This is a genomic window from Paenarthrobacter histidinolovorans, assembly GCF_014647595.1.
Classification (GTDB): Bacteria; Actinomycetota; Actinomycetes; order Actinomycetales; family Micrococcaceae; genus Arthrobacter; species Arthrobacter histidinolovorans.
Map to the genome: position 1 here is coordinate 1 of NZ_BMPM01000011.1, position 110,315 is coordinate 110,315.

General features: G+C 63.5%; 114 protein-coding genes, 1 tRNA gene and 1 pseudogene (1 of these 116 running past the window's edge). 64 read left to right on the top strand and 52 right to left on the bottom strand.

Annotated features, from left to right (window positions below):
* Positions 1-191 precede the first annotated feature (191 nt).
* From IEY62_RS19595 to IEY62_RS19605, 3 genes are all read right to left on the bottom strand, one after another.
* The gene (locus IEY62_RS19595; protein WP_189021048.1) at positions 192-1,025 is read right to left on the bottom strand and encodes an alpha/beta fold hydrolase; all 834 of its coding nucleotides are present in this window, start codon (positions 1,023-1,025) and stop codon (positions 192-194) included.
* Positions 1,026-1,088: 63 nt separating this feature from the next.
* Positions 1,089-1,943: an alpha/beta fold hydrolase gene (locus IEY62_RS19600; RefSeq protein WP_189021049.1), complete on the bottom strand. Its 855-nt coding sequence runs from the start codon at positions 1,941-1,943 to the stop codon at positions 1,089-1,091.
* 9 nt (positions 1,944-1,952) lie between these two features.
* Positions 1,953-2,849: an alpha/beta fold hydrolase gene (locus IEY62_RS19605; RefSeq protein ID WP_189021050.1), complete on the bottom strand. Its 897-nt coding sequence runs from the start codon at positions 2,847-2,849 to the stop codon at positions 1,953-1,955.
* A 75-nt stretch (positions 2,850-2,924) separates the two neighbouring features.
* Here IEY62_RS19605 and lysS point away from each other — a divergent pair, with 75 nt between their 5' ends.
* The 15 genes from lysS to IEY62_RS19680 all read left to right on the top strand — a co-directional run bounded on the left by lysS (position 2,925) and on the right by IEY62_RS19680 (position 17,440).
* Positions 2,925-4,454, top strand: coding sequence for a lysine--tRNA ligase (lysS, locus tag IEY62_RS19610; protein WP_189021051.1), 1,530 nt, complete (start codon positions 2,925-2,927; stop codon positions 4,452-4,454).
* Between the two features lie 2 nt (positions 4,455-4,456).
* Positions 4,457-4,630: a hypothetical protein gene (locus tag IEY62_RS19615; protein WP_189021052.1), complete on the top strand. Its 174-nt coding sequence runs from the start codon at positions 4,457-4,459 to the stop codon at positions 4,628-4,630.
* A gap of 129 nt (positions 4,631-4,759) precedes the next feature.
* A complete protein-coding gene (locus tag IEY62_RS19620) occupies positions 4,760-5,083 on the top strand; it encodes a histone-like nucleoid-structuring protein Lsr2 (RefSeq protein ID WP_018780100.1) in 324 nt (107 codons plus the stop codon).
* 355 nt (positions 5,084-5,438) lie between these two features.
* Positions 5,439-7,931, top strand: coding sequence for an ATP-dependent Clp protease ATP-binding subunit (locus IEY62_RS19625; protein ID WP_018780101.1), 2,493 nt, complete (start codon positions 5,439-5,441; stop codon positions 7,929-7,931).
* Positions 7,932-8,011: 80 nt separating this feature from the next.
* Positions 8,012-9,229: a glycosyltransferase gene (locus IEY62_RS19630; RefSeq protein WP_189021054.1), complete on the top strand. Its 1,218-nt coding sequence runs from the start codon at positions 8,012-8,014 to the stop codon at positions 9,227-9,229.
* 130 nt (positions 9,230-9,359) lie between these two features.
* Entirely contained in the window at positions 9,360-11,462 is a 2,103-nt protein-coding gene (locus IEY62_RS19635; protein ID WP_189021056.1) for a S9 family peptidase, read from the top strand.
* A gap of 162 nt (positions 11,463-11,624) precedes the next feature.
* The gene (locus IEY62_RS19640) at positions 11,625-12,134 is read left to right on the top strand and encodes an amino-acid N-acetyltransferase (RefSeq protein ID WP_189021058.1); all 510 of its coding nucleotides are present in this window, start codon (positions 11,625-11,627) and stop codon (positions 12,132-12,134) included.
* A gap of 168 nt (positions 12,135-12,302) precedes the next feature.
* Positions 12,303-13,748: an FAD-binding oxidoreductase gene (locus IEY62_RS19645; protein WP_189021060.1), complete on the top strand. Its 1,446-nt coding sequence runs from the start codon at positions 12,303-12,305 to the stop codon at positions 13,746-13,748.
* Positions 13,749-13,762: 14 nt separating this feature from the next.
* Positions 13,763-13,951, top strand: a complete 189-nt coding sequence (locus IEY62_RS19650; RefSeq protein ID WP_189021062.1) for a hypothetical protein — start codon at positions 13,763-13,765, stop codon at positions 13,949-13,951.
* Between the two features lie 147 nt (positions 13,952-14,098).
* Positions 14,099-15,100: a dihydroxyacetone kinase subunit DhaK gene (dhaK, locus tag IEY62_RS19655; RefSeq protein WP_189021064.1), complete on the top strand. Its 1,002-nt coding sequence runs from the start codon at positions 14,099-14,101 to the stop codon at positions 15,098-15,100.
* A gap of 2 nt (positions 15,101-15,102) precedes the next feature.
* Complete coding sequence (gene dhaL / locus IEY62_RS19660) at positions 15,103-15,765, top strand: dihydroxyacetone kinase subunit DhaL (RefSeq protein WP_189021066.1); 663 nt, start codon at positions 15,103-15,105, stop codon at positions 15,763-15,765.
* Positions 15,762-16,460, top strand: coding sequence for a dihydroxyacetone kinase phosphoryl donor subunit DhaM (dhaM, locus tag IEY62_RS19665; protein WP_189021068.1), 699 nt, complete (start codon positions 15,762-15,764; stop codon positions 16,458-16,460). Before dhaL ends, dhaM begins: the two co-directional genes overlap by 4 nt.
* 89 nt (positions 16,461-16,549) lie before the next feature.
* Complete coding sequence (locus IEY62_RS19670; protein ID WP_090824015.1) at positions 16,550-16,726, top strand: CsbD family protein; 177 nt, start codon at positions 16,550-16,552, stop codon at positions 16,724-16,726.
* Between the two features lie 90 nt (positions 16,727-16,816).
* Positions 16,817-17,077 (top strand): DUF4235 domain-containing protein, encoded by a 261-nt coding sequence (locus IEY62_RS19675; RefSeq protein WP_018780111.1) that lies wholly within the window; start codon positions 16,817-16,819, stop codon positions 17,075-17,077.
* 3 nt (positions 17,078-17,080) lie between these two features.
* Positions 17,081-17,440, top strand: coding sequence for a VOC family protein (locus IEY62_RS19680; protein ID WP_189021071.1), 360 nt, complete (start codon positions 17,081-17,083; stop codon positions 17,438-17,440).
* On the opposite strand, the gene IEY62_RS19685 is transcribed toward IEY62_RS19680, so the two are convergent.
* Positions 17,437-17,949 (bottom strand): VOC family protein, encoded by a 513-nt coding sequence (locus IEY62_RS19685; RefSeq protein WP_189021073.1) that lies wholly within the window; start codon positions 17,947-17,949, stop codon positions 17,437-17,439. The genes IEY62_RS19680 and IEY62_RS19685 overlap by 4 nt on opposite strands.
* Positions 17,950-18,067: 118 nt before the next feature.
* Between IEY62_RS19685 and IEY62_RS19690 the strand changes: the two genes are divergently transcribed.
* The gene (locus tag IEY62_RS19690; RefSeq protein ID WP_189021075.1) at positions 18,068-18,271 is read left to right on the top strand and encodes a hypothetical protein; all 204 of its coding nucleotides are present in this window, start codon (positions 18,068-18,070) and stop codon (positions 18,269-18,271) included.
* A gap of 39 nt (positions 18,272-18,310) precedes the next feature.
* On the opposite strand, the gene IEY62_RS19695 is transcribed toward IEY62_RS19690, so the two are convergent.
* Positions 18,311-19,036: a GAF and ANTAR domain-containing protein gene (locus IEY62_RS19695; RefSeq protein ID WP_189021077.1), complete on the bottom strand. Its 726-nt coding sequence runs from the start codon at positions 19,034-19,036 to the stop codon at positions 18,311-18,313.
* 265 nt (positions 19,037-19,301) lie between these two features.
* Here IEY62_RS19695 and IEY62_RS19700 point away from each other — a divergent pair, with 265 nt between their 5' ends.
* Complete coding sequence (locus IEY62_RS19700) at positions 19,302-20,108, top strand: helix-turn-helix domain-containing protein (RefSeq protein WP_189021079.1); 807 nt, start codon at positions 19,302-19,304, stop codon at positions 20,106-20,108.
* Here IEY62_RS19700 and IEY62_RS19705 read toward each other — a convergent pair.
* From IEY62_RS19705 to IEY62_RS19715, 3 genes are all read right to left on the bottom strand, one after another.
* On the bottom strand, positions 20,068-21,453 hold the full coding sequence (locus IEY62_RS19705; protein ID WP_229785470.1) for a cation:dicarboxylate symporter family transporter: 1,386 nt from the start codon (positions 21,451-21,453) through the stop codon (positions 20,068-20,070). The two genes, IEY62_RS19700 and IEY62_RS19705, sit on opposite strands and share 41 nt — an antisense overlap.
* 152 nt (positions 21,454-21,605) lie before the next feature.
* A complete protein-coding gene (locus IEY62_RS19710) occupies positions 21,606-22,088 on the bottom strand; it encodes a hypothetical protein (protein WP_189021081.1) in 483 nt (160 codons plus the stop codon).
* 31 nt (positions 22,089-22,119) lie between these two features.
* A complete protein-coding gene (locus IEY62_RS19715; protein ID WP_229785472.1) occupies positions 22,120-23,070 on the bottom strand; it encodes an HhH-GPD family protein in 951 nt (316 codons plus the stop codon).
* Positions 23,071-23,195: 125 nt separating this feature from the next.
* Here IEY62_RS19715 and IEY62_RS19720 point away from each other — a divergent pair, with 125 nt between their 5' ends.
* Positions 23,196-23,897, top strand: coding sequence for a hypothetical protein (locus IEY62_RS19720; protein ID WP_189021083.1), 702 nt, complete (start codon positions 23,196-23,198; stop codon positions 23,895-23,897).
* Positions 23,898-23,934: 37 nt separating this feature from the next.
* Here IEY62_RS19720 and disA read toward each other — a convergent pair whose 3' ends face one another.
* The 5 genes from disA to IEY62_RS19745 all read right to left on the bottom strand — a co-directional run bounded on the left by disA (position 23,935) and on the right by IEY62_RS19745 (position 29,282).
* Positions 23,935-25,011 (bottom strand): DNA integrity scanning diadenylate cyclase DisA, encoded by a 1,077-nt coding sequence (gene disA, locus IEY62_RS19725; protein ID WP_018780121.1) that lies wholly within the window; start codon positions 25,009-25,011, stop codon positions 23,935-23,937.
* A 304-nt stretch (positions 25,012-25,315) separates the two neighbouring features.
* Entirely contained in the window at positions 25,316-25,939 is a 624-nt protein-coding gene (locus IEY62_RS19730) for a Pr6Pr family membrane protein (RefSeq protein ID WP_189021085.1), read from the bottom strand.
* A 53-nt stretch (positions 25,940-25,992) separates the two neighbouring features.
* The gene (radA, locus tag IEY62_RS19735; protein ID WP_018780123.1) at positions 25,993-27,366 is read right to left on the bottom strand and encodes a DNA repair protein RadA; all 1,374 of its coding nucleotides are present in this window, start codon (positions 27,364-27,366) and stop codon (positions 25,993-25,995) included.
* Positions 27,367-27,376: 10 nt separating this feature from the next.
* A complete protein-coding gene (locus IEY62_RS19740; RefSeq protein WP_189021087.1) occupies positions 27,377-28,102 on the bottom strand; it encodes a phosphatase PAP2 family protein in 726 nt (241 codons plus the stop codon).
* A gap of 52 nt (positions 28,103-28,154) precedes the next feature.
* On the bottom strand, positions 28,155-29,282 hold the full coding sequence (locus IEY62_RS19745; protein WP_189021089.1) for an FUSC family protein: 1,128 nt from the start codon (positions 29,280-29,282) through the stop codon (positions 28,155-28,157).
* A 249-nt stretch (positions 29,283-29,531) separates the two neighbouring features.
* Between IEY62_RS19745 and pstS the strand changes: the two genes are divergently transcribed.
* From pstS to IEY62_RS19775, 6 genes are all read left to right on the top strand, one after another.
* A complete protein-coding gene (gene pstS / locus IEY62_RS19750; RefSeq protein WP_189021091.1) occupies positions 29,532-30,653 on the top strand; it encodes a phosphate ABC transporter substrate-binding protein PstS in 1,122 nt (373 codons plus the stop codon).
* Between the two features lie 136 nt (positions 30,654-30,789).
* A complete protein-coding gene (pstC, locus tag IEY62_RS19755; protein ID WP_189021093.1) occupies positions 30,790-31,722 on the top strand; it encodes a phosphate ABC transporter permease subunit PstC in 933 nt (310 codons plus the stop codon).
* The gene (gene pstA / locus IEY62_RS19760) at positions 31,723-32,826 is read left to right on the top strand and encodes a phosphate ABC transporter permease PstA (RefSeq protein ID WP_189021095.1); all 1,104 of its coding nucleotides are present in this window, start codon (positions 31,723-31,725) and stop codon (positions 32,824-32,826) included. It abuts the gene before it with no gap.
* Positions 32,827-32,888: 62 nt separating this feature from the next.
* A complete protein-coding gene (pstB, locus tag IEY62_RS19765) occupies positions 32,889-33,668 on the top strand; it encodes a phosphate ABC transporter ATP-binding protein PstB (protein WP_039239203.1) in 780 nt (259 codons plus the stop codon).
* Between the two features lie 405 nt (positions 33,669-34,073).
* Positions 34,074-35,309, top strand: a complete 1,236-nt coding sequence (locus tag IEY62_RS19770) for a hypothetical protein (protein ID WP_189021097.1) — start codon at positions 34,074-34,076, stop codon at positions 35,307-35,309.
* A gap of 31 nt (positions 35,310-35,340) precedes the next feature.
* A complete protein-coding gene (locus tag IEY62_RS19775; protein WP_189021099.1) occupies positions 35,341-35,553 on the top strand; it encodes a hypothetical protein in 213 nt (70 codons plus the stop codon).
* 123 nt (positions 35,554-35,676) lie between these two features.
* Here IEY62_RS19775 and IEY62_RS19780 read toward each other — a convergent pair whose 3' ends face one another.
* Both IEY62_RS19780 and IEY62_RS19785 read right to left on the bottom strand, forming a co-directional pair.
* Positions 35,677-36,693 (bottom strand): inorganic phosphate transporter, encoded by a 1,017-nt coding sequence (locus IEY62_RS19780; RefSeq protein WP_189021101.1) that lies wholly within the window; start codon positions 36,691-36,693, stop codon positions 35,677-35,679.
* Between the two features lies 1 nt (position 36,694).
* Positions 36,695-37,312, bottom strand: coding sequence for a DUF47 domain-containing protein (locus tag IEY62_RS19785; RefSeq protein ID WP_189021103.1), 618 nt, complete (start codon positions 37,310-37,312; stop codon positions 36,695-36,697).
* Positions 37,313-37,509: 197 nt separating this feature from the next.
* Here IEY62_RS19785 and IEY62_RS19790 point away from each other — a divergent pair, with 197 nt between their 5' ends.
* On the top strand, positions 37,510-38,238 hold the full coding sequence (locus IEY62_RS19790; protein WP_189021105.1) for a hypothetical protein: 729 nt from the start codon (positions 37,510-37,512) through the stop codon (positions 38,236-38,238).
* Between the two features lie 234 nt (positions 38,239-38,472).
* Here the strand turns inward: IEY62_RS19790 and IEY62_RS19795 are convergent, their stop codons facing one another.
* Entirely contained in the window at positions 38,473-39,132 is a 660-nt protein-coding gene (locus tag IEY62_RS19795; protein WP_189021107.1) for a hypothetical protein, read from the bottom strand.
* Between the two features lie 238 nt (positions 39,133-39,370).
* On the opposite strand from IEY62_RS19795, the gene IEY62_RS19800 reads away from it, so the two are divergent.
* Positions 39,371-39,443: transfer RNA gene (locus IEY62_RS19800), tRNA-Lys, on the top strand.
* Between the two features lie 91 nt (positions 39,444-39,534).
* On the opposite strand, the gene IEY62_RS19805 is transcribed toward IEY62_RS19800, so the two are convergent.
* Complete coding sequence (locus IEY62_RS19805; RefSeq protein ID WP_189021109.1) at positions 39,535-40,137, bottom strand: class I SAM-dependent methyltransferase; 603 nt, start codon at positions 40,135-40,137, stop codon at positions 39,535-39,537.
* A gap of 196 nt (positions 40,138-40,333) precedes the next feature.
* On the opposite strand from IEY62_RS19805, the gene arfA reads away from it, so the two are divergent.
* Positions 40,334-41,857 (top strand): arabinosylfuranosidase ArfA, encoded by a 1,524-nt coding sequence (gene arfA, locus IEY62_RS19810; RefSeq protein ID WP_189021111.1) that lies wholly within the window; start codon positions 40,334-40,336, stop codon positions 41,855-41,857.
* A gap of 30 nt (positions 41,858-41,887) precedes the next feature.
* On the opposite strand, the gene IEY62_RS19815 is transcribed toward arfA, so the two are convergent.
* Positions 41,888-42,262 (bottom strand): hypothetical protein, encoded by a 375-nt coding sequence (locus IEY62_RS19815; protein WP_189021113.1) that lies wholly within the window; start codon positions 42,260-42,262, stop codon positions 41,888-41,890.
* 143 nt (positions 42,263-42,405) lie between these two features.
* Between IEY62_RS19815 and IEY62_RS19820 the strand changes: the two genes are divergently transcribed.
* Together IEY62_RS19820 and IEY62_RS19825 are read left to right on the top strand one after the other, a co-directional pair.
* Positions 42,406-43,410, top strand: a complete 1,005-nt coding sequence (locus IEY62_RS19820) for a LacI family DNA-binding transcriptional regulator (RefSeq protein ID WP_189021115.1) — start codon at positions 42,406-42,408, stop codon at positions 43,408-43,410.
* Between the two features lie 33 nt (positions 43,411-43,443).
* Positions 43,444-44,544, top strand: a complete 1,101-nt coding sequence (locus IEY62_RS19825; protein ID WP_189021117.1) for a D-TA family PLP-dependent enzyme — start codon at positions 43,444-43,446, stop codon at positions 44,542-44,544.
* Here IEY62_RS19825 and IEY62_RS19830 read toward each other — a convergent pair.
* Entirely contained in the window at positions 44,541-45,062 is a 522-nt protein-coding gene (locus IEY62_RS19830; protein ID WP_189021119.1) for a flavin reductase family protein, read from the bottom strand. The two genes, IEY62_RS19825 and IEY62_RS19830, sit on opposite strands and share 4 nt — an antisense overlap.
* 196 nt (positions 45,063-45,258) lie before the next feature.
* Here IEY62_RS19830 and IEY62_RS19835 point away from each other — a divergent pair, with 196 nt between their 5' ends.
* From IEY62_RS19835 to IEY62_RS19870, 8 genes are all read left to right on the top strand, one after another.
* Positions 45,259-45,561 carry an urease subunit gamma gene (locus tag IEY62_RS19835; RefSeq protein WP_189021121.1) on the top strand — a complete coding sequence of 101 codons (303 nt, stop codon included), beginning with the start codon at positions 45,259-45,261 and terminating at the stop codon, positions 45,559-45,561.
* Between the two features lie 8 nt (positions 45,562-45,569).
* Complete coding sequence (locus tag IEY62_RS19840) at positions 45,570-45,938, top strand: urease subunit beta (RefSeq protein ID WP_189021123.1); 369 nt, start codon at positions 45,570-45,572, stop codon at positions 45,936-45,938.
* Positions 45,935-47,665: an urease subunit alpha gene (ureC, locus tag IEY62_RS19845; protein WP_189021126.1), complete on the top strand. Its 1,731-nt coding sequence runs from the start codon at positions 45,935-45,937 to the stop codon at positions 47,663-47,665. The genes IEY62_RS19840 and ureC overlap by 4 nt, the downstream gene beginning before the upstream one ends.
* A gap of 7 nt (positions 47,666-47,672) precedes the next feature.
* The gene (gene ureE / locus IEY62_RS19850) at positions 47,673-48,149 is read left to right on the top strand and encodes an urease accessory protein UreE (protein ID WP_189021128.1); all 477 of its coding nucleotides are present in this window, start codon (positions 47,673-47,675) and stop codon (positions 48,147-48,149) included.
* A 141-nt stretch (positions 48,150-48,290) separates the two neighbouring features.
* A complete protein-coding gene (locus IEY62_RS19855; RefSeq protein ID WP_189021130.1) occupies positions 48,291-48,962 on the top strand; it encodes an urease accessory protein UreF in 672 nt (223 codons plus the stop codon).
* 13 nt (positions 48,963-48,975) lie between these two features.
* A complete protein-coding gene (ureG, locus tag IEY62_RS19860; RefSeq protein WP_189021132.1) occupies positions 48,976-49,593 on the top strand; it encodes an urease accessory protein UreG in 618 nt (205 codons plus the stop codon).
* A 218-nt stretch (positions 49,594-49,811) separates the two neighbouring features.
* Positions 49,812-50,684: an urease accessory protein UreD gene (locus IEY62_RS19865; protein ID WP_407671506.1), complete on the top strand. Its 873-nt coding sequence runs from the start codon at positions 49,812-49,814 to the stop codon at positions 50,682-50,684.
* Entirely contained in the window at positions 50,684-51,730 is a 1,047-nt protein-coding gene (locus tag IEY62_RS19870) for a HoxN/HupN/NixA family nickel/cobalt transporter (RefSeq protein ID WP_189021134.1), read from the top strand. Before IEY62_RS19865 ends, IEY62_RS19870 begins: the two co-directional genes overlap by 1 nt.
* Here IEY62_RS19870 and IEY62_RS19875 read toward each other — a convergent pair.
* The gene (locus tag IEY62_RS19875) at positions 51,727-52,704 is read right to left on the bottom strand and encodes a serine hydrolase domain-containing protein (RefSeq protein WP_189021135.1); all 978 of its coding nucleotides are present in this window, start codon (positions 52,702-52,704) and stop codon (positions 51,727-51,729) included. The genes IEY62_RS19870 and IEY62_RS19875 overlap by 4 nt on opposite strands.
* A 152-nt stretch (positions 52,705-52,856) precedes the next feature.
* On the opposite strand from IEY62_RS19875, the gene IEY62_RS19880 reads away from it, so the two are divergent.
* Positions 52,857-53,366, top strand: a complete 510-nt coding sequence (locus IEY62_RS19880; RefSeq protein WP_189021136.1) for an RNA polymerase sigma factor — start codon at positions 52,857-52,859, stop codon at positions 53,364-53,366.
* Between the two features lie 5 nt (positions 53,367-53,371).
* A complete protein-coding gene (locus IEY62_RS19885; RefSeq protein WP_189021137.1) occupies positions 53,372-54,418 on the top strand; it encodes a hypothetical protein in 1,047 nt (348 codons plus the stop codon).
* 292 nt (positions 54,419-54,710) lie between these two features.
* Here the strand turns inward: IEY62_RS19885 and IEY62_RS19890 are convergent, their stop codons facing one another.
* The 8 genes from IEY62_RS19890 to IEY62_RS19925 form a co-directional block, all read right to left on the bottom strand.
* Positions 54,711-55,871 (bottom strand): MFS transporter, encoded by a 1,161-nt coding sequence (locus tag IEY62_RS19890; RefSeq protein WP_189021138.1) that lies wholly within the window; start codon positions 55,869-55,871, stop codon positions 54,711-54,713.
* Positions 55,861-56,211: a hypothetical protein gene (locus tag IEY62_RS19895; protein ID WP_189021139.1), complete on the bottom strand. Its 351-nt coding sequence runs from the start codon at positions 56,209-56,211 to the stop codon at positions 55,861-55,863. The genes IEY62_RS19890 and IEY62_RS19895 overlap by 11 nt, the downstream gene beginning before the upstream one ends.
* Positions 56,208-56,930 carry a cupin domain-containing protein gene (locus tag IEY62_RS19900; RefSeq protein ID WP_189021140.1) on the bottom strand — a complete coding sequence of 241 codons (723 nt, stop codon included), beginning with the start codon at positions 56,928-56,930 and terminating at the stop codon, positions 56,208-56,210. Before IEY62_RS19900 ends, IEY62_RS19895 begins: the two co-directional genes overlap by 4 nt.
* Complete coding sequence (locus tag IEY62_RS19905; protein WP_189021141.1) at positions 56,927-58,072, bottom strand: sedoheptulose 7-phosphate cyclase; 1,146 nt, start codon at positions 58,070-58,072, stop codon at positions 56,927-56,929. The genes IEY62_RS19900 and IEY62_RS19905 overlap by 4 nt, the downstream gene beginning before the upstream one ends.
* Before the next feature lies 1 nt (position 58,073).
* The gene (locus IEY62_RS19910; protein ID WP_189021142.1) at positions 58,074-59,243 is read right to left on the bottom strand and encodes an acyltransferase family protein; all 1,170 of its coding nucleotides are present in this window, start codon (positions 59,241-59,243) and stop codon (positions 58,074-58,076) included.
* A complete protein-coding gene (locus IEY62_RS19915) occupies positions 59,218-60,795 on the bottom strand; it encodes an FAD-dependent oxidoreductase (protein WP_189021143.1) in 1,578 nt (525 codons plus the stop codon). The genes IEY62_RS19910 and IEY62_RS19915 overlap by 26 nt, the downstream gene beginning before the upstream one ends.
* Before the next feature lie 23 nt (positions 60,796-60,818).
* On the bottom strand, positions 60,819-61,715 hold the full coding sequence (locus tag IEY62_RS19920; protein WP_189021144.1) for a VOC family protein: 897 nt from the start codon (positions 61,713-61,715) through the stop codon (positions 60,819-60,821).
* Between the two features lie 98 nt (positions 61,716-61,813).
* A complete protein-coding gene (locus tag IEY62_RS19925) occupies positions 61,814-62,587 on the bottom strand; it encodes an SDR family oxidoreductase (protein ID WP_189021145.1) in 774 nt (257 codons plus the stop codon).
* 159 nt (positions 62,588-62,746) lie between these two features.
* Here IEY62_RS19925 and IEY62_RS19930 point away from each other — a divergent pair, with 159 nt between their 5' ends.
* The 3 genes from IEY62_RS19930 to IEY62_RS19940 all read left to right on the top strand — a co-directional run bounded on the left by IEY62_RS19930 (position 62,747) and on the right by IEY62_RS19940 (position 63,974).
* The gene (locus IEY62_RS19930) at positions 62,747-63,343 is read left to right on the top strand and encodes a TetR/AcrR family transcriptional regulator (protein WP_189021146.1); all 597 of its coding nucleotides are present in this window, start codon (positions 62,747-62,749) and stop codon (positions 63,341-63,343) included.
* 206 nt (positions 63,344-63,549) lie between these two features.
* On the top strand, positions 63,550-63,747 hold the full coding sequence (locus IEY62_RS19935) for a hypothetical protein (RefSeq protein WP_189021147.1): 198 nt from the start codon (positions 63,550-63,552) through the stop codon (positions 63,745-63,747).
* The gene (locus IEY62_RS19940; protein ID WP_189021148.1) at positions 63,744-63,974 is read left to right on the top strand and encodes a hypothetical protein; all 231 of its coding nucleotides are present in this window, start codon (positions 63,744-63,746) and stop codon (positions 63,972-63,974) included. The genes IEY62_RS19935 and IEY62_RS19940 overlap by 4 nt, the downstream gene beginning before the upstream one ends.
* A 73-nt stretch (positions 63,975-64,047) precedes the next feature.
* Here IEY62_RS19940 and IEY62_RS19945 read toward each other — a convergent pair whose 3' ends face one another.
* Genes IEY62_RS19945 through IEY62_RS19965 form a run of 5 tightly spaced genes read right to left on the bottom strand, consistent with a single transcriptional unit; the run spans position 64,048 to position 68,842 of the window.
* On the bottom strand, positions 64,048-65,091 hold the full coding sequence (locus IEY62_RS19945) for a lactonase family protein (protein WP_189021149.1): 1,044 nt from the start codon (positions 65,089-65,091) through the stop codon (positions 64,048-64,050).
* A 1-nt stretch (position 65,092) separates the two neighbouring features.
* Positions 65,093-65,923 carry an aldo/keto reductase gene (locus IEY62_RS19950; protein WP_189021150.1) on the bottom strand — a complete coding sequence of 277 codons (831 nt, stop codon included), beginning with the start codon at positions 65,921-65,923 and terminating at the stop codon, positions 65,093-65,095.
* 60 nt (positions 65,924-65,983) lie between these two features.
* A complete protein-coding gene (locus IEY62_RS19955; protein ID WP_189021151.1) occupies positions 65,984-67,021 on the bottom strand; it encodes an NAD-dependent epimerase/dehydratase family protein in 1,038 nt (345 codons plus the stop codon).
* Positions 67,018-67,989 (bottom strand): aldo/keto reductase, encoded by a 972-nt coding sequence (locus IEY62_RS19960; RefSeq protein ID WP_039239253.1) that lies wholly within the window; start codon positions 67,987-67,989, stop codon positions 67,018-67,020. The genes IEY62_RS19955 and IEY62_RS19960 overlap by 4 nt, the downstream gene beginning before the upstream one ends.
* A gap of 31 nt (positions 67,990-68,020) precedes the next feature.
* The gene (locus IEY62_RS19965; RefSeq protein WP_189021152.1) at positions 68,021-68,842 is read right to left on the bottom strand and encodes an aldo/keto reductase; all 822 of its coding nucleotides are present in this window, start codon (positions 68,840-68,842) and stop codon (positions 68,021-68,023) included.
* 217 nt (positions 68,843-69,059) lie between these two features.
* Between IEY62_RS19965 and IEY62_RS19970 the strand changes: the two genes are divergently transcribed.
* Positions 69,060-69,944 carry a helix-turn-helix transcriptional regulator gene (locus IEY62_RS19970; protein WP_189021153.1) on the top strand — a complete coding sequence of 295 codons (885 nt, stop codon included), beginning with the start codon at positions 69,060-69,062 and terminating at the stop codon, positions 69,942-69,944.
* Between the two features lie 53 nt (positions 69,945-69,997).
* Here IEY62_RS19970 and IEY62_RS19975 read toward each other — a convergent pair whose 3' ends face one another.
* Together IEY62_RS19975 and IEY62_RS19980 are read right to left on the bottom strand one after the other, a co-directional pair.
* Complete coding sequence (locus IEY62_RS19975; protein WP_011773002.1) at positions 69,998-70,207, bottom strand: dodecin; 210 nt, start codon at positions 70,205-70,207, stop codon at positions 69,998-70,000.
* Positions 70,208-70,318: 111 nt separating this feature from the next.
* Positions 70,319-71,125 carry an SDR family oxidoreductase gene (locus IEY62_RS19980; RefSeq protein ID WP_189021154.1) on the bottom strand — a complete coding sequence of 269 codons (807 nt, stop codon included), beginning with the start codon at positions 71,123-71,125 and terminating at the stop codon, positions 70,319-70,321.
* Positions 71,126-71,284: 159 nt separating this feature from the next.
* Here IEY62_RS19980 and IEY62_RS19985 point away from each other — a divergent pair, with 159 nt between their 5' ends.
* Entirely contained in the window at positions 71,285-71,716 is a 432-nt protein-coding gene (locus tag IEY62_RS19985; protein WP_189021155.1) for a universal stress protein, read from the top strand.
* Positions 71,717-71,794: 78 nt separating this feature from the next.
* Here the strand turns inward: IEY62_RS19985 and IEY62_RS19990 are convergent, their stop codons facing one another.
* The 7 genes from IEY62_RS19990 to IEY62_RS20020 form a co-directional block, all read right to left on the bottom strand.
* Positions 71,795-73,471 (bottom strand): thiamine pyrophosphate-binding protein, encoded by a 1,677-nt coding sequence (locus tag IEY62_RS19990; protein ID WP_189021156.1) that lies wholly within the window; start codon positions 73,469-73,471, stop codon positions 71,795-71,797.
* Positions 73,468-74,259, bottom strand: coding sequence for a cyclase family protein (locus IEY62_RS19995; RefSeq protein WP_189021157.1), 792 nt, complete (start codon positions 74,257-74,259; stop codon positions 73,468-73,470). The genes IEY62_RS19990 and IEY62_RS19995 overlap by 4 nt, the downstream gene beginning before the upstream one ends.
* A 7-nt stretch (positions 74,260-74,266) precedes the next feature.
* The gene (locus tag IEY62_RS20000) at positions 74,267-75,898 is read right to left on the bottom strand and encodes a phytoene desaturase family protein (protein WP_189021158.1); all 1,632 of its coding nucleotides are present in this window, start codon (positions 75,896-75,898) and stop codon (positions 74,267-74,269) included.
* 21 nt (positions 75,899-75,919) lie between these two features.
* Positions 75,920-77,698 carry a flavin reductase gene (locus tag IEY62_RS20005; RefSeq protein WP_189021159.1) on the bottom strand — a complete coding sequence of 593 codons (1,779 nt, stop codon included), beginning with the start codon at positions 77,696-77,698 and terminating at the stop codon, positions 75,920-75,922.
* Between the two features lie 40 nt (positions 77,699-77,738).
* Positions 77,739-78,980, bottom strand: a complete 1,242-nt coding sequence (locus tag IEY62_RS20010; RefSeq protein WP_189021160.1) for a styrene monooxygenase/indole monooxygenase family protein — start codon at positions 78,978-78,980, stop codon at positions 77,739-77,741.
* Positions 78,981-79,026: 46 nt separating this feature from the next.
* Entirely contained in the window at positions 79,027-79,815 is a 789-nt protein-coding gene (locus IEY62_RS20015) for an SDR family oxidoreductase (RefSeq protein WP_189021161.1), read from the bottom strand.
* Between the two features lie 123 nt (positions 79,816-79,938).
* Positions 79,939-80,088 (bottom strand): hypothetical protein, encoded by a 150-nt coding sequence (locus IEY62_RS20020; RefSeq protein WP_189021162.1) that lies wholly within the window; start codon positions 80,086-80,088, stop codon positions 79,939-79,941.
* A 150-nt stretch (positions 80,089-80,238) separates the two neighbouring features.
* On the opposite strand from IEY62_RS20020, the gene IEY62_RS20025 reads away from it, so the two are divergent.
* Entirely contained in the window at positions 80,239-81,207 is a 969-nt protein-coding gene (locus IEY62_RS20025) for an AraC family transcriptional regulator (protein WP_189021163.1), read from the top strand.
* Here the strand turns inward: IEY62_RS20025 and IEY62_RS20030 are convergent, their stop codons facing one another.
* Both IEY62_RS20030 and IEY62_RS20035 read right to left on the bottom strand, forming a co-directional pair.
* A complete protein-coding gene (locus IEY62_RS20030; RefSeq protein WP_189021164.1) occupies positions 81,208-81,909 on the bottom strand; it encodes a FadR/GntR family transcriptional regulator in 702 nt (233 codons plus the stop codon).
* Positions 81,910-81,979: 70 nt separating this feature from the next.
* Complete coding sequence (locus tag IEY62_RS20035) at positions 81,980-82,783, bottom strand: alpha/beta fold hydrolase (RefSeq protein WP_189021165.1); 804 nt, start codon at positions 82,781-82,783, stop codon at positions 81,980-81,982.
* Positions 82,784-82,912: 129 nt separating this feature from the next.
* On the opposite strand from IEY62_RS20035, the gene IEY62_RS20040 reads away from it, so the two are divergent.
* On the top strand, positions 82,913-84,418 hold the full coding sequence (locus tag IEY62_RS20040) for a four-carbon acid sugar kinase family protein (protein ID WP_189021166.1): 1,506 nt from the start codon (positions 82,913-82,915) through the stop codon (positions 84,416-84,418).
* A 25-nt stretch (positions 84,419-84,443) separates the two neighbouring features.
* Positions 84,444-85,346: an NAD(P)-dependent oxidoreductase gene (locus tag IEY62_RS20045; RefSeq protein WP_189021167.1), complete on the top strand. Its 903-nt coding sequence runs from the start codon at positions 84,444-84,446 to the stop codon at positions 85,344-85,346.
* Here IEY62_RS20045 and IEY62_RS21940 read toward each other — a convergent pair.
* On the bottom strand, positions 85,343-85,444 hold the full coding sequence (locus IEY62_RS21940) for a hypothetical protein (protein ID WP_407671505.1): 102 nt from the start codon (positions 85,442-85,444) through the stop codon (positions 85,343-85,345). The two genes, IEY62_RS20045 and IEY62_RS21940, sit on opposite strands and share 4 nt — an antisense overlap.
* A 5-nt stretch (positions 85,445-85,449) precedes the next feature.
* On the opposite strand from IEY62_RS21940, the gene IEY62_RS20050 reads away from it, so the two are divergent.
* The 3 genes from IEY62_RS20050 to IEY62_RS20060 are packed head-to-tail and all read left to right on the top strand — an operon-like array spanning position 85,450 to position 88,222.
* Positions 85,450-86,916, top strand: coding sequence for a GntP family transporter (locus IEY62_RS20050; protein WP_189021168.1), 1,467 nt, complete (start codon positions 85,450-85,452; stop codon positions 86,914-86,916).
* Positions 86,916-87,791, top strand: coding sequence for a class II fructose-bisphosphate aldolase (locus tag IEY62_RS20055; protein WP_189021169.1), 876 nt, complete (start codon positions 86,916-86,918; stop codon positions 87,789-87,791). Before IEY62_RS20050 ends, IEY62_RS20055 begins: the two co-directional genes overlap by 1 nt.
* A gap of 38 nt (positions 87,792-87,829) precedes the next feature.
* Positions 87,830-88,222 (top strand): DUF1304 domain-containing protein, encoded by a 393-nt coding sequence (locus IEY62_RS20060; protein ID WP_189021170.1) that lies wholly within the window; start codon positions 87,830-87,832, stop codon positions 88,220-88,222.
* A 30-nt stretch (positions 88,223-88,252) separates the two neighbouring features.
* Here the strand turns inward: IEY62_RS20060 and IEY62_RS20065 are convergent, their stop codons facing one another.
* Together IEY62_RS20065 and IEY62_RS20070 are read right to left on the bottom strand one after the other, a co-directional pair.
* Entirely contained in the window at positions 88,253-88,672 is a 420-nt protein-coding gene (locus IEY62_RS20065) for a VOC family protein (protein ID WP_018778986.1), read from the bottom strand.
* Between the two features lie 62 nt (positions 88,673-88,734).
* The gene (locus tag IEY62_RS20070) at positions 88,735-89,760 is read right to left on the bottom strand and encodes an Lrp/AsnC family transcriptional regulator (RefSeq protein WP_189021171.1); all 1,026 of its coding nucleotides are present in this window, start codon (positions 89,758-89,760) and stop codon (positions 88,735-88,737) included.
* 128 nt (positions 89,761-89,888) lie between these two features.
* Here IEY62_RS20070 and IEY62_RS20075 point away from each other — a divergent pair, with 128 nt between their 5' ends.
* The 4 genes from IEY62_RS20075 (at position 89,889) to IEY62_RS20090 (ending at position 94,318) form a co-directional block, all read left to right on the top strand.
* On the top strand, positions 89,889-91,310 hold the full coding sequence (locus tag IEY62_RS20075; protein ID WP_189021172.1) for an MFS transporter: 1,422 nt from the start codon (positions 89,889-89,891) through the stop codon (positions 91,308-91,310).
* The gene (locus IEY62_RS20080; RefSeq protein WP_189021173.1) at positions 91,307-92,503 is read left to right on the top strand and encodes an amidohydrolase; all 1,197 of its coding nucleotides are present in this window, start codon (positions 91,307-91,309) and stop codon (positions 92,501-92,503) included. Before IEY62_RS20075 ends, IEY62_RS20080 begins: the two co-directional genes overlap by 4 nt.
* A gap of 103 nt (positions 92,504-92,606) precedes the next feature.
* Positions 92,607-93,959: an acyltransferase family protein gene (locus tag IEY62_RS20085; RefSeq protein ID WP_189021174.1), complete on the top strand. Its 1,353-nt coding sequence runs from the start codon at positions 92,607-92,609 to the stop codon at positions 93,957-93,959.
* Complete coding sequence (locus tag IEY62_RS20090; protein WP_189021175.1) at positions 93,956-94,318, top strand: GNAT family N-acetyltransferase; 363 nt, start codon at positions 93,956-93,958, stop codon at positions 94,316-94,318. Before IEY62_RS20085 ends, IEY62_RS20090 begins: the two co-directional genes overlap by 4 nt.
* A 10-nt stretch (positions 94,319-94,328) precedes the next feature.
* Here IEY62_RS20090 and IEY62_RS20095 read toward each other — a convergent pair whose 3' ends face one another.
* The gene (locus IEY62_RS20095; protein ID WP_189021176.1) at positions 94,329-94,802 is read right to left on the bottom strand and encodes a hypothetical protein; all 474 of its coding nucleotides are present in this window, start codon (positions 94,800-94,802) and stop codon (positions 94,329-94,331) included.
* A gap of 300 nt (positions 94,803-95,102) precedes the next feature.
* Between IEY62_RS20095 and IEY62_RS20100 the strand changes: the two genes are divergently transcribed.
* From IEY62_RS20100 to IEY62_RS20110, 3 genes are all read left to right on the top strand, one after another.
* A complete protein-coding gene (locus IEY62_RS20100) occupies positions 95,103-96,722 on the top strand; it encodes a sigma-70 family RNA polymerase sigma factor (RefSeq protein WP_189021177.1) in 1,620 nt (539 codons plus the stop codon).
* A 293-nt stretch (positions 96,723-97,015) separates the two neighbouring features.
* The gene (locus tag IEY62_RS20105) at positions 97,016-100,141 is read left to right on the top strand and encodes a DUF7507 domain-containing protein (RefSeq protein ID WP_229785476.1); all 3,126 of its coding nucleotides are present in this window, start codon (positions 97,016-97,018) and stop codon (positions 100,139-100,141) included.
* Positions 100,138-100,566, top strand: a complete 429-nt coding sequence (locus tag IEY62_RS20110; RefSeq protein WP_189021179.1) for a hypothetical protein — start codon at positions 100,138-100,140, stop codon at positions 100,564-100,566. The genes IEY62_RS20105 and IEY62_RS20110 overlap by 4 nt, the downstream gene beginning before the upstream one ends.
* Before the next feature lie 74 nt (positions 100,567-100,640).
* On the opposite strand, the gene IEY62_RS20115 is transcribed toward IEY62_RS20110, so the two are convergent.
* Positions 100,641-101,006: a hypothetical protein gene (locus tag IEY62_RS20115; RefSeq protein ID WP_189021180.1), complete on the bottom strand. Its 366-nt coding sequence runs from the start codon at positions 101,004-101,006 to the stop codon at positions 100,641-100,643.
* A 301-nt stretch (positions 101,007-101,307) separates the two neighbouring features.
* Between IEY62_RS20115 and IEY62_RS20120 the strand changes: the two genes are divergently transcribed.
* From IEY62_RS20120 to IEY62_RS20140, 5 genes are all read left to right on the top strand, one after another.
* Positions 101,308-102,870, top strand: coding sequence for a pyridoxal phosphate-dependent decarboxylase family protein (locus tag IEY62_RS20120; RefSeq protein ID WP_308424495.1), 1,563 nt, complete (start codon positions 101,308-101,310; stop codon positions 102,868-102,870).
* Complete coding sequence (locus IEY62_RS20125; protein ID WP_189021181.1) at positions 102,867-104,210, top strand: lysine N(6)-hydroxylase/L-ornithine N(5)-oxygenase family protein; 1,344 nt, start codon at positions 102,867-102,869, stop codon at positions 104,208-104,210. Before IEY62_RS20120 ends, IEY62_RS20125 begins: the two co-directional genes overlap by 4 nt.
* Positions 104,207-104,797 carry a GNAT family N-acetyltransferase gene (locus IEY62_RS20130; RefSeq protein ID WP_189021182.1) on the top strand — a complete coding sequence of 197 codons (591 nt, stop codon included), beginning with the start codon at positions 104,207-104,209 and terminating at the stop codon, positions 104,795-104,797. The genes IEY62_RS20125 and IEY62_RS20130 overlap by 4 nt, the downstream gene beginning before the upstream one ends.
* The gene (locus tag IEY62_RS20135; RefSeq protein WP_189021183.1) at positions 104,794-106,635 is read left to right on the top strand and encodes an IucA/IucC family protein; all 1,842 of its coding nucleotides are present in this window, start codon (positions 104,794-104,796) and stop codon (positions 106,633-106,635) included. The genes IEY62_RS20130 and IEY62_RS20135 overlap by 4 nt, the downstream gene beginning before the upstream one ends.
* Before the next feature lie 130 nt (positions 106,636-106,765).
* Positions 106,766-107,545 (top strand): SDR family NAD(P)-dependent oxidoreductase, encoded by a 780-nt coding sequence (locus IEY62_RS20140; RefSeq protein WP_189021184.1) that lies wholly within the window; start codon positions 106,766-106,768, stop codon positions 107,543-107,545.
* Here the strand turns inward: IEY62_RS20140 and IEY62_RS20145 are convergent.
* Both IEY62_RS20145 and IEY62_RS20150 read right to left on the bottom strand, forming a co-directional pair.
* Complete coding sequence (locus IEY62_RS20145; protein WP_189021185.1) at positions 107,542-108,096, bottom strand: TOPRIM nucleotidyl transferase/hydrolase domain-containing protein; 555 nt, start codon at positions 108,094-108,096, stop codon at positions 107,542-107,544. The two genes, IEY62_RS20140 and IEY62_RS20145, sit on opposite strands and share 4 nt — an antisense overlap.
* 14 nt (positions 108,097-108,110) lie before the next feature.
* Positions 108,111-109,187: an FUSC family protein gene (locus IEY62_RS20150; RefSeq protein WP_229785477.1), complete on the bottom strand. Its 1,077-nt coding sequence runs from the start codon at positions 109,185-109,187 to the stop codon at positions 108,111-108,113.
* Between the two features lie 134 nt (positions 109,188-109,321).
* Here IEY62_RS20150 and IEY62_RS20155 point away from each other — a divergent pair, with 134 nt between their 5' ends.
* Both IEY62_RS20155 and IEY62_RS20160 read left to right on the top strand, forming a co-directional pair.
* A complete protein-coding gene (locus tag IEY62_RS20155) occupies positions 109,322-109,792 on the top strand; it encodes an SRPBCC family protein (RefSeq protein WP_189021186.1) in 471 nt (156 codons plus the stop codon).
* Positions 109,789-110,304 carry a GNAT family N-acetyltransferase gene (locus tag IEY62_RS20160; RefSeq protein ID WP_189021187.1) on the top strand — a complete coding sequence of 172 codons (516 nt, stop codon included), beginning with the start codon at positions 109,789-109,791 and terminating at the stop codon, positions 110,302-110,304. Before IEY62_RS20155 ends, IEY62_RS20160 begins: the two co-directional genes overlap by 4 nt.
* Here the strand turns inward: IEY62_RS20160 and IEY62_RS20165 are convergent.
* A pseudogene (locus IEY62_RS20165) lies at positions 110,305-110,315 on the bottom strand (VOC family protein) (it continues 407 nt past the right edge of the window).

Here is a 110,315-nt window from a genome sequence, read left to right on the forward strand (position 1 = left end):
CTAAGACCCACAGCGCCGATGGTACTGCACCCGGGAGGGTGTGGGAGAGTAGGACACCGCCGGACAACCATTAGCCAAGAGCCCCAACCCCCCAAAAGGGTCGGGGCTCTTGCCATTTAACAAACCACCTCACACAGCCACGACATCACCTCGAGCCAGGCCAGCACGCAGCTTGAGGGGCGCAGCCCAAGCTAGCCCGAGAAGAACTCCGACAATTCCGAGATCAGTTTGTCCGGCGCTTTGTTCGGACCGTCATGGCCGAAGCCCGGAAGGATGGTGTAGCTGGACCCGGACAGAACATCGTGGATCTGTCCGCAAGCAACGCCGAAGTAGGCGGGGCTCTTTTCCCCCACCACGATCAAAGTCTCCAGCGGCAGAGCCAGGAATGGTTCGGCAGGCATATCGGCCGCGATGACGGCCTTGATTTCACGGACGCCGCAGGTCATGAGCTCCCGCATCTGCTTGCCGACGGGGGTACCAGCGGCCAGTTTGTTGGCCAGCGTCAGCATGGACAGCGGCATCCGCGCGAAAGCGCCGCCTGTCTCAACTCCCTTGATGAGGACCGCGAGGGCGCGGTCGTAGTCTCCTGCCGCCGTCGCGCGTTCATAATCGGGCGTCCAGTCGGCCTTGACGCTGTGGTTGACCGAAACGGCGGGATCGTAGACTGCCAGCCGCTCCACTGGGAGCGTGCGGGCTGCGTGCAGCGCCACTGCACCGCCGAAGCTGTGACCGAAGACGTCGGTGCTGGACGTGTGCTCCATGACGGTTTGAAGGTCCCGGATATCGGCCTCCAGCGTGTAATCCACTGCCTGCGGCGATGAATCACCCCGTCCGCGCCGGTTGAAGGTGTGAACGGGCCGGCCGAGCGCCTCACTGAGCTTCTGGGCGAAACGCGTGTAATCGGAGGCGGTCACCATGGAGGCAGGAACGACGACCACGCCGGAACCTGCCGCTGCCAGGTCACCACCTGTGGTGAGTAGTTCGAGGTGTCCGCCGTCGTGGGTCATGATGATGTCGCGCGTCATGTCTTGAGCCTAGCCGAGCCAACTGACAGCAGGCCGTATGGCATCCCGTATGTGGATACTGAATCAGCTCTTGAAGTACGCGGAGATATCCGACACCAGTTCATTCACTGCCGCGGGGATTGAGCCATGGAAGCCTTTGGGGGAGACTTCCAGCGTGCTCCCGGGGACGGCCCTGTTCAACCTGGCCGCGGCAACTTTGTAGAACTGCGGGCTTTTCTTGCCCACCATGAAATGGGTGTTCGACGGCAGTACCGCGAAGTCCTGGGGCGTGTCGGCGTCCTCGAAGGCGGCTTTCAGCTCACCCACTCCGGAGGGCAGGAGTTCCCGGAAGACCTTGTTCACCTTGGTGCGTGAAACTACTGCCATGAGTCCTGCCAGGATGGGCTCGGGTACACGGGCCAAGGCGGTTCCGGGCTCCATGCCGCGGCGCATCCGTGCCATCGCGCGGTTGACGTCACCCTTGTTTACGGCATCCGCGAAGCCGGGCAACCAGTCCAGGTCCATGCTTCCGTCGATGTTTACGGCGGCATCGTAGACAGCGAGCTTGCTTGGCTCGTGACGGGTTCCGGCGAAGTCCTGCGCCGCATTCAATGCGACGGACCCGCCCAGGCTGTGGCCAAGGATGTTCCGCGCGCCGGTGGCGTCCATGATGGTGCGGACATCCTCAATTTCCGTGGCCATGGAATAGTCGTGCGGCTGCCCCGTGGACTTTCCCCGGCCGCGGCGGTCGTAGACGTCCACGGCCCAGCCATCGCCCAGGCCTTTGGCCAGTGCGATGGAGAACGGCCGGTAGATGAGGGCCGTCAGGAACGCGCCCCCGACCAGCACCACCCTGCGCTCCCCGAGCGCCTCTTCGGCACCGTAGCTGTACAAGGCGAGCCTGCCGCCGTCGTGCGTCTTGATCCCGCGTTCCTTCACCGGAACATCTTAGGTGGCTTCTGCCTGTCCTGCGGGGAGGTGGGTCCCCGAAAGGAACCGGGACACCCGTGCGGCAAGCCGCCGCCCCGGACGCAGCGGGCCTTCGTGGAATTGCAGCGGCACCACCGCGAACTCGATCGCAGGCACGGCGCCGGCCAGCGCCCGGCCTGTTTCAGCAAAGTACGAAGGACTCCATCCACCGCTCAGCATGAGGGTTGGCGTCGAGACTTTCATGAAGTCCTCAAGGTGCGCGTCGGCGTCCAGGACCGCCCGCATTTCCACGACGGCGGTGGGCAGCAGGGAGCGCATCTCCAGTCCCAGCCTGGTTTGGGCCGACAGGACGCTGAGAGTACGCAGGGCCCGCATTGGAAGATAGGAAATCGGGCCGGCAGTACCCAATCCCTGCACAAGGTGCGCCCAGGCCTGGTCCAACTGGCCCGCGGTGACCGCTTCCTCCAGCTCCGGCCGCCACCGGCTGCTCAGGTTGCCGGACAGCGACACCGCGGCGTCGTAGGTGACCAGGCGGTTGATGGTGGTGCGCCGGGCAGCCTGGAGTGCCACGAACCCGCCATAGCTGTGCGCCACGACGTCGGTGGATCCGCTCTTCTCCATGACTGCCTGGAGGTCCGCGATCTCAGTGTCAACGGAATAGCCGGCGGGCTGCGGCGCCGAATGGCTGCGGCCGCGGCGGTTGTAGCTGTGGACCGGACGGCCCAGCATAACGCTCAGGGTCCGCGCGAACGGCCAGTAGAGGGCGTCGGTTACCAGGGTGCCATGGACAAGCACGACGCCGGCCGGTTCCGCAGGCGCTTTGGAACCGGGGATTGTGGCAGCCGATGCAGGCCTGAAGCTGTGGACCTCAAGGTGCCCGCCGCCGTCGTGCGTTTCAACTGTCCATGTTTCCACCGTCCGAGTCTATGCTTTTCACCTGTGGTGAAGTCCGGAAATGAAGGTCCGTAATCACCGGTAAACTTAAGGACTGTGACTTCCGCAAACACCCCAGCCCTGAACACCTCCGCAGAGCCCTCCGATGCCAGCGAGCAAATGCGCATCCGCATGGAGAAGCGCGCCAAGCTGATCGAGCGGGGCACAGAGGCTTATCCGGTGGGTGTCGAACGGACCCATTCACTGGGCGAAATCCGTGAGAAATACGCGCATCTCCAGGCCGATGAGACCACCGGAGACGTCGTAGGCATCACCGGACGCGTGGTGTTTGTGCGCAATACCGGCAAGCTCTGCTTCGCCACCCTCCAGGAAGGCGGAGTGGACGGCAAGGGCGTGCGCCTGCAGGCCATGCTGAGCCTGGCGAACGTAGGCGAAGAAGCGTTGGCCGACTGGAAGGCCCTGGTGGACCTCGGCGACCATGTATTCATCAAGGGCGAGGTCATCTCCTCCCGCCGCGGCGAACTGTCAGTGATGGCCGATTCCTGGTCCATGGCTTCCAAAGCCCTGCGCCCGCTTCCCGTGCTGCACGCGGAGTTGAACGAAGAAACCCGTGTCCGCCAGCGCTATGTGGACCTCATGGTCCGTGACGAAGCCCGCGAGATGGTTTACAAGCGTGCCGCCATTACCCGTTCGGTCCGCGACACCCTTGACCGCCACGGATACGTGGAGGTGGAAACCCCCATCCTGCAGCTGGTCCACGGCGGTGCCACGGCCCGTCCGTTCGAAACGCACATGAATGCATTCGACCAGAAAATGACGCTCCGTATTGCCACCGAGCTTTTCCTTAAACGGGCAGTGGTGGGCGGAATTGACCGCGTGTACGACATGGGCAGGGTCTTCCGCAATGAGGGCGTGGACTCCACCCACAGCCCGGAATTCACCACCCTTGAATGCTACGAGGCATGGGCTGACCAGTTCGTCATGGCCGAGCGCATGAAGGAAATCATCCTGAATGTGGCAGATGTCGTCGGTACCCGCACCATCCAGACCGAGGCCGGCGAAATCAACCTCGACGGCGAATGGGCCTGGCTTGCGGTATACCCCGGTATTTCAGAAGCAGTGGGCGTGGAAATTACGCCGGATACCACTGTGGAGGAGCTGTTGGCGATTGCCGCCAAGCACGACGTCAAGGTGGACCCGAAATGGGATGCCGAGAAGATCGTGGTGGAACTCTTCGGCGAAATCGTCGAACCCACACTCCTTAACCCGACATTTGTCTATGACTACCCGCCGTCAGCCCAGCCGCTGGCCCGACCGCACCGCGAAGACGACCGGCTCATCGAAGCCTGGGACCTCATTATTGGCGGCATGGAGCGCGGTACTGCATTCTCCGAGTTGATTGACCCGGTTATTCAGCGCGAACGCCTCACGGAGCAATCCCGCCGGTCCGCCGCTGGTGATGAAGAAGCCATGCAGTTGGACGAGGACTTCCTCCGCGCCCTCGAATATGGCGCGCCGCCCATGGGTGGAATCGGACTTGGCATCGATCGCCTGGTCATGTTGTTCACCGGTGCCGGTATCCGCGAAACCATTCTTTTCCCCCTGTTGAAGCCTGAAGGGCACTGATCATGGAGTACATCGCAGTCCTGGCGCCGTCAGTGGTGGTCGGTTTGATTTTCTGGTTCGCCATGAAGTCGATCTTCAATGCGGACAAATCCGAGCGCCAGGCGGAAGCCCGCGCCCAGGAGGAGGCCAATTCGAGAAATCAGGGCCCGGCTCCGGAAGGACCAGCGGCGAAATAGTCCCGCAAATGGCTTCCACTAACGCAGGAATCCAATTGTGCTTTGACGCGCATGCTTGCCGTGACAGATAATCAAGAAAGAAACCCGGGGAATTTCTGATTATCCAACCCTCCGAATGAGAGGCAACTCATGGCACAGAAAGTAAAAATCATCCTCGTCGATGACCTGGATGAAGGGGCCGCGGACGAAACTGTCCGCTTTGGCCTGGACGGCGTGAGCTACGAGATGGACCTGTCCACCGCTAACGCAGCTTCCCTCCGGAAAGCCCTGGAGCCTTACGTCGCTAAAGCCCGGAAGACTTCCGGTCGTGCAACGCGGGGCCGCGCTACTGCAGCCCGTAACCAGGATTCCGCGCAGATCCGCCAGTGGGCGCGTGACAATGGTTACACGGTCAACAGCCGCGGACGTATTCAGGCAGAAATTCAGGAAGCCTATCAAAAGGCCAATTCCTGATTCATCACTTCAATGCCCCGGCAGATGATGCCGGGGCATTCGTTGTTTAAGCGGGGTTTTTGGACGCGGCCAGCCCAAGGCTGGGAATATTCTGTGAATCGGGTGCCCTTGGGGAAAGGCTCCGTTGAGTCCTTTATGGAATCCCTCCGATTCCCGGGGAGCATGGGTCGCGAAACCCCAAGCCGCGCTCCTCCCGTGGGCCTGGCGGGAGGGTGTCACCGCCGGCGCATCCGGTCAAGGGTGCCAACTGGATTTATTCCGCAACAGCGTCATGTTTCCCCTGTGGCGAACACGCTCCAAAAGTGTTGCCCGGGCACGTAGCATCAAAGTACGTCGTAGCTAGGAGTGTGGCGAAATGTTTGAGAGATTTACGGACCGTGCCCGTCGCGTGGTCGTCCTTGCCCAAGAAGAGGCACGGATGCTCAACCACAATTACATCGGTACCGAGCACATCCTCTTGGGTCTGATCCACGAGGGTGAAGGCGTTGCAGCCAAGGCGCTTGAGTCCCTGAGCATTTCGCTCGATGGCGTCCGCGAGCAGGTGCAGGAGATCATCGGCCAGGGCCAGCAGGCCCCGTCCGGTCACATCCCCTTCACGCCGCGCGCCAAGAAGGTGCTTGAGCTTTCGCTCCGCGAGGCACTGCAGCTCGGCCACAACTACATCGGTACTGAGCACATCCTGCTCGGCCTCATTCGCGAAGGCGAAGGCGTCGCCGCCCAGGTGCTGGTTAAGCTTGGTGCGGACCTCAACCGGGTCCGCCAGCAGGTTATCCAGCTGCTCTCCGGCTACCAGGGCAAGGAGACCGCAGGAAGCGGTTCCGGCCAGGGCCAGCCCGAAGGTACCCCCGCCGGCTCGGTGGTGCTGGACCAGTTCGGCCGCAACCTGACGCAGGCTGCCCGCGAAAACAAGCTCGATCCTGTGATCGGCCGCGAGCAGGAGATGGAACGCGTCATGCAGGTCCTCTCCCGCCGTACCAAGAACAACCCCGTGCTGATTGGTGAGCCGGGCGTCGGCAAGACCGCCGTCGTCGAAGGTCTCGCCCAGGCGATCGTCCGCGGCGATGTACCGGAGACCATCAAGGACAAGCAGCTCTACACGCTGGACCTTGGTTCCCTGGTTGCCGGCTCCCGCTACCGCGGTGACTTCGAAGAGCGCCTGAAGAAGGTCCTCAAGGAAATCCGCACCCGCGGCGACATCATCCTGTTCATCGACGAGATCCACACCCTCGTTGGTGCAGGTGCTGCCGAAGGCGCCATTGATGCTGCGTCCATCCTGAAGCCGATGCTTGCCCGTGGCGAACTCCAGACCATTGGTGCCACCACCCTGGACGAGTACCGCAAGCACATCGAGAAGGACGCCGCTCTTGAGCGCCGCTTCCAGCCGATCCAGGTCAAGGAACCCTCCGTCGCGCACGCGATCGAGATCCTCAAGGGCCTTCGGGACCGTTACGAGGCACACCACCGCGTTACGATCACCGACGGCGCCCTCGCCTCAGCCGCGCAGCTGGCCGAACGCTACATTTCGGACCGCTTCCTGCCGGACAAGGCGATCGACCTCATCGATGAAGCCGGTGCACGCCTGCGCATCCGTCGGATGACGGCTCCGCCGGAGCTCAAGGCCATGGACGAGCGCATTGCCGAAGTGAAGATGGAGAAGGAATCCGCCATCGACGCCCAGGACTTTGAGGGTGCTGCCTCGCTGCGCGACAAGGAGCAGAAGCTCATTGCCGAACGCGCGGAGAAGGAACGCAACTGGAAGTCCGGCGGCATGGACGACATTTCCGAGGTTGACGAAGACCTGATTGCCGAGGTTCTTGCGAACTCCACCGGCATCCCGGTCTTCAAGCTCACCGAGGAAGAGTCCTCGCGTCTGCTCAAGATGGAAGACGAACTGCACAAGCGCGTCGTCGGCCAGGACGAGGCCATCAAGGCCCTGTCGCAGGCTATCCGCCGCACCCGTGCAGGCCTGAAGGACCCCAAGCGTCCCGGTGGCTCGTTCATCTTCGCCGGCCCCACGGGCGTCGGCAAGACCGAGCTCGCCAAGGCCCTTGCCGAGTTCCTGTTCGGTGAAGAGGATGCCCTCATCACGCTGGATATGTCCGAGTACTCCGAGAAGCACACGGTTTCGCGTCTCTTCGGTGCTCCTCCGGGCTACGTCGGTTACGAAGAAGGCGGCCAGCTGACCGAGAAGGTCCGCAGGCGTCCGTTCTCCGTGGTCCTGTTCGATGAAGTAGAGAAGGCCCACGCCGATCTCTTCAACTCCCTGCTGCAGATTCTGGAAGACGGCCGCCTGACCGACTCCCAGGGCCGCGTGGTGGACTTCAAGAACACCGTGATCATCATGACCACCAACCTTGGTACCCGCGATATCTCCAAGAGCGTGGCTACGGGCTTCCAGTCCGGCACGGACACCCAGACCGGCTACAACCGGATGCGTGCCCGGGTTACGGAAGAGCTCAAGCAGCACTTCCGCCCCGAGTTCCTCAACCGCGTTGACGACGTCGTGGTGTTCCCGCAGCTGACCCAGGACGAGATCATCGAGATCGTGGACCTGTTCGTCACCCGTCTGGAGCGCCGCCTCAAGGACAAGGACATGGGCATCGAGCTCACGCCCGCAGCCAAGGTCCTGTTGGCCACGCGCGGTTACGATCCCGCCATGGGCGCCCGGCCACTGCGCCGGACCATCCAGCGCGAGATCGAGGACCAGCTGTCCGAGAAGATCCTGTTCGGTGAGATCCACTCCGGCGACATCGTCGTGGTGGATGTGGACGGCGAAGGTGACGACGCCAAGTTCACGTTCGAAGGGAACGCCAAGCCGCGCATCCCCGAGATCGCGCCCACCGCGTAAGGCACGCTGCCTCATTGCACAAAGCCCCGCCCACTCCGGAAGGAGCCGGCGGGGCTTTCTGCAATCCGTGAAAGGAATTGATGCGCATTTTGATGGTGGCTCCGGGCACGCGCGGAGACGTGGCGCCCATGGCCGGGCTCGGTAACCGGTTGCAGGGCCTGGGGTTTGAGGTTGCCATTGCGGCGAACCCGGCCTATGCGCCTTTGGTGGTGGATTCGGGCTGTGAATTCAGGCTTCTGCCCGGTGACCTGGCCGGGTTGATCAGGCACCCGGCGCCCGGCGAAAAGGCCCAGGGCGGAAGCGTGCTCGAGTTCTGGAGGAAGCTCCGGGGGTACATGGAGGATGCGGCTACCGGAACTCTGGCGGCAGCTGAGGCGGGCGCGGACGTCATTCTGGCCAATTCCGTGGCACCGTACGCTTATGACGTTGCTGAGGCGTTCGGCATTCCGGCCATCGGGGCGCACCTGCAGCCGACTGAACCGAGCGCCGCGTATCCGCCGGTGCTGATGAATTCATCGCGCAGCCTTGGCCCTCTTGGAAACAAGATCATTGGTGAGCGCGCATCCGCCGGCCCGGCACCCTATGACGCCCCCAGTGCGCGACTTCGAAAGGCGCTGGGGCTGAAAAAGGAAAGCCGTGCCGCCGGTGAGCGGCGGCGGAGGAAGGCGAAGGCCACCATCCTTCACGGCATCAGCCCCACCGTCCTGCCCAGACCTGCTGATTGGCACGCCGGCCTGGTGATGGCCGGTTATTGGTGGCCTGTTGCCAGGCCGGACTGGCGCCCGCCGGCAGAGCTGGTGGATTTCCTGGCCGATGGTCCACCGCCGGTGTTCGTGGGTTTTGGAAGCAGCGCGCACGTGGACCCCGGCTTTATTCTCGAAGCCACGCGCCGCGCCGGGGTAAGGGTGGTGGTGCAGGGTGCAGAGCGTTCCTTGGGTGCGGACGCGATTGGGATCGGAGATGTTCCGCACGAATGGTTGTTCCCGCGGATGGCTGCCGTGGTTCATCACGCAGGCGCGGGAACCACTGCGGCAGGTCTGCGTGCCGGCGCGCCGACGGTAGCGGTGCCCGTCTACACGGACCAGCCGCTTTGGGCTTCCAGGGTGTCCGCCCTCGGTGCCGGACCCGCGCCGATCCCGTACAAAAAGCTCACTGCAGCGCGGCTCGGTGACGCCATAGCGGAAGCCGTCAACACGCCGTCGTATGCAGAACGGGCGGGGGAGCTGGCCGCAAGAATCGCGACCCAGGATGGAGTGGCCCCTGTGGTCGATGCCCTGAGGAAACTCCCAACCAAGTAGCAGCAAACGCCCTTCTGAGCGCTCATAAGGGCGTCAGCTGCGACCCAGTTGGGTAGGAATATGTGAAAGTACTGTTTCACTCTGAGTGAACCGGCTGTGATGCGGAGCACATTCCGTGTTGAATCGAGGTATGGACTCTGCTGACACTCATGCCTTGGGCGAACAGCCCGAAACTCCGTTCCACGATCTGGACCACTACCTCTCCATCCCGCGGGTCGCCGGCCTTACCCTGAGCCCGGACGGCAAACGCCTTGTCACCACCGTGACGACGCTGAACAGCAAGGGAACCGAGTTCGCCACGGCCCTCTGGGAGCTCGACCCTGCCGGCCGGAACCACGCGCGCCGGATCACCCGCAGCGCCAAAGGCGAGGCCGGCGCCGTCTTCGCTGCCAACGGCGACCTCTACTTCACCTCGGCGCGCCCGGATCCGGAAAGCCCCGACGCCGATCCCGTGAACGCGCTGTGGCTGCTCCCAGCCGACGGGGGAGAAGCCCGCGTGGTGCACTCCCGCGCCGGCGGCATCAGTTCCGTCATGGCCGCGAAGGACGCAGACGCGACCTTCGTCAATGCCGAGGTGCTGGCCGGTTCCACGGACGAGGACGACGACGAAGAACGCCGCAAGGCCCGCAAGGACAAAAAGGTCTCCGCCATCCTGCACACGGGCTACCCGGTGCGCTACTGGGATGCGGACCTCGGCCCCGCCGGGCCGCGGCTCTTCGCGGTGGAGCCGGGTGCAGAGAAGGAGCCCGGCAAGCCCTCCACTGTGGACGCCACCGCGCCGCTCGCGCTCCGCAACCTGACGCCCGGCGTCGGCGGTTCGCTGCGCGAGGCCAAAACGGTGGTGAGTCCCGACGGCAAAACCATTTACACCAGCATGACCAAAGCCCTGGCCAAGGCCGACAGCCGCGAGGTGCTCGTCGCCGTCGACGTCGCCACCGGCGTCAGCAAGGTGCTGCTGGACCACGAAGGCATGAGCTATTTCCCCGGGCCTGTCAGCCCGGATAACCGCACGCTGGTGGTGGAGAGCGAAAGCGACACCACGCCCACGCAAGCTCCCCAGGTGAAGCTGCACCTGCTGGGCGTAGCGGGCGGGGAGACCACCGACCTTGAGCCGCTGGCCCACCAATGGGATCGATGGGCCACCGCGCTCGCGTGGCTCCCGGACGGAAGTGCCATCCTGGCCAAAGCGGACGACGACGGCGCGTCGCCGGTTTTCCGCATCGACGTCGCCGACGGTGGGGTCACCCAGGTGACGAAGGACGGCGCGGCGTACACCGACGTCGTGGTTTCACCCGAGGGAACCACGGCGTACGCGCTTCGCAGCTCCTACGAGTACCCCGCCGAAGCCGTGCGGATCGACCTCGCCACGGGAGAAGTGGTCCGGCTGCAGGCGCCCGCGGAACGTCCCGCCTACAAGGGCCGGCTGGAGCGGGTGGAGACGACGGCGGAGGATGGCTCACGCGTGCCCGCCTACCTTGCGCTCCCGGACAGTGCCTCCGCGGACAGCCCCGCACCGCTGCTGCTGTGGATCCATGGTGGACCCCTGGGCTCGTGGAATGCGTGGACGTGGCGCTGGAACCCCTGGCTGCTGGTAGCCAAGGGCTACGCCGTACTGCTGCCCGATCCTGCCCTCTCTACCGGCTACGGCCAGGACTTCATCCAGCGTGGATGGGGAGAATGGGGCAAGAAGCCGTTCACGGACCTCATGGCCATCACGGATGCGGTGGTGGCGCGGCCGGACATTGACGAGTCGCGGACCGCGGCCATGGGCGGATCGTTCGGTGGATACATGGCCAACTGGGTGGCCGGCCAGACCGACCGCTTCAAGGCGATTGTCACCCACGCGAGCCTGTGGGCACTTGACCAGTTCGGCCCCACCACGGATGCAGCCCAGTACTGGCTGAAGGAAATGACGGTCGAGATGGCCATGGCCAATTCCCCGCATCTGAACGTGGGCAATATCAAGACGCCCATGCTGGTGATCCACGGTGACAAGGATTACCGCGTGCCGATCGGTGAAGGCCTGCGTCTCTGGTATGAGCTCCTGTCCTCCTCGCAGCTGCCCGCAGACGAGAACGGCCAGAGCCCGCACCGCTTCCTCTACTTCCCGGACGAAAATCACTGGGTTCTGCAGCCGCAGCATGCCAAGGTTTGGTACGGCGTGGTGGAGAGCTTCCTGGCCAAGCAGGTGCTGGGCGAGGACGTTGCTTTACCGGAGGAACTGGGTTTATAGGCGATTCCTTCCGTGCGACAACCGGGACATTTGTCGCGTGCTCGCTCGTTCCTCGCTTAGACGCACGCTACACAAATGTCCCGGTCGTCGCCGTCGTGCCCGCACTCCGTCATACGCGGCGCCGGGGCGGCCCACATCTGCTTGCCTCGTTAGGATGGGGGAGTGAATTCGTCCTTCAGCCTTCGTCCTGCCCGCACCAGTGATGTGGCGGCCATCAAGAGGCTTGTGGCGCCCTTGGCCGAGGAACGGATCCTGATGGCCAAGGAAACCGTGGCCTACTACGAGAGCCTTCAGGAATTCCGGATTGCCGAGTCCGACGCCGGTGAAGTCATCGGTTGCGGAGCTTTGCACGTGATGTGGGAGGACCTGGCCGAGATCCGCACCCTGGCCGCCGCTGACTCCTGGCGCGGGCGGGGAGTGGGGCATGTCCTGGTGGAGAACCTCCTCGAGGAAGCGCGGGCCCTGGGTGTTAGCCGGGTGTTCTGCCTGACCTTTGAGGTGGACTTCTTCAAACGCCACGGATTCGAAGTCATGGCGGACCAGTCGGCCGTGGACCCGCAGGTTTACTCTGAGCTGCTGCGCTCGCATGACGAAGGCGTGGCAGAGTTCCTGGACCTCGCCCGGGTAAAGCCCAACACCCTGGGAAACACCCGCATGATCAAGCAGCTTTAGGACGTTCGCGGCACTTCCTGCCTGAAAAACCCGCACGACGCGCCGGGTCGCCCGCCCGCGCCCGATTATGGGTGATTTATTAACTCTTCTCATATATCCAGTTGATGGATAAACTGATTGAGGCTTGCTGGGGAAGCTTCCACCACTCGGTCAATTTGAGAGAAGATCATGCAGTCCCACGCGTCCTTTTCAGATGTTTCAGAACTCCAACTCAGCGTGCGCGGTCCAGTGTTCACGCCTGCCGATCCCGGCTTCGCCGCAGAAGTAGCGGCCTTTAATTTGTCCACCCAGCACCAACCGGACCTTGCTTTCGGCGCCCTCGACGCAGAGGACGTTGCAGCGGCAGTTCGTTGGGCTGCAGAACGTAAAATGCCCGTTTCCGTACAGTCCACAGGGCACGGCGCGACCAATGCCATTGAAGGCGGGCTGCTGATCAGCACCCGGCGCATGCTGGAACTCAGCATTGATCCCGTCGAGAAGACGGCCCGCGTGGGCGCGGGCGTCCGCTGGAGGGCGGTGGTGGACCAAGCCGCGACCTTCGGTTTGATGGGACTCTGCGGTTCCACCACCGACGTCGGCGTGGTGGGATACACGCTGGGCGGTGGCTTGCCGATCCTTGGCCGCAAGTACGGTTTCGCTTCTGACCATGTGATCGCCTTTGAGCTGGTCACGGCCGACGGCACCCAGCGCAGGGTGACCAAGGACGAGAACTCCGACCTGTTCTACCTCCTGCGCGGAGGCAAAGGAAACCTGGGCATCGTCACTGCCATGGAATTCCATTTGTTCCCAAGCTCGGACCTCTTTGCCGGCGGCCTGTACTACGACGGTGCCCATGCCGCTGCTGTCCTCCAGCAGTTCAGCGAATGGGTTCCCGGGCTGCCCCCGGAAGCATCGGCGTCGTTGGCGTTCCTGCGGCTGCCGGACATGGAGATCGTCCCCGAGCCCCTGCGCGGCAAGTTCGTGGTGCACTTACGCTACGCCTACCAGGGTGATGCCGCTGTGGCCACGCAGCTCCTGGAGCCCATGCGCACGAGCGCTCCGTTCATGATGGACGGAACCGGCCCCTTGGAATCCACCCAGCTGGACATGGTCCATCAGGACCCGGAGCAGCCTGTGCCCGTGCGGGAACGGGGTTTCCTGCTGGACCGCCTGGACCAGGGCGCCAAGGACGCGATCCTGCGGCACTTCGGTCCCGGTGTCCCCAGTCCAGTGTTGATGGCGGAAATCCGGCTCCTGGGTGGGGCTTTGGCTGTATGCGCCGACGGTGAAGACATGGTGGGAGCGCGCGACGCCGCGTTCAGCTTCTTCATGGCGGGCATGGTGGTCCCGCCTGTGGCGGAGCTGCTTCCGGGAGTGTTCGACGCCGTTCGTGACGACCTGCGCGACGCCTCCAGCGGTGGGACGTTCGTCAACCTGCACGGACATTTCGTGGACGCTGAGGACAGGGAACGGCCGTGGGGACCGAGCGTCCGTGAGCGCCTCCGCAAGGCCAAGGCCGAATTGGATCCGCACAACATGTTCAGCTTCGGGCACGTGGTAGGGCTGCCGGTCATCGACCAGACCGTCCTGCTGGAAGACGTTGCCACCGGCGGCGACGCCGTGCTGAACAGCTGAAGGGGATGCGGACAATGGACCATAGGGTCACGTTCCCGGATTTCTCCGCTTTCCAGATCGACCTGCCCCACGGGCCGTGGCCGCATGAAGTCCACTGGGCAGGGGACAGGACTTCCGATCCGGACCTCTACTCCGCCTTCTGGCCTGAATACCACGCCAGGCCGGAGGGTGACGGGGTGACGGCCCCACCCGCCGAGGACTAGGGCCCGTCAAATGATTGCTGCAGGGACGGTCTTCGGGGCTGTCCCTGCAGCTATTTAAGTACCGTTTCCCACCCCTGAAGACCTACCCGCGCCCCGGCCGCCGGTAGTAGGGTCAGAGCACCAGCCACAGCACGCCAGGAGCATCCAATGAAAAAGCTCATCAATGATCCACGCGCCGTGGTGGACGAGTCCGTTGAAGGGTTCGGCATGGCGCATGCCGACATCGTGGACGTCCACCCCGACCCCAAGTTCGTCGTCCGGAAAGGTGCACCGGTTGCGGGCAAAGTTGCCCTCGTCTCCGGTGGCGGCAGCGGCCACGAACCCCTCCACGCCGGTTTCGTCGGACTCGGCATGCTCGACGCCGCTGTCCCGGGCGCAGTCTTCACGTCGCCAACGCCGGACCAGATCATTCCGGCGACCGTCGCAGTCGACTCAGGTGCCGGCGTCGTCCATATCGTGAAGAACTACACCGGCGACGTCCTGAACTTTGAAACCGCAGCCGAAATGGCCCAGGCCGAGGGCGTGCGGGTGCGTTCGGTCCTGGTCAATGACGACGTAGCCGTGGAGGATTCGCTGTACACGGCGGGGCGCCGTGGTGTTGGTGGAACCGTCCTGGTGGAGAAGATTGCGGGGGCTTCCGCGCAACGCGGAGACGACCTTGACGCCGTCACGGCCATCGCTGAGAGGGTGGTTGCCAACGTCCGCACCATGGGCGTCGCCCTTTCCGGTTGCACGGTCCCGCACGCAGGAACGCCGAGCTTTGAACTCGCCGATGACGAGATTGAGATCGGCATCGGAATCCACGGTGAACCCGGCCGGCACCGGATCGCCATGGAAAGCGCCGACGCGATCACGGACCGCCTGCTGGACCCTGTGTTGGAGGACCTCGGCCTGGCCTCCGGCGACAAGGTCCTGCTGTTCGTCAACGGCATGGGCGGGACGCCGCTGAGTGAGCTGTACATCGTCTACCGGCGGGCGGCGCACGTCCTCGCGGAGCGTGGCGCCACGGTGGAGCGCTCCTTGGTGGGCAACTATGTGACATCCCTGGAAATGCAGGGATGTTCCGTGTCAGTGCTGCGCCTGGACGAGGAAATGACCAGGCTCTGGGACGCTCCTGTTCACACCGCCGCCCTGCGCTGGGGGGCCTGAGCATGGGTCTTGACGTCAAATGGGCGCAGGAATGGTTGAGATTGTCCGCGAAAGCGATGTCGGAGCACAGGGTGGAGCTGATTGAGCTGGACCGGCCCATTGGCGACTCCGACCACGGGGAAAACATGGACCGCGGCTTCCAGGCCGTGCTGCAGAAGCTCGATGAAAGCCCGCCCGAAACCGCCGGAGCTGCGTTGAAGGCTGCCGCCATGGCGCTTATGTCCAAGGTGGGGGGAGCGGCCGGCCCCCTCTATGGAACGGCCTACCTGCGTGCGGCCACGTCGCTGGGGGATGCCACCGAGATCGACGCCGACGCGCTCGCAGCGGCCCTCATCGCTGCGAGGGATGGCATCGTGGCACGCGGCAAGGCCGAAGTTGGCGACAAGACAATGATCGACGCATGGACTCCGGCGGTGGACGCAGCAATGAATGCCGCGTCCACCGGCCAGGAACCCTCGGCGGTGCTGGCAGCGGCAGCGGAAGCCGCGGAGGCCGGGGCCAAGTCAACAGACCCCTTGGTGGCGCGAAAAGGCCGGGCGAGCTACTTGGGCGACCGCAGTGCCGGTCACCGCGATCCCGGTGCGGCGTCAACCGCGCTCCTGTTGCGGGCGGCCGCTGAAGCGGCGGCCGGTCCAGCAGACGGAGCGGGAGCTGACGCCGGATGACGGTAGGGATCGTGGTTGTTTCGCACAGCAGCAAGATCGCTGAAGGAGCAGTTGAACTCGCCGCCCAGATGGCGCCCGACGTCGATCTCGTCGCCGCCGGGGGAACTGACGACGACCGGATCGGGACCAGCCTCGAGAAGGTGCTGGCCGCCGTCGAGCAGTCTTTGGTGGATTCCGGTGGCGACGGTGTGGTTGTGCTGACGGACCTCGGTTCGGCGGTAATGACCGCTGAGTCGGCAATGGAGTTCGCCAGCAATCCGGACGCCGTGCAGCTGGCGGATGCGCCGCTGGTGGAAGGGCTCGTGGCGGCTGCGGTGGCTGCGCAGGGTGGTGCCGGCGTCGACGATGTGCGCAAGGCTGCCGAAGCTGTCAGCTTCGGTCCTGCGGCTGGACCCGGCCGAGGCGATGACCAGGCCGACGCCGACGGCCTGGTCGTCCCGGATGCAAGCGGCGACTTCGAACTCATCAACCCTTTGGGAATGCATGCGCGTCCGGCTGCGAAGATCGCCGGGGGACTGTCCGGGCTGGACGCGGAGGTGACGGTGAACGGCGCAGACGGCATGTCCATCATGGCGCTCATGGCGCTCGCCGCGGGGCAGGGCTCCAGCCTCCACGTCGAAGCGCGGGGGAAAGACGCTTCCAAGGCCGTTGAGTACGTGGGTCGCTTGGTGAAAGAGGGCTTCGGCGAACTCTAGTTTGAGTGGAATTTCCACCAAATATTGCTAAGTATGCTGATTAGTGATGTTGTAGAGGTACAAGGTTCCTACGACGAAAGAGGTGCGACATGGGTGCAGACGACAAGTTGGAGAATGCAGGCGAGAAGCTCGGCGGCAAGGCCAAGGAAGCTGCCGGCAAGCTGACCGACGACAAGGGCCTCGAAGCTGAAGGCAAAGGCGACCAGGTCAAGGCAGACCTCAAGGGCGCCGGCGAAAAGGTGAAAGACGCCTTCAAGAAGGACTAGGAATGTGGACAGGGCCGCTGCTGTAGCAGCGGCCCTGTCTTGTTGTGCGAGACACTGCCGTGGCAGTGAGCTACTTGATGGAGGATCTACGTGAACATACTGGTAAAGCTGTTTGGACTCGCCGTAAGCCTGGGCGCCGGTGCGCTCGCCAACAAGACGCTGGAAGGCCTTTGGGAGAAGAAGACCGGCAAGCCCGCTCCCAAGGACGGCACGGACCTCAATGATTCCCTGCCTGGCGTCCTGGTGTTCGCCATTGTGTCCGCCGGCGTTGGCGCAGTGGTCCACGTCCTCACCCAACGGGGCACCAAGAGTGCCCTGGCCCGCATGAAAAAGACGGCTGACGAGGTTTAACCCATGGCTATAGCTAAATTCCCGAGTGTTGTCATCGATTGTCCCGACGCGGCCGCACTGGCCTCCTTCTACGCCGGGCTCTTCGGCTGGGAAGTCGAAGGCAAGGGCGACTGGTTCGACATCCGACCAAGTGACGGCAGCAACTGCATCTCGTTCCAGCAGGTGGACGTGTACCAGGCCCCCGTGTGGCCCGGCCAGACCATCCCGCAGCAAATGCACTTGGACATGGTGGTGGAGGATCTGGACAAGGGCGAGGAAGTTGCGCTGTCCATGGGTGCCACCAAGGCCGACCACCAGCCGGGCGAAACGTTCCGGGTGTTCCTTGACCCGGCCGGACACCCGTTCTGCCTCTGCCTTAGCTAACCCTGCTGGGCCGCCCATTGCTCCACACGTCGGTTGCTTTCCTCTTCGGACAAGTCCTCGACGCGGGTCATGATGGACCAGCGAACGCCGAAGGGGTCCCGGATGCTGGCATACCGGTCACCTGAAACAAAGGTGGACAGCGGTTCGCGGATGGTTGCACCGGCTTGCTCGGCCTTCCGGACCAGGCCATCCGCGTCTGCGCAATACAGGCCCATGGAGTAGCAATCATCCTCCCCGTCCGGTGCCGGCACCAGGTGGTAGTCAGGGCTTGGCTCGCCGAGTTGGAGGTGGCCGTGGCCGAAGTCCAGCTCCGCGTGGACAACAACACCACCCATCTCGGTCTGTCCTACCACGCGGGCTCCGAAGACATCGCGATAGAACTGGATGGCTTCCCTCGCATTGGCCACGGCCAGGAAGGGCGTAAGGCTGGTCAGGCCATTGGGGACCCCGTGGGTGGTGTGCTGGCCGTTGGCCGCTGTTGTTGACTCTGTGCTGGTTGTGTCGGTCATGGCAAGGACGCTACGCGCCAGCTGTGCTTTGAGGCTTGAAGATTCGCGACAGCTTCACTGCCGGCGGGGTCGCGGTTGGACGGAATCGAGGACGTACACGCGCGTTAAGGGGGAAACAGTGACGGACGATCCACGCCAATCAGCTCGAAATCTTCTCCAGTTGGACACGGTGACCATTGAACGGTTGTGGATCCGGTATTGGGCGGAAGGCGGAAGCGCCGATCTCCTGGAACTGGATGCCTACGTTCATGAAGCGCTCAGGCCCCCTGCCTTCGAGCTCACCCTTCTTGGCTGGGCCACCGAAAGGCTGCAGGGCGGTTGATGCTGATGAGGGGGCTCTTCGCGGTGGGTTCCGTCCTGGCTATGATCGACGGTCGGCCACGCCGCTGACCAACGCCCGGGCCAGTTCATGCAGTTTTTGGTTCCTGTCGTTGGAAGCTTTCTTCAGGATCCGGAAGGCTTCATCCGGGGTGCACCGGTTCTGCGAAATGATGACACCGCATGCCGTGTCAATGACCGACCTGGTTTGCATGGCGGCGTCAAGGTTCTCCGCTGCTTCGTTCAGGGTAGTTATCCGGATGGCTACCCGCAGCGCCTTGCCTGCGATTCCCGCGAAGGTCAGCGTGTCAGCAACCGCCTCGCGGGTAAAGGTGCCGGGCTTGGGGGCGAAGAAGTTCAAGACAGCTGCGGAGTCCTGCTCCAGCTCCATCGGCACGCCAAGAGTGCTCCGCATTCCGACGGCGGCCAGCTCCTGGCAGTAGTTTTCCCATTGCGGAGAAGCCAGCGCGTCATCGAGAAGGACGGGGCGCCCACTCTCCAAGGCATCGATGCAGGGTCCTTGCTCCAGTGACTGCTCGATTCGGTCCAGCAGCATCGCCTGTTCGCTGCTGCCTCCAATGGTTGCAGTCCGTTTGCGCCGGCCCAACGTCACCGCGCACTCAATTGCTGTTCCTGTGGACCGGGACGCCACCGCCGCGCCCAGTTCAGTAAGCCCGTTCAGGAAAATCCTGATGTCTTCGGAACTGGCAAGCAGATCAGCCAGCTTGTTGGCGTCATCCGACCAGTCCTCCGCGGCCCCGGAACGCATAAAAACCACCCGCCCTTCGCAAACAAGAACCAAGTAATAAGGGGCCTCCCTGCTGAAGCCCGGGACACTTCGGTGCGCGAAGGTCCGGAAAATATGAAGCCCCAGACCCCGGTGGCACGAAAGTTCCGGCAATAATCTAGCAGCAATTCCGGCCATGGCGGGCGCGGCTTTTCGCTCTCGCCGGGCGGTGCCGCTGGTGGTCCCTGCAGTTGGGCACACGGGCGGTATATTCGTCGCTGACGGCGGAACACCGAACGGAGGTCCTGTGGAGAGCTCCTTCAAGGGCGTCCTGTATCCGGCGCGGCTGCCCACCTTTCATCGCCTCCCGGCGCCCGATGACATTTCCCATCTGGTGCGGTGGTTCTGGATCCCCGAATGGGATATCGAGCCCGGCCGGTCCTCCCGGCAGCACTTGATCGCCTACCCTGCCTCCAATCTGGTGGTGCAAAGCGGAACTGCCGGTCTTTCGGGACCCACAACCCGGGCGGCTTTTCGGGACCTCACCGGCAAGGGATGGGCCGTGGGCGCACTGCTGCGCCCAGCTGCAGTCCCGCTCTTCACGGACAACCCCGGGGCCTTGCGCGACCAGGAAGTGGCGTTGCCACTCGAAACGCTTGTCTCCGCTGTGTCAACTGCCATGGAGCCGCCTTCCGGAAGGACACGGCCCGACGGCGGCACCCGCCGCGAGCGTGCCGTGGCTGCGTTTGCCGGGTGGCTGGCTTCCCGTGATGTGGTTCCGGGCGAAGAGGCGCTGCTCGCCAACCGTATGGTGGACGTCATCGCTTCCGAGCCGGATGTGCTCCTGATTGAGGATGCAGCACGCCGCTTGGCAGTATCGCCGAGGACCCTGCAAAGACTTGCCCGGAAGTACGTCGGCCTGAGCCCGTCGGCCCTGATCCGGCGTCGAAGGCTGCAGGATGCCGCCGAGCGCGCAAGGTCCGATCCAGCAGTCGACCTTGCCGCGATCGCCGTCGAACTTGGCTACGCAGACCATGCGCACCTGACGAACGACTTCCGGAAGTACCTGGGCTTTACGCCGAGTACGTATCGGAGGTCAGCCGGGGAGTCGTGAGTGCCGCGACCGAAGACTCTGCGGGGGTTTCGCTGACCCCGGGAGTGGTGTTTTCTCCGCTGAAGGCCGCCAGCATGGCCTCGCGATCGAACTGACCCTCCCATTTGGACACTACGAAGGTGGCAACGCAATTGCCCAGGAGGTTGACCACCACGCGCATGGAGTCCATCAGCCGGTCGGCACCCAGGAGCAGGGCTACTCCCGCCACCGGGAAGATTCCCAGGGCGCCTGCCGTAGCGGAGAGGGCGAGGAAGGCCGATCCCGGAACGCCGGCCATGCCCTTGGATGTGAGCATGAGGATTCCGAGTGCGGCCAGTTGCTGACCAAGGTCCAGGTTGTGGCCGAAAGCCTGGGCGAGGAACAGGAGGGAGATGGAGAGGTAGAGCGCGGCGCCGTCGAGGTTGAAGGAGTATCCGGTGGGAACCACCAGGCCTGTTGTCGCCCGGGAGCAGCCAGCGTTGGTCAGCTTGGTCATGACGCGGGGCAGCACCGATTCGGTGGAGGCCGTCCCCAGGGCCAGCAGGAACTCTTCGCGGGTGTACTTGATGAACTGCCACAACGGGACCCGCGGATAGACCCAGGCGACGACGAACAGCAGGGCTATGAAGACCAAGGCTGAGCCATAGCAAGCCGCTATCAGGAGGGCATAGGTACCCAGCGAGCTGAGGCCGTACTGTCCGATGATGAAGGCCATGGCGCCGAAAGCCCCTACGGGTGCAACCCGCATGACCCAGGCCATGATTTTGAAGAAGAGTTCCAGCGTGGTCTCCATCAGGTCAATGACGGGCTTGCATTTCGCGCGGCCCACCACCACGATTGCGGCCCCGAAGAACACGGCAAAGCACAGGACCTGGAGCAACGAGTTGGAGGCGAATGCCCCCACCACGCTGGTGGGAATGATGCCCAGCAGGAACTGCCCCGCGTCTTTTGGTGGAGCTGCTGTGGTCTTGGCGTTCACGGCATCCGCTGACAAGGTGGCGGGATCGATGTTCAGGCCCGCGCCTGGCTGCACGATGTTGGCGACCACGAGCCCGAATGCCAGCGCGAACAGGGTGGCGGCAGTGAAGTAGATCAGCGCCTTCACCCCTACCCGGCCAACGGCTTTCACATCGCCCACAGCGGAGATTCCCGTGACGATGACCAGGAAAATCAGCGGGGCGATGATCATTTTGATGAGCTGGATGAAGCCGTCACCCAGCGGGCGGAGAGCGGAGCCAAGGTCCGGCCAGAGATAGCCGATGGCGATCCCCAACACCACGGCCACCAGGATCTGGAAGAACAAGGATTTGTATAAGGGTTTCTTCGCCGCAGGGCTCACGGCGGTGGCGGGTGGTGGAGTCTTCACAATGGCGCCTATCTATGCAACGGCCGTGCAGGGTCACGGCCCGGGATCACCTAAGACGCTATGGAAGGGTTGTTTCCGGAATGCTAATTCCAAGGTCCCGATGTGTTTAATATCGGAAGCAAGTTTCCACAATGCGAAAATTGGTCGGTGGTTTAGCGTTGCCGCAGTCCCGCTGCATCCAGCCAAACAGCGGCCGAAATGACCCTTCCGCACTGCTCGCCGAACGGGTACTCGCCCTTGGGTGTGAACTCCAGTGTGCGTGTGGGCAGTGCAGCGCCGGCCGTGGAAGTACCGCTTGCCGTAACTTCGAGGGGCGATTCACTCAGGGCCGGCAATTCGAGGAAGCCCTGCAGGGTGCCATCCGGAGACGAGGTGGCCGAGCACACCCCATCCGGCGTGCAGCTTTCGTCCGCAGTCACGGCCCCCGGGTTCAGTATGACGTCCTTCGCGGTGCACCCCGCGTCCTGGCAGGCCTTCAACCGCAGGGAGCCGACCTGGTCCGCGTACTCGGCAGCCACAGTCACGGACACACCGGCTACGTGGCCGACCGCTGGACAGGCCACCGGCTCGAAAACGCAGCCGGAAAGCAGCACCGCCGCCCCCGCCAGGGTGAAAGCCACTCCGATCTTCCCCATGCTTCAGAGTAGGACGGCAACCGCCGCACCGCTACGCCGGAAGCCGCAACCCGTCGTCGTGCATCTCCGCCAGGCCGTCGGCCAGCAGGCCGTCCAGTGCCCGCTCAAGCTGTTCGGGCGCCGAGTTGAGCCGGTGCAGGGCGGCCAGCGGAACGCCGATGCCCGACGCCTCGAATCCAAGGTCCGCGGGCGCCCGCTCGAACATGTCGCGCGGAACGGGGTGGGCCGCTTCGCGCAGGACGGCCATGACGGCGCCGCGAACCTGGCGGTCGGTTCCGTGCCACGACTGCCCCTTGGGCGTGTACGACGGCGGCGGCTCACCGGCCGCCAGCCACGCGCAGCTGGAGCGGACGGGACACTCAGCGCACTTGGGATTGCGGGCCGTGCAGACCATGGCCCCCAACTCCATGACGGAGGCGTTCCACCGGACGGACAGTGCCTGATCGTCGGGGAGAAGGGCATCGGCAAGGCGCATTTCCGCTGCGGTGAGCGCCGGCGCCGGAAGGGCATTGCCTGAAATGAGCCGCGCGTGGACGCGCCGGATGTTGGTGTCCACCACGGTCTCGCGCCGCCCAAAGGCGAAAGCGGCGACGGCGGCGGCCGTGTAGCTGCCGACGCCCGGCAGTCCGAGGAGCTCGGGATATGTGTCGGGAACTTTGCCGTCGTGCTGCTCGCAAACAGCGACGGCGGCAGCGTGCAGCCGGAGGGCGCGGCGCGGATAACCCAGGCGGCCCCAGTGGCGGACCGCTTCGCCGGAAGGCTCCGCGGCCAACCGGGCCGGTGCAGGCCAGCGCTCCATCCAGTCGAGCCACACTGGGAGCACGCGGACTACGGGGGTTTGCTGGAGCATGACTTCGCTGACCAGAATGCCCCAGGGGCTGCAGTCAGGCTCGCGCCACGGAAGGTCCCTGGCTGTCCGGGCGAACCACTGGTCCAGGGCGTCGTGGAGCTCGGCGAGCTGAACGGAATCGGGAAGAGTCATACTGCCATCCACTGTAGTGGAACCGCCGCGAAGGCCGGCCCATGGCCGACGTCACACAGCCCCGGATTGCTGCCCTGCGGCGTGTAGGTTAGGCGCCCTGACAGCCGCGAGCCTAGCCTAGAAGCATGGCCACCAACGGTAAGCAGCAGTCGACCGCGCGCTCAACAGCGCGGCCGAAGGGTGCTGCCCGCGGCGCCTCCGGTACCCCGGCGAAAAAGAGACGGCCCAGCCCTGCCGTGTACCGCCGTCGTCGGCAGGTTGTTTTCGGCGGCCTGCTGCTGGTGATCGCCCTGGTGGTTGTGGGAGTACTGGCTGTTTCCGGCACTTTCGCCGGGAATCCCGAGCCGCAAGCGGTGTCCACCTCCGACCCCACGCAAGTGCCCACGCAGGGGAGCGCGCCGTCCACCACGCCGTCGCCGTCGGCTTCGCCCACTCCCGTATGCGACTTCAACCTGATGACCGTAGCCGCGAAAACCGATAAGCCGGCCTACGGCGCGGATGAGAAGCCGCTGCTCACCATGACCATCACCAACGGCAACGCGGCCCCTTGTGAGGTCAACGTTGGCACGTCCCAAATGGAATACGTGGTGATGAGCGGATCGGACCGCATCTTCTCATCCAAGGACTGCCAGACCGGGGGCGTGGACCTGGTCAAGACCATCCAGCCCGGCAAGAGCGAGACCGCGAACTTCCCCTGGCAGCGGAACAGGTCGCTGGAAGGCTGTGGCGTGATCGACGCCAAACCCGGCGCCGGCGGCGCCTACTACACGTTTGAGGCGCGGCTGGGAAACAAAGCCAGTCCCAAAGCGGTCTTCCAGCTGAACTGATAAAAGCCGGGAAAAGCGCCCGACGGCGACCGGCGGCTTAGAGGAACCGGTCCAGCAGGCTCGCCTCGGCCATGCGGCTGAGGCCTTCGCGGACCGTACGGGCCCGCTGATCGCCGATGCCGTCCACGGTCATGAGGTCATCAATTGTGGCTGCCATCAGGTTCTGCAGCCCGCCGAAGTAGTCCACCAGGCGGTCGGCCACGGCCTTGGGTACGGACTTCAGCCCGGACAGCAAACGGTAGCCGCGCGGCTGGACTACCGCGTCCAACTGCTCAACACCACCGGCGAAACCGATGATGTGTGCGATGCGGCTGAGGTCGATCAGTTCAGTGGGGCCCAGGTTGAGCAGCGCCTGCACCGCTTCCTCGATCTCTTCAGGCGTGGTGTTGGGGTCCGAGTAGTCGCGGATGATCACTTCGCTGCCGGGTCCGCGGCCCACCGTGAGTTCCTCAACCTGCAGTGACAACAAGCGGCCGTCTTCGCCAAGTTCAAGAACGTACTGGGCAATCTCCTCCGAGATGCGCCGGACCATTTCCTGGCGCTGCAGAGTCACCGCAACGTCCCTCACCGTGACCAAGGCCTCGATTTCCAGGGCCGAAAGTGAACTCGTGACCTGGTCCAACCTGGCACTGTACCGCTCCAGCGTGGCCAGTGCCTGGTTGGCTCGGGCCAGAACCTTCTCCGACCCTTCCAGGACGTGGCGCAGGCCGTTCACGTACAACGCGATGATCTGCATCGACTGGCTCACCGAAATGACGGGAACACCTGTTTGGATCGCGACGCGCTCGGCCGTTCGGTGCCGGGTACCGGACTCCTGGGTTTCGATGCTCGAATCCGGGACCAGCTGGACGGCGGCGCGGACAATGTTGCTGGCGTCTTTGTCGCAAATGATGGCACCGTCCATCTTTGCCAGCTCGCGAAGGCGCGTCGGTGAGAAATCGATGCCGATATCGAAGCCACCCGAACAGATGGAATCGATGGTGCGGTCATATCCCAGCACGATCAAGGCGCCGGTGCGCCCGCGGAGGATGCGCTCCAGGCCGTCGCGCAACGGAGTTCCGGGTGCGACTCTGGCCAGAGTCGCCTTGAGCGACTCTTCCGGGCTCCGGGCCATAGGGTTTCCCTTCGAAGGTGCAAGCCCATGGCTCGCAGACATGCTGAATGCGGCGTCCGTTGGCGCATTCGAAAAATGGCCTTGTGACGCCAAGCTCAATGATAGGGCTTCAGTGCATCGTTAACCGCACCAGCAAGCCCCAAAGTGGGCCATTTCGTTATGTTCGGCGGTGCTCCGGAGGTGGGTTTTCGAAGATGCCCGGCAGGTGCACTTTGCGGATTCGGGGCGTTGACATGGGCGTATATAACAAGTTGGTGTATTTATTGCCTGGCCCTGGTCAATGCTGCCCGGTCATCCATGTTTCTCAGTAATCAACCTGCCGCTTCATCTTGTTCCCCAGCCAAAGCATCGCCAGGCTCACCAGGAGGAAGCCGACGGAGATGGCCACCGCGAACACCACCACGCCACCCCAGCCACCAGCGCGGGCAGGATCGATGAACCAGTAGGGGTACCAGTTGGTGAAGGCGCCACGGATCAGGCTGTAGACCAGGTAGCCGATGGGGTACAGGAGCCAGTACCAGATGTGCTTGGGCTTGAGGGTGGCCCGGGGAGGTTGGAACAGCCAATCCGCCACCATCACCACAGGCATCAGGTAGTGAACAACGAAGTTGACCCACGGAAGGAGGGAGCCGAGGTCCTCGCCGGCAAGCAAGGCACCGAACACCAGCCCCACCACCGCCATGGCGATGGTGGCCGTGCCACGGGTGACGTCGTCGGCCTCCGAGGGGCGTTTCCGGATCAGGACCCGGTAGCCGCTGATGAGGAGCACCAAGGCGGCGAAGATGTTCGAAAGGTTGGTGAAGTAACTGAAGAAGTTCCAGGGGTCGTAGCGCATGCCCAGATGAACCGTCAGCTGTGTCCCCACCGCTATCAAGGTCAAAAGGCCAAAGAAGAAGCGTCCCCCGATAAGCACATTTCTCTTGGTCATGGGCCAATCCTTGCCCAAAGTCAGCCAGTGAGTGGCCCGACACCCCGAAAGTGTTAAGTGATCAGCAGTTCCAGTGCCTCGGCAAGGTGGCCTACTTCGCGCACGGAGAAGCCATCCGGGATGACCCCGGCCCCGGCAGGGCTCGCCGGCACGATCGCGTGGGTGAATCCGAGCCGGTGGGCTTCCTGGATGCGCTGGTTGATCCCGGGAACAGGGCGGACCTCGCCGGCAAGACCCACTTCGCCGAAGGCAATGAGCCGCTGGGGGAGCGCCTTCCGCGACTTGGCCGAGGCAACGGCCAAGGCCACAGCCAGGTCCGTGGCGGGTTCCGTAAGCTTCACGCCGCCCACGGTTGCCACGTAGGAGTCGTCCTTGTGGAGCATGCAGCCGGCACGTTGCTGCAGGACAGCCAACAGCATGGCAACACGGGAGCTCTCCAGCCCACTGGTGGCGCGGCGCGGTTGGGAGTTGGGGCTCTCGGCAAGGAGTGACTGGACCTCGGCGAGCAGCGGCCGGCGGCCCTCCATGGTGACCGTAATGCAGGTGCCCGATACGGGCTCCCGGGTGCGTGAAACGAACAACCCGCTGGGATCAGCCAATCCCTCGATGCCTGTTTCGTTGAGGTCGAAACACCCGACATCATCCGTGGCACCGTAGCGGTTCTTGACGGCCCGCAACAGGCGGAGGCGCGAATGGCGCTCGCCTTCGAACTGGCACACGACATCCACCAGGTGTTCGAGCAAACGCGGGCCCGCAATGGTGCCTTCCTTGGTCACATGGCCCACCAGCAGGGTGGTCATGTTGCGCTTTTTGGCCGCGGCAATGATGGAAGCAGCAACCTCGCGGACCTGCGAAACACCACCGGCGCTGCCCTCCACGTCGGCGCTGCTCAGTGTTTGCACGGAGTCCACAATCAGCAGCTTGGGCTCAAGTTTCTCCACTTGGCCCAGCGCCTGCCCTAGGTCGGTCTCCGCAGACAGGTAAAGCGTATGGGCGACGGCGTCAATCCGCTCAGCGCGCAGCTTCACCTGCGCTGCCGACTCCTCGCCCGTGATGTACAGGACATCCTGCCCGGTCCGCGCGAACTTCGCCGCGACATCAAGCAGCAGCGTGGATTTCCCGACGCCGGGTTCTCCGGCGAGCAGGATGACGGCACCGGGAACCAGCCCACCTCCCAGGACGCGGTCCAGTTCATCCACTCCGGTGGGCAGGAATGCGGCGGTGGTCCCGTCGACCTCAGCGATGCGGCGGGCCGGCTCCAACACGGTGGCGGCCGCCGTCGTGCGGGCAACAGTGGCGCCGTACTCCTCAACGGTTCCCCAAGCCTGGCACTCACCGCAGCGCCCCACCCACTTGATGGCTGTCCAGCCGCATTCGGCGCACTTGTAAGCGGGTGTCTTGGATGCGCGCGATGTCTTTGAAGCCATGCGTTCCAGACTAGTCGTGGGGACTGACAGTATTGGCCCGACCGTAGCGCACCGCGTCAACGAACACGGCCAGGCCAAACACGCCCAGAGCCACACCCATCGAGGCCACCACGTCCGTGAGCCAGTGATAGCCGAGGTAGAGCCGGCTGTAAGCGACCACCAGCGTCAGCAAGCCGGCCCCGGCGTAGGCCGCCACCGTCGTCGTGCGGGTTCCTGAGCGGGACACCAGCAAGTAGGCGAGGACCAGCGTGAAAACCGCTGCGCCAAGCGTGTGGCCGGACGGGAAGGACAGGGCATCGTCGGGGCCCAGGAGGAAGTCCGACGAGGACGGCCGCGGCCGCGACACGTCCAGCTTGATGACCGCCGCCAGCACCACGGAAAGGACCATTGCGCCCATCAGGATGGCAGGACGCCACAGTTCCTTCTTCCACACAGCCCATGCCAGGGCAACCAGGCCACCGATGACCGACATCACGGTGGGTGACGTGGCTTCCGAGACGCCGGCCAGGAAAGCTGTGCCCAGGGGGCTGCGGGTATCGACCACAAACGAATGAACGGCGCCGTCGAGCGTTTCCAGTCCGCTCGAGGACAGCACGGCAGCGAACATCAACCAGAAGACCACGTCCCCGGCGACAAAAAGTGCGCCCGCCCAGAGGAAAAGGACCCGCTGCCGCACCCGAAGGGGAGGGGCGGGCTTGGGGCGCAGGGGCAGGCGTGCGGAAAATGCAGAAAGCATCGGCCCATTATCCACAGCGGAAATGGGACTTGGCTGGGAACGCCAGCGACGGCTACAAGGCCGGGAGTACTGCCCGGGCTTCCTCAGGTTCCATCCCGCTGGCCTCCAGCAAGTCCACCATGAGCGGCCGGAACAGCATCACCACGGTTTCGCCCTCCAGCCTCTGGACGTCAAGCATCTTCGGGTGCAAGCGGGCAGCAATGTCCGAGAGGTCGTTCCGGGCCCGCCGCAGATGCACCCTGCGCGTGCCCTCGCTCTGCTCGGACAGCCCAATGGTCATCTCGTCGATGGCGGCCGCGGTTTCCTGCAGGACCTCCGAGATGCTGTCGATCGCTTCGTCGGACAAAGCAGCGTGGTTGATGGCGCTGGTGAGCCGCCGCGCGAATACCCGGCTGTTGCGCAAGGCGAGGTCGATGTACTCCAGCGAATGCTCCAGGCCGGCGAGCTCATCGCGGTGCCGGCGATGAGCAGGGGCCAGTGTCGCCACCTCCCCGGAGGCACGCAGCGTTTGCCGCATACGGTCCACCAAAGGCTGGCAGTTGCGGCCGCGGATCAGGGCGTGCCAGGCAGTGGTGGAGTCGCTTTCGATCATGGCCGTGGCACACTCACGAAGAACCTCGGCGAGCTCGTGCAGGATCTTCTGGATATCTTTCCGCGGTTCCCGGCGTGGATCCTTGGGCACCAGGATGGTGACCAGCAGCGCGCACACGCCACCCACCACGGCATCCAGGCTTCGCGTGAAAGGCCCGCCGGCCGGCGCCGGAAGCAGCACCACCAGCAACGACTGCAGCCCCAACTGGGTGGTGAAAATAGTCCCGCTGTCCAGGAACCTGGCCAACAGGATGGAAAAAAGAAGGACGACGGCGGCCTGCCAGATCCCGGCGCCCAGCCAGTGAAGCAGCAAATCGCCAACCACGATGCCCAGTGTGCAGCCCAGCCCCACCTCTATCACCCGGCGCAGCCGGGGATCGCGCGAGAAGCCGAGGGCAATCAAGGAAGAAGTTGCCGCGAACAAAGGCCCCTGGTGGCCCAACACGTATTCGGCGAACGCATAAGCGCCCACCGCGCAGACCGTCATTTGAATGGCCGGCGTCAACGAGTTCCGGCTCCGGACCAAGCCGGTCCGGACTCTGGCCCGCAGAAACCTCTTGCTTGCGTTCAGTCCCTTAGCGGCAGCCATGTCTTTCAGTCTATTTGCCCGGCCGCCTTCAACCGAAGAACGACGAGCGCAACTGGAGAACCGCTCAAGGTGGCACGCGCCACATAACCCAATGGTCCGCCGTCGTTCACCTTCCGTTCACCTGCCACCGCAGATCCCGTTACCTGCGCTCCTTACCTTCAGTAAAGGAACAAAATGGTCCACAGCTCGCGCACGCCGAAATCTCCGTTCGGATCGCATCTGAGAAATCCCTGGAAGGGGCACATCCAAGTGAAGGCAACTCGCTTCGGCCGCAACGCGGCAATCGCGGTCATCGCAGCAGGCGCACTCGCGCTCACCGCTTGCGGTTCTGACAACGCAACCGGCACCACTGGCGGAACCCAGTCCGCAGCAGCCGGCAACAAAGTGACCGGCACCCTGACCGGCATCGGCGCCTCCTCCACTGGCGCAGCCATGGACGCTTGGAAGGCCGGTTTCGCCACTGCAAACCAGGGCGCCACTGTCCAGTACTCCCCGGACGGTTCCGGCGCAGGCCGCAAGGCCATCATCGACGGCTCGGCACAGTTCGCCGGCTCGGACGCCTACCTGAAGGACGACGAGCTCGAGGCTTCCAAGGCCAAGTGCGGCCCTGAGGGTGCCATCAACATCCCGGTTTACATCTCCCCGATCGCCGTCGCCTTCAACATCCCCGATGTCAAGGAACTGAAGCTCGACGCCGCAACGGTCGCCAAGATCTTCCGCGGCGAAATCGCCAACTGGAACGACCCAGCCATCGCAGCCCTCAACGCAGGCGTCACCCTCCCGGACCTCAAGGTCACCCCGGTGAACCGCTCCGATGACTCCGGCACCACCTCCAACTTCACCGACTACCTCGCGTCCGCTGCTCCCGAGGTCTGGACCGACAAGGCTGCAGGCGTTTGGCCGGCCTCCCTGAAGGGCGAGAACGCCAAGGGAACCTCCGGAGTCGTCAAGACCGTCACGGACACCCCGGGTGCCGTGACCTACGCCGATGACTCCGCAGTTTCCGGCAAGCTGGGCACCGCCTCCATCAAGGTCGGCGAAGAGTTCGTCAAGATCTCCGCTGACGCTGCCGCAAAGGCCGTTGAAGCCGGCAAGCCCGTTGATGGCCGCGCCAGCAACGACGTCGCCATCAAGCTGGACCGCAAGACCACCGCGTCGGGCGCATACCCGGTAGTCCTCGTCTCGTACCACGTTGTCTGCACCACCTACGAGACCAAGGCAGTTGCCGACCTGGTCAAGGCCTTCGAAACCTACGTAGTTTCGGATGAGGGACAGAAGACCGCCGCTGATGCCGCGAAGTCCGCGCCGCTCTCCAAGACGCTGCAGGACAAGGCCAAGACCGCCATCGAATCCATCAAGGCCAAGGCCTAAGGTTCCCGGCGGGTTTGCTGAACCCGGCCGAACACTGAAGTTCCCTGTCCCGCACGGAGTGGCCGCACAGCCGCCCGGGCGGGGCAGGGAACTTAGCCATGTATGACCAGTTCACTCCAGACTGAAGGATCGTGAAGTGACCACCAACTCCCTGACAACCTCCCAAGGCGCAGGACGCGCCGGGGACAAGGTTTTCTCCGGGGCCGCCATGGCCGCAGGGTGCCTTATTCTTGCGGTTCTCTTCGGAGTCGCGTTGTTCCTTGTGGTGCAGGCGATCCCCGCACTCACCGCCCCGGCCGCCGACATCCAGGGCGGACACGGCTTCTTCGCCTACATCGCCCCGATCGTGGTGGGCACACTGATCGCCGCTGTGATCGCACTGGTCATTGCCACCCCCGTGGCAATCGGCGTGGCCCTGTTCATCTCGCACTACGCTCCGCGCAGGCTCGCCGCCGGCCTGGGGTACGTGGTGGACCTCCTGGCCGCCATCCCTTCCGTTGTCTACGGCGCCTGGGGTGCTGCCTTCCTGGCCAAGGAAATCTCGCCCGCCTACGACTGGCTGGCCACCTACCTCGGCTGGATCCCCATCTTCGAAGGACCGGCATCCGCCACCGGCAAGACCATCCTCACCGCGGGCATCGTCCTGTCCGTCATGGTCCTTCCCATCATCACCTCCCTCTCCCGCGAAATCTTCCTGCAGACCCCCAAGCTGCACGAAGAAGCAGCGCTGGCGCTGGGAGCCACCCGCTGGGAAATGATCAAGATGGCCGTGTTGCCGTTTGGCCGCCCCGGCATCATCAGCGCCATCATGCTCGGGCTCGGCCGCGCGCTGGGCGAAACCATGGCTGTGGCCCTGGTGCTGTCCTCGGGTGTCCTCACCGCGAGCCTCATCCAGTCCGGCAACCAGACCATTGCCGCGGAGATCGCCCTGAACTTCCCTGAAGCCAGCGGCCTGAAGGTCAACACCCTGATTGCTGCCGGCCTGGTGCTCTTCGTCATCACCCTCGGCGTGAACATGATCGCCCGCTGGATCATCACACGGCACAAAGAATTCTCGGGAGCCAACTAAATGACCGCCACAGTAGTCCGCAAGCGCTCCGCACTCACCAAGGGCCAACTGCCAAAGTTCGCGCCCTACATCGTGCTGGCCGTCGCACTCGTCGTAGCTGCGGCCATCATGGCACTGATCGGCTTCAACGCCTTCGGCTGGGGCATTGTCGCCGCGATCCTCTTCGCAGTCGGCCTGGTTTCCTGGAGCGGCGCTGTTGAAGGTGCCCGCAAAGCCAAGGACAAGCTGGCCACCTGCCTGGTGGTGGGGGCGTTCCTGATCGCGCTCCTGCCCTTGATCTCAGTGATCGTAACCGTGCTGATCAACGGCATCCCGGGGCTCATCACGCCCGGATTCCTGGGCACGTCCATGAACGGCGTCACCGGCGCGTTCGACAACAAGGCGGCAGAAGAAGGCGCCCCCGTGCTGGGCGGCATCTACCACGCCCTGATGGGCACCATCCAGATCACCCTCCTGGCCACTGTCATCTCGGTGCCGGTGGGCCTGCTCACCTCGATCTACCTCGTGGAATACGGCAACGACCGTCCGCTGGCCCGCGCCATCACGTTCTTCGTGGATGTCATGACAGGCATTCCCTCGATCGTGGCCGGCCTCTTCGCGGCAGCGTTCTTCTTCGCCATCGTCGGCCCGGGCACCAAGACCGGTGCCGTAGCCGCCGTCGCGCTTTCCGTCCTGATGATCCCGGTGGTGGTCCGCTCCAGCGAGGAAATGCTGAAGATCGTCCCGAACGAGCTCCGCGAAGCTTCCTACGCGCTGGGCGTACGCAAATGGCGCACCATCACCAAGGTGGTCATCCCGACGGCGATCTCCGGTATCGCTTCGGGCGTCACCTTGGCGATCGCCCGCGTGATCGGCGAGACCGCCCCCATCCTGGTTACCGCCGGGTTCGCCACCACCATCAACAACAACGTGTTCGGTGGCTGGATGGCATCGCTGCCCACGTTCATCTACACCCAGATCCTCAACCCGACGTCGCCGTCCAACCCTGGTCCCTCGGACCAGCGTGCCTGGGGCGCCGCGCTGGTGCTGATCATCCTGGTGATGCTCCTGAACCTCGGAGCCCGCCTCATCGCCCGCATGTTTGCGCCCAAGACCGGCCGCTAGCCGGGTCTGCCGGCCGGCCCGGCACACAAACTTCCAGAACCCCCAAGGAACAAAGGAACACCATGTCCAAGCGCATCGACGTCAAAGACCTGAATGTCTACTACGGCAATTTCCTGGCCGTCGAGGACGTCAACATCAACATCCAAGCCAAGTCCGTGACGGCTTTCATTGGCCCCTCCGGCTGCGGCAAGTCCACCTTCCTCCGCACGCTGAACCGCATGCACGAGGTCCTTCCCGGCGCCCGCGTCGAGGGTGAAGTGCTCCTGGACGGCGACAACCTTTACGGTCCCGGCGTGGACCCCGTGACCGTCCGTACCCAGGTGGGCATGGTTTTCCAGCGCCCCAACCCGTTCCCCACCATGTCCATCCGCGACAACGTGCTGGCGGGCGTGAAGCTGAACAACAAGAAGATCTCCAAGGGAGCAGCCGATGCCCTCGTTGAGAAATCCCTTGTTGGCGCCAACCTCTGGAACGAAGTCAAGGACCGCCTGGACAAGCCGGGTTCTGGCCTCTCCGGTGGCCAGCAGCAGCGTCTGTGCATCGCGCGCGCCATCGCCGTGGAGCCCCAGGTGATCCTCATGGATGAGCCCTGCTCCGCCCTGGACCCCATCTCCACGCTGGCCGTCGAAGACCTCATCAACGAGCTCAAGGACCAGTACACCGTGGTGATCGTGACCCACAACATGCAGCAGGCTGCCCGTGTTTCGGACAAGACTGCCTTCTTCAACATTGCCGGCACCGGCAAACCCGGCAAGCTGATCGAGTTCGCCGATACCACCAGCATCTTCAACAACCCGTCGCAGAAGGCCACGGAAGACTACGTCTCCGGCCGCTTCGGATAAACGGGTTTCGCGGGTTCCGGCTTCTATGGGGGGAGTCGGCACAGAACGACGGCGGCCGTCGCCTTGGGGGTACGGCCGCCGTCGTTTTTTGTTGCCCAACTGGGTGACAGATCAGGTCGTTCCCAGCGCTGGGAACGACCTGATCTGCGACCCAGTTGGGTCTACAAGTGGGTGAGCGGGGAGAGCGCGAGTTCCAGGATGAACCCCGCCACTGCTGCCTCCAGCCCGGCGTTGGTGCATTCGCGGATGAGACCACGTTCGAATTCGGCGGCTAGACCGGGCCTGAGGCCTTAGCCGACAGTGCAATGATTTTTGTTGCTGGTGTAATTATTCGTCCCGAACCGGAAACAACATATACGAGCAGGCCGTTCTGCTCAGTTGTTCCAGGGGGAAGGACCCAGACCAATGAAGTACCACCGAACCCGCTTTGCCAAGTCCGCCACTCTGGCATCGCTTGCGCTGGCGCTGACACTCACAGCCTGCATTCCTGCAACCCCGCCGGGTATTTCCAGCGCCCGGGGATTATCAGAAGGCTCTATGCGCGCCACCCAGCCTCTCGCCGTGGTTGTTGATCAGATACTGCCGTCGCCTGAATCCGGCGCAACCAATGGGCTGGAAGAGCCGGTCCTGCTCGAAGTCCCATCATCGGGCATTGTCCCCGCGGCTACCGCTGCACCCGCCCAGGAACAGTCAGGTACTGTGCCAGCCGTGGCGCCTGCTCCTGTTGCTGTTGCCCCACCAATCGCTACTGTCACACAGGCGACCGCTCCGCCAGCCGCACCACCAGCGACCGCCCCCGCCGCCCCAGCCGGCCCCGCCGCACCCGCCGGCTCTGCCGCGGGCGAGTGCGTCCCGGCGAACATCGACATCCGGCGGAACGACACGGTCCGCGCGATTAAGCCCATCCCGGCCAATGAACAGCAGTACTACACGGTCCTTGGTTGCACCGAAGGCTGGCTCGCGTACTCCATTTCAGATGAGGGGATCAGGGCTGCCGGGCTGGACGGGGGCAACGTTTATTTCAGCCTGGCCCGACTCCAAAATGACGGCCGATACCTGACCGACTTCACACAGTTAGCGACCAGCGTCCATACCTGGGAATTCCTTGCCTTTTACGTACGGGACGGAAGATACGCCACTGTGCAGGATGCCATGGACGATCAATTCGCCACCAATGGCATCCCTGTCCGGCTGAGGGAACAACTTGTTGGTGCAGGGCCAGCAAACGGCACTCCCACGGCGGGCGAGTGCGTCCCGGCGAACATCGACATCCGGCGGAACGACACGGTCCGCGCGATTAAGCCCATCCCGGCCAATGAACAGCAGTACTACACGGTCCTTGGTTGCACCGAAGGCTGGCTCGCGTACTCCATTTCAGATGAGGGGATCAGGGCTGCCGGGCTGGACGGGGGCAACGTTTATTTCAGCCTGGCCCGACTCCAAAATGACGGCCGATACCTGACCGACTTCACACAGTTGTGGACCAGCGTCCATACCTGGGAATTCCTTGCCTTTTACGTACGGGACGGAAGATACGCCACTGTGCAGGATGCCATGGACGATCAATTCGCCACCAATGGCATCCCCGTCCGGCTGAGGGAACAACTTGTTGGTGCAGGGCCAGCAAACGGCACTCCGTAACCACCTCCACTCCAAGCACAAGAAATTAGCCATGGAATTTATCGACGCCCACGTAGTGGTGATCTTCGGCGTACTGCTCGTTCATCTCATCGGCGTGATAGTCATCGCCGTTTCGACAGTTGTCCTGGCAGCCGCGATGTTCGTCGTCGTCCCGGTCGTGCATACCTGCAGAAGCGTGTGGTCGGTCCGTCACGCAGGCAAGCAAAGACCTAGCGGCGACGACTTGGCCGCACAGCGGCTCTAAAGGCGATACCCCGCATTCTTAGGGCACACCATGGCCGCCCTTGATCCGGGACGTTGCCCAACTGGGTCGCAGATCAGGTCGTTTTCAGCGCTGGGAACGACCTGATCTGCGACCCAGTTGGGTCTACAAGTGGGTGAGCGGGGAGAGCGCGAGTTCCAGGATGAACGCCGCCACTGCGGTGATCAGCGGCGTTGCTACCCAGAACAACAGAATCCTCCGGACGAGGCGCCGGTTCACGGTGTGGAATCGCTGGTTGACACCGCCGCCCAGCACCGATGCTGTGAGTGTGTGGGTGGTGGAAAGCGGTAGCTGAAAGCCGATCGCGCCGATAAAGAGCATCACTGACGTCAGGGTCTGGGCCACGAACCCACGCAGCGGATCGACCCGGATCAATTTGTGCCCCAGGGTATGGGAGATCCGCCAGCCGCCCAACAGGGTTCCCGCCGTGAGCATGACGGCGGTGAGGAGCAGGATCCACAGGGGTACGTCGTCGCCACCTGACAGCCCGGCGGCGACGATTGCCAGGAGAATGACCGCTGCCGTTCGCTGCCCGTCCTGGAGACCGTGGCCGAAGGCGACAGCAGCACTCGAAACGGCTTGCGCACGCCTGAAACGCCTGTTCACCACGTTCGGCTGCGTGTATCGGGCGGCCCAGGTCACCGGCCACACCAGCAGGTAGGCCGCCCCGAAGGCTATCAACGGGGACAGCACCAGGGGGAGGACCACTTGCGTGACCACAATGCCGTCCACCCCGCCGATCGAGTTTCCTCCCACCAGGATGCTCGCGCTGCCTGCACCAATCAGGCCACCCACCAGCGAGTTCGTGGAAGACAAAGGAATGCCCCGCCACCACGCATAAACTCCCCACAATATGGACGCTGCCAAGGCTGAGGCGAGCATGGTGAGGCCGCTGGTGCCATCGGGCAAGGTGATCCAAGACTGTGTGAAGGCAAGGACGAACGTGCCGCTGAGCATGGCTCCCACGAAGTTGAAGACAGCAGCCAGGAGCACGGCAATGGACGGCGTGAGGGCGCGGGTCCGTGTGGAAAGCGCGACGGCGTTGGAGACATCCCGGAAGCCGTTGAGGAATGCGAACCCGGAGGCCAAAGCAACTACCAGGACCAGGGCGGCGATGGTCACGTCATGATTCCTTGACGATGATGCTGCCTACCTGTGTGGCGACCTTCCGCATGTCCTTGGTAACTTCCACCAATTGGTTGGCGATGTCCCGGTGCCGTGCGTACTGCGCGGACTTCATGTCCTTGAGCATCTCCGCAACCCAAATCCGGTGGGTGCGTTCTGCCCGCTTGGTGAGCCGGAGGATTTCAATCCAGTAGTCCTCAAGCTCGTCGAGGTCTTCGAGTTTCCGCATGGCGTCCACTGTCAGCTCGGCCTGGCGGCTGATGATCTCGAGCTGGTCGGCCGCACGTTTGGGAAGCCGGTCCAGTTTGTAGATCGCGACGAGGTCGCCGGCGGCATCCAGCTTCTCCATGGCCTCGTTGAGGTGTCGGGAGAGGGTGTACATGTCCTCGCGGGGGAGGGGATTCACAAAACTGGTGCGCATGTGTGTCAGCAGCGCGAAGTGCAGGTCCAGGGACTTGGACTCGTGCTCGTGCAGTTCCTCGGCAAGGCGGTCGTGTTCGCCAACAGGGGCGCCGAGGATTTCAGACAGGGTTCCGGTGGCGGCCACGATGACGCCGGCCATCTGTGCGAGCAGTACGAGCCCGGCAGGTTCCTGGGGGAAAAGGCGCAGCTTCATGTCGCTTCCGGGCTGGGGACGGGTGGGCGCGGATCGCTTGACTTGACGCGGTCCGTTTCGCTCCCAACTTTACCGGTCCGGCGGTGAGGTGCGGGATGCGCGCGGGAACGTTGCGGGAAGTTGTCCCCATCGCGAGGCGCTGCACATTCATGTAACACTTGGCAAGTCAATTAGTTAGTAAAATCAATGGGGGAACTATGCGTTTCAACAAAGTAGTGAAGATCTCCGGTCTGGCGGCCGCCGGGATGCTGGCCCTGAGTGCTTGCGGGCCCGCGGCGTCGAGCCCGACGCCGGGAGGTTCCGAATCGTCGTCGTCCTCGTCTTCGTCCGCGTCGCCCTCGGCATCGTCGTCATCCTCCGCTTCGGCTGCATCGTCCGAAGGCACTTCCTCAGGCTCCTACAAGGTGGCCTCCTGGGCGCTTCCCATCTCGGATGCCGGCGACAAGCTGGGCAGCATGAAGGGTGACAGCTTCTCCGTTGACATCTTCCAGGTGGCCACGGACGTAGCTTCGAAGGACAGCATGTTCGTGGACAAGGAAACAAAGGAGAACCTGCTGAAGAAGGGTGCTCCGATCGTTTACGTGAACTACGTTGTCACCAACACCTCATCGGCGGACATCCCCCTGAGCCACTCGCTGGTGACGCCCAATGCCAAGTACACGGACTGGAAGTACCTTGGCGGCATGCCGTCCGATTCCAGCAGTGACGGTTTCAAGAAGCATGGCCTCACCAGCTCCGGCATCAAGCTGAAGGAAAAGGACCCGTTCGTGCTGAAGCCGGGTGAGTCGTTCAACATCGCTGAGAACTTCGCCTACACCGCCGGCAAGGAAACAGAGATCAAGGCGACCATGACGCCGCAGGACGCGGCCGGCGACCTTGATCACGACAAGAAGGAAGAGGCGGAAACCACGGTCACTTTGAAGTAGTTCCTGCCGCGTTTGCCCGGGCCCGTTTCAGAACGGGTCCGGGCAAACTGCGTTCGGGCATAAAAATGGTGCCGAACCGGATACGCCTCTCGGCGGTAGGCCGCTCGAAGCGGCTATAAGTTGAAGCCCGGGGGTTTCGCGGTTCGACACCAGTTTTAGTTTTCCCCGTCTGGCTGGCTAAGTCAACATTGACAGTCCGGGCCGGGCGTGGGTACGTTTCGCCCTTCCGGTGCGTTAGTCCAGCTCTCCCAGCCGCCACGCGTTGGCCGCGTGTTCGAGGTCTTCCGCGGTTTTCACTAACTGGTGGGAGTTGCGGGTGAGCTTGCTCGCGTGGCCCTCATTGGTGTGTTCGGCGCCGTCGGCGAGGGTCGCCTGACCGAGCGCCACCACGCGGCAGAAAGCGGCGGAGCGTTCCAGCGCGACGTCGAACTCGCCGTCGAAAGCGCCTGACAGTATCGCGTCCGCCATGGTCTTCATTTCCTCGGCTCCCGGCGGCTCAGCTACCCCGGCCACCACGTTCGAAACCTGGGCGGTATCGCGCCCGGCCCGGAAGTACACGGAGATGCGTTCCGGGTTCTGGATGGTGGCGGCGCGGAGGGCATACAGCCGCCAGAGGGCTCCGGGCAGGCTGCGGGCAGGGCTTTCGGCCCACATCTCCGCGATGGCTTCGAGGCCTTGCTCGTCGGCCAGCTTCACCAGACGCCGGGTGACTTTGGGGTCATCGCTGTCGCGGCCGCGCTTCACCAGAGCCTGGGCCGCGAGGTGCGCTGCTTCGGAAACGCGTGCCGGGTCGGCTCCACCGGCGAACGGTTCGAAATCGATGGGAGCGAAGGGCTTTGGCTTGTGGTGCCTGTTTGCTCCGCCGTACGCACGTGATCCTGGCTGTTCGCTCATGAGTTCACCGTACTCCTGTGCTCTGGTGGGGTCGAGTAACGGTTCCACGGTTGCTGTTGTCTCCGGGGGCGGGCCTTCACCACCCACTTTGCCGCCGCCCTGCAGCCGACACGCCGTAGTCGCCGCGCGCCGTCGTCGGCTTCCTGCTCAAAGAAGGTGACGACGGCGCACCGCGCCTTCGGTTCCATACCTGCCTTGACCTTGGGGTACAGTATTTATGGCTGTTTCAACAGCTGGAGGGCCTTTAGCTCAGTTGGTAGAGCATCGGACTTTTAATCCGTGGGTCGTGGGTTCGATCCCCACAGGGCCCACCCTCCTAAACAGGCCGGAGACGCTGAGTCTCCGGCCTGTTTTTTGTTCCCACAGCACACTGGTGTGCAGGTAGCAAGGGTGTGCTGAGGGTCAGGGTTTCGCCTGCCGCGCAACGATGGCGGCGTGCGGACGGACTCCGGGGTCTGCGCGGAAGTGTGTGCTGACCACGATCAAACCGGCGTTCTGCAGCCGCACTGACATCTCCTCCAAGGGCCAGAAATAGGCGGGTGCCACGGCGTGCGGGAATTCCTCCACGGCGTCGCCTTCGAAGAATCCGAGCAGGATGCCGCCGCCAGGCATGAGGCAGCGGGCGAATTCGCCCAGCACCTCATCGATGTCCCCTGGGGGCGTGTGAATCACGGAGTACCAGGCGAGGATCCCCGCGAGTGACTGGTCCGGCGTCGGCAACTGCTCGAGGGAACCCTGTGTGAAGCGGACGTCGGGGTAGCGCTTCCGGCCGGTTGCGATGAACTCCGGCACCAGGTCGACGCCCTCGGCATCCAGGCCAAGCGAGTGCAGGAAGTGCGTCCACTGCCCTGGCCCGCAGCCGGCGTCGATGATTTTCCCGTCCAGGCTGCCGGCCCAGTCCTGAACAAGCGCGCGATCGTCGGTGTGGGTGCTGCTGATGGACCCGAACAACGAGGTGTACTCCGCCGCGCGGGAGGAATAGGCGGCGCTGATCCCGGATGACATGGGATCCAGCCTATGCCGCTGCCAAACCCCAATTGGGCGCGAATCTCCCGCACGACGGCGGACAAAGCGAAGAAGCGCCGGGGTGAAAGCAAAGAAATCCCTTGACTCGTCACCGATACACCGACAGCATTAGTTCTATAACGTTGTAAATTGACTCGTAAGCCCCGGAACAACCCAGCAGACAAGGACCCACGCTTTGGGAGACCAGAACAACACCGCCAAAATCACCATCGACCCCGCATTCGTCATCGGACCGGTACGGAGAAAAACCTTCGGAGCTTTCGTGGAGCACCTGGGACGCTGCGTCTACACGGGCATCTTCGAGCCGGAGCACCCCAACGCCGATGAGGACGGCTTCCGCACCGACGTCCTGGAACTCACCAAGGAGCTCGGGGTCTCCACAATCCGCTACCCCGGCGGCAACTTCGTCTCCGGCTACCGCTGGGAGGACGGGGTGGGTCCCAAGGAAAACCGCCCAACACGCCTGGACCTCGCCTGGCACTCCAGCGACCCCAACCTGGTGGGCGTGGACGAATTCGCCAAGTGGTCGGAGAAGGCCGGGGTTGAGCCCATGATGGCCGTGAACCTGGGGACCAGAGGCACACAGGAAGCGCTGGACCTGCTGGAGTATTCAAACATCAAGGGCGGTACGGCCCTGTCCGAACAGCGCAAGGCCAATGGCGCCGTCGAGCCCCACAACATCACCATGTGGTGCCTCGGCAACGAGATGGACGGTTTCTGGCAGATCGGCCACAAAACGGCCGCCGAGTACGCCCGGGTTGCGGCTGAAACCGCCAGGGCCATGCGCATGGTGAACCCGGACCTGGAGCTGGTGGCGTGTGGAAGTTCCGGCCCGGACCTCCCCACATTCGGCGAATGGGAGCGCGTGGTCCTCAACGAGACCTACGAACTCGTGGACCTGATCTCAGCCCACCAGTACTTCGAGGATTTCGGTGACCTGCAGGAACACCTGTCCGCCGGACACAGGATGGAAGCGTTCATCAAGGACATCGTCTCCCACATCGACCACGTGAAGTCGGCCACCAAGTCCGGAAAGCAGGTCAACATCTCCTTTGATGAGTGGAATGTCTGGCACATGTCCCGGGACGAATCCAAGACTCCCACCGGCGATGACTGGCCCGTGGCGCCGGTACTGCTGGAGGACCGCTACACGGTGGCGGACGCCGTGGTGGTGGGCGACCTCCTGATAACGCTGCTGCGCAACACCGACCGTGTCCATTCAGCCAGCCTTGCGCAGTTGGTCAACGTGATCGCACCCATCATGACCGAGCCTGGTGGCCGTGCCTGGAAGCAGACAACGTTCCACCCGTTCGCACTCACGGCGCAGCATGCCTCTGGCCATGTGCTGAACCTCGCTGTCGAGTCGCCGCAGCTGGACAGCGATAAGACGCCCGGCTTCAGCGCCCTGTCGGCGGTGGCAACCCACGACGCCGATGCCAAGGAGGCCGTCGTCTTCGCCGTGAACCGCTCGGCGACTGACGCGCTGACCCTGGACGCCGCCGTCGGGAGCCTTAATGCGCACAAAGTAATCGAGGCCATCACGTACACGAACAAGGACCCGTACTGGCAGGCGACAGCAGACGATTCGACGTCGGTCCTGCCGTCCGAGAACGTCAGTGCAAAGCTCGACGGCGGCCGTCTCACCGCCGGCCTTCCAGCGGTGAGCTGGACCATGATCAGGTTGTCCCTGGAGTCTTAGGGCAACAGGGCAGCCAGGTTGCCGGGGGAGCTAGGCGATCTGCTGCGTGCCGTCGTGGAACATCGGGTACGCGGAGATGGGGGTGACGGTGGCCGTGGGGGCCGGCTTTGGTGACTGCGATGCAGGTTCCGGAGCCGGCCGGTCAACGGTCACGATCTCCAAGGATTCCATGTCCAGCAGCCGCCGGGTCCCGGTGTGGTCGTTGAGCCAGAAGAGGTCTGTGCCTGCCACGGTTTTGACCACGGTGCCATGGTGGTACAACCGACCGTTGTGCCACGCTTCGATGTAGTCCCCCTGGCTCAGGGCATGCGGCTCTTCCTGACTGCCCGGCATGGCGCCGAACGCCTCTGCCAGCGTGGCTTGTGTCTTCAGGGCCTGGAACAGGTCCCTGTTTGCGATGCTCATTGTTGCCTCCTCAGCCGGCTCCGCGATGTGTTGGTTCCAGCCTTCCGCATCTATGTTGCGGGCGCGTTGCAGGGGTATGAGCGATGTGTGACGGCTACTTTGTCTGCAACGATGTATTTCACCAGCAACGAAGGAGTGCCTGCATGGCCGTCACCATGAACGACGTCGCGAAAGCTGCCGGGGTCTCGTTGAAGACAGTTTCCAATGTCATCAACAACTATGAGTTCATCCGTCCTGCCACCAAGCAGCGCGTCCTTGATGCGATCGACGAGCTTGGCTATGAAACCAATCTCACGGCCCGCAGCCTCCGATCCGGAAAGACCAAGATGCTCGGCCTGGTCCTGGCAGACCTCTCAATCCCGTACTACGCAGAGCTGGCCTCGGACATCATGAAGGCAGCCTGGAGCCGCGGCTACAGGGTCCTGGTGGAGCAGTCCGGCAATGAGGCAGAGCATGAAAAAGCAGCTCTTCAGGGCCAGTTCCGGAGCCTCACCGACGGCCTGCTGTTCATTCCGCTCACCCTCGGCGCCCAGCAGATCATCGACGCGGCCGGAAAGAAACCCCTGGTCCTCCTGGGCGAATTCGTGCAGGACCCGCGCCTGGACATGGTCCTCATCCAGAACCACGAAGCCGCCGCCGCCGTCACCACGCACCTGCTGGCGGGCGGGCGCCGTCGTATAGCTGTCCTGGGCGCGGACGACGGCGAAACAACCGGCAGTGCCGGCCTGCGCCTCAGCGGCTACAAGGCTGCGCTCGCTGACGCCGGGGTGGAGTACGACCCCGCCTTGGTGGTGCGGTGCGAGTGGCGGCGGGACGGGGGAGCCGGTGCAGTTGCCAGGCTGTTGGACTCGGGTGCGGATTTCGACGCAGTGTTCGGACTCAACGATGCCTTGGCCCTGGGCGCCCTTCACGAACTCCTGGTCCGGGGCAAGCGGGTTCCGGAGGAGATCGCGGTCGCGGGTTTCGACGACATTGAGGAGGCCCGGTTCGCGTCGCCGTCGCTGACTACGGTGGCGCCAGGGCGTGCGGAAATTGCGGAGCGCGCCGTCGAACTTTTGATCGAGCGGATTGAGGGCAACATGGCCGCTCCAGAGGTGCGGCAGCTGCAGGCGGCGTTCGAGCTGCGTGTCAGGAAGTCCGCGACCTGAAAGGTACGTATCCGGGCCGATAGTGTTTGTGGAATGAACGTGATCCCCGCTGAAGTCGTCACCCCTGCCGTCATGATCGACGCCGACATCCTTGGCCGCAACATCGAACGGATGGCTGCCGCCATGCTCAGTAGAGGACTCAACCTCCGCCCGCATGTGAAGACGCACAAGACGTTGGAAATCGCGCGTAAGCAGCTTGCGGCGGGTGCCGTCGGAATCACGGTGGCAACGATTGGCGAGGCCGAAGTCTTCGCGGCAGATGGAGTGAAAGACATCTTCATTGCCTACCCGCTCTGGGTCGAAGCTTCCCACGCGGACCGGCTTCGGGCTTTGACGGCCACGTGCCGCCTTGCTGTCGGTGTGGATTCAGCGGACAGCGCGACGGCGATGGGGCACCACCTCGGAGCGGATGCGGCGAGCGTTGAGGTGCTGATCGAAGTGGACAGCGGACATCATCGCAGCGGCGTGCTTCCGGACGAAGTAGTAGAGGTTGCCAAGGCGGCAGCGGCCGCTGGGCTGAGTGTTCAGGGCGTCTTCACGTTCCCCGGACACAGCTATAAGCCCGGCATGCCGACTGGCGCGGCGGGCAATGAGAACGAGGCACTCGGCCTGGCCGCGACGGCCCTGACATCCGCCGGTTTCGAGGTGACCACCATCAGCGGGGGTTCCACGCCTACTGCGCTGATTGACGGTGAAACTGTGGCCACGGAGCTGCGCCCCGGCGTCTACGTATTCGGCGACGCCCAGCAACTGGAACTCGAACGGTGCACTTGGGATGACATCTCCCTGACCGTGGCAGCCACTGTTGTCAGCCGCCACGAGGCAGCCGGCGGAAACGTGCGCAGGGTTGTGGTGGATGCGGGCAGCAAGATCCTGGGTAGTGACCGTCCGGACTGGGCTACCGGATACGGGCGGCTCCCCGAATACCCGGAAGCCAAGGTAACGGCACTGTCCGAGCACCACGCCACAATCGTTTGGCCGGACTCGTCGGAACTTCCGGCACTGGGGACGAGGCTCAGGGTGATCCCCAACCACGTCTGCCTCGCCATGAACCTCGTGGACGAGGTCACTGTGGTGCGCGAAGGGTCCGTGGTTGACAGGTGGACCGTGGCGGCGCGCGGGCGCAACAACTAGGCTACGGCCGACGCGCCCTCGAGCAGCGTGTGGAACTCACGGTTGTGGTAAACCAGCGGGGCTGAGGCGCCGGGGCTTGCCCGGATGTCCAGGACTGTCGCTGCCAACAGCACGGAACCGCCAAGGGGTGCCCTGTGGACGATGTCGCAGCGCAGAGCCCACTGGGCTTCCCGGAGGAGGGGCTCGCCGGTAGGCAGCAGCTCCCAGTCCATGTCTTCCATGAAGCGCGGGGCTGAGGGGTCTGCGAACGTGCGTGCCAGTTCCAACTGCCCGGCACCTACCAGGTGCACCACGATCGACTCCGCGGCCGCGATAACCGAGGCTGACCGGCCCCCGGTGACTGAGAAGGCCAGCGTTGGCGGATCCACCGCGACGGACGCCACCGAGGATGCCGTGAGCCCCACCGCTCCCTCCGGTCCGGAGGCGGTGACGATGGCGACTCCCGCCGGGTGCGCACGGAACGCGGCCCTGAAGAGCTCGCCGACAGCCGGGGACGGCAGGGGATTGTGATGGGTCATCGCTAAACCTTTGGTGGTACTTGCTCGGAACGACGCCGCTGGGCGCACAGTAATCGATGCTAGAACCTCAACATTAGTTGAGGTCAATTCGGTCCGATCCGACCCCCGGCTGAGACGGATTGGAAACGTGCTTGAAACTTCCGCTCCTTACGCTGGTCACATCAGTCCCAGCTGTGCCCAGCCACAAGGAGATGCCGTGCACCTTTTGCCCCGTGAGCAGGAAAAACTCATGATCGTGGTGGCCGCCGACCTCGCACGGCGACGCCAGGACCGCGGGCTCAAGCTGAACTACCCCGAAGCCGTGGCAATCATCAGCTATGAGCTCATAGAGGGCGCCCGCGACGGCAGAACCGTGGCCGAGCTCATGAGCTACGGAACTACCCTGCTCAGCCGGGACGACGTAATGGAAGGTGTTCCGGAGATGATCCACGACGTCCAGATCGAGGCCACCTTTCCTGACGGCACCAAGCTCGTCACCGTCCACAACCCCATCCGTTAGGAGCCCCCATGATCCCCGGTGAATACAGGCTCCAGGCAGGTTCCATCGCCTGCAACAGCGGCCGTGAGGCGGTCGCCGTCGAGGTGGTGAACCGCGGCGACCGGCCCGTGCAGATCGGTTCGCACTACCACTTCGCCGAAGCGAACCACGCCTTGGAATTCGACCGCGACGCCGCCTACGGTCGCCGCCTGGACATCCCGGCGGGCACAGCTGCGCGCTTCGAACCGGGGGACAGAAAAACCGTCCAGCTGATTGAACTCGCCGGGTCCCGTGAAGTGTTCGGCCTCAGCAACGCAGTCAACGGAAAGCTCGACGGCGGTACTGGCGTTGCCGGTGAACCCCGCCCGGGCGTCGCAGCGGAAAGGGACCACCAGTGAGCTTCGAGATATCCCGCAAGCAATACTCCGAACTGTACGGACCCACCACCGGGGATGCCATCCGCCTGGCAGATACCGAATTGTTCCTTGAGATCGAGAAGGACTACACGGTCCACGGCGAAGAAGTGGTGTTCGGCGGCGGAAAAGTAATCCGCGACGGCATGGGCCAGAACGGCCAGTTGACGCGCGTCGAAGACATTCCGGACACCGTTATTACCAACGTGGTGATCCTGGACTACACCGGTATCTACAAAGCAGACGTCGCGCTCAAAGACGGGCATATATTCAAGATCGGCAAGGCCGGAAACCCGCAGATCACCGACGGCGTGGACATCGTGATCGGCGCCAGCACTGAGATCATCGCAGGCGAACGGAAAATCCTCACAGCCGGTGGCATCGACACCCACATCCACTTCATCTCACCGGAGCAAGTACCGACCGCCCTTTGCAACGGCATCACCACGATGGTTGGTGGCGGCACCGGCCCCGCTGAAGGAACCAAGGCCACCACCATCACACCCGGCGCCTGGCACATCTCGCGCATGCTGCAGGCGGCCGAAGGACTCCCTGTAAACATAGGACTGTTCGGCAAAGGCCACGCCTCCGCCGTCGAGCCCCTCGCAGAGCAGATCCGCGCCGGTGCCGTCGGACTGAAGGTCCACGAGGACTGGGGCTCCACCACGTCCTCCATCGATATGTCCCTGCGCGTCGCCGACGAATACGACATCCAGGTGGCCATCCACACCGACACCCTCAACGAGTGCGGCTTCGTCGAAGACACCATCCGGGCGATCGACGGCCGGGTCATCCACACCTTCCACACCGAAGGTGCGGGCGGCGGGCACGCCCCGGACATCATCAAAATCGCCGGGCTTCCCAACGTCCTCCCGGCATCCACCAACCCCACCCTGCCTTACACCAGGAACACCATCGAAGAGCACCTGGACATGCTCATGGTCTGCCACCACCTCAACCCGGACATCCCCGAAGACGTGGCCTTCGCAGACTCCCGCATCCGCGCAGAAACCATCGCCGCCGAAGACGTCCTCCACGACCTCGGCATCTTCGCCATCACATCATCGGACTCCCAAGCCATGGGCCGGGTAGGTGAAGTAGTGACCCGTACCTGGCAGGTAGCCGACGCCATGAAACGGCAACGCGGAGTCCTCCAGGATCCCTCCGGAACCACCCACGGATCCGCCGAATCCGACAACTTCCGGCTCAAACGCTACGTCGCCAAATACACCATCAACGCCGCCATCGCCCAAGGCATGGCAGACGTCATCGGCTCCGTGGAAGAAGGCAAATTCGCGGACCTCGTCCTTTGGGACCCCGCCTTCTTCGGCGTGAAACCCGAACTGGTCATCAAAGGCGGCCAGATCGCCTATGCGCTCATGGGCGACTCCAACGCCTCCATCCCCACACCACAACCCCGCACCATGCGACCCATGTTCGCCACCTACGGCAAAGCACTTCAAAAGACATCCATCACCTTCCTGTCCCAAGCAGCCATCGACGCCGGAGTGCCCGCCGAACTCGGCCTCGAACGCATCATCAAGCCCGTCTCCGGCATCCGCAACCTCACCAAAGCGGACCTGAAATACAACGGCGAAACCCCCGACATCGCCGTCGACCCCGAAACCTACAAAGTGACGGTCGACGGCGAAGAAGTCACCTCCCAGCCCTCCGACGTCCTGCCCATGGCGCAGCGCTACTTCCTCTTCTAGGAGCCCGATGATCATCGAACAAATCCTGGGCAACGTCCACGAACAGCCCGCGGGCACCTATGCGGGCCGGCACACCGAAAAAGTACTCCTCCCCAGCAGCCTCCTGGTCAAACGGATCCAACGCGTCACCACCGACCACGGCAAAGAACTCGGCATCCGCCTGCCCGCCGGCACCGGGGACCTCCGCGACGGCGACATCCTGGCACTGGACGACCACAACGTCATCGTCATCTCCGTGCTGCCAACAGACGTCCTGGTGATAGCGCCCAGGAGCATCCACGAAATGGGTGTCGTGGCGCACTCGCTCGGCAACCGGCATTTGCAGGCACAATTCTTCGACTCTGCGTCCGAGTATGGGGCCGAGGTCATGGTGTGCCAGTACGACCATACGGTCGAGGACTATCTGAAGAGCGTCGGCGCCCCCTACGACAGGCAAGAGCGGGTCATGCCGGTGCCGTTCCGCCATGCTGAACATTCGCACTAAAGTCATGCGTCGCGTCAGGTTGGGTGCGCGCGCTTGCGCTTCGCTGGGAAGGGGGCCGTGCCCGCTTCGCGATGCCCGCCACGCCGCGGCCCCCTTCCCAGCTCCGCTCCAGCGCACAGTCCGCACCGTCGGTGGTGGGACTTGAGTGCGACATATCAGCTGGCTCTTCAACAGTTGACCGACTCGGCTTTGCCTACGGGGGCGTTTGCTCATTCTTTGGGGTTTGAGAGCTATATCGAGCGTGGGCTTGCTGTTGATGAGGGGTCTTTTGGGGTTTGGCTTTCCGCTTTTGTGGGGCAGCAGCTGACTTATTCCGATGGGGTGGCTATTCGCTTTCTTTATGAGGGGGTGGATGTGGGCTTGTTGGATGGGGTGTTGTCTTCGCAGTTGTTGGCCCGGGAGGTTCGGGAGGCTTCTTTGAAGATGGGTGGGCGGCTGCTCGAGATTGGCGGGGAGGTGTTTCCGTCGGCCGAGTTGGATGCTTATCGGGAGCTGGTCCGGGAGGGGCGTGCCCAGGGGCATCAGCCCTTGGCGTTCGGGGTGATTGCGCGGTCTTTGGGGGTTCCTTTTGAGGAGGCGCTTTCGGCCTATCTGTTTGCCACGGTTACTTCGCTGACGCAGAACGCCGTGCGCGCCATACCGCTCGGGCAGAACGCCGGTCAGCGGGTACTTCGCCAAGCACACGACGCCGTTGCTGCCGCCGTCCTGGATGTAGCACAGCTGTGCTGGGAAGACTTCGGGGCGGTCAGTCCCGGGCTGGAAATTTCACAAATGCGGCACGAACGGCAACGCGCCCGCATGTTCATGAGCTAACTCAGGAGGACACATGACTGAACCCATCAAAATCGGAATCGGCGGACCCGTCGGAGCAGGCAAGACACAGCTCGTGGAACGCATCACCCGGCACATGAGCCGCGACATCTCCATGGCCGCCATCACCAACGACATCTACACCATCGAAGACGCCAAAATCCTCGCCGCCAACGGCATCCTCCCCGAGGACCGGATCATCGGCGTCGAAACCGGCGGCTGCCCCCACACCGCCATCCGCGAAGACACCTCCATGAACACCGCAGCCATCGAAGATCTCAAGGCCAGGCACCCCGAGCTCCAGGTCATCTTCGTTGAGTCCGGCGGCGACAACCTCTCCGCGACCTTCAGCCCCGAACTCGTCGACTTCTCCATCTACATCATCGACGTCGCCCAAGGCGAAAAGATCCCCCGCAAAGCCGGCCAAGGCATGATCAAATCCGACCTCTTCATCATCAACAAAACGGACCTGGCACCCCACGTCGGAGCAGACCTCTCCGTCATGGAAAGGGACTCCAAGGAATTCCGCGGCAACAAACCGTTCTGCTTCACGAACCTCAAAACGGACGAAGGTCTGGAGGAAGTGCTGAACTGGATCCGCCGCGATGTCCTGATGCTCGACTTGGCTCAATGAGCGTGCGTACAGCGGCGGCTACGCCGGATTTTGGGCCGTGCCCGTCCCCAGCCGCTCCCAACTCTCGCAAGCTCGAGTCGGGTCCCTCGCGGCAGTGGGCCCCCCGCGATGCCCGCCACGCCGCGGCCCAAAAATCCGGCTCCGCCGCCGCAGCTGTTGGGTCACCCAGCGGCGGTGAGCACCGCACGTTGACGGCTGCACCAAGCCCCTTTGGGAACGTGGGGCCCCACGCTGGGGTGGCTTTCCCGGAGCGCCCTTTGCGGGGGCGGTTGGAGCTTGGGGTTTCTGTGCGTGGGGGGAGGTCTGTTGCTTCGCGGCAGTTTCATGAGGGTGCTTTGCGGGTGCTCAGGCCGCATTACCTGGATGAGTCCGGGCAGGTTTGCTACGTCATGGTCAATCCCGGCGGGGCGTATCTTGGGGCGGATGTGTTCGTCATTGAGGTGGAGGTTCACGCGGGGGCCGAGCTGCTGTTGACGACGCAGTCGGCCACCAAGGTTTACCGGACTCCGGGATCCTTTGCCGAGCAGCGGATGAATATCAAGCTGGGCGAGGGCTCGCGGTTGGAGCTGATGCCCGACCAGTTGATCGCCTACCGGGAGGCGAGCTATCGGCAGAATTCGCGCATCAGCCTCCACCCGACGTCGAGCCTTGTCATTGCTGAAGTGGTCACGCCGGGATGGTCGCCGGACGGCGCATCCTTCAAGTACGAAGAAGTGCGGCTGCGGAATGAGATCCACGTCCAAACCGGGGACCATGAGGACCTGTTGGCCCTGGATAATCTCCTGATCCGGCCGCCCATGGGGGATGTGACAGGGATGGGGTTCATGGAGGGTTTCAGCCACCTGGGGTCGTTGGTGGTGGTGGATCCGCGGGTGGACCAGGGGCTCGCTGACGAACTGTATGGGCTGGTCAAGGATTTTGACGCGTATTCCGGAGTTTCTTTGACGACGACTATTGCCGGGACCACCGGGCTTGTGCTGCGATCGTTGTCGAACAGCACCGAGGAGCTCAACACATTGCTGGGTGCTTGTACGGGCGTTCTGCGCGACCGTTGGTACGGACAGGCGCCCTTGAACCTGAGGAAGTACTGATGACTGCGTTGACCGGATTCGCCACGATGTACCGGGAACGGGAGAGGTTGTCCCTGCGGACCCGGCTGCTGTTCACCTTCGGTGCCGTGGCCGCGTTGCATGTTGCCGCCGTCGTGCTCCTACTGTTCGGTTCCGTCGGTGGGGCGCAGCCGCTGGCACTCGGGCTGGTGGTCACCGCGTACGTGGCCGGCATCAAGCACAGTTACGACTGGGACCACATCGCCGCCATCGACAACTCCACCCGCAAATTCGTGGCGCAGCACAAGGACCCCGTCAGTGTGGGCTTCGCGTTCAGCCTGGGGCACAGCTCAGTGGTGATACTGGCGGGTGTGCTGGTGGTAGCCGGCGCCACGCTGATCGGGCAGTTCATGGAAGACGGCACCACGGGCAACAAGGTCCTGGGCCTCATCGGCAGCGGCGTTTCCGGCTTGTTCCTGCTGACCATGGGGCTGTTCAACGGCTCGGCCTTCGTTCGTGCCACTCAGGCGTACCGGAAGGTCCAAGCAGGCGGTGACGTGCGTCCCGAAGACCTGGAGGCAAAAGGCCTGGTGGCCCGGCTGCTCGCCAAGCCACTGTCCAAAGTGGAGCGGCCGCGGAACATTTACGTGATCGGGTTCCTGTTCGGCTTGGGTTTTGACACCGCCACCACCATCGGGCTGCTGGTCCTCACGACGACGGCGTCACTCGCCGGCGTCTCTCCGCTCGCCTTGATGGCCCTCCCTCTCGCGTTCACAGCAGCCATGACACTCTGCGATTCCGCCAACGGCGTGGCCATGATGAAGATGTACAAGACCGCCATCCACAACCCGCAGCGCAAGCTCGGCTTCAATGCCGTGATCACAGGCATCTCCGCCGCTTCGGCGCTGTTCATCTCCGTGATCACGCTGGGCGGCTTCATCAACGCCGCATTCGGGCTCAAGGACCCGCTGACAACGTGGCTCGGGGAGATCGACCTTGGCGACGCCGGGCTGATCCTGGTGGGACTCTTCGTGCTTGTGTGGGCCGTATCAGCCTGGCGTGGCCGGAAGGTCAGGAACGGGAGCTAGGAAACCGCCACCGCATTGAACAGCCCGGCAGTGTCCACGCCGAGGTCGGGTGTGTCCAGCACGTTGGTCAGGAACACCACGCAGCGGTCCTGCTCCGGGAGCATCCACCACTCTGTTCCCGCCCACCCCGGGTGCCCGTAGATTCCCCGTGCGAACAGTTCGGATTCGTTGGCGGGCAACTGGAAGCCCAAGCCTGTGTGGCGCAGCGGCTTGGGCCGGGTGGTGATGTGGGAAACCTCTGTGGTCCGCGGTCGACGCATGGCAGCCAACGTTGCGGGCCGGACAGCCTTTCCGGAATCCCGCAGGAGCTCCGAGCCCAGGTTGAGCAAGTCCGTGGCAGTGCCGAACAACCCGGCACCCGGATGCCTCTTCAGGTACATGGCGTCGACGTTCAATCCCGCCGCATCGGTGCCGTGGATGGTGTGCGGGTTGCAGCCGGCGTCGAACGTCAGGCCGCTGGCGCCGGTATCCCCAGCCAGGGACAGGAGTTGCTCTTCGAACGGGCGCCCGTCGGCCCACTCGGCCATCGCCGCAGCCCCTTCGAAAGCGATGTTGCAGTACTGGACCAGGGAACCCGCATAGAAGGCCTGCGTCGCGGAGGTGAGGTTTTCGCGGAGGGGAGCGCCGCCGTCGAGCGCTGGATCGGCAATCCCCGAGCGGTGGCTGAGAAGGTGTTCCAGCGTGACGGTGTCTGTGCGGCCGGCGCCGAAACCGGGCAGGGCGTCACTCAGCGCGTTGCCAAGCGACAATTTCCCGAGCTCCACCTGCCGCATGACTGTCATGGCAGTGATCGGCTTTGTCACCGAGAACAGCGCAAAGTGGTCCTCCGCTGTTGCCTGCCTGCCGCCGTCGGTCCCGAACGCCACAACGTCCTCGATGCCCTGGCTGGAGGCGATCCCCAGCACCGCAACGGGCACGCGCCCGAGATCTACCTGCTTGCGGGCCCATTCTGCCGCGGGTCCTGTCTGCACCATTGCTGTGCCACGCTTTCGCTCGGGGGTCGGTGTCTCGAATCTATCGTGATGGCGCTGCGAAGAAACTTACCGCCACGTGTAACCCCCGGGCCCGGACCGGAAACTATACAAGTATCCTGCAGTTCAGGGCTCTACATTTCAGGGGGACAATCGTGCTTTCAGAGCGCGAATTGGCGTTCATCGCCATTCATAAAGACAGCTATCCATCCGTTTTCAGGTTCGTGCGCCGACGCGTCGAATCGGCGGAGATGGCTGAAGAGATCGCCGCCGACGTTTTCCGGGTCGTCTGGCAAAAATGGTCGGATGACGCCCGGCCGGAGCTCGCCTACTTGCTCGCCATTGCGCGCAACCTGGTGGGTAATGCCTACCGCAGCCGCGATCGCCAGCAGGCTCTGCAGGAAAAACTGCGGACGACGGCGGTGGAACGCTTTGGCGATGACTCCGGGAACGTCGCGGTACAGGATGCGATGGACCGGTTGCGGGTGCAGGACCGCGAAATTCTGCAGCTGGCCTACTGGGACGGCCTGGGTACCACTGACATTGCCGGAGTGCTGCAGTGCAGCGAATCGGCAGCCAAGGTCCGTCTCCACCGGGCACGGACCGCGTTCCGGAAACAGCTCCCGGCCGGCGCCGAAACGACTACACAAAAGATGGGGGTCTGAAGACAATGGATCCGATCAAGAACCAGATATCAGCGATTGACCCGCTCACTATTGATCCAGTAGCGGAACCCAACGGTGAGGAAGCACTCCACAAAATTCTCTCGGGCAGCACTGTGTTCAGCGACAACCGCCCCCTCGCGGCAGTGACGTCCCTGGAGCAGCGCAGGCACCGCAAAGCCCAGATCGCTGGCGGATTGCTGCTCGGCGCTGCTGCCGTAACCGCAGGCGTGCTCGTGGCAGCCAACTTTGGTTCGGTAGACACCGCGCCAGCGCCGGCCGTCACTGCTACCTCCAGTGCAGCGACGCCAACGCCCAGCGTTTCTCCCACTCCAACACCAACTGCTACGCCCACAGCTACGCCGTCGGCAACGCCCACTGCGGCAGCCCCGATTACTACCCCGCCTGCGGTTCCTACCGTTCCGGCGGTGGCACCAACAACTGCTCCGACGCAGCCGCCGGTGGCGAACCCCCAAAGGTTCACCTTCCCTGACGGGCACCTCTCCTTCGATCTTCCTAATGGCTGGAGCGTGAAGACGGAGCCTGGGCCATATGCGTACGAGGCGGACAAAGCTGCGTCCACCATCGCCAAGGTCCTGAACAGTGCCGGTACTGAGGTTGCCGTGATATTCAACGGCAACTATGGCGACGGTACAGGGGGTCTGGTGGACCGAACCATCCTGGACAGGGCAGTGGTTCCCGGTGTTCGGGACAACTCGGGTGAGCAGGTGGAGCTCGGTTTCTCCTCGAATCAGTCGCAGTACATTCCATATGAAGGACCGCCCTATGAGGGCATGCCTTCACCCCGAACGGGACCTGTAGAAGGTCCTCCGACGTACATCATGGATGTGCGAAAGACCTCGGAGCTCAAGGCCGGAATCAGTTCCTCCGGGACCAACCAGGTCCGTGTTCCCAACGGCATCATGAGCGCCTACGTGATGTTTGACATCAACAAGCAGCCAGCTTTCGCCACCCCTGAAGCAGCCAAGGCCTGGATGGGCAGCACCGAGTATGCCCAGCTCAAGTCCATGCTCCTGAGCCTGAGCTACAAATAGCCCAACCAGGTAACAGCAGACGTCGCTCTGACAGCCAGGAGCGGCGTTTGCTGTCACCTGGCCGGGCGCTGCCTCTGTTTCAATCAGGAGGCAGGTACCGAGGTACGTAAGACCTGGGAAGAGCGTGGCGCGCAACCCCGCAGTTGCCTTGGTTTCTTCGTCATGGACGCTACCGCGATTCCGGAGGGACGCCTTGTCTGCTCAATGAGTCGAGACACCCGAATAGCCGCCACAGAGTCTCTTGACCGGGAAGTATTCGTCCCCCTTCCAAGGAAAGGGAACGCTTGAGGTATCAGTGAATTGCTGCGCTGTTTGAAATTGCTGGCTCAGGCGTTTTCTTTTTCCTTCGCGCGAAGCCCAGCATGATGGCGGAGAGGCCGAGCAGGCAGGCGCCGACCAGGGCTGGAGCCTGGATCGAGGTGTCCACCAGCGTTGCTCCGCTGGCGGATCCGGCGGCGATTCCTGCGTTGAACGCGACGACCGCTGCCCCGGAAGCTATGGTCTGGTTTCCGAGGGAACGGTCGAGGATTTCTGACTGTATGAGAGTCGGTAGCAGTCCGAAACAGGCTCCTGCCATAACTGCAGTCGCGAACACCACGACGGGTCCCGCGAAAGCGGCGGCACAGGCGAGGATGGCAGCCTCGGCAACGATGACGAGAAGAGCTCGATGCAGGCGTCTTTTCCCCGCCAGACGCCCGGAGAGTGCTGTCGCGATGATGACAGCTCCTCCGTAAGCAGCCAGGACCAGGGACGGTTGGGTTCCTTCCCGAGCGGCCAGGGGAGCGAGGAACGTGTAGTAGGAGAAGTGTCCAGCCAGTGCCACCGCAAGGATGAGGGCGATGGGCACGAAACTTCCGTTTGAACCTGCTTTGGATGAGTTCGTGGCGGGCGCAGTCCCTGCCTGCGGTTGCGGTGCGTAAATCATAGCTGCGAAGACGCCGCAGGATGCCAGGGCAACGGGAATACGCCAGTCGAAGGAACTCAACGCCTCGGCCGCCGGTACACCTAGGGCAAGGGCGCAGCCATTCCCCAGAAGTACCCTCGAGGTTGCTTTGCCTGTGCTGTTGGGCGAGGCCGCGGCTGCCAGGGACAGAACCAGTGGGAAGAACGCGCCGTGAGCGGCTCCTTGGATTGTTCGCAGGATCAAATAGGTCGAAACATCCGGGGCCGCGCTGGTGGCGAGGCCAAGGGCTGTGAAAACGCCGGCCGTGAGGATAGCTGCTGGACGGAGATCAAACCGTTGGGCGAGAGCGGAAAGCGGAAGCGCCATCACCGCGGTGCTGAGCGCGTAGAGGCTGGAACCGGCTGCAGCAGTTCCGATGTCCGAACCGAAAGCCTTTGCGATGTGTTCCAGCGAGCCGCTGGGAGCCATCTCGACTGTGACGGCGAAGAAGAGTGCGAGGGGCAGGGTCCATGCCGTGAGCCGCCCTGCCCCTCGCGTTTCAGATGGCACGTTCACTTTCGGGCAGCTCGGGTACCCGGGGCGGGAGGTTGTTCGTTACCGTCTCAGGGTAGGTCCTGATTCCTAGCAGGATTGTCTCCGTCACAGCCCGCAGCGTTGCCCTATCTTGGGCAGGTGCCAGCACAACGAACCCTGTTTCCAGCTTTCGGCCTTCGATTTCAGCCTGACCGGCGAGGATGATGACGGCTTCATGCACGCCTTGAATGCCCAAGGTCAGCCCTTGTTCGGGCGCCAAGGTCCAATGCTCGATTGATTCTGTTTCGCTGTGCAGCATTCCGCGACGGATCAGACAGGTCCAGTAATCTGCCGGGTCCGGTGTGTTGATGATCATGAGGCCGGCGTCCGGAGCTCGACGGTAAACAGTTCCACATCGGAGTCAGCCCTCAGCACGGCGGGCGAACCGTCCGGGACCAGGAACGAAATGGGCGCATCGATAGCGGCGGTCGTTTCAGCGAATGAAAGTGTGGCGTTGCCGCTGTTCAGGAATCCGGCAATTTCTGTACCTGGTCTTCCGACTTTCAGGCTCTGCCCCTGAGCGAGGGTGTGACGTTCCACAGCGGCAAGAGGCCCGTCGAAAGTCCCGTTCGTGTCAATGCGGCTGGTGGAGCGGAGGTCGTGGATGCTGGCCGGCATGGGTGATCTTTCTGGGAGTGGGCTGCCTTCGAGGCAGTTCTGCGTATGTGGTGTGAGGGTTTCAATAACCCACCAGTTCAAGGTCGTCGCTCCGGTGTTACGAAGGCCGTGGGTGTTCCCTGGAGATGTCAGGGCGAGGGTTCCCGGGCCAACTTGGTGTGGTGTTCCGTTGAGGAAGAACTCACCGGTTCCATCCAGGATCAGGTAAATTTCCTCAGTCCTGGTGTGGCGGTGTTCACCACTGACGCCACCCGGGGGGAGGGTCGCCCATTCCACGGCTTCTGTCGCGGATTCGAGTTCCCGACGCGTATAGAAGGCCTTCCACCCGGTGGTGCCCGCAGCGCCGTGGACGCCAAGGACGGTGGCGTGGCCGTGGGGAGTTCGGGGCCGCGGTGGGACTTTGGTGGGGACGTTCATGCCGCTGACCTCTCCAGGTCGCGATTCATGGCGCCCGTGAGGATGTTCAGGGCAGCTTCGATGTCCCCGGGTGTGAGGTCGTTGACGAAAGTCGCCGCGCCGATTCCGGTGGGTAGCGGCAGCCGCTGGAGTCCATTGCGGTGCCGGGTCGTGTCAATGAGTGCTGCAACCAGGATGTCGGCGCTCATGGAGGGGTGGGTGACAGGCAAGCCCAGCGTGCGCATGGCATTGAATATCCGGCTGGCTTCCTCTGTGGTTACCAGGCCCCGGTGGACGCTGATGGCGGTGGTGAGGGCCATGTCCAGGCACACGGCTTCGCCGTGGAGCAGTTCAGGCAACGCGGTCATTTCCACGGTGGGAGAGAAAGTGTGGCCGTAGTCGACCAAACGTTCCAGGGTCTGTTCCCATAGGTTGGGTTCCAACTCTTCGAGCATCCCGGTGATGGCTTTGTCGATGATCTGTTGTTGGGCCTCGGTGTGTTGTTGGAACCGGCCAGCCAATGAAGCGGCGCCGTGTTCTTCGAGCAGGGCGAACAGTTCATTGTCCTTGACCAGGGCGATTTTGAGGATTTCCGCGAGTCCGTTGGAGACGTGACGCTGATCCAGGGAGCTGAGGAAGGAGGTGTCGAGGAGGTTGCGGGACGCGGCGAAGTAGGTGCCGATTTTGTTTTTGCCGGTCTGGAAGTTCACTCCGGTCTTGACGCCTACGCTTGCATCGACGATTCCGATCAGGGTGGTGGGGACCCTGACGAAGGGGGTGTTGCGGCGGTAGATGCTGCAGGCGAAACCTACGATGTCGGTCAGGACTCCGCCGCCGATGGCGATTACGGGTTCACGCCGGCGGTCCAGTTTGAAGGTTTCGATGGCTTCGAGGACAGTTTCCACTGCGCTCCATCGTTTCTTTGTTTCGCCATGGGGCAAGACCAGGATCTTGTATTCGGAGAGGTTGGCCGCGGCGTATGCGCGGATCTTCTCGCCGTAGAGATCGTTGACGGTGGTGTCGGTGACGATGAGTCGTCGGGAGCCGTGTTCTCCATCGACCAAAGTCGGGTTGGCGGGGTCAAGGATGTCAAAGGTGGTCTCGACGCTGTATTGCACGTCCTGCTGGGCGGAGACGGTCCATGCGCGGTTGATGGTAGTCATTTCAGGCCTCTCGGGAGATGGTGGGTCGTGCGGGGAAGGGGTTGCGGGAACGCAGTGCGTTGTTGGCTGGGACTTCGACCAGCCGCCACAGCAGGTAGGCGCAGGCGAGGCTGAGCACGAAGGCGGCCAGAATAGTGATGACCGCCGGGAAGGGCTGCAGCGCAGCCGGCCCGACGATGGTGCGGGTCAGGGTCAGGATGATGTCGTGGACCATGTAGAACGCGAAGGATAGTTCTCCCAGGCGGACTGCTGCGGGGGAGGCGAAGATCCCCGGCGGGGAAATGTCTTGTGCTGCGGCGATCACAAGGATCAGCACTGGGATGACGTAGGCGGCGTCCATTTGCCAGGTAATGGGAAGGAAGAGGGACCCCGCGTATCCGAGAGCCGCGAGCAGGAGGGCCGGGCGGAGCGGGATGGTGGGCAGGGTTCTCTCACGGACTGCCCGGGCCGCGAGCATGCCCAAGGCGAATTCGAGGAGCCGGACCGGTGGCAGTGCGTATACGGCCCAGATTTGCGGGATGGAAGCGCCGAACAGTGGTGACTGGGCGTGGTTGGGTCCGAATACCTCCCCTGTGGGGAGCAACCCGGCGGCCAGCGGTGCCAGCATGATCAGCGTTATCAGTGTGGTGCCGATGAGGAGCAGCCGGTGTCGTGGGATGCGGTTCACCAGCGGCAGCACGAAAGGGAACGCGAGGTAGAAGAAGAGTTCGGCCGAGAGTGACCAGCTGGGGTGGTTGATGCTGAAGAAGGCGGTGTCCGCCGGTACCCAGGCGTGGATCAGCAGGAGGTTGGCGGTCGCTTCACCTATCGTGGAGGCGCCGAGCCCGCCGATGGCCAGGGCGATGAAGAAGGTCACTGCATGGTTGGGGACGATCTTGGCTACCCGGCGCCAGATGAACCGTCCGGGGGTGTCCCCGGCGCGGGCTGACCACATCAGGACGAACCCGGAGAGGATAAAGAAGAACGTCACGCCCAACCATCCGCCGTTCTTGAGGATGAACTGCAGCGGTTCAACTACGTCTGAGTCGCCGATGTAGAAGCGGTTCAGGCTGATGTGGAAGGCGAAAACAAGCAGCGCGGCGTAGAAGCGGAGCCCTGTCAGGGCGTCCAGGCGGCGTGCAGTTATCGAAAGTGTTCCGGTCGGTTCAGGCAAGAGGGATGCTTTGGGCATGGGAGAACACTCCCTTCGGGTCGTAGGTGGCGCGTGCGCGTTTGAGACGGGGCAGGTTGCCCTTGTAGTAGAGGTCGAACGACGTCAGCCCGGAGGTGTTCCAGGTGCTGTCGTCCAGGTCCGTGTCTGCGTAGTTGACGAAAGCGCCATCTGCCGTGGAGTTCAGCGGAGGGACTCCGCCGGTGGAGGCGAACATGCCCCTGTAGGTGTTACGGGTCCAGGTGACGTTGGCTTGGTCATCTTCGGGGTTATCCCAGATGGATACGACTTGGAATTTGATGATGGAGTCCCGTTGGGGGACAGCTGTCGCGTCCGGGGCGACGGTGTTCACGGCACCCCCGTAGGAGGCGATCATCAGCAACGCTCCGGGGTTGGTGATCGTTGGATCGTTCAGGCCGCGGTAGGCAGCGGCGATCGCTTCGGGCGTGTAGGTTCGACGAAGGTAGGCTGACTTGCCTTTGAATCGGCGGGTCGAGTCGGGCCCGGTAAAACCGGACCATTGCGTGGCCTGCATCCACGGCACGAGTCGTCGCTGGGTTACCTTCGCCGGAGGGATTCCCGCCGAGATCGCTGCCAGGTAGCGGTTCAGGACGCCTTCGGCGTCAGGGGTTGCTGCATCGACGATGGTGTCCATGGTGATGAAGCCGTTGGAGCGGTGCCATGTTTTGAGTTGGGCAAAAAGGTTCGCTTCCGGGGTTCCCGGGGCAGCGTGGTTTTCGTGCCATTGGCCGTGGTTGTTCAGCAACCGGGTAAATGATGCTTCATCGATGCCTTCCCAGGACCAGGAAACGGTGCTGAGCCATACATGGCGCGGCGGCGAAGGCAGTGACTTCTCCGGTTTGGTATCCGCCGCTGAGGGGCTGCGGAGCCAGTAGCGGGTCGCGATGCCGAAATTCCCTCCCCCGCCCCCGGTGTAGGCCCACCACAAATCGTGGTGTCTGTCCTGTGGGTTCCGGGTGCCGCGGCTGACAGTCACAGAACCGTCCTGGCGGACGTGGACGGCTTCGACGGCGAGGAGGTGGTCGACGACCAGGCCGTCGCGTCGGTTCATTGAACCGTAGCCGCCGCCGGCGATGTGCCCACCGGCAGCAACGGTGGGGCAGTTACCGGCGGGCACGTAGACACCCCACTGTTTGTAGAGCAGCTGGTAGACCAGCCCGAGCTGTGCGCCGGCGCCTATTTCGAAGGCATTCATCTCCGGGTCCCAGCGGACTTGGTCCATGGCGGAGAGGTCGATAATGGATTTCACTGCCGGGTTGGAGACGAAACCTTCGTAGCAGTGCCCTCCGCTGCGGGCAGACGGTCGCAGTCCCAGCCGTAGGACGGTGCGGAGTTCTTCGGCTACCTCAGCTGATGTGCGTGGGAAAGCAATGCGTTGGGCCTGTCCTTTCCACCGCAAATTAGTGCCTTGTTGAAGATCCTCGAATTGTTCGGAATCCGAGGTGATGACTTGATAACTGCCGGTTCGCGTTTGGGCCCCGGCCGCTTCGGCGCGGGCGGGCGCACCGCTCAGGGCGATGGCGCCCAATAGTGCTCCGCTTGCGCTGAGCATTGACCGTCGGGAGGCGGTGTGGTTCAAGAGAACGCTCCGATCGCGATGGGGGTGCGGAGCGCGACGGCGTCTTTTTCGTAGGGAAGGGTGCCGTCGGGCATGTTGATGATCTCCAGCTGAAGCCCGAACGGGGAGTTGAGGTAAACCCACCTGTCTCCCGCGATCGGTCCGTCAGTGATGGTCTCAGGTTCACCCAAGGGGACGTAGCCGCCGGTTTTTCGGAAGGAAGTTACGGCCTTGTCCACGTCATCGGCGTGGAATGCTACGTGATGACCACCCAGGTCGCTGTTGGCAGGCCGAGGTGACGGCGACTGTCCATGGAGCACTGCCACGGGGAGCCCGTGGTCGCTGGCGAAGAGGTAGCCAGTGGCCCCGAATGCTGTGATGGCCTCGTGTTTGCTGAAGCCGAGCGTGGATGTCAGTTCGCGTTGGGCCGTGGCGAAGTCGTACCGGCTCAGTGCAACTGCCCCGAGGAGACGCTGCGCTGGTCTGTGTTGGATTGCCAAGTGGATCCCGGAAGGCAGTGCTACGTCATATCCGTTGATCGGATGCTCGATGGGGCGGACGGTCGCGTTCTCGTTGTACAGCCTGGCGATCACGCGGTCAGGGTTCGGGGTCTGGAAGATGAGGAAGAAACTCCCGGCCGCCCCTGGGGGAGTGTCCCAGGAGCGGCGTTCGGCGCCGTCGTACTCGAAAAGTTCGAGATTGGTCCCCCGAACATTCATTGCCGCCACCGACAACGAGCAGTTTCCCCGGGCTCCTAGTTTCGCTGCCATCCATCCGGGCTCCCGTTCAGTGATCGGGCCTTCGATGTAGCAGACCTCAGCGCCAAGGGCGTTCCTCAGGTCGTGGGTCGCTTGGTGAAGCGATCTGATAGTGAGACCGAAGTGGTCAATGCCGCGAATTCGGGCACGGTTCATGATTCCCCCTGAATGTGATGCGAGTCAGACCTGGGTTTGGCCTGTGCGGATGTGACGCATTTGGACGCGGTAACGGTCCGGTACTGCTGATAAGCCGGTTAGATGTTGGTGCCGCCGGTGGCATCGATTTTCTGCCCTGTGATCCAGCGCGCTTCGTCTGAGGCAAGGAATGCCACAATGCTTGCGATGTCGTCGGGCTGGCCCACGCGGCCCAGAGCGCTGCTGGCGGCGACCCCGGCCTGGGCTTCGTCGTTGCCGCGGAGCCAACCAGCATTGATATCCGTGTCCACCACTCCAGGGGCTACCGAGTTCACGGTGATTTCCCGGGGTCCCAAGTGCTTGGCGAGGGTCAAGGTGAAGGCTTCGATGGCGCCCTTGGTGAGGGCGTAACCAATGATTTCCGGGAATGCTATGCGGGTCACGCCGGAGGAGATGTTGATGATGCGGCCCCCGTCAGCGATCCGGGTCAGCCCTTCTTTCACGATGAAGTACGGCGCATTGACGTTGATGGCCTGCTGGGTTAGGAAGTCTTCCCGGCTGAAGTCCTCAATCGCTCCTCGCAGGGTGACCCCGGCATTGTTCACGAGAACGTGGATCGGCTGGTTCAAGACGCCGGCTTCGGCCGCGGCTTTGTCGTAGGCCGCCCAGAAATCCTGTGCCGCGGTATCGGCTCCAAGGTCTGCTTGGAAAGGGAAGGCCTTGCCACCCGCAGCTTCGATTGAGGCCACCACTGCGGCGGCCGCGTCCTTGTCCTTTCCGTAGTGGACGGCGACAGTCAGGCCTGCTGCGGCAAGGCGGGATGAGATTGCCGCGCCGATACCTCGGCTGGCTCCGGTGACAACGGCGATGTGTTCTTTGTGTGTTTCGCTCATGAATGAGATACTTGCATACGTTTAGCGATCACTACAAGAAAGATGTCGAAAACTTATTTGTGGCGCTGGCCACAGCAGATAAACCACTCTCGTGGAGGCGGCTGGAATAGAAACAAGCTGCTGGGGGCTCTTCTTGAGAGGATCAACGAGAGGACGAAGATGTCAGGAAAAGCGGGCCAAGGCCGGAAATTTAATATCGACGATGCTTTGGAAGCGGCCACCCTTGTCTTTTGGGACAGTGGGTATGAGGGCACCTCCTTGGCTGAGCTCACCAAGGCCATGGGCATAAATCCGCCCAGCCTTTATAAGGCTTTCGGCTCCAAGGAGGACCTCTTCTTCTCCGTGGTGGACCATTACAACGCCACCCACGGAAACTTCATGTCCGTGGCTTTTGCAGAGGAGGATTCGGGTCTGAACCTCATGCGGCGGCTGCTGATTGAAGCTGCCGACCATTACCCGTCAAAGACGTTTCCGGGGGGCTGTCTGGTGATCAGTTCCGCCGTCGCGGTCACGTCCGCGAACCGCCACGTCGCAGACCGCCTGTCCAAGATGCGCAACGACAACATCCTGGCCATGGCGGAAGCACTGACGCGGGACCGCGACGCCGGCAGGATCCCCCAGTCAACCGATACTCATGCGATGGCGGCCTTCGTTGGAGCCACGCTGCAGGGAATGAGCCAGCAAGCCCGGGACGGGGCCAGCAAAGAGGATCTCCTCCGTATCGCCCACTACGCCATCAGTGCAATCGAGGCCTGACAGGCTAAAAGGGCCGGAGGCGGTTGGCTGACCGTCCAAGCCGGGAGAGCCTCTTTGGGATTGAGCGCTGTCAGCCCCTGTGCTACTGACCAGCCATGATTCAGAACGTTGTGCGGCCGTCCATAACAAAGCGCCACTCGCTTGCATAGGGTTGAAGAGATCTGCTTCACAAAGTACCGCGAACTACCCAAGGATGAGTTTCAACGATGAAGAGCATCGCCCTCCTGCGCGAACGAGCCACCCGCGTCATGCCCACCGGTTCCCACTGCCCGGCGTCGGGCTTGTGGAGCCCGGACTGCGACCCCGATGCCGTCCAGGTTTTTGCTGAAGGCCATGTGCTGCCCGCCCACAACGGTGTGGCCACTGTCTGGCGGCGGCAGGCTGCCGCTGAAGTCCCGGCATGACCAGCTCCATACTGAACAGGCCGGCCGACTACCGCCACGTACCCGCTGCCGAGTGGGCCGAGCTCAGCGCCGGCGATCCCGTGTGGATTTACGACGTCGCGTGGGGTGCCGGCACGGGCCGCGTGGACGACGTGTCCAAACACCAGGAGTTGCTCTGGGTGGTCCTCGAACCGACCGGTCGCAAACTCATTTGCGGCACGGACGACGTCGAGGTCTGGTCCGTCTGAAAGACCCGCCGGGATGGCACTTAATACCAATGTCTGAGCGGATCATACGTATTAAGTGCCATCTCGGCGTCAGTTAATCGGCGACGAGCAACATGCTGGGGGAGCCGGTTTCCACCCGGCCCACCGGACCATCCGGTAGCCCGGTTTCCGGGTCCAGCCTGAAGCTCACGACGTCGTCCGAACCTTCGTTCGCCACGTACAGCCAGCCTTCGCGGACCAGGTGATGGCGGGGCCACTCGCCGCCGCAGGGCACCTCGCCGCGTGGCTCAAGCCCGATGCCATCAGAGGCGACCTCCAGCACGCAGATGCGGTTGGTTCCCCGCACGCCCACATAGGCGAAGCGGCCGTCCGGGGAGAGCGCGATCTCCGCGCCGGCGTCTCCGTCCTTGGCTCCCGTGGCGCTTGCCGGAACCACGGCTGCGAGCTCGTACGTACCATCCGGTTCCATCCGGACCGCTGCCACCTCCACCGAATACTCCGTGTCGACAAAGACCGTGCCACTCCGGTGGCGGGCCATGTGTCGGGGACCCGAGCCCAGAGGGAGGACCACCTGGTGATCGGGCTTCAGGCCTTCACCCGGCACGAATCGCCACACCCGCACCAAGTCATGCCCCAGGTCAGTGGTCATGACCCTCCCGTCGGGAAGCATCAAGCTTGAGTGGGCCCTGCTGGGCCGCTCACCAGCGGGAGCTGCAGCAGAGTGGGGATCGACGGCGGCCGCAGCGCTGGCGCGCGAGGTGATGGCGCCGTCGTCGTCCAACTCGTAGAGGATGACCTTGCCGTCGCCCCAGCAGGTGGCCACAATGAAGCGGCCCTGCGGATCAGCAGCGATGTGGCACGTGGCTTCGCCGGCGGGCCAGGGATCTCCGAAAGCCTCGAGGTTGGCTGCACCGCTCCGGCGATACGCCCGCACCGTCTTGCCTTCCTCCGCCACGGCGTAAAGCACGGGAAGCGTCGGGTGCAGCGCCAGGAAAGATGGCGAATTGGCCTCGACGGCCAAGCCAACGGATGTCAGTTGGCCGTCATCGTCCGCCGAAAGCGCGGCGATGCCCTTGCCGTGACCGTTCCTGTCAGCGGTGTAGGAACCGGCCCAGATCAGTGATTCGTGCGTCGTCATCTCAGTGTCCCTGAACGTCCGAGTCGACGCCGGCATCCGGCCCGGCGTCGAGAGTCTGCAGTTTGCTGAGGTCGTCCTGGTCCAGTTCGAAGTCGAAGACGTCCAGGTTCTCCTGCATTCGCTGGGGATTGGCGGTTTTGGGGATGGCAACCAATCCCTGCTGGACATGCCAGCGGAGTACTACTTGGCCCGGTGTCTTTCCGTACTTTTCACCAACTGAGGCCAGGACCGGGGCGTTCAGCAAGTCGCTGCTGGCGCCCAACGGGCTGTAGGACTCAGTGACGATTCCGTTGCTTTCGTTGAAGGCGCGGGCCGCGGTCCTGGGGATGGAAGGGCTCACCTGGATCTGGTTCACTGCTGGAACCACCTCCGTCTCCCGGAACAACTGGTCCAGGTGCGCCGGTTTGAAGTTGGACACCCCAATCGAACGCACTTTGCCGGAAGCCTGGAGCTCCTCAAACGTTTTCCACGTTGAAAGGAACTCGCCCCGGCGCGGAAGGGGCCAATGGATGAGGAGCAGGTCAACGTAGTCCAATCCCAGGCGCTCCAGCGAGCCGTCCAGTCCGGCAATGGCCTTGCCGGACCCATGGAATTCGCCATCGAGCTTGGTAGTGATGAACAGCTCCCCACGGTCCACTCCGGACGTGCGGATGCCGTCTCCCACGCCCTTCTCATTGCCGTATTTCACCGCAGTATCGATGTGCCGGTAGCCGTGGGACACCGCCTCCACCACGGCATCGGCAACCTGGGCGTCATTCAAAGGCCAGGTGCCGAGGCCCAGTTGCGGGATCTTGTGGCCGTCGTTGAGTTCGATAAGCGGTGCACGTGTCATGGGCTGGGTCTCCTCCGGGTTTCTTCGTTTCTACGCTGGCCGCTTGCTGCTTGGCAACAGCTACCGATGCAACCAGTCATGGAGTTTGTCGCTCAGCTCCATGTAGTCCTCACTCACCACCTGCAGTTCCGGGTGGGCATCATGCCACGCCACGATCTCCCGGGCGCCATCGGCAAACGGGATGGTGGCCCGGTAATCCGGAACCAGGGCCTTGATTTTGGAGTTGTCGAACACCACAGAGTGGGAACGGTCGCCCAGCAGGTTGGGACCGAGCTCCGGACTGTTCGCCGCGATGGTCTCCGAGGAAACGTGGAACAGCTCCGGCTCCTCCACCCCCGCAGCCCGTGCGAACAAGCGGTAAATCTGGTTCCATGGCAGGAACTCGTCCGAGGTGATCGTGTAACTCTCGCCTACAGCCTGCGGACGGCCCAGGAGGCCAACGAAGGCCTTTGCGAAGTCCCGGCTGTGGGTCAGCGTCCAGAGCGAGGTCCCATCCCCATGAACCATGACCGGCATCCCGGCGCGCATCCGGTGGATGTCAGTCCAACCGCCCACCATGGCGATCTTCGTTCGGTCATAAGTATGGGACGGGCGAACCACCGTCAGCGGAAAATCAAGTTCGCGGTACGCCTCGAACAGCAGCTCCTCGCAGGCAATTTTGTCCCGGGAGTACTGCCAGAACGGGTTCTTCAGGGGCGTCGACTCCCTGATGGGCAGCGTCGTGGGCGGCTTCTGGTACGCCGAAGCGGAACTGATGAAGACGTACTGCCCAGTCCGCCCACGGAACATCTCCAACCCGGCCCGCGCCTGATCCGGGGTGAAGGAAATGAAGTCCGCAACGGCGTCGAACTCCCTCCCCTGCAGTACCTCACGCACGGCCTGGGGATCGCGGATGTCCGCGTGCAGTACCTCCGCGGCATCCGGGACCAGCCGACCGGCTGACCGCCCCCGGTTGAGGATGGTCAGCCGGTGGCCCAGCGCGACGGCGCGTTCAGCCGCCGCCGCGCTGATGACCCCGGTCCCGCCGATGAATAGGATGTTCCGCGGCGAAACCGTGTCCGCCGCCGCTCCGGGACTGACGGGGAGGAGATTGCTCACCAGGCGTAGTCTTCGGGGGCGGGGCGGTGGCCCGGGAAGATGTCATCGAGGCGTTTGAGGGCGTCCTCGTTCAGGGAAACGTCCAGTGCGCGGATGGCTGCGTCCAACTGTTCCTGGGTACGCGGCCCAACAATCGGTGCCGTCACGGCAGGCTGGTGAAGCAGCCAAGCCAGCGCAACATCGCCGGGTGCGTGGCCGAGCTCGTCAGCGAAATCCTCGTACTGGCGGATCTGGTCCTCGTGCTTCTTCAAGGTCTCCAGGGCCCGTCCCTCAGTGCGGCGGACGCCTTGCTCCTCCTTCTTCAGCACGCCACCCAGCAGCCCACCCTGCAGCGGGGACCACGGGATCAGCCCCAAGCCATACTGCTGCGCGGCCGGGATGACCTCGAGCTCCAGTTCACGCTTGAAGAGGTTGTAGATGGACTGCTCGCTCACCAAGCCGGTGTAGTTCCGGCGCCGTGCTGCTTCCTGCGCCTGGGCGATGTGCCAGCCGGCAAAGTTGCTGCTGCCGGAGTAGAGGATCTTGCCCTGCTGGACGGCAACTTCAATCGCCTGCCAGATCTCATCCCACGGAGTATCCCGATCGATGTGGTGGAACTGGTAGATGTCGATGTAGTCCGTTTGCAGCCGCTTGAGGCTCGCATCCAGTGCGCGCCGGATGTTCAGGGCGGACAGCTTAGATTCATTGGGGCGGTCGGTCATGGTGCCGTAGAGCTTGGTGGCAAGCACGGTCCTTTCGCGGCGCTCGCCGCCCTTGGCGAACCAGCGGCCGATGATTTCCTCGGTCCAACCCCGGTGCTCCACCCCGCCATACACATTGGCGGTGTCGAAGAAGTTAATGCCGGAGTCCAACGCGGAGTCCATGATCGAATGGGCTGTTTCCTCGTCCGTCTGAGGGCCGAAGTTCATGGTTCCAAGGCAGAGGCGTGAAACTTTCAGGCCGGAACGGCCCAGATGGGTGTACTGCATGTCTGTTGGGTCCTTTGGTTTGGCTTGTGGTTTAGAGCTGGGTGAAAGCGGCGACGGCGGGATCGGAACCAATGCGGGCGCCCGCCTCCAGTGCCGTAATTGCTGCCAGTTCGGACTCGGTGAGGCTCAGGTTCGCCGCGCCGAAGTTCTCCCGCATCCGGGACGAGTCCGCAGACTTGGGGATCACTATGGTTCCCTGCGCGAGGTGCCAGGCGAGGATCACCTGTGCAGGAGTAGTGCCGTGTGCTGCCGCGACAAGGGCCACCTGCTCGGCGTTCAGATCCTTGCCCTGTCCCAGCGGGCTGTATGCCTCAACGGCAATGCCAAGGTCACGGCACTTGTTGGCCAGATCTGCCTGCTGGAACGTCGGGTGGAGCTCGATCTGGTTAACCGCGGGCACTACTTCGGCTTCCCTGAGCAGCGTGTCCACGTGATCTGGCAGGAAGTTGGAAATGCCGATGGCGCGGATCTGCTTGTCCTGGTACAGCTTCTCCATTTCCTTCCAGGCCTTCGTGAAGAGGCCCTGAGACGGGACCGGCCAGTGGATCAGGTAGAGGTCAACAACTTCCAGGCCCAGGGCGTCCCGGCTCCGCTGGAAGGCATCGTAGGCTTCGCCTTGCTCACCGTTGCGAAGCTTGGTGGTCACGAAGAGCTCTTCCCGGGGGATGCCGGAGGCTTTGATGGCGGCGCCAACTCCGGCCTCGTTCCGGTAGGCGGCAGCGGTATCGATGTGGCGGTAGCCGGTTTCCAGGGCATCTTCCACCACCTTCTGCGTTTCGTCGGCAGGCACTTGGAAGACACCAAAACCCAGCTGGGGGATGGTGACGCCGTTGTTCAGTGTCAGCTCTGGCATGACGGTCTCCTTCGACGGGATGGTTATGGCCGTGGCACTCCGGCTTCCGGCTGCAACCGGGGAACGGTTTCCAGAAAGCGTTTTCGGAGGCTCTGTACTGAGCCTATGCAGTTTTGGCGGCAGAGTCAGCACTACAGCCTGATCCTGTTTTTCCTAGGTCTGGTAGTCCTACCCACAACGGTGGCCTTTCACACATCGGGGACGGCAGAATGGACGAATGGGTCAAAGCGCCGAGTTCGGTAAATTCCTCAAAGTCATGCGTGCCCGCCTCCAGCCGGAGGACGCCGGAACACAGGAATCCAGCGGTTCACGCAGAGTGCCAGGGCTTCGCCGCGAAGAGGTGGCGCGGCTCTCCGGAGTGAGCACGGACTACTACACCCGGCTGGAACAGGGCCGCAATATCCACCCTTCCAGGGCGGTCCTCGATGCCGTTGCCCGCGCGTTGCGGCTGGATGCGGGGGAGCAGGCCCACATGATGGATCTGCTCGAGCATTGCGCCAGTTCTGCAGGCAACCCCGGGCCTGTCCAGAAGGTACGTCCAGCTCTCCAGCAGTTGCTCGATGCTGTGGGAGACGTCCCGGCCATGGTTCTTGGCCGGCGTGCCGATGTCCTGGCGGGTAACCGGATGGCCCACCTTTTGTTTACGGATTTCACCGCCTTGCCGGCCGCTGAACGCAACCTCACCCGTTGGCTCATCCTGGACCCTGCAGCCGGTGCCTTGTTCCGTGACTGGAAGACCGTTGCCGCGGAAGCCGTCGGAGCCTTGCGCATGGACGTGGGCCGGCACCCCAATGACCCTGAAACAAACCAGTTGGTGGGTGAGCTGGCCGTCCACAGCGAACATTTCCGGCAGTGGTGGGCAGGGCACAGGGTGGCCACCCGGGCCGCGGGTACCGTCAGGCTGCACCACCCGGTGGTGGGGGACCTGGAACTGAACTTTGAGACGATGAGTCTCCCGGACGACCCCGACCAGCTCCTGAGGATCTATTCCGCCAAGGCCGGCTCGCCGTCGTCGGACGCTTTGACGCTGCTGAACTTTGGTGAGGTGGGTACCCCGGCTGAGTTGTCCGTGCCCGAACCTGCCCGCCGGGAAGACAGTTAATGCCAATGTTCAGTGAAACATTGGCACTAACTGGCAACTCGCGGTGAGGTCGGTCAGCGCTCCAGGCGGAAACCGAGCTTGATGGTGACCTGCCAGTCGGCAACCGCGCCGTCCTCGAGGTGACCGCGGATTTCTTTGACCTCAAACCAATCGAGGTTCCGCAACGTTTGGGACGCTGTGGCGATGCCATTCTTGATGGCGTCGTCCACGCCCTCTGTGGAAGTTCCTACAATTTCGGAAACGCTATACGTGTGGCCAGCCATGGTGCTCCTCATCAACGTGTTACGAATCTTTGGAAAAGAAATCAGACCCGCAGGGCGGGCTGTCCATGCAGACTAGCCCACGGATCCCTTGGCGGCCAGAGGTCCCGCGGGCTAGCTTTCGCGCCAGTCGTTGCTGGTGATGTGCGAGCCCGCCTGGGGCCCCATCTGCAGCATTCCGCCGTCCACCGGCCACGATGCGCCGTTGACATAGCTGGACGCCGGGGAGGCCAGGAAAGCGATGACGGCGGCGACTTCGCGGGCGTCACCGGGGCGTCCCAAAGGCACCCCGGGCCGCTCCTTTGTGGTGGGGTCATCGTCCTCCTGACCCGTCATGGGGGTCGCAATTTCGCCGGGTGCCACATTGTTGGCGGTGATCCCGTGCCCGGCGAGTTCCAGAGCCATGGTCTTAATGAGCCCACCCAGGCCGTGCTTGGAGGCGTCGTAAGCCGACGCGCCGACGCGCGGCTGGAACTCATGGACGCTGGTGACGGCGATGATGCGCCCGCCGCGGCCCGCCTTCACCATGCGCTTGGCGGCTGCCTGCATGGCCACGAAGGCGCCATTGAGGTTGGTGTCCAGCGTGGTCATCCAGGTTTCATAGTCGAGGTCCAGGAACTTGGTGCCGTCACCGGTTCCGGAGTTGTTCACAAAGACATCCACGCCACCGAGTTCCTCGGCGAGCGTGTCAACAGCGGCCGCCGTTCCGTGGACATCGGTGGTGTCCAGTTGGTGCACCACAGCTTTGCGTCCCAAGCTGCGGACCTCCTCGGCTGTTTCCTCGGCGCCCTGCTGGTCCGAATGCCACGTGATTCCCACGTCCATGCCGGCTTGTGCCAACGCCACCGCCGTGGCACGCCCGATCCCTGAATCCGAGCCCGTGACGATGGCGGTCTGTGGGGAGAATGATGCGTCGCTCATGGTCCTGCCTTTCAGTGATGTGGTGGTGCCCGTGATTTATCCCTACCCCCTGGCACCGGCAGTAAACACTCCCGGCGCAAAAGGGTCACCCCGGTGTGCGGCCATGGAGTGTAGATTTCTTGCAGCAGCACCCGCTAATCCCCACAACCAGGAGTTCCCATGTCAGAAGTTATTGTCGTCGGCGTTGACAACAGTGAAACGGCCAAGCGTGCAGCAATGGCGGCAGCGAAACTCGCCACCGCCCTCGGTGCCGAACTGCACGTCATCAGCGGCTTCTCGGACGACCGCATCGAAGAATTCGGCAGCGGCAGCGACCGCATCACGGTTTCTTCGGCCGACTCCGCGGAATACGTGGCCCGCAAGGTCTCCGAAGAACTCGACGTTCCGGCCGGCAACATCAAGTACTACGCTGCTCGTGGCAACCCGGCCAACGCCCTGATCAACTACGCCGAAACCAACAACGCCTCCCTGATCGTGGTGGGTAACAAGCGCATGAAGGGCCTGGGCCGCGTACTGGGCAGCATCGCCAACAGCGTGGCGCACGGCGCTCCGTGCGACGTGTACATCGTGAACACGGAAGTGGACGCGTAACACCCAAGTAAGTAGCAGAAAAGGCCGTTCTGAGCGTTCAGAACGGCCTTTTCTGCTACCCAGTTGGGTCCCCGGCACTTAGTGGCCCTGGAAAGCTTCAGCCAGCCACCACGAGCCGCCGTCGGAGGCGATTTTGGCGTCGATGACCAGGGGGCGGTCCTGGGTTCCTGCCTCGTAGGCCGCGATCCATGGGCGCACAGCTTCAAGGTCGGCCACGGTCTGCACGGTTACGCCTTCGGCGCCGAATCCGCGGGCGATCGCGGCGATGTCCGTCTCGGGGAAGACCACGCTGGACAGGTCCTGTTCGGGATGCTGCCCGGCGAAGTGGTGCACCTCGGCCCCGTAGGCGGCGTCGTTGTAGACGATGCACACCAGCGGCAGCTTCAGCCGTGCGGCGGTCTCGAGTTCGCTGATGCCCATGAGGAACCCGCCGTCGCCAGCGCCCAGTACGGGCAGTCGGTGCGGCTGGGCCAGAGCGGCGCCGATGGCCGTGTACAGGCCCAGCCCAATTGCCTGGAAAGCCTGCGTGAAACAGAATCCGAATTCGTCCGGCACCGCAAGGTATTGGCTGGGGTAGCCCATGAAGTTGCCCGAATCCACTGCCACGATCCGCTCGGCAGGGAGCATCGAATCGAGTTCGCGGGTGAGGACGCGCGGGTCGATGGACGTGGCCGTGGACAGATCTTCAGTCTCCACATCGCGCCACCGTGAGCCCTGCTTGATGGCCAGGGCATTGGCCTCGGTGCGGTACTTTTCCACGGGCTCAGGCTGTGAACCGGCCAGTGCGGCCAAGGCATCCCCGGCTGTCAGCGCCGAATCGCCCAGCACCCCCAGCGTGATGGGGCGGTTGGCACCCAAGGCGGAATCTTCGACGTCGATCTGCACCACTTTGGTGCCTGCCGAAATGAGCCGTCCGTGCCGCATGGTCCACATGTTCAAGGCGCAGCCCCACCCCACGATCAGGTCGGCGCCGCTGATGAACTCCGCCGTGGCAGGCGAAGAGAACCCGCCGGAAATACCCAGGTTGTGGGTGTCGCCGTTGAACAGCCCGCTCGCCACCGCGGATGTCGCCACGAGGGCTCCGGCATGGTGTGCCAGTGCGAGGATTTCCTCGCGCGCGCCGCGCCCTCCGCGCCCGGCCACGAACACCGGACGTTCGGCTGCGGCAATCCGTGACACCAGCTGCTGGACGGCGCCAGCATCGGGGCGCACCTTGAGCGGTTGAGGTACGACGGCGGCACCCACCTCGTCCGCAGCGGTGCCGCTTTGAATGTCCAACGGCAAACTGAGCACCACGGTGCGCCGCTCGTTCACTGCGGTACGGAAAGCCCTGACGGTGTCGGCGATCGCGGTGGCGGGGGAGTGGATCCGCTCCGCGATGGCACCAACGCTGCGGGCCAGGGCGTCCTGGTCGATCTTGAAGTTGGAGCGGATGGCTGCGGCCTGGGTGTCGGCGGTCAGTACGATCATGGGGGTGCGGCTTTTGGCCGCCTCACCGATTCCGGTGATGGCATTGCTCAGCCCGCAGCCTTGATGGGTGGTGACCACGCCAACCTTGCCCGACATCCGCGTGTAGGCGTCCGCCATGGTCGCCGCTCCACCCTCATGCCGGGCCGCGGTGAACGGAATGCCCTCGGCCATGAGTGTGCCGGTGACATCGAAGTTGCCGGAACCTACCACCCCGAAAACATGCCCGACGCCCAACTTGGCCAACGTCCTGCCGACCAGCGCGGAAACCAGTACTTGCTCCCTCATGCCTTCTCCACCACGGCTTTTTCCACCAGCGCGTACACGCGGCTGGGGCTGCCCGTGCCGCCCACGATTGGCAGGGGAGCAACCACCAGCGTGGCGCCCGTGACGGGAAGCCGATCCACATTCCGGAGCGACGTTACGCCGTACTTGTCCGCACCCAGCAAGAACGAGTGGACCGGGAACATGGGATCCAGAGTCCCGGCCTGGCCGGCGTCGATGCCCACGGTTTCCACGCCGAAACCACTGAGCGCGCTGTTTCCGGCGAGCCACTTGGCACCTGCCGCGGAAACGCCGGGAGTGTGGGGACCGGCGTCGTCCGCGTTGACGAAGGCCGTAGCGTCCGCGCCGCGGGCAGCCCAACCGGTCCGGAAGATGACCCAGCAGTTCTCCGGGAACGCGCCGTGCTCTTCCTGCCACTGTTCAAAGTGCTCCGGTTCCAGCAGGAAATCGGGGTCCTTCGCCGCCTCGGCAGTCTTGTCGATCACCACAACGGGACCTACCAGCCGGTGCGGTTCGATCTGGTCAACGGACTTGCCATCCTTGCCGGTAATCCAGTGCACCGGAGCATCCAGGTGCGTTCCTGCGTGCTCGCCCACCGTGACGTCGTTCCAGGCCCAGGCGGGTCCGGCGTCGTCGAAGTTGCTCACCGGTGAGACAGAAAGCCCAACCGTATTCGCGAACGGCTGCGGCAGGTTCAAGATGGGCGTCTCGGAGCTCAGCGGAGTTGTGAGGTCGATGATCTCCACCGAACCATTCGAAAGGGCTGCAGTGAGCCCGGCCAGAACAGACATTGTTCTCCTATCGCTTACGTGGTTTCAGTGCTGCTTGGATACGGGAAAATCGTGACGGCGGCGCGGTCAGTTTCTGCGCCACCAAGTGTCCGGAACCGCCGGAAAGGCCGGGGCCGGGGTGGGTTGAGGCCCCAATGTGCCAGAGCCCCTGGATGGCCGTGCGGTGTCCGGACGCCTCCGGGAAAGGCCGCCAGAGAAGGTTCTGGAAGAGTTCGGCCGAGCCGCCGTAGGGATCCCCGTTGACTGCATTGGGATTGGCCAAGGCCAGGTCCGTCGGTGCCAGGATGTCGGAGGCGAGGACACTCGCCCGGGTCCCTGGTGCAAACTGTTCCAACCGGGCAAGGACCCGCTCCAGGTAGCCCTCTTTCAGTTCCCCGCTCCAGCCATTGGCTACATCCAGCTCACCCGCGGCGTCGCCCAGGGGTGCGAACGGCACCTCCTGCAGTTGCAACCACAGCGTGGCTTTCCCTTCCGGTGCCCGCGACGGATCCAGCACGTATTGCTGTCCCACCACCACCGTTGGTTCGCCGGGCAGCAGTCCGGCCTCGGCCTGGGCGCAGGCTATTCCCGTGCTGTCAGAACCGTTGCTGAGATGCACCAGCGGCACGGTGTTGAGCCGGGGATCGAGCCACTCGACAGGCTTGTCCAAGGCCAGATGGATCTGCATGGCTCCGCGGCCGTTCTGGTACCTTTCAGCGGCCCGGGCAGCCACGGCCGGAGGGTTGTGGAGCAGCGATGTGTAGAGGGCCTGCGGGGAGACGTTGGCCAGCACGGTGCCGGCGGAAACACTGCCCTGCGACGTCCGGACACCCGTGACCGCTGTGCCTGAGACCAGGATCTCCCCGGCTTCAGCCCCCAGCATGATCCTGACGCCGTTGTCCTTCAGGAGCGACTCGAACGCCGCAACGAAACGCGATGCCCCGCCCTTCACTACGGGCAGCCCAAAACCGTGCATGCTCATGGCCATGACGGGAAGCATCACCCCGCCGGTGGCCTGGTCCGGACCCAAGCCGGCGTGCAGGAGCCACGGCGACCACAACTGGTCCGTTTCCCAGCCGTCAAAGCGGCTGCGGACATAATTGCGGCCGCTCATCACGGAGTCCCGGACGAATGACTCGTTTGCGGCCAGTCGCCCACGCCGCAGGGCACCGACAGCTATCTTTGCGACGTCCGCAAAGGACCGCAGCTCGGCCCCGAAAGCCCCGAAAACCGTGCCCGCGTTACGGCCCAGGTCATCGAGCATGGCAAGGTAGGCGGCCTGGTCCCGTGGCTCTTTGAACGCGGCGCTTGTCTCGGCGGGATCCCGGTGCGCAATGACTACGCGGTGCGTCCCGGTCGCCGGGTCCGCTGCTACGCTCGCCGTCACTGGCCCCGAGGTGTTGCAGTACTCAAGGCCCCTGGCGTGCAGTTCCTTGCCCAGCGCCTCGTAGGCTCCGCCGGACACGAACAGCGGATGCCAGGAGGAGAACGAGTCGTGGATGAAACCCGGCAAGGTCCGCTCGGAGGAGTGCATGAACCCACCCAACCGGTCCGAGCGCTCGATGATGCACACGCGTTTTCCGTCCAAGGCAAGCTCGGCTGCAGCCACCAGGGAGTTGATTCCCGAGCCAATGATCGCGACATCACAGGATTCGTCCATAACCGTTCCTTTCAAGAGTGCTCAGAAATCAGGGTGGCTGGCAGTGGCGTGGTACTTGCCGCCGTGGAACACCAGGGGAGCGCCGCCGTCGTGGTTGTAGCTTTCCACTTCACCCACGTAGATGACGTGATCCCCGGCGTCATGTCGCGAGACGGTCCGGCACTGGAAGGTTGCCACCGCGCCGTCCAGCAGCGGCACACCGGCGATGCCTTCGACGGTTTCCACGCCGGCGAACTTGTCCGTGGCCGGAGTAGCGAATTGGCGCGAAAGGACGTGCTGGTCGCTGGCCAGGATGTTGATGGCAAAGTGCGTGGCTTCCTCGAAGTCGCCCAGGCTTGGTGCCCGTTTGCTGGGGCACCACAGCACCAGCGGCGGATCCATGGATACCGACGTGAAGGAATTGGCTGTCATGCCCACTTTTCTGCCGTCCGCGGAGACAGTGGTGACCACCGTGACGCCGGTGGCGAATTGCCCCAGGGCGCTCCGGAAATCGCGGACGTCGAAAGCGGAGGTGTCTTCTTCCTTCCGGGCCTGCATGAAGTCGGCGGCAGCGGTGGGATCGAACCACCATGGGTAGGAGGTTCGGGGATCGTCAAAACCGTTTACGATGCTCGCCGCCAACGCTGGGTGTTCAGCGGCTTCACTGAGCAGCGTCTTCTGGTGGTCGCGGCGTGGTTTCAGGAGATCGTTGGTCCATTCAACGGCCCACTGCCCCCAGCCGCGCCAGAATTCATCGAAGGTGCGCTCCATCCAGTGGCGGTCGAACGGTTGCTGGCCGCGGCGGACAATCGAGTCCAGGTAGTACTTTGCGGCCAGGGTTGCGTTGTTGGAGCCCTGGCCGGTGAGGGGATCGTTGAGGACCACGGCATCGCCCAGCCCGAACACCAGTTGTCCGTTGCTGAGCTCCCCGACGGCGGACCGCACCGTGGGCGTGATGCGTCCCAGGAGGGTGGCGCCGTCATCAGTCAGTTCGGCTCCGGCGAAGTTTTCCGCTTCGTGCGGAAAATGCTCGCGCAGGATCTCCAAGGACCTTTCGAGCTGCTCTTCCGGACTCCCGACGTCGGTCCACCGGTCCATGGGGCCTCCCACCACGCCTTCGAACACCATCATGCGGCACGGGCCGGAGACAGTGAGGCCAGGGAACGTGAAGAATTCGCCGACGCCGGGTGCCATGGACATGCGGATGCCGTCCCCAACAGTGCCGTCCCCACCAGTGCCGTCCCCAACAGTGCCGTCCCCAACCGTGCCGGTGGCGGCACCGGCGTCGGGTTTGACGTAGTTCAGCGCCAGGACGCGCTGTGGGCGGTCGAAAGGTGATTTCGCCTTGTCCCGAGGGAAGATCTGGCCGATTTCGCCCTTGCCCGTGCTCACGATGACCAGTTCGTAGTCGCGGGCGAGTTCCTCGAGCATGCGTGGGGTGACCTTCTCGATGCGGAAATCGCCGCCGGCAGCAACAAAGGTCTCGATCCACAGGGCGCTTTTGATCCGCTGGTCTATGGAGCGGGCAGTTCCGTCCAAAGGAGCTGCCCACTCGATGGGTTCTGCGGCGTCCACACGGAGTTGGATGGAGGTGATCGCCGGGACTGATCCGGATTCGTAATAGTCCGTGAGGGCCGTCCCCATCTGCGCTTCGGCGTCCAGCGCCGTGGAGAACATGCACTGGCTGGACATGACTTTCCCGGTGCGGATCTGTGCTGCGGAACGGTCCGAGAGCAACGTTACGGAGTAGCCCTCCCGTTGCAGGCCCAGGGCCAGTTGGGCGCCGGATTCGCCGGCGCCGACGATTGCTATTTTTCGCATGATGGGTCCTTTTTAGCAGGGCTGTGCTGGAAAAATGAGCCTAGGAAACCCTGGCAGCAGAGAGGCTCGCCAGGTAGTCGGCTGCCTTGTCAGGAGACATGAACCACTCCTGGAATTCCGGTGGATGATTGAAGCCATTGGCGAACCTGCGGGCAATGTCCGGCTCGTTGTTGGCCGCGCCCAGGAGTTCGAGGACGTGGGGCGGCGGCGGGGCCAGGAGGGCATTTGTCCAGTGTGCAACGTGCTGTGCGTAATCCCAATAGCGCTCGAAAGTGGCCTGCATGAACTCGGCGCCATACGTCTGGTCGCCGTGCCGGATGATGCTGTCCAGGTACGACGCCGCACACTTGCTGGCGTTGTTTGAACCTTGGCCGGTGATGGGATCGTTCAACACCACGACGTCGGCCAGGCCAAGGACCTGCCGCCCGCTTGGCATGGTGGCAATCGGGTGGCGGACAGTGGGCGCAAACCTGCCCTGGAGTACGCCGTTGGCATCGGTGAGTTCCACCTCCGTTGCACGCTCGGCTTCCCATGGCAGGAAGGTCTTGAGGATGTTCTTGGAATTCTCCAGGTGTTCCTCGGGGGAGAGGCCCTTCCACGTGTCCATGGGGCCGCCGGGCACGCCCTCGAAGACCATGATTTCGCACGGACCGGTGGTGGTGAGGGCCGGGAAAACAAAGTATTCGCCCACGCCGGGGATGAGGTTAAAGGAGACCGCGGAGTACTCTTCGCGGGGCTTGAGGCCCTTCACGTAGGTCAGCGCCAGGGCGCGCTGCGGGGCGTCGTACGTGCTGCGTTCGGCGTCGCGGGCGAACAGTTGGGCGATCTCGCCCTTGCCTGCGGCCACGATCACCAGCTCCGAGTTCTGCGCGTACTTCTCCAACTCGGCTACGCCTGCGTCTTCGAAGACCAGTTCCCCGCCGCGTGCCGTGAACTCCTCCATGAACCGCGGGAACTTAACGCGCTGGTCAATGGATTTGGCGTGGTTGTCCAGGCGGGATGCCCAGCTGATGGCCTTCTCGCCCGGGAGTTCGGGGTGGGGGATGGTGAAGGAAATGCCGTCGACCGTGGGGGCGTCGGGCCAGAAGTCCAACCCCAGCGCCCGTTCGTGTACCAGCGCGTTGTGGAAGATGCATTGGCTGGAAGCGACCTTGCCATCCCGGATTTCTTCGGGCGTGCGGTTGGAAATGGTGGTCACGTGGAAGCCGGCGTCCAGCAGTCCGATGCCCAGCTGAAGCCCGGACTGGCCGGCTCCGACGATGGTGATGTGGCGTTGCGTCATGGTGTTGCCCTTCTCTGTAGTGGAAGTTGCTCTTGAATCCTGGGCGTCAGTTGGCGGCCAGCAGGGGGATGGTCTCTTCGGCGCGTTCGGGACCCAAAGCGGAGTAGCCGCCGTCGACCGCCCAATCGGCGCCGGTCACGAAACTTGCCTGGTCGCCGGCGAGAAACGCGACGACGTCCCCCACCTCGTGCGGGCGGCCGACGCGCTTGAGTGCATGGAAGGGGGCGGCCACGGAATCCGTCTTGGCGAGGTCACCGTTGCTGAGGGAGTCCATGATGTTGCTCCACACCCATCCCGGGCTGACGGAGTTCACCCGGATGCCGTCTGCCGCGAAGTCCACGGCCATGCTGCGCGTGACTTGAACGAGGGCCGCTTTGCTGGCCGGGTACAGCCAGCGGCCGGTCTGTGCCACAGAGCTGGAGATCGAGGTGAAGTTGATGATCGCGCCATGGCCGGAGGCTTTGAGGTGGGGTCGGGCAGCGTTGCTTGTCATCACGGCGCTCACGAGGTTGACGTTGAGTGCCTCGAGCCAGTCGCTGCGGCCGGATGCTGCGCCATCGTCTTTGTAGGTGCAGGCGAGGTTGACCAGGATGTCCAGGCTTCCGTGGATGGCTGCAGCCTCCTCCACGAGGTCTTGGACTGCGTCGTCGTCGGTGATGTCCGTGTGGGAGTAGTGGATCCCTTCCCCCAGCGCTTTGGTGAGGGTGCCGCCGTCGGGAGCTATGTCCGCAACCACCACCGTGGCCCCGGCGTCCCGCAGAGCGGTCACCACGCCCTGCCCCACCTTGGTTGCCCCACCGGTGACAATTGCTGTCCTGCCGTCGAGTCCTGGCATGGTCCAAACCTTTCCCGTTCTGATGATATTGAAGAAATGTGACGTGCGTCATGGTTGTTCAATAAGTGACTCTAGGCAGTCGCTGCAGGCGGGACTATCCACTAAGCGCAGGCATCATCCGGATTACGCAGGGTCTTCCTCTTCCTCGTGCCAACCAACCCAGGCTGCGGAGGTGAGCTGCGCGTCCTTGGCCCGGAGTTCCGCCGCCCAGAGTTCGAAGTGGTGGCGATCCCACTCTTCCCGCCGGTCGTGTACGAGCTTGATGTTTTTCATTGGTCCTCACCTCGCTTCCGCTGCTGTTATCGTGATGTGAGCTGGGTCATACTTGTCCTAAAGGCGACTCTAGGTGGCCGCTGAAATCCGGAATATCCACGGTGCGCGGGGATCATCCGAAAAGCGCAGAAGTGTGGAGTGGGTGCCCAAATGGTGAAGATTCTTCCCCGTGACGTGCTGCGGGGGCGGCCTACAACGGCCACAACTGACGTGGATGAAGCCCACGCCAGGATCGCCGAACTGTTCTGCAGCCATGAACTCGCACCGCGGACCCGGACGTCCACGGTGGACATGAAGCTGCGTTCCCTGCACCGGGGCGATGTGGGGATTGAGTTCCTGGACTACGGCGCCGATGTCCGGATTGAACCCGAAGGACTGCAGGATTTCCATCTGGTGCAGATCCCGCTGGCCGGGCATGCGTCCATGCAGGTGGGGGCGAGCACTGTGGAATCGAGTCCGCGCATGGCCACCGTTCCGCCCATCGACAGGCCATTCTCCATGAGTTGGGACGGCGGCAGTCCACATCTCATCGTCTACGTGCGTCGAACAGCACTGGAGCGGGTGGCCGAACAACTGTATGGGGAGGGCGCCGTGGAGCTTGGCTACGGCATGGATCTGTCAGGCGCCGCCGGTCGCGCCTTCCTGAGGTCCGTCGTCGAGCTTCATGACGACCTGATCAGCCAGCCGCAGTCCGCCGCGCCGGCGTTCGTACAGGGCTTGTTGGCGGACAGTATGGTGTCCCGGCTGCTGATGGCGATGCAGCCGCCCACCGGGGAAGCCCGGAGTGCGGAAGCGGAGGGCCGGCTGGTCCGGGAGTGCCGCGAACTGCTGGAGCGTCACGCTACCGAGGAACTCACGGTGCCCGATATCGCCGAGTGCCTTGGCGTTTCGGTCCGCACGCTGCAAACGGCTCTGCGGGCCGAAACCGGGGCGACGCCGTCGGACCTGCTGCGGAGCATCCGGCTGGACCGCGCCCGCGAAATGCTCCTGGAAGCCAGTCCACGTGAGCAAAGCGTGACGGCGGTGGCGGAGCTGTGCGGCTTCACGCACCAGGGCCGGTTCTCTGCGCTCTATCTGAAGACCTTCGGGGAGCTGCCGTCGGAGACACTGCGGCGCTAGCTACGCCTCCAGGACGTATGTCTTCAGGTCGTCCAGGGTCTGCTGCATATGGGCGTCCATGGCGAGCCGTGCCTCGTTGGGGTTGCGGGATTCCAGCGCCGCGGCAATCTTGCGGTGGTGTCCGATGGCGTGTTCCTGGATCTCCGGGAACGCTGAAGTCTCAGCGCGCCGGGCTTCCAGTACCCTGTGCAGGGGTTCGAAAAGCACTGCCACGAAGACGTTGCCGGAGGCGTGCAGAATCACGTCGTGGAAGGCCAGGTCGGCTTCCACAAACCCTGCCAGGTCATTGACTTCGTGGGAGGACTGCATCTTTTCCACATGCTCTTTGAGCGTGACGAGTTCGTCGTCTGAGATACGCTCGGCGGCCAGTTCGCAGGCGCCCGTCTCCAGCATGCGGCGGAGTTCGATCAGCTGGATTGCCGCTGCGGCATCTTTGGTGCCCTCCGACGCTGCGCGCAGCACGGCTTCCAGGGATGCCCACTGATTCAGCGGATTCACGAACGTGCCCCGGCCCCGTTCGACACTGAGGATCCGCTGCGCTTCCAGGGTTTTCATGGCTTCACGCACGGTCATCCGGCTCACCTCGTGTCTGGCGCTGAGCTCCAGCTCGCCCGGGACAACTGTGCCTGGCGGAAATTCTCCCGCGATGATCCGGTCCAGCAACTCATCAGCTACGACGCCAACCAGCGACTTGCGTGCCATGTATCCCCACTCCTGTTTTCCCGCCCATCTTGTGCCCGCGTTACCCGGGGCGGGATGGATGTCAGACATCTTACGCTGGCAGTGGCCGGCTTGTTTTCCAAAACCCGATGAGAGCGGCGGCGCACTTTTCGGGCTGCTCCCAGTGGACGTTGTGGCCGGCACCCGGGATCGCTTTCAGTGCTCGTTGCGGACTTTCGGCCACGAAAGAGCGCATCTGCTCCATTGGCCGCACCCGGTCCTCTGTTCCTGCGATCACCAGCAGCGGCGCGTGGACGCGCCGGGGCACTGAAGGTTCGACGCCGGTCATGGCCGCCGTTGCGCTGGCGGACAGGACCGGGAAGGGCACCTCGAACCCTGTGCTGAGCCTCTCCATGTCTGCTGCGGGCAGCTCGCCGTACCAGGCGTTCATGAGCTTTGCCACGGTTTCGGGATCGAAAAATCCCTGGTCCAGCTGAGACCTGAGCACCTCTTTGAATCCCTGGTTCTGCGGCACCGGCGCCATGCCCACCAGGGTAAGGGTTGCCACCAATTCGGGGCGGGCTGCTGCAAGGGTCAGTGAGACACTCCCGCCCATGGAATGCCCCACCAGGTGGACGGGGCTGTCGCTCCGGAGCTCGATCGCGGCCGCTACCGAGGCCGCCGCCGAGTCCAGCGTCCAGGCGAAGCCCGGCGGCAATGTGTCACCTGGATGGTAGCCGGGGAGGTCGGGAATCCAGACGTCGCGTCCGGCGTCGAGCAGTCTTTCCGCGAGTGGTTCCCAGTACACGGAACCGGACGCCCAGCCGTGGATCAGTACTGCGGGAGCCCCGTCACCTGCGGAAACGGCGGGGGTGAGAACCTTCACGAAGGGGAGCGGGACAACGCTGTCAGCCATACGCCCAGCCTAGTGAGGCGGAGCACCTTGCGTGGTCAAGAGCCGTGTGTCACACTAATTCAAATGTTAGATGTCTGACATCTTACATTCATGAAACCGCAGCAAAGATTTCCCACGATGGAGTGAACAGTGACCCTTGAAGCCGACGTTCTGTCCGCCTTCCCGGCGGAAGTCCGGATCCCCGCTCAGCTCGTGGCCGACGCCGTTGCCGCGTCCTCGGCAGAGTCTCCCCGCGTCCTGGTAGTCCTCGACGACGACCCCACGGGCACTCAGTCCGTGGCAGACCTCGCGGTCCTGACGAGCTGGGAGGTCGCCGACTTCACCTGGGCGTTCACCCACATCCGCGAGAACCAGACCAAGCCTGCCGTCTACGTCCTCACCAACACCCGCAGCCTGGACCCGGCAGAAGCTGCAGCCCGGAACGAGGAAATCGTCCGGAACGCGCTGGCCGCCGCAGCTTCCACGAACGGACTGCGCCTGGGCTTCGTCAGCCGCAGTGATTCCACGCTCCGTGGCCACTACCCGCTGGAGCCGGATGTCATCGCCGCCACCGTGGCTGCGGAAACCGGCGAGAACACTGACGGTGTGGTGATCGTTCCCGCGTTCCCCGACGCCGGCCGGGTCACCATCGGCGGCGTGCACTACATGCGGGGCGACGCCGGGAGCCTCACCCCGGTCGCAGAGACGGAATTCGCCAAGGACGCCAGCTTCGGTTTCACCAACTCCGAGCTTGCAAAGTATGTGGAGGAGAAGTCGAAGGGCCGGTTCCCCGCCAGCGACGTCATCGTTCTGGACCTCAACATCATCCGTGCAGGTGCCTCGGCCCAGGACCCGGCCATCTCCGCAAAGGCAATCGCGGACGCCCTCGAGTCCGCCACGGATTCCACGCCGATCGTGGCAGATATCGTCACCGAAAACGACTTCCGCGCCCTGGCCCTTGGCCTCGAAGAAGCGGAACGCCGCGGCAAGAGGCTCCTCTACCGCGTGGGCCCGCCCTTTGTCAGGGGCCGCATCGGCCAGGAAATCCGCACCGCACTGACGTCGGACGAGGCCTTCGCGGGCAACACTCCCTCCACAGCCGGCGGATTGATCGTAGTCGGCTCGCACGTGGGCGTGACCACGCGTCAACTCAACGACCTCACGGCACAGCACAGCTCGGCGAGGACCATCGAAATCGACGTCGAGAAGCTCATTGCCGGAACCAAAACCCAAGGCGAAGCAGAAGCCGACGCGTACATCGGAACGGTAGTGGCCGACGTCGTGGATGCCCTCCGCAGCGGCGACGTGATCGTCCACACCAGCCGCCTCCTCATCAAGACCGACGACGCCGCAGCGAGCCTGAAGATTGCCCGCACCGTTTCCGCCGCCGTCGTCGCAGTGGTGAACCGGACGCTGAAGACCTTCCCGCCGCGCTTCGTCATCGCCAAGGGCGGCATCACGTCCTCGGACGTCGCCGCGCACGGCCTGGAGATCCGCCACGCGATTGTCCGCGGGCCCATGCTCCCGGGCATCGTCTCGCTATGGGAGCCGGTGGACGGCCCCGCGAAGGGCATTCCGTACATCGTCTTCGCCGGCAACGTGGGCGACGACCAATCACTGACCCAGGTCACCCGCAAGCTCAGCGCAACTTTCTAACAGCGAAAATTCAATGGAGAACACCATGACCAGCAGCAATTACACCGTCACCGTCCTGGGCCTCGGCGCCATGGGCCTGCCCATGGCAACCCGGCTCGCTTCCGAGCTGACCGTCCACGGCTTCGACATCGCCGAGCCCCGCCTGGAACTCGCCGCAGCAGCCGGCATCAAGACCTTCGCCTCGGCCCGCGAAGCGTCCCAGGACGCCGACGCACTGCTCCTCGCCGTCCGCAACGGCGAGCAGCTCAACGACGTCCTGTTCGGTGAAAACGGTGTCGCTTCCGTTTTGAAGCCGGGTGCCGTCGTGATCCTCGGCAGCACCGTGGGCACCGAAGCCATCCCGGCCACGGTAGCCAAGCTGGCCGGGTACGGCGTTTCGCTGGTGGACGCTCCGCTCTCCGGTGGCCCCAAGCGTGCAGGCGAAGGCGATCTGCTCATCGTTGTGGGGGCGGAGCCTGAAGCACTCGAAAAGGCACGTCCCGCGCTGGAGCTGCTGGCCTCCACCCTGAGCATCGTTGGCGACAAGCCCGGCGACGGCCAGGCCCTCAAGACCGTCAACCAACTCCTGTGCGGTGTGCACATTGCCGCCGCTGCAGAGGCCATGGCCCTCGCCGATGCCCTCGGCCTGGACCAGGCGAAGACCCTCGCTGCCCTCGAAGCCGGAGCCGCCGGTTCCTTCATGCTCTCCAACCGCGGCCCGCGCATCCTTGAGGCCTACACGGAAGACGGCGCCGAGGTCCTCAGCCGCCTGGACATCTTCGTCAAGGACATGGGCATCGTTGGCAAGGCTACCCGGGCCGCCGGACTCGCGGCACCCGTTGCAGCCGCTGCTGAACAGCTTTACCTTCTCGGCCAGGCCCAGGGCCTCGCCGCCGCCGACGACTCCGCCGTCATCAAGGTTGTTGCGCCCACAAAGCGCACCGCCTAAGCACCCCACCAGAACGCGCGACGACGGCGATCCCCCCTTCGCCGTCGGCGCCACCTCCCGCCGGTCTGCTGTCCGGACCGGTATGTCAAAGGAGACACCCCCAATGAATCCCCTCGTCAACTCCCTCATGGTCGGGGCTGCCGATGCCCCGGCCATCAAGCCCGCAGTGGAGCTGGGAACACCCCTGCTGCTGACCATCGCCGCCGCGGGCATCGCCCTGCTGCTGGTGCTGATCATCCGCTTCAAGATCCAAGCATTCGTTGCCCTGCTCGCCGTCAGCATCCTGGTGGGTGTAGCCGCACAGATTCCGCTCAAGGACATCTTCACGGTGGTCACCAACGGCGTCGGCAGCACAATGGGCAAGGTCGCTTTGCTGATCGCCCTGGGCGCCATCCTCGGCCGCATGATCGAGGTCTCCGGCGGCGTGCAGTCGCTCGCCACACACTTTACGGAGAAGCTGGGTGCCAAGCGCGTTGCTGTCGCGTTGACGGCCGTCGGCTTCCTGGTCGCGATCCCGGTGTTCTTCGAGGTCGGCGTGATCGTCCTGGTTCCGATCGTTTACGCTTTCGCCAAGATCGCCAAGGTCCACCCGATCAAGTTCGGCCTGCCCATGGCCGGAATCATGCTGTCCATCCACGTAGCAGTTCCGCCGCATCCGGGCATCGTTGCCGGCGCCGGCGTTTTCGGTGCCGACATCGGTCTGATCACCATGATCTCCCTCATCATCTGCATTCCCTTGGGCTTCCTGTCCTACTGGGTTGCCAGCATCATGAACCGCAAAGAGTACGAACTTCTCCCAGGCGTGAAGCAGCAGGTGGAAGAATTCGGTTCCGATTCCCTGGTCCGCGTGGGCCACGACGGTCCGGGTGCGCAGGCAATCGCCCCTCCGCGTCCGGGGCTGATCATGTTCCTCATCGCGGCTCCCATCGTCCAGATTCTGCTGGGTACGGTGGGCACGCTCACCATCGCCAAGGACAACTACTGGTACGGCGTGGCGTCGTTCATCGGTAACCCGTTCTTCGCTCTCCTCGTAGCAGTGGCCCTTTCCTTCTTCCTGCTGGCAGTCCGCCGCAACTGGTCGCTCAAGGAAACCGGAGAAATCTTCGAAGGGGCTTTGCCTCCCATCGCCTCCATTCTGATGGTGGTCGCTGCCGGCGGTGTCTTCGGTGAAGTCCTCCGCACGTCCGGCATCGGCGCCGCGCTGTCCCACACGCTGGACAGCCTTGGCCTGCCGGTGATCGTGCTTGGCTTCATCATCTCGCTTGCCCTGCGCGCAGCACAGGGTTCGGCGACCGTGGCAATCGTCACGACCACCGGCCTGCTCACCTCAGCGGTCATGGAAGGCGGCTACTCGCCGGCGCAGATCGCCGTGATCGTGATTGCCATCGGTTTCGGCGCGCTCGGTCTCTCCCACGTCACCGACGCCGGCTTCTGGACTGTGATCCGCTACTACGGCCTTACCGTGTCCGACGGCCTCAAGACGTGGACCGTCCTCACCACGATCCTCGGCTTGGCCGGCTTCGTTCTGACGTACGTTGCCTGGATCCTGGTGGGAGGCTTGGCCCACTGATGCGCGTTGCACTCGATCAACTGGTCAACTCCGCCCTTGCCTCGGGTTCCGCTGTTCCGGCCTTCACCTGCTACGACTTCACCACCGCCCTGGCTGTTGTTTCGGCGGCGGAAGAAGCCCGGCTTGGCGTGATCCTGCTGGTCTCTCCCAAGACTGCTTCCACGCCGAACGGGCTGCGCCTGATCTCCGCCCTCCGCGGCTTGGCTGACTCCGCCTCCGTTCAGGTCTCGGTCCAGTTGGACCATGCTTCGGACGTGTCCGTGATCCTCGCTTCCGTGGATGCCGGCGCAGATTCCGTTCTGGCGGATGGCTCCTCGCTTCCGCTGGAGGAAAACGTTGCCCTGGTCCGCGAGGTACGTGCCGCGCTGGACGCGGCGGGTCATGCCGACGTCGTGATGGAGGCGGAACTGGGGGGACTGGCAGGCGATGAGGACCGGGCGTTCGGCACCTCAGTGGAAGCGCGCGACGCCGGCGCTTCCGTCCACGGCCTCACCGACCCCGCGCAGGTGGCCGGTTTCGTTGAACAAACGGGTGCCCAATTGCTGGCCGTCGCTGTGGGAAACGTGCACGGCAAGTACAAGGGTGAGCCAAACATCCGTTGGGATGTGCTGAAGCAGGTTGCCGAGCGGACCGAGGTCCCTCTGGTGCTCCACGGTGCCTCCGGAATCTCGGCCAGTGAGCTCGCCAAAGCTCCCGGGATGCAGGTTGGAAAAGTGAACTTCAACACGGAGCTGCGGACCGGGATCCTGGCCACGTTGGAGGCGGAAACAGCGGCATACCGGGCCGATGGCGAGAATTTGCAGGGATTGCTGGCCCGCTGGAACGGCTCGGCAGCGTCCTTTGCCGGGGCCACGCTGGAGCTGCTCCGCGCCTGACACGCAGCGCAGGAATACAGGGAGGCTAGGATCAGACCATGATCCTGGCCTCCCTGATTTTTGCCCTGATTGCTGCCCTTCTCCACGTTTACATCTTCACCATGGAGTCCATCACCTGGACGAAGCCCAAAACCTGGAAAACCTTCAGCATCACGTCCCAAGCCGAAGCCGAGACCACCAAGTCCTTGGCGTACAACCAGGGGTTCTACAATCTCTTCCTCGCCATCGGGGCATTGGTCGGGATCGTCGCAGTAGCTATGGGGGCACCCCAGGTTGGTTGGACCCTCGTCTTCAGCAGTTGCGGATCGATGCTTCTTGCGGCTCTGGTTCTCGCGGCGAGTGGCAAAAAGTACCTCCGGGCAGCGACCATCCAAGGCACGACGCCGCTGCTCGCCGTCGTGCTTGGCATCCTGGCTGTGACGCTGGGTTAGTTCTCCGGCTGGCTTAGTGTGCGGGCTGGCTTAGTGTTCCGGGGGCCCTGCCTGGGCTGCGGCGTCGTCCATCCACAGCACTTCCCAGTGGTGGCCGTCGAGGTCCCTGAAGGCCCGGCTGTACATGAAGCCGAGATCCTGCGGGTCATAGGTCTCCGAGCCGCCCGCTTCAAGGGCTTTGCCCGCCAACGCGTCTACGTCTTCACGGCTGTCGGCCGAAATGGCGACGATGGCCGCCGTCGAGTTCCTGGTATCTGCGATGGGCTGCTTGGTGAACTGGCTGAACTTGTCGTGCGTGAGCAGCATGGTGTAAATCGTGTCGCTGAAAACCACGCAAGCCGCGGTTTCGTCGGTGAAGTTCGGGTTGATCGTGTATCCAAGTGCTGTGTAGAAAGCCTTGGATGCCTCGAGGTCGCTGACAGGGAGATTCACGAAAATGGACGTAGTCATGCGTCTGATCCTGCCGTTGTTTCAGCGTCCCGTCCAGAGCTGAGATGCGGCCATGTGGACAATTACCGGCCGGGGTCTTCTCTCCACAACGGCAGAGGTATCACTTGGCGGCTGCGACCGGATTCATCCAGGATGTGGCCCAGCCTCTTGTACGTCCGTACCACCGCCTGTCGGGAGATGACGGCACTTCCGGGAGCCCGCTCTGCCAGTTCCCGTTCGTAGGTCTGGACCTCCAGATAGTCGCGGACCCAGAGGGTCACCACCAGGTTCTGGGCCCCCAGGACCTGGGCGCTGAGGCGGCAGTTTGGCAGGGCAGCAAAGTAGCGGCCTACGTCGTCAACGAAGTGAGCCGGGACGTTGAGCACCAAAGTCACTTCCCGCAGGCCCTGCTGGGCCGATGTCGCCGTATCGCAGCGCAGGGAAATGTAGCCGGCAGCGAGGAACCGCTCCACCCGTCGTCGCGCCGTCTGTGGTGAAACTCCACAGGCGGTACCCAAATCCGCCCAACTGGCGCGTCCATCGTTCGCCAGCTCAGCCAAAAGCGCCGCATCCAGGCGGTCAGGTGAGTATCCCGCTTGCTCGGGCAATGGTTCAGCTGAGACCTGCCGTGCCCGGGCGGGCTCCAAGGTGCCACTGCGCCACTCCGAGGCCTGCCTGTACAGATTGGTGACAAAAACCACCTCGCGATGCGTGATTCCAGGCAGTCGGGGAAAGGAACCGGTGACGATGTCGATCAGTTCCCGATGGCTGGACGCGAAGCAGTCCATGAAAATGTCGTGCGATCCGGTGACCAGGGAGACCGTGGCAAATGCCGGCTCCGCGCACAGTTGCTCGAGCAGTTCCTCGCTCTTGTCCGGCGTGGAAGACAGGTGGATGAAAGCCGACCAGCCCGCGTTGAGATAACGCTGACCGGGAGAGGGAGTGATCCACGCCTGTCCTTCCTTGGCCAGCGCGTTCCAGCGCCGCGCAACGGTTGGCCCGGAGAGTCCCAGGGCGTCCGCGACCCGGCTCCAATCGGCCCGCGGATTAATCTGCAGGGCATTCACGATTTCGAGATCAAGCTCGGCGATCATGGCTGTTTCATTCATGCATACCCGCTCAGGATTGGTTTTTAACGATTCCCGGGCAAGTGTAATCGATCGATCTAACGTTGTGACTCGCATCACCAAGCCCCTCCCGCGGCGGCTCTAAACGGCCCAACACCCCAAGGAAGCACATGCCAAGCAACACAGCACCTCCGGCTCCGCCAATACTGACCCATCGGACCATCGCAGGAATGATCCTGGCCATGGCACTGATTGAATCGCTCAGCGGGGTCACGCAGGGCTACCTCAACCCCATCCTCCCCGCCTTGGGACCGGTCTTCGAGATCGACGATCCCACCATCAATGGCATCTTCCTCATCTCCAACGTCAGTTTTGCCGTGCTCACCCCGATCATCTCCAGGCTTGGTGACAGCTACGGCTACAGATTGGTGCTGCGCTGGTCCACAGGAGTGGTGACGCTCGGTGTGCTTCAAATGGCACTGTGGCCGTCGTTGTGGACAGTGACTCTGGGCGTCGTCATGCTCACGTGCGTGGTGGGGTTCATCCCGTTGATGATGGGAATCCTTCGCGTCACCAGCCCTGCACATACCCGGACTGGCGTCAGTGTCATGATCGGCATGCTCATGATCATGGTGGGAGCCGGCGGACTTCTGGCCGGGATCGTGGGTGTCACCGACCCAACACTCGGCTTCTGGATCGCCGTGCCGTTCGCGGTGGTCGCCTTCGTCTGTTCCTTCTTACTGCCCGACGCCGGGGTCCCGACTCGTGAGGGCATCGCCCTTGCGCCGTTGTTGGCTTGCTCTCTCGGCCTGATTGGGTTTGTGGTGGCACTCTCCATGGCGCCGGAATGGGGCTGGCTGGACGCCCGCACGCTCACGGCCGGTTTACTGGGGCTCGCCCTGCTGGCCTACTGGGCAAGGCGTGATTTCCGCGCCACCCAGGGCAGGCGGTTCATGGACCTGCGCATGCTGGCCCTACCGCGCATCCGCGCAATTTCATTGGCCACGTTCTTCTTCGGCTTTGCGTCCATCAGCTACTTCGGAACCAACGGCATTTTCCTTCACTCCAACCCGGACAAGACGGGCTATGGGTTCGGCTTGAGCCCGCTCATGATCGCGATCGTCCTGGCCTTGGCTTCCGTTTTGTCGCTGGTTTCCTCGCTCCTCACCGCGAGGGCTCTCCGCCAGTTCGGAGAGCGCGCCACTTTGGTCTTCGCAGGAGTGCTGTTGGCCGCCGGCTTCCTCGTGATGTTGCTCGCCCACGGTTCGTTTGCCGGGTACTGCGCCGGGTTCGCCATGTTCAACCTGAGCCTGGGTATGTACCAGGCGGGCACGCGCTCACTGTCCGTTGAGGGGGTCCCCTTGGAAGAAACCTCGACGGCGGCCGGGCTGAACGAGTTGGCGTTGTCCGTGGGTATCGCGGTGGGGGCCGCAGTGGTGAAGCTGATCTCCTCCGCGTCAGCTGAATCGGGACATATCACCGAAACCGGATTGTTCTCCATCTGGGGAGCCTTGGCGGTTGCGGCCTTGGTGGCCGCAGGGGCCAGCGCCAGCTATCCCAAGCGCCCGGCTGCCGGGGTGACGGCACGATGACCGGACTCAACAGCGCCAGTTGCGGCACCGCCGTCGTACTCGCTTCCCCGGACGAAATCCGGGGCCTGCTGGAAAGCGCGGTCCACCGTTGGAAGCCGGACATCCTCGATCTCAGCCACGCCATCCATGCCGACCCGGAGCTCGGCGGCCAAGAGTTCCGGGCCGTCAAACGCGTTCGGAAGGTCCTGCGAAAGGCCGGTTTCAGCTTCGACGAGACGCAGCCGGCACAGCCCACGGCGTTCAGCGCGCGCTTCGGATCCGGTGAGCTGATGGTGGCTCTGTGTGTCGAATACGACGCCCTGCCCGCCATTGGCCACGCCTGTGGCCACAACGTGAACGCGGGAAGCGCCGTGGGAGCGGCACTGGCGCTCGCCGCCGTCGCCGACCAGTTGGGGATCACCGTGAAAGTGCTGGGAACACCCGCGGAAGAGACCACCGGCGGCAAAGTGGACCTCATCGACCAAGGGTTCTTCAGCGACGTGTCCTTGGCCATGATGGCGCACGCGGCGGCAAGTGATGTTGCGGGCGGATCGTCGCTTGCCATGGGCATGTGGGATGTCCTTTTCGAGGGCCGCCCGGCCCACGCCGCCGCGGCTCCGTCGGAGGGCGTCAACGCCCTCGATGCCCTTGTGATCGCGCAGACGGCCATCGCCCTGGCCCGTCAGCAACTTCCTGCGGGCTCCATCGTTTCGCTGGTGGTCACCGAAGGCGGGAGCGCGGTGAACGTTATCCCGGAGCGCGCCCGCGCGAACATCGAAATGCGCGCTCCCAGTATCGAAAACCTGAAGATCATTCAAAGCAAAGTGCGGCGTTGCCTGGAAGGTGGAGCCCACGCCAGCGGATGCACGCTCCAGGTGACGCCCTCCGGCAACGCCTATGCCGAACTGTGCCAGGACCCGTTCCTCTCCGAGGCCTACCGGGATGCGATGACGGCCAGGGGCAGGGAAGTCATTTTCAGCGCTGAGCCTGTGGCTTCGACCGACATGGGCAACGTTTCCCAAGTTGTACCGAGCATTCACCCCATGGTCGGTTACGACGTCCGTGGGGCCGCTCATCACACTGCAGAGTTCGCTGCCTTCGGGGCATCGGCGGGAGCCGATAGAGCGGTTCTTGACGGATCCTTCGGATTGGCGGCGGCAGCATGCGCCGCTGCTCTGGACCCGGCGCAAAGGGAGCGCCTCCTCCGTACGTAGCCGCCAAAAGGGCCACCCTTCTGGCTCCGCTGCTTCTCCGGGCGGACAATGGAGTCAGCACACCCGGAGTGAGCACCCGGGTGCTGGCCTGGTAGGGAGAGCCATGGAAAGGCGCGCGTTTCCTGCGGTGAGCCAAACGGCTGCGCAGAGGGATCCGGCGATCGACCTTGTCCGGTTCACGTGCCTGCTCCTGGTGGTGGCCGCCCATTGCATGATGGTGAGTCCTGTCCTGCGCAGGGACGGAACAGTCGAGACCCGGAACGTGCTCATGGAGCAGGGGTGGTTCACGCCCGTGCTCTGGGTCCTGATGATCGTTCCGCTGTTCTTCGTTCTGGGCGGCGTCACCGGACTCCAGTCGTGGCGTCGCTTGAAGGTAACCGGCGGGACCGGGTTCGACTTCGCCCAACTCCGCCTTCTGCGGCTGGTACGTCCGGCCATGGCCCTGCTTGCCGTCATGTGGGGAGGGCTGTGGATCGCGCTGCTGCTGGGTGTCCATCCGCAAGTCATCCAGTTGATGACTGCCGGAGCCGCGATGCCGCTGTGGTTCCTTGCCGCGTACCTCACAGCCCAGCTCAGCATCCCGCTATTGGCAAGATTCCATGGACGTGCGCCGTTGCTGACATTCGGGGTTCTGGTGGCTTTCATCATCACCATCGACTCGCTCCGCGGCGCCATTCCCGTGCTGGCCTTTACCAACATGATTTTCGTGTGGTGCGCCGTGCAGCAGCTGGGATTCTTCAAGGCCGACGGCTTCTTCAAGCACCGCAGCCGCACCTGGCTGGTGGGCGCCATCATCTGCAGCAACCTCCTCCTGGGACTTGTCACCGGAGTCGGTGTATATCCGGGGAACATGGTGGTGAACATCAATCCACCCAACTTGTGCCTGCTTCTGTTGGGCATTTCCCAGACGGCCACCCTGCAACTCCTGGCCGGCGGAGCACGATGGCTCGCCGAAGTTCGGTGGATCCGCGCGGTGATTGCCGTGGCTGGTCGCCGCTCCATGACCGTTTATCTATGGCACCTTCCTGTCCTGGTTGGCATGTCCGGCTTGTTGTTGCTCACCGACCTGCCCAGGCCGGTGGCGGAAACGGCTGAGTGGTGGTGGGCCCGCATCCCCGTCTTCTTCGCCGTTGTTGCACTGCTCGTCCCGGTGATACTGCTTTTCGGCAGGCTGGAGGATCGCCCCATGGCAGCCAGCCACGCCCGAGGCCCGGCGCGGGCCGCCGTGGTGACGGCCGCCGTCGTCGTTTTTGTCCCTGTGGCTGACGCCGCCTTCAACGGTCTGACGCTCGCCTTGCTGGGTGGGGGAGCGGCGTGCTTCGCGCTGTCCGTCCTGCTTTTGGGCAGGGTACCGACGCCGGCCCTCCCGCCGGCGGAGGCAGAACCTGCCGAAGCGCAGCAGGCGACCCCGGTTACGTTGCCAGCACACGATTTACGTGCCAATCTCGAACCATGACCGAGAATACGGATTCACTGGCCGAGTCGTTCCGCCCTGGCGTTACTACCTTGCGCAACGACAAGTTCCACCGCTACGAGTTGCACGTAGACGGGGAGTTGGCGGTGATTTCGCAGTTCCTGGACAGGCCCGGTCACATCGATTTCATCCACACCGAGACGAGATCCCAGTTCAAGGGGCAAGGCCTGGCCAACGTTCTGGCACACTTTGCCCTGGACGACGTCGTGGCCTCGGGAAAGCGCATCATTCCGCACTGCCCGTTCATTGCCGGGTACCTGAAAAAGCACGAAGGCTACGAGCAGGACGTGGACTGGCCCAAGGAAAAGCCCGCCGTTGAATCGGAAGCAGACAACAACTAACCACGTGGAATCAGCCGCCCCGGACGCCCGGCGCTTGGGGTTTTCGCCGCGGCGATACTGACGTGACGGTTGCCGAGGTCCAGAAGCCCAGGCCAGGCCGCGCTGAACGGGAAGGCCAGTCCAGCCAGGCACCTGAGAGTGCCACGATGGCATCTTGTTCGTCGACGACTTCCTGGCCGAGGCACCACGCGCGGACCTGCATGGCACTCACCAGGCTCCCCCCGTGGACGTGGTCTGCCTCTGTGACGCGATAGGAGAAGCTTCGCATCACCCCTTCCCCTGGAGCCAGGGAGCCGACGGACAGATGGTGGCGGTTCGGGCTGGAGGTGTAAGCGAGGGATTCCATGGCCTCGTTGGTGAAGGACCGTGGAATAAGACGAATGTTACGAAGATGGCAGGTGGAGTCGTTCATGATCCATGCCGTGAAGATCACCGTCTCTCCTGCCAGGGCCGTGGACTTGTCTGCACCATGGATCAGCGTCACGGATTTTGATCGCCCGACCAGGGAGGGGCAACCATAGCGCCGGGCGGGGGCGGCCGGTGTTGCCGCACTTCGGAGCGGCACAATGGCCCCCGCGCGCGTGGAACGAACCATCCTGGTCAACGAAGACCGCCCTCTGAAACCCCTGAGCGCCCGCCCGCGGCCGGATTTGAAAAACTTCATGCTTGTTAGTGGTGGTCGGCGCGGTTTTGTGTCGCCAATTCGACGAAAATTTTCGCCCCTTATAGTCCTAAGTAACCTGTTATTCAAGTCAATTTGCAACCTGATGTCACACTATTGTTTATGGATCAAGTATTGACGTCCGGGGCCGGTGGGGCGTCCCCAACTTTGGCTGCCGAAAATGACAGCGATCCCCAAATCCTGAACCTCGTCCGCCAAGGTGTCACGGACGCCTTTGACACTCTTTACAAGCGGCATGTCCAGATCGCCCACTACGTCGCACGCACGCAGTCGGACAACCCCAGCGACGCCGATGACGTCGTCGCGGAGGCCTTCGCCACCATCTTCCAATCCCTGAAAGACGGCAAAGGTCCCAAGGAGTTTTTCCGTTCGTACCTCCTGACGGTTGTGCGGCGCACAGCGCACGAACGCAACCGGAAAGCCAGGCTCACGCAAACCGCAGCGGACGACGCCATCCTGGATTCAGCTGTCCATGATGACGATCCTGTGGTGGGTGATCTTGAGTCGAGCATCATGGCAGGTGCCTTCAAATCACTGCCCGAACGTTGGCAGGCTGTCCTGTTCCACCTTGATATCGAGGGTTTGAAGCCGGCCGCTGTCGCCCCGCTGGTGGGCCTTACGCCCAACGGCGTCTCCTCCTTGGCCATCCGGGCCAGGGAAGGCCTGCGTCAGGCCTACCTCCAACACCACATCAGCCGCAGCGTTGACCAGGCCTGCGACGAATTTGCCGGCCAGCTCGGCAAATATGTGCGCAACGCCCTCAAACGTACTTCCAAGGAAAAGGTGGAAACCCACCTTGAAGACTGCGCCAAGTGCACTGCTTTGTTGATGGAACTCAACGACATCCAGGGCGGCATGCGCGCCATCCTCTTCCCCTTGGTTGCGGGCGTTGCCTTTACCCCGGCGGCTGCCGCAGCCGTCGGCTGGCCGGGCGCCGGTGCCGGGGCGGTGGGAGGTAAAGCCGCCGCCTTTGGCTTTCACGGAGTCAGCCAGTCCTGGAAAATCCCGGCAGCCTCCGTGATGGGTGTCGCAGCCCTGGCCGGGGTCCTCACCTGGTTCCTGCAACCCGTCCCCGGTCCCGCCTCCGTGACTGTTGCAGAATCTCCTGCCAGTATTCCGACAACCAAAGAACAGGCGCCCAACCCGGTTCCAAGCAGCAGCGCGGCGCCCGAACCCAGTGCCACAGCGGAGCCACCGCTCCTCCCTGTCGTTGGGCCAACGGCTGTGCCATCCGAGACCGCCAGCCAACCTCCCGCCGTCGTGATTCCGCCGGAAGAGCCGCCGGGAAGGCGCGCGGTCGTCGTGGACCCCGGGATCACTTACTCGACGACGGCGCCGCAGGCTGCCCCTCCAGCGGCACCCCCGAGGCAAACGGTCGAAGCGACGTTCACGGCGGCAAGTGAGGGCCCAGGGCCCCTTCATCGAAACCTCTACATCCGGTTTTCGCTGAGCGGGGATGGATCGCCGGGCGCTGCCGAAGCGATCTTCTCGTTGCCAGCAGAATCCACGTTCGTTGCGGATCAAGCTGTGGTGCCGGCCGGATGGGGCTGCGATATTTCAGAGTCCCATCAGATCAGATGCACCGCCGCGGACCTGGACGCAGACCAGTTGGCGTTTGTTCTTCCCGTAACCATGGAGGAGGGCGCGACGAGCAGCACCGTGGCTTACCAACTCGGAGGGCAGGACATCGTGCCGAAATCCTTCATCAGCACCTTCCACTAAGTCGTCCGAAGAGCTCAATTCGCGGGCCCAAAAAACTTTTTTCTGATTTTGCGTCACGATTTGCGGTTTTCGCACACTATGCAGTTGAGATGCCTTTGCCTGGGCGCTACACAGAGGGACAGTCGCCTTTGCGCGTCATGAATCGCTGTGCGGTGCGCATGCTTTTTGGCAGCAACGTTCCCGCATCCGCCGCCTCATGAAAGGGACCCAGTGCCTCCACTACGTCCTTGGTGTGGTCCAAACAGACAAGAGATTCAATGAAGTCTTCATACTTACGAAGACTGTTGGCGACCGTGCTTGCGGCAGCCGTCATTGTTCTTGGCATATACCCCGCTTCGGCGCAGCATGCCTCGGCTACCACATCCGGTAGTCCGGGCATTGCCCAGCCTGGAACAGCGGTCTATACCGAGGACTTCTCAAACAGTGATGCGACCACAGCGGCCATCAACCTGATCAACTACACAGGAGGCCCGGCCGCTGCCGGTGAGTCCTACGCTGCCGACCAGCCCTATACGCCGGCCGGTGGGCAGTGCAACGGGTGGATCCTCAGCTCGGTTACTCCTTTGCCATCCTCGGACGTTGGATGCCAAAGAAACCAAGGCGGGTGGCAACAGATCCAGCAGATGTCGTCGGCTCTCGGCCAGGCACAAGGGATGACGCCAGCCCAAGCCTCCGGAAACCAGGCGCTGTCCGAATACACGAACAGTTCTGATGGGCGGATTACCGCGGGTACTGAATTCCGAACGCAGTCCAACAGTATCCCCGCGATAGCCGGGCACTACTATGCGGTGTCTGCCTACTTCGCCGAGGTGAATTGCCACGCAGCGCACGCCAAGGAAACCTTCAGTTTGCTCCTCAACGGGACTCCGGTGGTACTGGCGAAGGGTTTGGATCCCTGTGGGACCAGTACCTCGCCGGAAGTCCAGGTCACCAAGCTGCAGTCGGATGCGTATCAGATACCTGCGGGGACCGCGCCCTCGCTTGGCCTTGAACTGCGCAACGAAGCGACGACGGGCATCGGCAACGACGTAGCGTTCGACCTGCCCCGGATTGTGGATGTAACGCCGCAGCTGGACAAGTCGTTCTCTCCTGCGCTCATCGCACCGGGCGGAACGTCCACGCTTTCCCTGACCGTCACCAACACTGACGACGTCAAGTCCAAGAGCGACTGGTCCATCACGGACACCCTTCCGGCCGGTCTGGTAGTCGCAGGAAGCCCCAATGTTGGCGGGACCTGTGTTCAGGCTGCCGGCACTGCTCCGTTCGTCAAGACAGCGGTCGCCGGCGCTGATTCCATCTCCGTAAGTGGTGGCGACCTGGCGGCCGATATGGAGTCCTGCACCATCACGGTTGACGTCACGTCGGATACCGAGGGAACGTATGTCAACGGTCCGGCGAACATTGTCACCAACCTGAATCCGCCGGCAGACGCGACGCTTGTTGTCCGCGCTCCCCGTATTGCCTTGAGCAAGGCCCTGGACGCTCCGCGACTGGCTGATGCGGATCAGTTCACCATGGAGATCCGTTCGGGTTCTGCCTCCGGCCAGGTTGTCAGCAACACCTCGAACGCCACTACCAGTGGCTCCGGTTCAACAGTTTCGGTCGGATCCGGTACCACGGGCACTTACCTTGCCGATGCGGGTACCAGCTACTACCTCACCGAGTCAGGCGGGTCCAACCTGTCCGATTACAACAAGTCCATCACCTGCACGGACGCCAACGGACTGCAGACCAACCTGCCGGCCGGCGCTGCGTTTGATGGCTCCCTGGCGCTGGTACCGGTTGCCGGCGCAGACATCAACTGCGTGCTGACCAACACCGCACAGTCGGCTCCTTCGATGACATTCACCAAGAGTGCTGACGCGTCCGGGGTCCAGTCGCCCTCCGTGGTTGGTGACAAGATCACCTACTCCTTCACGGCCACCAACACTGGAAATGTGGCGCTGACGGATGTTGTCATCAACGACCCCCTGGCTGGCCTCTCCACCCTGACGTACAGCTGGCCGGGAACCCCGGGCACCTTGCTGCCGGGCGAGACTGTCACGGCGATGGCAAGCTACGCCATCGCGCAGGCTGACATTGACGCAGGACACGTGGCCAACTCGGCAACCACCTCGGGTAATCCTCCGACCGGTCCGCCGGTGACCCCGCCGCCCGGCACCACCGACACTCCGCTGACCCATGGACCCGCCATGGAGTTCCGCAAGTCGGCCGATGCCTCCGCCATCCGGAACCCGTCCGCCGTGGGCGACAAGATCACTTACACCTTCACTGTCAGCAACACCGGGAACGTGAAGTTGACCAACGTCTTCATCGATGACCCGTTGGCAGGCCTCTCGGCACTGGTCTACGCCTGGCCGGGGACTGCAGGCGAACTGCTCCCTGGCCAGACGATGACGGCTACTGCAACGTATGCCGTCACCCTGGCCGATATCAATGCCGGTCACGTTGCCAACACGGCCACGGCGACAGGCACTCCGCCACTCGGCCCGCCGGTAACGCCTTCCCCGGCAGCAACGGACACCTCCGTGTTGCCGTCGCCGGGCATGGAATTCACCAAGACGGCCGATGCTTCCGCCGTGCAGTCACCATCAAAGGCCGGCGACAGGATCACCTACACTTTCACGGCGAAGAACACCGGCAATATCGTATTGACCAACGTCGCCATTGACGACCCCCTTGCCGGACTCTCTGCCCTGAGCTACAACTGGCCCGGCGTTGCAGGGACCCTGTTGCCTGGTGAAACAGTGAGCGCAACCGCGACGTACGCCATCAAAGAGGCGGACATCAACGCCGGTCATGTCGCCAACGGCGCCACGGTCACCGGAACCCCACCTGGCGGTCCGCCGGTAGCACCTCCGTCGGGCGCCACCGATACGACACTGACTCCGTCGGTTGGAATGGAGTTCACCAAAGTGGCTGACACGTCGGCTGTCAGTTACCCCTTCAGTGTGGGGGACCTCATCACCTACACGTTCACGGTGAAGAACACGGGGACCGTTCCACTGAACGGCGTGCGGGTCAACGATCCCATCCCCGGGTTGTCGACCGTGGCCTACAGCTGGCCCGACGCAGTCGGAACCCTGCTGCCCGGTCAGACGGTGACCGCTACAGCGACATACGTCATCGGACAGGCGGATTTCACGTCGGGCATGGTGGCCAACACTGCCAGTGCAACCGCCTCGCCCCCAACGGGACCGCCATTGAGCACGCCTCATGCAACCGCGGTAGTGAGCTTCCCCCCGGCGATCCGGCCGGTGCCCGGCTACCCGGAAGGAAGGTCGCTGGTCCGCACAGGAGTTGTTCTCACCGCGCTGCCCATTGGCCTCCTGGCTGTGGGCGCTGGCATCTTCCTGTTCCTTTCCGGACGCCGGAAGCGTTTCGGGACCCAGACAGCAGGCGGTGTCACCATCCCATGAACATTTCAGTAGCGTACCTGGCGGGCATACTGGTTGCCGCCACAGCATTGTCAGCTTGTTCTCCGCCGCACAGCAGCGAAGCGGGCAATCCGCCGTCGTCAACCACGACCCAAGCCGCCACCACGGGCCAGGCAAAGCCGGCGAACCCGGGCACTGGCATCATCGAGGCCACCACCATGACCTCCTGCGACACGGCGCCCGGGAAGGTGACGGCGAAGGGGACTGTCACTCCGCCGGCCGGTGCCAAGGGAACAGTCAAGATCACCGTGAGTTGGGTGGATTCAAAGACTTCTGCCGTGCTTGCCCACGGAGAGCAGACCTTCATGGACGCCGCAGCAGACGAGTCTCTCGACTGGGTGATCAACGCAGAGATCTCAAAGCCAGGGGTGGACGTCAAGTGCGTCCTCGGGGCCACGGTGCTTTAGCGCCCGGGCTCCAGCAGCAGGTCTCAAGCAGCCGGGACCGCTGTTCCTTTGGAGAAGCGGCCAACCAGGTACCACTACCCGGTTGGCCGCTTTTTTTGCCACTGGCCGGCATGCCAAAAGAGAAGTCCTGCGGTGAGCAGAATGGCGCCCAAGAGCGCGTAAGGCGCGTTCGACAACATCATGTACGTGAATTGGGCCGTTGAGGCAGACTGATACGGCGCGGGGGCGACCAAGGCTCCGGCTGCCGTGGCTATGGCCCAGATCCCCACCCACATCAAGCCTGCGTCGAGAACCCAGAGGGCGATGATGAAGGGGTTCACGGTCAGGCGCTTTGGTGGCGGGTCCGCCGTTTCGGGGACGTGCGGGCTGACCGCCTGCACGGCGTTGCCATGCTCGTCGATTTCGCGGAAACCGAGCCGCTCGTGAACGTGGTCTGTCATGGGTCCCCCAACCTCGGACTGTCGTTGTCCCTGCACTCTACTCCTGGCGGCCCTGGGCCGGGGACCGGGAACGGGGCCCGGCACCGGAGGGCTGCAGCGGCCCATCACTTCCGCCCCGGGAGCGACCGTATTCTCCATGCAAAACGCCATCCAGGAAAGTCAATGACGGACTGAACCCGGGGTTGTTTGCCCAGAAACCGCCTTCCAAGCGAAATAGGTCACAAAAGTTTGACGGAAAGGCTTACCTAAGTAAGGCTTACCTTGCTAACAAGCGCCCCAACGCAAACGGAAGGAAGCTGACGTGACGTCACCCAGTGTCGAAGAGCGGATCGCTCAGGAACCGGATTTTGGTTCCAAGGTGGAGCTGGCCCTCGCTGCCACAAACCAGCTGTTCAACGCCCGCAATTCGCCCAGCTACGTGGCGCAGGTGCTTCAGGGAGTCAACGCCGTCTCCACCAAGGTCCAACGGACAGCCCAGCCCTTCACCGGCGTCGCGCATGCTGAACTGAAGGCCAAGGTGGGCGCCGTCGACCTCGAGCGTCCGCTGCCCGATACTGCCGCTGCCCTGGAGGAGCTCGACGAGTTGTACCTCAAGGACGCCATCTACTTCCACGACGCCCGCTACGCCGCACACCTGAACTGCCCGGTGGTCATCCCTGCACTGGTTGGCGAAGCCGTACTCTCGGCCGTCAACTCGTCCATGGACACCTGGGACCAGAGCGCCGGCGCCACCATGATCGAACGCCGCCTCATCGATTGGACCGCGGAGCGCATCGGTTTTGATGCCGATGCCGACGGTGTGTTCACCTCGGGCGGCAGCCAGTCGAACTTCCAGGCGCTGCTGATTGCCCGTAATCACGCCGTCGCCAAGCTGCGGGCAGCGAATGGGGACGCACGCCTGCCGCACCTGCTGGACCGGCTCCGGATCTTCACCTCGGCGGACAGCCACTTCAGCATCCAGAAGTCCGCTTCCATGCTGGGCCTGGGCTTCGACGCCGTCATCGCCATTCCCACTGCCGACGACCACCGCATGGATCCCACCGCACTGGCGGCTGCTTTGGCAGAAGCGCACGACGCCGGCCTGGTACCTATGGCGGTGGTAGCAACGGCAGGGACAACGGACTTCGGTTCGGTTGACCCGCTGTCCGAAATGGCCGCGTTGGTTCGCGCCTACGATTCCTGGCTGCACGTGGACGGCGCCTACGGCGGAGGGCTCATCGTGTCCGGCCGCCACCGCCACCTCCTGAACGGGATCCACCTGGCCGATTCCGTCACCGTGGACTTCCACAAGACCTTCTTCCAGCCGGTCAGCTCCAGTGCAGTCCTGGTCCGCAATGGGTCCATGATGGGCCACGTTACCTACTACGCGGACTACCTCAACCCGGAGAGTGCCGCGAAGGCCGAGATCCCCAACCAGGTGGACAAGAGTATCCAGACCACCCGCCGCTTCGATGCCCTGAAGCTGTGGCTCACGCTGCGCATCATGGGCGCGGACGCCATTGGTGCGCTCTTCGACGAAGCGATCGACCTCACCGCCCGGGTGGGAACCTTGCTGGCTGACGACGCCGGGTTCGAGCTCGCTGCTGCACCGCAGTTGAGCACCTTGGTGTTCCGCTACCGCCCCGAGGTTGATGGTGCCCGGCTCGACGAAGACGCAGCAGATGCCCTCAACCCCGCCATCCGCGCCGCGATCTTCGCCTCCGGGGAAGCTGTTGTTGCCGGCACCAAGGTGGCTGGCCGCCACTACCTCAAATTCACCCTCCTCAACGCTGAAGCCAGCTTGAGGGACATCCAGGAAATCATCGAATTGATCCGCAGGACCGGCGCCAGCCTCCTCGCAAACACCACGGAGGCCGCCGCGTGAGCACCCAGGATAACGCCAGGATTTACGACGTAGCAGGCATCGGCGTCGGGCCCTTCAACCTGGGCCTCGCAGCGCTTAGCGCACCAGTGGAGAACCTCGATTGTGTGTTCCTGGACCGCCGCGAGTCCTTCGACTGGCACCCCGGCATGATGTTGGAGCCGGCGCATCTGCAGGTTCCGTTCATGGCGGACCTGGTCACCTTGGCTGACCCGACGTCGCCTTTCTCGTTCCTGAACTTCCTGAAGCAGACGGGCCGGCTCTATCGCTTCTATATCCGCGAGAACTTCTACCCGCTGCGCGCCGAGTACAACCAGTATTGCCAGTGGGTGGCCGGCCAGCTTGAGTCTGTTCGTTTTAGCACGGATGTGCTGGATGTGACCTACGACGACGGCGTGTACCGCCTTCTGGTACAGGGCCCGGACGGCGCTGAGGTTCTTCGCGCCCGCAAGCTGGTCCTGGGCACGGGAACCTCCCCGTACGTTCCGGACTCCTGTGCAGGAATAGTGGAAGCTGGCGGACTCGTCCTCCACAACGCCGACTACCTGTCCCGGAAGAGTGAGCTGCAGTCCAAGCGCAGCATCACAATCGTGGGCAGCGGCCAGAGTGCTGCGGAGCTCTACTACGAACTCCTCCAGGAAATCGACGTCTACGGTTACCAGCTGAACTGGGTCACCCGCTCCGGCCGCTTCTTCCCGCTGGAGTACACCAAACTCACTCTGGAGATGACTTCGCCGGAGTACGTGGACTACTTCCACTCACTCCCGGGCGAGCAGCGGGATTCGCTGATCAAGAGCCAAAAGAACCTGTACAAGGGCATCAACTCGGACCTGATCGACGACATCTACGACCTCTTGTACACCAAGAGCCTTTCCGGCATGGTGGACACGCAGCTGCACACGCACTCGTCACTCACCGCCGCGGACTGGGATCCCGCCACGGGCACCCACACGCTCCAGTTGCACCACGAAGAACATGGCCGCGACTACAGCCTTGAGTCCGAAGCTGTGGTCCTGGCAACCGGCTACAGCTACAAGGAGCCCAACTTCCTGGCCGGCATCCATGACCGGATCCGCCGCGACTCCAAGGGCCGCTTCGATGTGGAGCGCAACTATGGAACCGGTGTGGAACCCGGCGAAATCTTCGTCCAGAACGCGGAACTCCACACACACGGCTTCGTCACGCCGGACCTCGGCATGGCCGCCTACCGCAACTCCGTCATCCTTCGTGAAATCACCGGCCGCGAGGTCTACCCGATCGAGCGCAGCATAGCCTTCCAGCAGTTCGGTGCGCCCGCACCCGTTCCCGCTGCGGCCCCGGAAACCGCCGGAGCCGCCGTATGAGCTTCACGTTCCGACCCGTAGACCCGGTGGCCGACGCACCCGTCCTCCACGGCTGGGTGAGCCAGGAGTACGCCCGATTCTGGGGCATGGTTTCGGCCACCGGGCAGGACGTTGTGGAGGAATACACGAAGATCGCCGAATCCGGTCATCACCAAGCGTTCCTGGGGCTCGACGACGGCGTTCCCGCCTTCCTGATGGAGCGGTACCGCCCTGAGTCATCGCCATTGGCGGACGTTTACGAGGTTCAGCCCGGCGATGTTGGCATGCACCTGTTGGTGTCTCCGCCCCCCGCTGATCCGCAGCCAGGCTTCACCACCGCCGTAATGCAGGCTGTCATGGCCGAACTGTTCGCTGACCCCGCAACCCAGCGGATCGTCGTCGAGCCTGACGCCCGCAACCACAAGATCCATGTCCTGAACGAGAAGGTGGGCTTCCAGCCGCACGGCGTGGTGACCCTTCCCGCCGTCGACCCTGCCGAAGACCACAAAAAGGCGCTGTTGAGCTTCTGCACCCGCGAGGAATTCCTCGCCACCCTGACCCCGATTCTGGCCGCGCCCGTCGCGGCGACCAGAGGAGAATCCCTGTGACCACCATTGCTGACAACGCGACTGCCGCCGCCGTTGACTCTGTATCGCACCTGACCCCGGAACGCTGGGCCGTTGCCAACCGCCATCTGGTCCGCAAGGCGATTGCCGAGTTCTCGCACGAACGCATCCTTGTCCCGGAGCTGATCCGCGATGAAGGTGCGGGCATTGGGCTTTACAAGGTTGTGAGCGACGATGACGCAACCGAATACCACTTCCGCGCCCGGGTTCTGCAGCTCGAACATTGGTCCGTTTTCGCGGATTCCATAGCCCGCCTGCGCGACGGTGAGGAACTGCCCATAGATGCTTTGGATTTCATCGCCGAGTTCCACGAGGCCTTGGCGATCCGCCAGGAGATGCTGCCCGTGTACCTGGAGGAAATCAGCAGCACGCTGGCCAGTCACGCCTACAAGCAGGGTAAGCCGTTCACCTCTGCCCAGTTGGCTGCGGGTATCACCGGCGGTACTGATCGCGCCGCGGATTTCCAAGCGATTGAGCACAGCATGACCGAGGGGCACCCGTGCTTCGTGGCCAACAATGGCCGGCTGGGATTCGGGATTGCCGACTACCACGCGTTCGCCCCGGAAACCGGTGCAACCGTGAAGCTGCAGTGGATTGCCGTCCACCGCAGCAAGGCAGTGTTCACGTCCAGCGCAGGGCTGGATTACCGGACACACTTCGAAGCCGAATTAGGCCCGGCCACTCTGGCTTGGTTCAATGCGGAACTGTCCGCCTCCGGCCTGGATCCCGAGGAATACCTCCTCATGCCGGTCCACCCGTGGCAATGGGACAACAAGCTCACCGTGACGTTCGCGGCAGAAATCGCCCAGCGCCACATTGTGAACCTTGGCACTGGTGAGGATTCGTACCAGGCGCAGCAGTCCATCCGGACGTTCTTCAACACCACCTCCCCGGAGAAGGCTTACGTCAAAACGGCCATGTCCGTGCTGAACATGGGCTTCATGCGAGGACTGTCTCCGCAGTACATGAAGGCAACGCCGGCCATCAACGACTGGCTGCAGAACCTGATCGGCAAGGACCAGGAGCTCCAGAACCGGGGCCTGGCCATGATCCGTGAAACCGCGGCCATCGGGTACCACAACCACTACTACGAGGCTGCTTCGGCCAAGGGGTCGCCCTACCGCAAGATGCTCTCGGCCCTGTGGAGGGAAAGTCCGCTGCCGTTGCTCGAGGACGGGCAGCAGCTGGCTACCATGGCGTCGTTGCTGCATGTGGATTCCTCCGGCGAGTCCGTGGTCTCGGCCCTGATATCCCGGTCCGGCCTGGCTCCCACCGAGTGGCTTCGCCGCTACTTTGAGGCCTACCTCGTCCCGCTGGTCCACTGCCTCTACGAGTACGAGCTCGCCTTTATGCCCCACGGAGAAAATGTCATCCTGATCCTCGAGGACGGCGTGCCCGTCCGGGCGATCATGAAGGACATCGCCGAGGAAATCGTTGTCATGGGGGACCGGCTGGAACTCCCGGAGGACGTCTCCCGCATCAAGGCCGAGATCCCCGCCGAGGAAATGGTCCTGGCCATCTTCACCGATGTGTTCGACTGCATCTTCCGCTTCCTCTCCGCGATCCTTGTTGAGGACGGGACGCTGCGTGAAGACGAGTTCTGGGGGACCGCCGCCGCCGTGCTTCGCGATTACCAGCAGCGCCACCCCGAGCTCGCGGACCAGTTCGCCATGCACGACCTTTTCGCGTCTGACTTCGAGTTGTCCTGCCTCAACCGGCTCCAGCTTCGGAACAACCAGCAGATGCTCGACATCTCGGATCCCTCCGGCGGGCTCCAGATGGCGGGCCGCCTGGCGAACCCCTTGGCCGCGTTCGCCTAAGCATTCGCAGCGAGGGGTTAGCTCTCGGGACTCTCTCGAGGCCAAAAGGGGTGAGAGCTAACCCCTCGGGGTGGCCAAAGGGGTGAGAGCTAACCCCTCGGCGCGCGGGACGGGGGACTAGTCTGGGGCCATGACGACTCGAGCCAATGAACTCACCGCACTTGTTACTGGAGCAACTGCCGGGCTCGGTGCCGAGTTCGCCCGTCAGCTTGCCGAATCGGGGCACCATTTGGTCCTGGTAGCACGCGACGAGCAGCGCCTTAAGGAAAAAGCCGCGGAACTCGAGCGCGACTTCAGTATCTCTGCGGAGGTCCTGCCCGCGGACCTGACCACCGACGTCGGGGTTTCAGCGGTGGCGGACCGTCTCCGGGACGCTGCGAAACCGGTGGATGTACTGGTAAACAACGCCGGAATCGGGCTCTTGAAGTCGTTCGAGAACAACGAATTGGCCGAAGAACGCCGCCATTTGAGGCTGCACGTCCAAACGCCCATGGAACTGTGCCACGCTGCCCTGGAAGTGATGCTGCCCCGCGGCAAGGGCCGGATCATTAATGTGGCCAGTGTCGCGGCCTTCGCGAACCGCGGCACGTATTCTGCGGCCAAGGCGTGGCAGGTGACGTTCAGCCGTTGGGCCAACACCACCTATGCCAAGTCCGGGGTGCAGGTCACCGCCGTGTGCCCGGGCTTCACGCATACCGAATTCCACGATCGCATGGGCATGGACAAGACCGTGGCCCCCCGCTTCCTGTGGCTCACGGCAGAGCGGGTTGTCCGGGAAGGTCTGGAGGACAACGCCAGGGGCAAAGGCGTTTCCATCCCCACCAAGCGGTACAAAGTGGTTACCTTCTTCGCGCGCATTCTTCCGGCGAAGCTGACCTCCGGGCCCCCGCGTCGGCCGTTGGAACCCTAACTTTCACGCGCAAATGCTTCAACAAGCCGTGTGAGCGGCTCGGGCGCCTGCCCCGGCGGCAGGGCCGCCACCAACAGGGGCGCGTAGCGGATCTTGTTCCCGCTGCGACCCCCGAAGAAGCGGCGTAGCTGTGCCGGTGCCGGTTTCCCGCGCTGCGAGGGCTGGCGCTGGAGGAGGCGGAACGAGGCAAGCTCACCTTGGGCGTCAATGACGTTGAGCACGGCATCGACGCCAAGGCAGCGGATGAGTTCGTCCTCCAGATCCGCGCGGCAAACCTGGAATCCGAGGTCGTCCAAGGGGCCCGAACCCAGTCCGGCCCGGCCCAGCGCGCGGGCAACGCCACGGGACTCGCCCTCGTCGCATAGCCCAAGGAGCCGGTGGTTTGCCCCGGCCGGGCCGTAAATCTGCAGGTAACGGACTATGCTTGTGGCCCCTCCCATCGGCACCACCGACACTCGTTCCGCGGTCAGGTCATGGCCACGGCGAAGGGCGAGCATCTCGACCGCCAGCCGGTCGCTCTCGCCTTCGACCAAGACAGTCGTCGCCTGCATGGAACCAGTATGTACTAGGCTCCTTGCTCCTTGGCAGCCACTCCCTTTGCCCGCGGCGCCCTCACCAACACCGCGACCGCGATTCCCACCACCGCTCCAACGAAGGTCTCAATGGCGCGTTCCATCACCAGCACGCCGGGATCCATGGGGGCCGCGAGTTGCGCGATCAGCAGGACCACCGGGGTGAAGAACACCATCGCCCAGCCATAATGCCGGGCCATGAACAGCTCCGTGGGGAACTGGAAGACCATCACCACCACCGCGAGGACCACTGCGGTTTGGCCCGGAAAGTACTGGAGCGGCGACAACGGACCTGGGAAAAGCACGACGGCGACCACCACCAACCCGAGGAAAGTTCCCACAATGCGGTGGATACCGCGGTGGACGCGGCTTGGGAGGTCAGCACCGGCAAGCGGCACTGCGGCTGCGGCCATGGCCCAGTGCGGATGGCCGCTCCCACTCAGCACTCCAATGGCTCCGGCGGCACTTACCGCCAAGGAGTAGCGGGCTGCGTGGACAAGGGCCGCCTGGCGAAGCGGTCCCCGCAGCGAGGGTACATCCCGGGCAGCGCCGACCATCCAGGTGCGGTGGCGGAACCAGCCTGCGAACCCGACCAGAATCGAGAAGGCGGCCGAGGCAGCTCCGATGAGTACCGCCGTCGTGAACGGAACGCTGGTGTGGACCGAAGCGCAGGCGCCCAACGCCAGGATGCCGAAGAACGGTCCGATCGGTTTGAGGCGGACCCGGTCCGAATACAGCGATCCGGCACCGGCAAACAGGGTAGCCACCAGCACCAGCCACCACGAATGGATGTGGTTCACGGAGAGGAATACACCGATGGTGAGTCCGCCCACCAGGATCAACGCCGCCTGTGCCTGGTGCTTGAGCCTGAGCTGGTGGGGTTCGTTGCGGCCGTACATCCCCGTCAGTGCGCCGAAGACGGCATACAGCATGAGGTCCGGGCGGCCGACGACGATCAGGAAGAGCCCTGGGAGCGCGACCCCCAGGGCTACCCGTACGGCGGACAGGCGATCGTTGTTCGCCGGGCCAAGACGGTGGAGTTCACGGGCATGCATCAAGAATGCGGGCACAGGGAACACCACCAATCTTCAAAGGGTTTGTTTCCGAAATTATCAGTGCGCTGTCAACGCCGCCATAAGCCCGGTCACAACCCGTAGCATGAAGTGAGACATTTGGGGCCCGGAAACTCTGCGAAGATCAAGGTATGCCCGTTGCATTCGTCTGCCGCACCCGTTCCAGCCTGCCGCCCCAGGAACTGTTCGATCTTTCGCGCAACATCGATGCCCACGTGGGGTCGATGACCAAGAGCCGCGAGAAGGCCATCGCAGGGGTGACGTCCGGGTTGATCTCGGAAGGCGAGACCGTCACCTGGCAGGCCTGGCACCTGGGAGTCCGGTTCCGCATGACCAGCCGCATCGTGCGGATGGAGGCTCCGGCGTCGTTCACTGACGAACAGGTGAAGGGCCCTTTCAAGTACCTCCGCCACACTCACGAGTTCCGGCCCGACGGCAACGGAACCCTCATGGTGGACACCGTGGAGTTCGCTGCGCCGTTCGGACCGCTGGGCCGGCTCGTGGAGAAGCTGGTCCTGGGCCGGTACATGCAGAACCTGATCGAAAGCCGCAACGGGTTCCTGGTGGACCAAGCGCCGCCAGCCAAGGATTCCCGGGAATGATCCGCCTCGCCCACTCGGACGACCTGCAGATGATGCAGGACATCGAGCGCGCCGCGGGGGAGACCTTCAGGCAACTCGGCATGGACCAGGTCGCGGACGACGAGCCATTTCCCGTGGAAACGTTGGGTGCCTACGCAGCCGCGGGACGAGCCTGGGTATCCGTCGATGGCCTCGACTACCCGGTGGCGTACCTGCTGGCGGACGTTGTTGATGGCGACGGCCACGTGGAGCAGGTCAGCGTCCACCCCGACTACGCGCACCAGGGCATCGGCCGCGAGCTGTTGCATGCAGCGCGCATCTGGGCACGCGGCCACGGCATGCAGCGTCAAACGTTGAGCACGTTCCGGGATGTGCCCTGGAACGCTCCGTACTATCGGCGCCTTGGTTTTGAAGTGCTCGACGCCGGTACCTGGGGCCCGGAGCTCGCCCACCTCATGGAGCACGAGGCCGAGTTGGGGCTGACCCGTTGGCCGCGGGTGGCGATGTGGCGTCCTGCAGTTCCTCCGGCGTAGCTATTCCGCCA

What these genes read in the sequence shown, in the direction of transcription:
- IEY62_RS20145 (WP_189021185.1), bottom strand. Translation starts at nt 108,096, where the DNA reads ATGCAGGCGACGACTGTCTTGGTCGAAGGCGAGAGCGACCGGCTGGCG.
- IEY62_RS19900 (WP_189021140.1), bottom strand. Translation starts at nt 56,930, where the DNA reads ATGAACGTCCCCACCAAAGTCCCACCGCGGCCCCGAACTCCCCACGGC.
- IEY62_RS20020 (WP_189021162.1), bottom strand. Translation starts at nt 80,088, where the DNA reads ATGAAAAACATCAAGCTCGTACACGACCGGCGGGAAGAGTGGGATCGC.
- IEY62_RS20060 (WP_189021170.1), top strand. Translation starts at nt 87,830, where the DNA reads ATGATCCTGGCCTCCCTGATTTTTGCCCTGATTGCTGCCCTTCTCCAC.
- IEY62_RS19960 (WP_039239253.1), bottom strand. Translation starts at nt 67,989, where the DNA reads ATGCAGTACACCCATCTGGGCCGTTCCGGCCTGAAAGTTTCACGCCTC.
- IEY62_RS19985 (WP_189021155.1), top strand. Translation starts at nt 71,285, where the DNA reads ATGTCAGAAGTTATTGTCGTCGGCGTTGACAACAGTGAAACGGCCAAG.
- IEY62_RS19825 (WP_189021117.1), top strand. Translation starts at nt 43,444, where the DNA reads ATGAACGTGATCCCCGCTGAAGTCGTCACCCCTGCCGTCATGATCGAC.
- IEY62_RS19910 (WP_189021142.1), bottom strand. Translation starts at nt 59,243, where the DNA reads ATGCCCAAAGCATCCCTCTTGCCTGAACCGACCGGAACACTTTCGATA.
- IEY62_RS20065 (WP_018778986.1), bottom strand. Translation starts at nt 88,672, where the DNA reads ATGACTACGTCCATTTTCGTGAATCTCCCTGTCAGCGACCTCGAGGCA.
- IEY62_RS19795 (WP_189021107.1), bottom strand. Translation starts at nt 39,132, where the DNA reads ATGAGCGAACAGCCAGGATCACGTGCGTACGGCGGAGCAAACAGGCAC.
- IEY62_RS20035 (WP_189021165.1), bottom strand. Translation starts at nt 82,783, where the DNA reads ATGGCTGACAGCGTTGTCCCGCTCCCCTTCGTGAAGGTTCTCACCCCC.
- IEY62_RS19840 (WP_189021123.1), top strand. Translation starts at nt 45,570, where the DNA reads ATGATCCCCGGTGAATACAGGCTCCAGGCAGGTTCCATCGCCTGCAAC.
- IEY62_RS19965 (WP_189021152.1), bottom strand. Translation starts at nt 68,842, where the DNA reads ATGCCAGAGCTGACACTGAACAACGGCGTCACCATCCCCCAGCTGGGT.
- IEY62_RS19645 (WP_189021060.1), top strand. Translation starts at nt 12,303, where the DNA reads ATGCAGTCCCACGCGTCCTTTTCAGATGTTTCAGAACTCCAACTCAGC.
- IEY62_RS19670 (WP_090824015.1), top strand. Translation starts at nt 16,550, where the DNA reads ATGGGTGCAGACGACAAGTTGGAGAATGCAGGCGAGAAGCTCGGCGGC.
- disA (WP_018780121.1), bottom strand. Translation starts at nt 25,011, where the DNA reads ATGGCCCGGAGCCCGGAAGAGTCGCTCAAGGCGACTCTGGCCAGAGTC.
- IEY62_RS19775 (WP_189021099.1), top strand. Translation starts at nt 35,341, where the DNA reads ATGGAATTTATCGACGCCCACGTAGTGGTGATCTTCGGCGTACTGCTC.
- IEY62_RS19920 (WP_189021144.1), bottom strand. Translation starts at nt 61,715, where the DNA reads ATGAACCGTGCCCGAATTCGCGGCATTGACCACTTCGGTCTCACTATC.
- IEY62_RS19980 (WP_189021154.1), bottom strand. Translation starts at nt 71,125, where the DNA reads ATGAGCGACGCATCATTCTCCCCACAGACCGCCATCGTCACGGGCTCG.
- IEY62_RS19650 (WP_189021062.1), top strand. Translation starts at nt 13,763, where the DNA reads ATGGACCATAGGGTCACGTTCCCGGATTTCTCCGCTTTCCAGATCGAC.
- IEY62_RS19720 (WP_189021083.1), top strand. Translation starts at nt 23,196, where the DNA reads ATGGCCACCAACGGTAAGCAGCAGTCGACCGCGCGCTCAACAGCGCGG.
- IEY62_RS19620 (WP_018780100.1), top strand. Translation starts at nt 4,760, where the DNA reads ATGGCACAGAAAGTAAAAATCATCCTCGTCGATGACCTGGATGAAGGG.
- IEY62_RS19830 (WP_189021119.1), bottom strand. Translation starts at nt 45,062, where the DNA reads ATGACCCATCACAATCCCCTGCCGTCCCCGGCTGTCGGCGAGCTCTTC.
- IEY62_RS20140 (WP_189021184.1), top strand. Translation starts at nt 106,766, where the DNA reads ATGACGACTCGAGCCAATGAACTCACCGCACTTGTTACTGGAGCAACT.
- IEY62_RS19995 (WP_189021157.1), bottom strand. Translation starts at nt 74,259, where the DNA reads ATGTCTGTTCTGGCCGGGCTCACTGCAGCCCTTTCGAATGGTTCGGTG.
- IEY62_RS20070 (WP_189021171.1), bottom strand. Translation starts at nt 89,760, where the DNA reads ATGAATGAAACAGCCATGATCGCCGAGCTTGATCTCGAAATCGTGAAT.
- IEY62_RS20050 (WP_189021168.1), top strand. Translation starts at nt 85,450, where the DNA reads ATGAATCCCCTCGTCAACTCCCTCATGGTCGGGGCTGCCGATGCCCCG.
- IEY62_RS20015 (WP_189021161.1), bottom strand. Translation starts at nt 79,815, where the DNA reads ATGCCAGGACTCGACGGCAGGACAGCAATTGTCACCGGTGGGGCAACC.
- IEY62_RS20030 (WP_189021164.1), bottom strand. Translation starts at nt 81,909, where the DNA reads ATGGCACGCAAGTCGCTGGTTGGCGTCGTAGCTGATGAGTTGCTGGAC.
- IEY62_RS20000 (WP_189021158.1), bottom strand. Translation starts at nt 75,898, where the DNA reads ATGGACGAATCCTGTGATGTCGCGATCATTGGCTCGGGAATCAACTCC.
- radA (WP_018780123.1), bottom strand. Translation starts at nt 27,366, where the DNA reads ATGGCTTCAAAGACATCGCGCGCATCCAAGACACCCGCTTACAAGTGC.
- IEY62_RS19615 (WP_189021052.1), top strand. Translation starts at nt 4,457, where the DNA reads ATGGAGTACATCGCAGTCCTGGCGCCGTCAGTGGTGGTCGGTTTGATT.
- IEY62_RS19975 (WP_011773002.1), bottom strand. Translation starts at nt 70,207, where the DNA reads ATGGCTGGCCACACGTATAGCGTTTCCGAAATTGTAGGAACTTCCACA.
- IEY62_RS19685 (WP_189021073.1), bottom strand. Translation starts at nt 17,949, where the DNA reads ATGACCGACACAACCAGCACAGAGTCAACAACAGCGGCCAACGGCCAG.
- IEY62_RS20110 (WP_189021179.1), top strand. Translation starts at nt 100,138, where the DNA reads ATGAACATTTCAGTAGCGTACCTGGCGGGCATACTGGTTGCCGCCACA.
- IEY62_RS19635 (WP_189021056.1), top strand. Translation starts at nt 9,360, where the DNA reads ATGGACTCTGCTGACACTCATGCCTTGGGCGAACAGCCCGAAACTCCG.
- IEY62_RS19740 (WP_189021087.1), bottom strand. Translation starts at nt 28,102, where the DNA reads ATGCTTTCTGCATTTTCCGCACGCCTGCCCCTGCGCCCCAAGCCCGCC.
- IEY62_RS19815 (WP_189021113.1), bottom strand. Translation starts at nt 42,262, where the DNA reads ATGAGCATCGCAAACAGGGACCTGTTCCAGGCCCTGAAGACACAAGCC.
- ureE (WP_189021128.1), top strand. Translation starts at nt 47,673, where the DNA reads ATGATCATCGAACAAATCCTGGGCAACGTCCACGAACAGCCCGCGGGC.
- IEY62_RS19695 (WP_189021077.1), bottom strand. Translation starts at nt 19,036, where the DNA reads ATGCGTTCCGGGGCCGCGGAGGACTGGTCGGATGACGCCAACAAGCTG.
- IEY62_RS19625 (WP_018780101.1), top strand. Translation starts at nt 5,439, where the DNA reads ATGTTTGAGAGATTTACGGACCGTGCCCGTCGCGTGGTCGTCCTTGCC.
- IEY62_RS19680 (WP_189021071.1), top strand. Translation starts at nt 17,081, where the DNA reads ATGGCTATAGCTAAATTCCCGAGTGTTGTCATCGATTGTCCCGACGCG.
- IEY62_RS19905 (WP_189021141.1), bottom strand. Translation starts at nt 58,072, where the DNA reads ATGACTACCATCAACCGCGCATGGACCGTCTCCGCCCAGCAGGACGTG.
- IEY62_RS19820 (WP_189021115.1), top strand. Translation starts at nt 42,406, where the DNA reads ATGGCCGTCACCATGAACGACGTCGCGAAAGCTGCCGGGGTCTCGTTG.
- IEY62_RS19875 (WP_189021135.1), bottom strand. Translation starts at nt 52,704, where the DNA reads ATGGTGCAGACAGGACCCGCGGCAGAATGGGCCCGCAAGCAGGTAGAT.
- IEY62_RS19805 (WP_189021109.1), bottom strand. Translation starts at nt 40,137, where the DNA reads ATGTCATCCGGGATCAGCGCCGCCTATTCCTCCCGCGCGGCGGAGTAC.
- IEY62_RS19940 (WP_189021148.1), top strand. Translation starts at nt 63,744, where the DNA reads ATGACCAGCTCCATACTGAACAGGCCGGCCGACTACCGCCACGTACCC.
- IEY62_RS20160 (WP_189021187.1), top strand. Translation starts at nt 109,789, where the DNA reads ATGATCCGCCTCGCCCACTCGGACGACCTGCAGATGATGCAGGACATC.
- IEY62_RS20025 (WP_189021163.1), top strand. Translation starts at nt 80,239, where the DNA reads ATGGTGAAGATTCTTCCCCGTGACGTGCTGCGGGGGCGGCCTACAACG.
- IEY62_RS19885 (WP_189021137.1), top strand. Translation starts at nt 53,372, where the DNA reads ATGGATCCGATCAAGAACCAGATATCAGCGATTGACCCGCTCACTATT.
- IEY62_RS20115 (WP_189021180.1), bottom strand. Translation starts at nt 101,006, where the DNA reads ATGACAGACCACGTTCACGAGCGGCTCGGTTTCCGCGAAATCGACGAG.
- IEY62_RS19950 (WP_189021150.1), bottom strand. Translation starts at nt 65,923, where the DNA reads ATGACACGTGCACCGCTTATCGAACTCAACGACGGCCACAAGATCCCG.
- IEY62_RS19770 (WP_189021097.1), top strand. Translation starts at nt 34,074, where the DNA reads ATGAAGTACCACCGAACCCGCTTTGCCAAGTCCGCCACTCTGGCATCG.
- dhaM (WP_189021068.1), top strand. Translation starts at nt 15,762, where the DNA reads ATGACGGTAGGGATCGTGGTTGTTTCGCACAGCAGCAAGATCGCTGAA.
- IEY62_RS19945 (WP_189021149.1), bottom strand. Translation starts at nt 65,091, where the DNA reads ATGACGACGCACGAATCACTGATCTGGGCCGGTTCCTACACCGCTGAC.
- IEY62_RS20055 (WP_189021169.1), top strand. Translation starts at nt 86,916, where the DNA reads ATGCGCGTTGCACTCGATCAACTGGTCAACTCCGCCCTTGCCTCGGGT.
- IEY62_RS20080 (WP_189021173.1), top strand. Translation starts at nt 91,307, where the DNA reads ATGACCGGACTCAACAGCGCCAGTTGCGGCACCGCCGTCGTACTCGCT.
- IEY62_RS19730 (WP_189021085.1), bottom strand. Translation starts at nt 25,939, where the DNA reads ATGACCAAGAGAAATGTGCTTATCGGGGGACGCTTCTTCTTTGGCCTT.
- ureG (WP_189021132.1), top strand. Translation starts at nt 48,976, where the DNA reads ATGACTGAACCCATCAAAATCGGAATCGGCGGACCCGTCGGAGCAGGC.
- IEY62_RS20155 (WP_189021186.1), top strand. Translation starts at nt 109,322, where the DNA reads ATGCCCGTTGCATTCGTCTGCCGCACCCGTTCCAGCCTGCCGCCCCAG.
- IEY62_RS20130 (WP_189021182.1), top strand. Translation starts at nt 104,207, where the DNA reads ATGAGCTTCACGTTCCGACCCGTAGACCCGGTGGCCGACGCACCCGTC.
- IEY62_RS19745 (WP_189021089.1), bottom strand. Translation starts at nt 29,282, where the DNA reads ATGGCTGCCGCTAAGGGACTGAACGCAAGCAAGAGGTTTCTGCGGGCC.
- dhaL (WP_189021066.1), top strand. Translation starts at nt 15,103, where the DNA reads ATGGGTCTTGACGTCAAATGGGCGCAGGAATGGTTGAGATTGTCCGCG.
- IEY62_RS19925 (WP_189021145.1), bottom strand. Translation starts at nt 62,587, where the DNA reads ATGAGCGAAACACACAAAGAACACATCGCCGTTGTCACCGGAGCCAGC.
- IEY62_RS20090 (WP_189021175.1), top strand. Translation starts at nt 93,956, where the DNA reads ATGACCGAGAATACGGATTCACTGGCCGAGTCGTTCCGCCCTGGCGTT.
- IEY62_RS20075 (WP_189021172.1), top strand. Translation starts at nt 89,889, where the DNA reads ATGCCAAGCAACACAGCACCTCCGGCTCCGCCAATACTGACCCATCGG.
- IEY62_RS19710 (WP_189021081.1), bottom strand. Translation starts at nt 22,088, where the DNA reads ATGGGGAAGATCGGAGTGGCTTTCACCCTGGCGGGGGCGGCGGTGCTG.
- IEY62_RS19870 (WP_189021134.1), top strand. Translation starts at nt 50,684, where the DNA reads ATGACTGCGTTGACCGGATTCGCCACGATGTACCGGGAACGGGAGAGG.
- IEY62_RS19970 (WP_189021153.1), top strand. Translation starts at nt 69,060, where the DNA reads ATGGGTCAAAGCGCCGAGTTCGGTAAATTCCTCAAAGTCATGCGTGCC.
- IEY62_RS20100 (WP_189021177.1), top strand. Translation starts at nt 95,103, where the DNA reads ATGGATCAAGTATTGACGTCCGGGGCCGGTGGGGCGTCCCCAACTTTG.
- IEY62_RS19790 (WP_189021105.1), top strand. Translation starts at nt 37,510, where the DNA reads ATGCGTTTCAACAAAGTAGTGAAGATCTCCGGTCTGGCGGCCGCCGGG.
- IEY62_RS19715 (WP_229785472.1), bottom strand. Translation starts at nt 23,070, where the DNA reads ATGACTCTTCCCGATTCCGTTCAGCTCGCCGAGCTCCACGACGCCCTG.
- IEY62_RS19935 (WP_189021147.1), top strand. Translation starts at nt 63,550, where the DNA reads ATGAAGAGCATCGCCCTCCTGCGCGAACGAGCCACCCGCGTCATGCCC.
- IEY62_RS19930 (WP_189021146.1), top strand. Translation starts at nt 62,747, where the DNA reads ATGTCAGGAAAAGCGGGCCAAGGCCGGAAATTTAATATCGACGATGCT.
- IEY62_RS19990 (WP_189021156.1), bottom strand. Translation starts at nt 73,471, where the DNA reads ATGAGGGAGCAAGTACTGGTTTCCGCGCTGGTCGGCAGGACGTTGGCC.
- IEY62_RS20045 (WP_189021167.1), top strand. Translation starts at nt 84,444, where the DNA reads ATGACCAGCAGCAATTACACCGTCACCGTCCTGGGCCTCGGCGCCATG.
- IEY62_RS20010 (WP_189021160.1), bottom strand. Translation starts at nt 78,980, where the DNA reads ATGACGCAACGCCACATCACCATCGTCGGAGCCGGCCAGTCCGGGCTT.
- IEY62_RS20085 (WP_189021174.1), top strand. Translation starts at nt 92,607, where the DNA reads ATGGAAAGGCGCGCGTTTCCTGCGGTGAGCCAAACGGCTGCGCAGAGG.
- dhaK (WP_189021064.1), top strand. Translation starts at nt 14,099, where the DNA reads ATGAAAAAGCTCATCAATGATCCACGCGCCGTGGTGGACGAGTCCGTT.
- IEY62_RS19895 (WP_189021139.1), bottom strand. Translation starts at nt 56,211, where the DNA reads ATGATCATCAACACACCGGACCCGGCAGATTACTGGACCTGTCTGATC.
- IEY62_RS20005 (WP_189021159.1), bottom strand. Translation starts at nt 77,698, where the DNA reads ATGCGAAAAATAGCAATCGTCGGCGCCGGCGAATCCGGCGCCCAACTG.
- IEY62_RS19785 (WP_189021103.1), bottom strand. Translation starts at nt 37,312, where the DNA reads ATGAAGCTGCGCCTTTTCCCCCAGGAACCTGCCGGGCTCGTACTGCTC.
- IEY62_RS19595 (WP_189021048.1), bottom strand. Translation starts at nt 1,025, where the DNA reads ATGACGCGCGACATCATCATGACCCACGACGGCGGACACCTCGAACTA.
- pstA (WP_189021095.1), top strand. Translation starts at nt 31,723, where the DNA reads ATGACCGCCACAGTAGTCCGCAAGCGCTCCGCACTCACCAAGGGCCAA.
- IEY62_RS19915 (WP_189021143.1), bottom strand. Translation starts at nt 60,795, where the DNA reads ATGCTCAGCGCAAGCGGAGCACTATTGGGCGCCATCGCCCTGAGCGGT.
- IEY62_RS19630 (WP_189021054.1), top strand. Translation starts at nt 8,012, where the DNA reads ATGCGCATTTTGATGGTGGCTCCGGGCACGCGCGGAGACGTGGCGCCC.
- pstB (WP_039239203.1), top strand. Translation starts at nt 32,889, where the DNA reads ATGTCCAAGCGCATCGACGTCAAAGACCTGAATGTCTACTACGGCAAT.